The 115,343-nt window shown below is 33.1% G+C and carries 91 protein-coding genes and 1 tRNA gene (2 of these 92 cut by a window edge); 21 read left to right on the forward strand and 71 right to left on the reverse strand.

Features of this window, described 5'->3' with window-relative positions:
- From IE051_RS14700 to IE051_RS14710, 3 genes are all read left to right on the forward strand, one after another.
- Positions 1-1,497, forward strand: the 3' end of a protein-coding gene (locus tag IE051_RS14700; protein ID WP_189361994.1) for a SusC/RagA family TonB-linked outer membrane protein. It extends 1,557 nt beyond the left edge of the window; the window shows 1,497 of its 3,054 coding nt (coding positions 1,558-3,054); the start codon falls outside the window, past its left edge; the stop codon is at positions 1,495-1,497.
- Between the two features lie 44 nt (positions 1,498-1,541).
- Positions 1,542-3,080 carry a RagB/SusD family nutrient uptake outer membrane protein gene (locus tag IE051_RS14705; protein WP_189361996.1) on the forward strand — a complete coding sequence of 513 codons (1,539 nt, stop codon included), beginning with the start codon at positions 1,542-1,544 and terminating at the stop codon, positions 3,078-3,080.
- 155 nt (positions 3,081-3,235) lie between these two features.
- The gene (locus tag IE051_RS14710; protein WP_189361998.1) at positions 3,236-6,595 is read left to right on the forward strand and encodes a VCBS repeat-containing protein; all 3,360 of its coding nucleotides are present in this window, start codon (positions 3,236-3,238) and stop codon (positions 6,593-6,595) included.
- A gap of 65 nt (positions 6,596-6,660) precedes the next feature.
- Here the strand turns inward: IE051_RS14710 and IE051_RS14715 are convergent, their stop codons facing one another.
- Together IE051_RS14715 and IE051_RS14720 are read right to left on the reverse strand one after the other, a co-directional pair.
- On the reverse strand, positions 6,661-7,689 hold the full coding sequence (locus tag IE051_RS14715) for a glycosyltransferase family 9 protein (protein WP_229796833.1): 1,029 nt from the start codon (positions 7,687-7,689) through the stop codon (positions 6,661-6,663).
- A 61-nt stretch (positions 7,690-7,750) separates the two neighbouring features.
- Positions 7,751-8,356: a DUF4254 domain-containing protein gene (locus tag IE051_RS14720; RefSeq protein WP_189362000.1), complete on the reverse strand. Its 606-nt coding sequence runs from the start codon at positions 8,354-8,356 to the stop codon at positions 7,751-7,753.
- 69 nt (positions 8,357-8,425) lie between these two features.
- Here IE051_RS14720 and upp point away from each other — a divergent pair, with 69 nt between their 5' ends.
- Complete coding sequence (gene upp / locus IE051_RS14725) at positions 8,426-9,085, forward strand: uracil phosphoribosyltransferase (protein WP_189362003.1); 660 nt, start codon at positions 8,426-8,428, stop codon at positions 9,083-9,085.
- On the opposite strand, the gene IE051_RS14730 is transcribed toward upp, so the two are convergent.
- The gene (locus tag IE051_RS14730) at positions 9,074-9,997 is read right to left on the reverse strand and encodes a DUF6427 family protein (protein WP_189362005.1); all 924 of its coding nucleotides are present in this window, start codon (positions 9,995-9,997) and stop codon (positions 9,074-9,076) included. The two genes, upp and IE051_RS14730, sit on opposite strands and share 12 nt — an antisense overlap.
- Before the next feature lie 72 nt (positions 9,998-10,069).
- On the opposite strand from IE051_RS14730, the gene IE051_RS14735 reads away from it, so the two are divergent.
- Positions 10,070-10,297, forward strand: a complete 228-nt coding sequence (locus tag IE051_RS14735) for a DUF6341 family protein (protein WP_189362007.1) — start codon at positions 10,070-10,072, stop codon at positions 10,295-10,297.
- On the opposite strand, the gene purD is transcribed toward IE051_RS14735, so the two are convergent.
- Positions 10,292-11,563 carry a phosphoribosylamine--glycine ligase gene (gene purD / locus IE051_RS14740; RefSeq protein ID WP_189362010.1) on the reverse strand — a complete coding sequence of 424 codons (1,272 nt, stop codon included), beginning with the start codon at positions 11,561-11,563 and terminating at the stop codon, positions 10,292-10,294. The two genes, IE051_RS14735 and purD, sit on opposite strands and share 6 nt — an antisense overlap.
- Before the next feature lie 128 nt (positions 11,564-11,691).
- Between purD and IE051_RS14745 the strand changes: the two genes are divergently transcribed.
- Positions 11,692-12,999, forward strand: a complete 1,308-nt coding sequence (locus IE051_RS14745) for a phenylacetate--CoA ligase family protein (RefSeq protein ID WP_189362012.1) — start codon at positions 11,692-11,694, stop codon at positions 12,997-12,999.
- On the opposite strand, the gene IE051_RS14750 is transcribed toward IE051_RS14745, so the two are convergent.
- The 20 genes from IE051_RS14750 to IE051_RS14845 all read right to left on the reverse strand — a co-directional run bounded on the left by IE051_RS14750 (position 12,983) and on the right by IE051_RS14845 (position 36,645).
- On the reverse strand, positions 12,983-13,762 hold the full coding sequence (locus IE051_RS14750; RefSeq protein ID WP_189362013.1) for a glycosyltransferase family 2 protein: 780 nt from the start codon (positions 13,760-13,762) through the stop codon (positions 12,983-12,985). The genes IE051_RS14745 and IE051_RS14750 overlap by 17 nt on opposite strands.
- A gap of 10 nt (positions 13,763-13,772) precedes the next feature.
- Positions 13,773-15,182 carry an exopolysaccharide biosynthesis polyprenyl glycosylphosphotransferase gene (locus IE051_RS14755; protein ID WP_189362016.1) on the reverse strand — a complete coding sequence of 470 codons (1,410 nt, stop codon included), beginning with the start codon at positions 15,180-15,182 and terminating at the stop codon, positions 13,773-13,775.
- Positions 15,183-15,315: 133 nt separating this feature from the next.
- Positions 15,316-16,635, reverse strand: a complete 1,320-nt coding sequence (locus IE051_RS14760; protein ID WP_373294373.1) for an undecaprenyl-phosphate glucose phosphotransferase — start codon at positions 16,633-16,635, stop codon at positions 15,316-15,318.
- A gap of 218 nt (positions 16,636-16,853) precedes the next feature.
- The gene (locus IE051_RS14765) at positions 16,854-17,786 is read right to left on the reverse strand and encodes a WD40 repeat domain-containing protein (RefSeq protein WP_189362020.1); all 933 of its coding nucleotides are present in this window, start codon (positions 17,784-17,786) and stop codon (positions 16,854-16,856) included.
- A 1-nt stretch (position 17,787) separates the two neighbouring features.
- Positions 17,788-18,936, reverse strand: coding sequence for an O-antigen ligase family protein (locus IE051_RS14770; protein ID WP_189362023.1), 1,149 nt, complete (start codon positions 18,934-18,936; stop codon positions 17,788-17,790).
- An 11-nt stretch (positions 18,937-18,947) separates the two neighbouring features.
- Complete coding sequence (locus IE051_RS14775) at positions 18,948-19,709, reverse strand: WecB/TagA/CpsF family glycosyltransferase (protein ID WP_229796834.1); 762 nt, start codon at positions 19,707-19,709, stop codon at positions 18,948-18,950.
- Positions 19,710-19,964: 255 nt separating this feature from the next.
- Positions 19,965-21,089, reverse strand: coding sequence for a glycosyltransferase family 4 protein (locus IE051_RS14780; RefSeq protein ID WP_189362025.1), 1,125 nt, complete (start codon positions 21,087-21,089; stop codon positions 19,965-19,967).
- On the reverse strand, positions 21,082-22,338 hold the full coding sequence (locus IE051_RS14785; RefSeq protein WP_189362027.1) for a glycosyltransferase family 4 protein: 1,257 nt from the start codon (positions 22,336-22,338) through the stop codon (positions 21,082-21,084). The genes IE051_RS14780 and IE051_RS14785 overlap by 8 nt, the downstream gene beginning before the upstream one ends.
- On the reverse strand, positions 22,331-23,017 hold the full coding sequence (locus tag IE051_RS14790; RefSeq protein WP_189362029.1) for a phosphotransferase: 687 nt from the start codon (positions 23,015-23,017) through the stop codon (positions 22,331-22,333). Before IE051_RS14790 ends, IE051_RS14785 begins: the two co-directional genes overlap by 8 nt.
- A 270-nt stretch (positions 23,018-23,287) precedes the next feature.
- Entirely contained in the window at positions 23,288-24,538 is a 1,251-nt protein-coding gene (locus IE051_RS14795) for a nucleoside/nucleotide kinase family protein (protein WP_189362031.1), read from the reverse strand.
- A gap of 61 nt (positions 24,539-24,599) precedes the next feature.
- A complete protein-coding gene (locus IE051_RS14800; RefSeq protein WP_189362034.1) occupies positions 24,600-25,358 on the reverse strand; it encodes a glycosyltransferase family 2 protein in 759 nt (252 codons plus the stop codon).
- Positions 25,355-26,410 carry a hypothetical protein gene (locus IE051_RS14805; RefSeq protein ID WP_189362036.1) on the reverse strand — a complete coding sequence of 352 codons (1,056 nt, stop codon included), beginning with the start codon at positions 26,408-26,410 and terminating at the stop codon, positions 25,355-25,357. Before IE051_RS14805 ends, IE051_RS14800 begins: the two co-directional genes overlap by 4 nt.
- Positions 26,411-26,666: 256 nt before the next feature.
- On the reverse strand, positions 26,667-27,899 hold the full coding sequence (locus IE051_RS14810) for a glycosyltransferase family 4 protein (protein ID WP_189362038.1): 1,233 nt from the start codon (positions 27,897-27,899) through the stop codon (positions 26,667-26,669).
- Positions 27,900-27,904: 5 nt separating this feature from the next.
- Positions 27,905-28,870: a hypothetical protein gene (locus IE051_RS14815; RefSeq protein WP_189362040.1), complete on the reverse strand. Its 966-nt coding sequence runs from the start codon at positions 28,868-28,870 to the stop codon at positions 27,905-27,907.
- On the reverse strand, positions 28,863-29,765 hold the full coding sequence (locus IE051_RS14820; RefSeq protein ID WP_189362042.1) for a nucleotidyltransferase domain-containing protein: 903 nt from the start codon (positions 29,763-29,765) through the stop codon (positions 28,863-28,865). Before IE051_RS14820 ends, IE051_RS14815 begins: the two co-directional genes overlap by 8 nt.
- A gap of 81 nt (positions 29,766-29,846) precedes the next feature.
- Positions 29,847-31,211, reverse strand: a complete 1,365-nt coding sequence (locus IE051_RS14825; RefSeq protein WP_189362044.1) for a lipopolysaccharide biosynthesis protein — start codon at positions 31,209-31,211, stop codon at positions 29,847-29,849.
- 273 nt (positions 31,212-31,484) lie between these two features.
- Complete coding sequence (locus IE051_RS14830) at positions 31,485-32,546, reverse strand: hypothetical protein (RefSeq protein WP_189362046.1); 1,062 nt, start codon at positions 32,544-32,546, stop codon at positions 31,485-31,487.
- A gap of 8 nt (positions 32,547-32,554) precedes the next feature.
- The gene (locus tag IE051_RS14835; RefSeq protein ID WP_189362048.1) at positions 32,555-34,243 is read right to left on the reverse strand and encodes a DUF6909 family protein; all 1,689 of its coding nucleotides are present in this window, start codon (positions 34,241-34,243) and stop codon (positions 32,555-32,557) included.
- Between the two features lie 38 nt (positions 34,244-34,281).
- Positions 34,282-35,775, reverse strand: a complete 1,494-nt coding sequence (locus IE051_RS14840; protein WP_189362050.1) for a GH3 auxin-responsive promoter family protein — start codon at positions 35,773-35,775, stop codon at positions 34,282-34,284.
- The gene (locus tag IE051_RS14845; RefSeq protein ID WP_189362052.1) at positions 35,776-36,645 is read right to left on the reverse strand and encodes a M23 family metallopeptidase; all 870 of its coding nucleotides are present in this window, start codon (positions 36,643-36,645) and stop codon (positions 35,776-35,778) included. It abuts the gene before it with no gap.
- A gap of 170 nt (positions 36,646-36,815) precedes the next feature.
- Between IE051_RS14845 and tatA the strand changes: the two genes are divergently transcribed.
- Positions 36,816-36,998, forward strand: a complete 183-nt coding sequence (gene tatA, locus IE051_RS14850) for a twin-arginine translocase TatA/TatE family subunit (protein ID WP_189362054.1) — start codon at positions 36,816-36,818, stop codon at positions 36,996-36,998.
- 68 nt (positions 36,999-37,066) lie between these two features.
- Here the strand turns inward: tatA and IE051_RS14855 are convergent, their stop codons facing one another.
- The 4 genes from IE051_RS14855 to IE051_RS14870 all read right to left on the reverse strand — a co-directional run bounded on the left by IE051_RS14855 (position 37,067) and on the right by IE051_RS14870 (position 42,100).
- Complete coding sequence (locus IE051_RS14855) at positions 37,067-38,044, reverse strand: DUF4837 family protein (protein ID WP_189362056.1); 978 nt, start codon at positions 38,042-38,044, stop codon at positions 37,067-37,069.
- A 24-nt stretch (positions 38,045-38,068) separates the two neighbouring features.
- Positions 38,069-39,646, reverse strand: coding sequence for a LysM peptidoglycan-binding domain-containing protein (locus IE051_RS14860; protein ID WP_189362058.1), 1,578 nt, complete (start codon positions 39,644-39,646; stop codon positions 38,069-38,071).
- Positions 39,647-39,725: 79 nt separating this feature from the next.
- Positions 39,726-40,913 (reverse strand): phosphoglycerate kinase, encoded by a 1,188-nt coding sequence (locus IE051_RS14865; protein WP_189362060.1) that lies wholly within the window; start codon positions 40,911-40,913, stop codon positions 39,726-39,728.
- 113 nt (positions 40,914-41,026) lie between these two features.
- Positions 41,027-42,100 carry a DUF2652 domain-containing protein gene (locus IE051_RS14870; RefSeq protein ID WP_189362062.1) on the reverse strand — a complete coding sequence of 358 codons (1,074 nt, stop codon included), beginning with the start codon at positions 42,098-42,100 and terminating at the stop codon, positions 41,027-41,029.
- Positions 42,101-42,194: 94 nt separating this feature from the next.
- Between IE051_RS14870 and IE051_RS14875 the strand changes: the two genes are divergently transcribed.
- Positions 42,195-43,349: a DNA polymerase III subunit gene (locus IE051_RS14875; protein WP_189362064.1), complete on the forward strand. Its 1,155-nt coding sequence runs from the start codon at positions 42,195-42,197 to the stop codon at positions 43,347-43,349.
- A gap of 42 nt (positions 43,350-43,391) precedes the next feature.
- Here IE051_RS14875 and IE051_RS14880 read toward each other — a convergent pair whose 3' ends face one another.
- The 8 genes from IE051_RS14880 to IE051_RS14915 all read right to left on the reverse strand — a co-directional run bounded on the left by IE051_RS14880 (position 43,392) and on the right by IE051_RS14915 (position 55,251).
- Positions 43,392-44,246: a DUF4249 domain-containing protein gene (locus tag IE051_RS14880; RefSeq protein WP_189362066.1), complete on the reverse strand. Its 855-nt coding sequence runs from the start codon at positions 44,244-44,246 to the stop codon at positions 43,392-43,394.
- Between the two features lie 4 nt (positions 44,247-44,250).
- Positions 44,251-46,626, reverse strand: coding sequence for a TonB-dependent receptor (locus IE051_RS14885; protein ID WP_189362068.1), 2,376 nt, complete (start codon positions 46,624-46,626; stop codon positions 44,251-44,253).
- Positions 46,627-46,793: 167 nt separating this feature from the next.
- Positions 46,794-47,690 carry a LytTR family DNA-binding domain-containing protein gene (locus IE051_RS14890; protein WP_189362070.1) on the reverse strand — a complete coding sequence of 299 codons (897 nt, stop codon included), beginning with the start codon at positions 47,688-47,690 and terminating at the stop codon, positions 46,794-46,796.
- A gap of 112 nt (positions 47,691-47,802) precedes the next feature.
- Positions 47,803-48,324, reverse strand: a complete 522-nt coding sequence (locus IE051_RS14895; protein WP_189362072.1) for an OmpH/Skp family outer membrane protein — start codon at positions 48,322-48,324, stop codon at positions 47,803-47,805.
- Positions 48,325-48,551: 227 nt separating this feature from the next.
- A complete protein-coding gene (locus IE051_RS14900; RefSeq protein ID WP_189362074.1) occupies positions 48,552-49,403 on the reverse strand; it encodes a class I SAM-dependent methyltransferase in 852 nt (283 codons plus the stop codon).
- A 78-nt stretch (positions 49,404-49,481) separates the two neighbouring features.
- The gene (gene mnmG, locus IE051_RS14905) at positions 49,482-51,353 is read right to left on the reverse strand and encodes a tRNA uridine-5-carboxymethylaminomethyl(34) synthesis enzyme MnmG (RefSeq protein ID WP_189362076.1); all 1,872 of its coding nucleotides are present in this window, start codon (positions 51,351-51,353) and stop codon (positions 49,482-49,484) included.
- Between the two features lie 75 nt (positions 51,354-51,428).
- Positions 51,429-51,845 (reverse strand): rRNA maturation RNase YbeY, encoded by a 417-nt coding sequence (ybeY, locus tag IE051_RS14910; protein ID WP_189362078.1) that lies wholly within the window; start codon positions 51,843-51,845, stop codon positions 51,429-51,431.
- Positions 51,838-55,251 (reverse strand): DUF4175 family protein, encoded by a 3,414-nt coding sequence (locus IE051_RS14915; protein WP_189362081.1) that lies wholly within the window; start codon positions 55,249-55,251, stop codon positions 51,838-51,840. The genes ybeY and IE051_RS14915 overlap by 8 nt, the downstream gene beginning before the upstream one ends.
- 106 nt (positions 55,252-55,357) lie before the next feature.
- Here IE051_RS14915 and IE051_RS14920 point away from each other — a divergent pair, with 106 nt between their 5' ends.
- The 4 genes from IE051_RS14920 (at position 55,358) to IE051_RS14935 (ending at position 59,862) form a co-directional block, all read left to right on the forward strand.
- A complete protein-coding gene (locus tag IE051_RS14920) occupies positions 55,358-56,188 on the forward strand; it encodes a transporter (protein WP_189362083.1) in 831 nt (276 codons plus the stop codon).
- A gap of 112 nt (positions 56,189-56,300) precedes the next feature.
- The gene (gltX, locus tag IE051_RS14925; protein WP_189362085.1) at positions 56,301-57,812 is read left to right on the forward strand and encodes a glutamate--tRNA ligase; all 1,512 of its coding nucleotides are present in this window, start codon (positions 56,301-56,303) and stop codon (positions 57,810-57,812) included.
- 128 nt (positions 57,813-57,940) lie between these two features.
- Positions 57,941-58,744, forward strand: a complete 804-nt coding sequence (locus IE051_RS14930; protein ID WP_189362088.1) for a DUF2490 domain-containing protein — start codon at positions 57,941-57,943, stop codon at positions 58,742-58,744.
- Positions 58,745-58,935: 191 nt separating this feature from the next.
- The gene (locus IE051_RS14935; RefSeq protein ID WP_189362090.1) at positions 58,936-59,862 is read left to right on the forward strand and encodes an SPFH domain-containing protein; all 927 of its coding nucleotides are present in this window, start codon (positions 58,936-58,938) and stop codon (positions 59,860-59,862) included.
- A gap of 64 nt (positions 59,863-59,926) precedes the next feature.
- Here the strand turns inward: IE051_RS14935 and IE051_RS14940 are convergent, their stop codons facing one another.
- The 8 genes from IE051_RS14940 to IE051_RS14975 all read right to left on the reverse strand — a co-directional run bounded on the left by IE051_RS14940 (position 59,927) and on the right by IE051_RS14975 (position 69,111).
- A complete protein-coding gene (locus IE051_RS14940; protein WP_189362093.1) occupies positions 59,927-60,286 on the reverse strand; it encodes a hypothetical protein in 360 nt (119 codons plus the stop codon).
- Between the two features lie 104 nt (positions 60,287-60,390).
- Positions 60,391-61,023 (reverse strand): response regulator, encoded by a 633-nt coding sequence (locus IE051_RS14945; RefSeq protein ID WP_189362095.1) that lies wholly within the window; start codon positions 61,021-61,023, stop codon positions 60,391-60,393.
- On the reverse strand, positions 61,016-62,674 hold the full coding sequence (locus tag IE051_RS14950) for a sensor histidine kinase (protein WP_189362097.1): 1,659 nt from the start codon (positions 62,672-62,674) through the stop codon (positions 61,016-61,018). Before IE051_RS14950 ends, IE051_RS14945 begins: the two co-directional genes overlap by 8 nt.
- A 144-nt stretch (positions 62,675-62,818) precedes the next feature.
- Positions 62,819-63,976 carry a GNAT family N-acetyltransferase gene (locus IE051_RS14955; protein WP_229796835.1) on the reverse strand — a complete coding sequence of 386 codons (1,158 nt, stop codon included), beginning with the start codon at positions 63,974-63,976 and terminating at the stop codon, positions 62,819-62,821.
- 64 nt (positions 63,977-64,040) lie between these two features.
- Positions 64,041-64,520: a DUF1761 domain-containing protein gene (locus IE051_RS14960; RefSeq protein WP_189362102.1), complete on the reverse strand. Its 480-nt coding sequence runs from the start codon at positions 64,518-64,520 to the stop codon at positions 64,041-64,043.
- Between the two features lie 73 nt (positions 64,521-64,593).
- Positions 64,594-66,135 carry a phosphoethanolamine transferase gene (locus IE051_RS14965; protein WP_189362104.1) on the reverse strand — a complete coding sequence of 514 codons (1,542 nt, stop codon included), beginning with the start codon at positions 66,133-66,135 and terminating at the stop codon, positions 64,594-64,596.
- Entirely contained in the window at positions 66,116-67,099 is a 984-nt protein-coding gene (locus tag IE051_RS14970) for an acyltransferase family protein (RefSeq protein WP_189362106.1), read from the reverse strand. The genes IE051_RS14965 and IE051_RS14970 overlap by 20 nt, the downstream gene beginning before the upstream one ends.
- An 11-nt stretch (positions 67,100-67,110) precedes the next feature.
- Positions 67,111-69,111, reverse strand: a complete 2,001-nt coding sequence (locus tag IE051_RS14975; RefSeq protein ID WP_189362108.1) for a glutamine--tRNA ligase/YqeY domain fusion protein — start codon at positions 69,109-69,111, stop codon at positions 67,111-67,113.
- A gap of 141 nt (positions 69,112-69,252) precedes the next feature.
- On the opposite strand from IE051_RS14975, the gene IE051_RS14980 reads away from it, so the two are divergent.
- From IE051_RS14980 to IE051_RS14990, 3 genes are all read left to right on the forward strand, one after another.
- Positions 69,253-69,462: a zinc ribbon domain-containing protein gene (locus IE051_RS14980; RefSeq protein ID WP_189362109.1), complete on the forward strand. Its 210-nt coding sequence runs from the start codon at positions 69,253-69,255 to the stop codon at positions 69,460-69,462.
- The gene (gene folB, locus IE051_RS14985; protein ID WP_189362111.1) at positions 69,462-69,824 is read left to right on the forward strand and encodes a dihydroneopterin aldolase; all 363 of its coding nucleotides are present in this window, start codon (positions 69,462-69,464) and stop codon (positions 69,822-69,824) included. Before IE051_RS14980 ends, folB begins: the two co-directional genes overlap by 1 nt.
- A gap of 49 nt (positions 69,825-69,873) precedes the next feature.
- Positions 69,874-69,944: transfer RNA gene (locus IE051_RS14990), tRNA-Cys, on the forward strand.
- Positions 69,945-69,977: 33 nt separating this feature from the next.
- Here the strand turns inward: IE051_RS14990 and IE051_RS14995 are convergent.
- The 3 genes from IE051_RS14995 to rnr form a co-directional block, all read right to left on the reverse strand.
- Positions 69,978-70,658, reverse strand: a complete 681-nt coding sequence (locus IE051_RS14995; protein ID WP_189362113.1) for a LysE family translocator — start codon at positions 70,656-70,658, stop codon at positions 69,978-69,980.
- 126 nt (positions 70,659-70,784) lie between these two features.
- Positions 70,785-71,462 (reverse strand): head GIN domain-containing protein, encoded by a 678-nt coding sequence (locus IE051_RS15000; RefSeq protein ID WP_229796836.1) that lies wholly within the window; start codon positions 71,460-71,462, stop codon positions 70,785-70,787.
- Between the two features lie 69 nt (positions 71,463-71,531).
- Positions 71,532-73,736 (reverse strand): ribonuclease R, encoded by a 2,205-nt coding sequence (gene rnr, locus IE051_RS15005; RefSeq protein ID WP_189362115.1) that lies wholly within the window; start codon positions 73,734-73,736, stop codon positions 71,532-71,534.
- A gap of 700 nt (positions 73,737-74,436) precedes the next feature.
- On the opposite strand from rnr, the gene IE051_RS15010 reads away from it, so the two are divergent.
- Genes IE051_RS15010 through IE051_RS15020 form a run of 3 tightly spaced genes read left to right on the forward strand, consistent with a single transcriptional unit; the run spans position 74,437 to position 76,284 of the window.
- Positions 74,437-74,871 carry an RpiB/LacA/LacB family sugar-phosphate isomerase gene (locus IE051_RS15010; RefSeq protein ID WP_189362117.1) on the forward strand — a complete coding sequence of 145 codons (435 nt, stop codon included), beginning with the start codon at positions 74,437-74,439 and terminating at the stop codon, positions 74,869-74,871.
- Positions 74,872-75,789 carry a cation diffusion facilitator family transporter gene (locus IE051_RS15015; protein ID WP_189362119.1) on the forward strand — a complete coding sequence of 306 codons (918 nt, stop codon included), beginning with the start codon at positions 74,872-74,874 and terminating at the stop codon, positions 75,787-75,789. It begins immediately after the preceding gene.
- Positions 75,790-75,837: 48 nt separating this feature from the next.
- Complete coding sequence (locus IE051_RS15020) at positions 75,838-76,284, forward strand: GNAT family N-acetyltransferase (protein WP_189362121.1); 447 nt, start codon at positions 75,838-75,840, stop codon at positions 76,282-76,284.
- 4 nt (positions 76,285-76,288) lie between these two features.
- Here the strand turns inward: IE051_RS15020 and IE051_RS15025 are convergent, their stop codons facing one another.
- The 4 genes from IE051_RS15025 to rnpA all read right to left on the reverse strand — a co-directional run bounded on the left by IE051_RS15025 (position 76,289) and on the right by rnpA (position 80,725).
- On the reverse strand, positions 76,289-77,692 hold the full coding sequence (locus IE051_RS15025) for a T9SS type B sorting domain-containing protein (RefSeq protein WP_189362123.1): 1,404 nt from the start codon (positions 77,690-77,692) through the stop codon (positions 76,289-76,291).
- Positions 77,693-77,707: 15 nt separating this feature from the next.
- Entirely contained in the window at positions 77,708-78,562 is an 855-nt protein-coding gene (locus tag IE051_RS15030; protein WP_189362125.1) for an OmpA family protein, read from the reverse strand.
- Between the two features lie 142 nt (positions 78,563-78,704).
- Complete coding sequence (locus IE051_RS15035; protein WP_189362127.1) at positions 78,705-80,339, reverse strand: S41 family peptidase; 1,635 nt, start codon at positions 80,337-80,339, stop codon at positions 78,705-78,707.
- A 14-nt stretch (positions 80,340-80,353) separates the two neighbouring features.
- Entirely contained in the window at positions 80,354-80,725 is a 372-nt protein-coding gene (rnpA, locus tag IE051_RS15040; protein ID WP_189362129.1) for a ribonuclease P protein component, read from the reverse strand.
- A 135-nt stretch (positions 80,726-80,860) separates the two neighbouring features.
- Between rnpA and IE051_RS15045 the strand changes: the two genes are divergently transcribed.
- Together IE051_RS15045 and IE051_RS15050 are read left to right on the forward strand one after the other, a co-directional pair.
- Positions 80,861-82,711 (forward strand): CBS domain-containing protein, encoded by a 1,851-nt coding sequence (locus IE051_RS15045; protein ID WP_189362130.1) that lies wholly within the window; start codon positions 80,861-80,863, stop codon positions 82,709-82,711.
- Positions 82,712-82,728: 17 nt separating this feature from the next.
- Positions 82,729-83,919, forward strand: a complete 1,191-nt coding sequence (locus IE051_RS15050; protein ID WP_189362132.1) for a succinylglutamate desuccinylase/aspartoacylase domain-containing protein — start codon at positions 82,729-82,731, stop codon at positions 83,917-83,919.
- 8 nt (positions 83,920-83,927) lie between these two features.
- Here IE051_RS15050 and IE051_RS15055 read toward each other — a convergent pair whose 3' ends face one another.
- The 7 genes from IE051_RS15055 to IE051_RS15085 form a co-directional block, all read right to left on the reverse strand.
- Positions 83,928-84,734, reverse strand: coding sequence for a hypothetical protein (locus IE051_RS15055; protein ID WP_229796837.1), 807 nt, complete (start codon positions 84,732-84,734; stop codon positions 83,928-83,930).
- Positions 84,735-84,737: 3 nt separating this feature from the next.
- The gene (locus IE051_RS15060; RefSeq protein WP_189362134.1) at positions 84,738-86,465 is read right to left on the reverse strand and encodes an amidohydrolase; all 1,728 of its coding nucleotides are present in this window, start codon (positions 86,463-86,465) and stop codon (positions 84,738-84,740) included.
- Between the two features lie 144 nt (positions 86,466-86,609).
- Positions 86,610-88,436 (reverse strand): M1 family metallopeptidase, encoded by a 1,827-nt coding sequence (locus tag IE051_RS15065; RefSeq protein WP_189362136.1) that lies wholly within the window; start codon positions 88,434-88,436, stop codon positions 86,610-86,612.
- A 71-nt stretch (positions 88,437-88,507) separates the two neighbouring features.
- On the reverse strand, positions 88,508-90,118 hold the full coding sequence (locus IE051_RS15070) for a S8 family peptidase (protein WP_189362138.1): 1,611 nt from the start codon (positions 90,116-90,118) through the stop codon (positions 88,508-88,510).
- Positions 90,119-90,141: 23 nt separating this feature from the next.
- Positions 90,142-91,002, reverse strand: a complete 861-nt coding sequence (locus IE051_RS15075; RefSeq protein ID WP_189362140.1) for an MBL fold metallo-hydrolase — start codon at positions 91,000-91,002, stop codon at positions 90,142-90,144.
- Between the two features lie 97 nt (positions 91,003-91,099).
- Entirely contained in the window at positions 91,100-93,295 is a 2,196-nt protein-coding gene (locus tag IE051_RS15080; RefSeq protein ID WP_189362142.1) for a SulP family inorganic anion transporter, read from the reverse strand.
- Positions 93,292-94,140: a universal stress protein gene (locus tag IE051_RS15085; protein ID WP_189362144.1), complete on the reverse strand. Its 849-nt coding sequence runs from the start codon at positions 94,138-94,140 to the stop codon at positions 93,292-93,294. The genes IE051_RS15080 and IE051_RS15085 overlap by 4 nt, the downstream gene beginning before the upstream one ends.
- Positions 94,141-94,264: 124 nt before the next feature.
- On the opposite strand from IE051_RS15085, the gene IE051_RS15090 reads away from it, so the two are divergent.
- Positions 94,265-96,088 carry a cation:proton antiporter gene (locus IE051_RS15090; protein WP_189362146.1) on the forward strand — a complete coding sequence of 608 codons (1,824 nt, stop codon included), beginning with the start codon at positions 94,265-94,267 and terminating at the stop codon, positions 96,086-96,088.
- A gap of 25 nt (positions 96,089-96,113) precedes the next feature.
- On the opposite strand, the gene IE051_RS15095 is transcribed toward IE051_RS15090, so the two are convergent.
- The 13 genes from IE051_RS15095 to IE051_RS15155 all read right to left on the reverse strand — a co-directional run.
- The gene (locus IE051_RS15095; RefSeq protein WP_189362148.1) at positions 96,114-97,286 is read right to left on the reverse strand and encodes an ABC transporter permease; all 1,173 of its coding nucleotides are present in this window, start codon (positions 97,284-97,286) and stop codon (positions 96,114-96,116) included.
- The gene (locus IE051_RS15100; protein ID WP_189362150.1) at positions 97,283-98,443 is read right to left on the reverse strand and encodes an ABC transporter permease; all 1,161 of its coding nucleotides are present in this window, start codon (positions 98,441-98,443) and stop codon (positions 97,283-97,285) included. Before IE051_RS15100 ends, IE051_RS15095 begins: the two co-directional genes overlap by 4 nt.
- Positions 98,440-99,423 carry an HlyD family secretion protein gene (locus IE051_RS15105; protein ID WP_189362152.1) on the reverse strand — a complete coding sequence of 328 codons (984 nt, stop codon included), beginning with the start codon at positions 99,421-99,423 and terminating at the stop codon, positions 98,440-98,442. The genes IE051_RS15100 and IE051_RS15105 overlap by 4 nt, the downstream gene beginning before the upstream one ends.
- Positions 99,424-99,437: 14 nt before the next feature.
- Positions 99,438-100,826: a TolC family protein gene (locus IE051_RS15110; protein WP_189362154.1), complete on the reverse strand. Its 1,389-nt coding sequence runs from the start codon at positions 100,824-100,826 to the stop codon at positions 99,438-99,440.
- A 583-nt stretch (positions 100,827-101,409) separates the two neighbouring features.
- On the reverse strand, positions 101,410-102,585 hold the full coding sequence (locus IE051_RS15115; protein ID WP_189362156.1) for a DmpA family aminopeptidase: 1,176 nt from the start codon (positions 102,583-102,585) through the stop codon (positions 101,410-101,412).
- 71 nt (positions 102,586-102,656) lie between these two features.
- Entirely contained in the window at positions 102,657-104,075 is a 1,419-nt protein-coding gene (locus IE051_RS15120; protein WP_189362158.1) for a clostripain-related cysteine peptidase, read from the reverse strand.
- Positions 104,076-104,411: 336 nt separating this feature from the next.
- Positions 104,412-104,879, reverse strand: a complete 468-nt coding sequence (locus IE051_RS15125; RefSeq protein ID WP_189362160.1) for a Dps family protein — start codon at positions 104,877-104,879, stop codon at positions 104,412-104,414.
- 243 nt (positions 104,880-105,122) lie between these two features.
- Positions 105,123-106,553: an amidohydrolase family protein gene (locus tag IE051_RS15130; protein WP_189362163.1), complete on the reverse strand. Its 1,431-nt coding sequence runs from the start codon at positions 106,551-106,553 to the stop codon at positions 105,123-105,125.
- Between the two features lie 120 nt (positions 106,554-106,673).
- Positions 106,674-108,359 (reverse strand): gamma-glutamyltransferase, encoded by a 1,686-nt coding sequence (gene ggt, locus IE051_RS15135; protein ID WP_189362165.1) that lies wholly within the window; start codon positions 108,357-108,359, stop codon positions 106,674-106,676.
- Positions 108,360-108,528: 169 nt separating this feature from the next.
- Positions 108,529-109,425, reverse strand: a complete 897-nt coding sequence (locus tag IE051_RS15140) for a hypothetical protein (protein WP_189362167.1) — start codon at positions 109,423-109,425, stop codon at positions 108,529-108,531.
- Between the two features lie 133 nt (positions 109,426-109,558).
- The gene (locus tag IE051_RS15145; protein WP_189362170.1) at positions 109,559-110,665 is read right to left on the reverse strand and encodes an MBL fold metallo-hydrolase; all 1,107 of its coding nucleotides are present in this window, start codon (positions 110,663-110,665) and stop codon (positions 109,559-109,561) included.
- 125 nt (positions 110,666-110,790) lie between these two features.
- On the reverse strand, positions 110,791-112,188 hold the full coding sequence (locus tag IE051_RS15150) for an alpha/beta hydrolase family protein (protein ID WP_189362172.1): 1,398 nt from the start codon (positions 112,186-112,188) through the stop codon (positions 110,791-110,793).
- Positions 112,189-112,242: 54 nt separating this feature from the next.
- Positions 112,243-115,343: the 3' portion of a WD40/YVTN/BNR-like repeat-containing protein gene (locus IE051_RS15155; protein WP_189362174.1), read on the reverse strand. 181 nt of this gene lie beyond the right edge of the window; only the last 3,101 of its 3,282 coding nucleotides appear in the window; its start codon lies off the right edge, out of view; the stop codon is at positions 112,243-112,245.

Consider the following 115,343-nt stretch of genomic DNA (forward strand, 5'->3'; position numbering starts at 1 on the left):
TTTCAAGGAAATAGAACCATAAATAACAATTACAACACAACAGATCAAAATGTTTACGGTTTTTATCATACAGATAATGGTACCACAGAAAACTTTGATAATAATGGAAGCCAAACTGCCATTGAATCGTTTTTAGCAAGAGCACAATATAACTACAACGGTATCTACTATTTAACGGCATCCATAAGACAAGATGAGTCATCAAGATTCCCTGAAGATAATAGAACGGGGTATTTTCCATCAGGTGCGATAGCCGTAAACTTAGCGAAGTTTGAGTTTATAGAAAACAGCCCTTTATCTATTTTAAAGTTTAGAGCTGGTTATGGTGAGGTAGGAAATCAGAGCATTAATGCACTAGCTGCTTTTTCATTAAATAATCAAGGAGGCTTTTGGTCTCCAAATGGTGGTGGCACCATTCTTTCTGGAGAAGAACAAACGACTCGAGGAAATTCTAATTTAACATGGGAAACCACTAAACAAACCAATATTGGTCTTGACTTTGGATTTTTAAATGGACGCATTTCAGGATCTATTGACTTCTTTAACAAAGACACTGAGAACTTATTAATTCAAAGATTAGTACCTGGTAGCACCAGTATTACAGAGTTTGTAAATGCAGGAGAAGTTAACAATAAAGGGGTAGATTTCTCATTAAGCGCAGATATTATTCAGAAGAGTGATTTTAACTGGAATGCCAACTTCAACTTATCTACTCTAAAAAATGAAGTAACCAGTCTATATGAAGGCTTGGACTTTATTACTGGAAATGTTAATAGTATTGGTGGTCAAGGAATAAAACTAGATGTTCTTAAAGTAGGAGAACCTATTGGTACATTTTGGGGTTATAAAGCCTTAGGTACGTGGAAAAGTACTGATGATATACCGGTTGACAGTGATGGGGCTCCAGTTGCCCAACCAGGTGATGAGCGATTTGATTTAGACCCAGACAATAATAATGAACGTAAACTTCAAACGATTGGTAGCGGATTACCCACACTTACTTGGGGTTTCAACAATACGTTTACGTATAAAAACTGGGATTTAAACATCTTCTTAAATGGTGCACATGGTTTTGATGTATACAACTTAGTGAGAGGGACGCTTCGTACCAATGGAGGAAACAGAAGTTACCTAGCTACCGATGCTAATAGCAGATGGACACCAGAGAATGAAACTGATATTCCTAAAGCAGGCTCTGCAAATTTACTAAACACCTCTCGCTGGGTTGAAAAAGGTGACTTTATTAGATTAAGTAACCTTAAGGTAGGATATACTTTTAGTGAGGATGCAATAAAAGGTATTCAAAACCTTCAATTATATGCAAGTGGACAAAATGTATTTCTAATTACTGATTATAGCGGTTATGACCCTGAGGTATCGTCTCAAGTAAGAACCAACAATGGAGCGGCTTCAAATGCTGACTCTGGTGCAGGTATAGATATTGGAGCTTACCCTAACCCGGTATCATTTACACTTGGTCTTAAAGTAACATTTTAAGCGTTAAAAATTATTAATTATCTTTAATAAAAAACATATAGATTATGAAAACAAATTTTTATAAGAATCCATCTAAAGGTGCGGTCGTTTTGGGATTGTTCTTTTTGATGACTATCATAGCAACATCTTTTCAAAGTTGTGCCGACCTAGACCCAGATCCACTGGAGTTTAATTTACCGCCAGAATCTTTTGGGAGTTTAGAAGAAATGGATAAAGGTATTATAGGTGTATATAGAAGAGTTACTCAGTCTGCACGTATGACCACATTTTATGCACCGGCTTGGGGTGGAGATGATATGACCACACACAGAGCCTTAAATAAAGCCGATTTCAGGGAGTTTGATCAAAGAGCAGTATTATCTTCTAATAGTAGGTTATTAACCAACTGGAATGCTATTTATAGTTCTCTGTCAACAATTAACGGAGTTCTAGAGCGCTCTGAAGGTTTAATTGATAATCCTGCAGTAGATCAAACATTACTGCTTCAATATAGAGGTGAAGCGTATTTTTTAAGAGGCATCTTGTTTTATCAATTGGCACGTGTACATGGAAGAATACCATTAACACTTACTCAATTTCCACCACCAGATATTTCAAGAGGAACACTTGAAGAAGTATATAGCCAAATTGAAGCCGATTTATTAGAAGCTGAGGCCACACTCCCTGACATTTATCCAAATGTTGAAGCTGGGGCTCCGAGACCTAATAGTGGCTCGGCTAGAGCATTATTAGCACGTTTATATATGGACTGGGGAGGATACCCAATAAAAGACGCCAGTAAATATACTCTTGCTGCAAGCAGCGCTAAAACCGTAATGGAGAATGCATCCTCTCATGGATTTGGTTTAATGGATGACGTAGGAGATCTATGGAAAGTAGAAAACCGTTTCAATCAAGAATCTCTTTTCACTCTAGTATATTGTACCACCGCAGAAGGTTGTCCAAATAATAGTATAGCCAATAGAAAATTTGCACGTTTAGGCTTACCAGCCGATTTAGGGGGATGGAATGAAACTTTTGCTGAGATCAAGTTTTTCCAAGATTTCCCTGAAGGCCATAGAAAAGATGTTACGTACAGAACGGATTTAGATTGGGAAGGATTTAATGCTCAAAAAAGCCCCGTTTTTGCAAAAGTAACAGGTCCTATTGGAGATTTAAATGCAGGTTCTTTCGAAACCCCTCGAAATGACTTCTTCATGCGTTATGCAAGTATCTTGTTGATTTATGCTGAAGCTTCAGGTTTATCAGGAAATGTTACGGATGAATCTTGGGAAGCCCTTAATAAAATTCGTAGAAGAGCCGCTGGATTACCGTATGGAACACCAGACCCGAGTGTTGATGTAACCTCAGGAGTTATTGAAGATTTGGCTTTTGAAGAACGAAAATGGGAATTTGCGGGTGAATATATAAGATGGTTTGATTTGGTAAGAAGAGAAAAAGTAAAAGAAGCACTTTCTGTAAGAGATATACCAGATGCCCCAATACCAGAACATAATCCAATTATTGGTAGTCTTGAAACAACAAATTATTTGGCTCCAATACCTGCAGATGCAGTAGCAAAGAATCCTAATTTAGCAAATTAGTTATTTAAGTTTTGAGTTAGTAAAAAGCGGTAAGAGATTTCTATTTCTTACCGTTTTTCGTATTTCAAAAAAAATACAAATTCGTATATTTGATTATACATTTTTTTCCTCAACAATCCATTAACCTGTGCTTGTTAGCCAAAATACCGCCTTAAATGAAAGCCTTCACGATTTTAAAAAACCTCAAAAAAATATCTGTTTGGAGCTTTTTATTTTTCATTACATTTTCCTGTAATCAAGAAAATAAGAAAAAACCTCAAATAAAAAAATCAATTACAGAGGCCAAATTATTTACTAAGCTTTCTCCAAAAGAAACTGGTGTAAATTTTATAAATAAACTAGAAGAAACAGTAGAGGCTAATTATTTTCAATATAACTACATGTACATTGGGGGTGGCGTGGCTGCAGGAGATATAAACAATGATGGCTTAGTTGATTTGTATTTCTCTTCAAATACAAATGAGGACAAACTATATCTAAACAAAGGTAATTTTCAATTTGAAGACATAACCCAAACTGCAGGTTTCTTGAATAATGAAGGATTTAACACTGGGGTTACTATGGTTGACCTGAATAATGATGGGCTATTAGACATCTATGTTTCTCGAGGGGGTTGGATAGATGAGGGTAATAAATTTGCCAATTTATTATATATAAACAATGGCGATTTAACCTTTACGGAGAAAGCCCAAGAAATGGGCTTAGCAGACTCAAACCGAACCATTCAAGCTATTTTCTTTGATTATGATAATGATAATGATTTGGACGCTTACATATCAAATGCAGCAGACATAGTAAACCGAAATCAAACGGAAGTTTTTGATTTAAAAGATATTCAAAACAGTCCTGAAACCATAAAATTAAAAGGCAGTGATCGCCTGTATATGAATGACGGTACGGGGCGTTTTACCGATGTATCCAAAAAGGCAGGCATCCTCCCTGAAACCGCTTTTGGATTAAACCCTCAAGTTTTAGATTTTAATAATGATGGTTGGTTAGACATATATGTTAACAATGACTTTAATATGCCTGACTTTGCTTATTTAAACAATAAGAATGGCACCTTTACTGAATGCAGAGATCAAGTGGTTAAACACATGTCTTTTAACAGCATGGGAGGAGACGTTGCCGATATTAATAACGATGGTTTTCTAGATTTAATGACCCTTGACATGAATCCTAAAGATTACATCAGGTCTAAGACAACAATGGGCATGACATCCATAAGTCAGTTTGAAAAAATGACCGCTAATGGCTATCACTTTCAATATATGCATAATATGTTACAGCTTAATAATGGCAATGGTACCTTTAGTGAGATTTCTAAAATGGCTGCAGTAGGCGATACTGATTGGAGCTGGGCAGTGCTATTAGCTGATTTTGATTTAGATGGACTTAATGATATTTATGTTACTAATGGGGTCTTTAGAGACGTGATTGATCGAGATTCCAATAAAGCCATAGTTGATCAACTTAGAAAAAATAACAGAAAACCAACCAAAGAAGATTTTCTGAAATATGCTCAAATGCTTCCCCAGCAAAAACTAACAAACTACTTCTATAAGAATAAAGGCGACTTAACTTTTGAAGATACTTCAAGTAAATGGTCTAATGATGCACCGTCATTTTCAAATGGTGCCATTTATGCCGATTTAGATAATGACGGTGATCTAGATATTGTGGTAAGCAATATCAATAATGAAGCTACCATACTAAAAAATAATGCAAAAGATAAAAAGGACGCAAACTCCCTTCAAATACGATTGCAAGGACCTAAATCCAACCAATTTGGACTTGGGGCACAAATACATGTTCTATTAGAGGACAGTACCAAAATGACAAGGCAGTTAATTAATACACGTGGTTTTTTATCTTCAGTCTCTAATGAAATCCATTTTGGACTTGGCAACAATGCTTCCATACAAAAGGTTAAAGTAAAATGGCAAGATGGCAAAACTCAAGAACTAACTAATATAACGGCCAACAGTTCCTTATTAATTAAGTACCAAGACGCAACTAGCTCACAAAATAACACAGTTATGCAAGCCTCTTCTAAGTTATTTGAAAAACAACCTTCAAACTACAAACATATTGACCCGTATTTTAATGATTACGATCTTCAAGTCTTATTACCGCATAAGCTGTCACAAACAGGTCCAGGATTAGCTGTTGGAGATATTAATAATGATGGAATAGATGATGTTTTCATGGGCGGTGGACATTCACAAGAAGGGCAAATATTGATTGGCCAAAAATCTGGAGGTTTTAAAAAATCCAATAATTCAATTTTTAATCGGGATAAGCAATATGAAGATGTAGGCGCCTGTTTTTTTGATGCTGATAATGACGGTGATCAAGATTTATACGTAGTAAGTGGCAGTTATGAATTTGCAAGAAAGCCAAAACTATTACTAGATAGGTTGTATCTTAATAATGGCAAAGGAACATTCACAAGAGGAAAACTTCCTGAATTTGTTTCATCTGGTTCAGTAGTAGTTCCATCAGATTTTGATAATGATGGTGATATTGACCTTTTTGTAGGTGGCAGAGTAGTTCCTGCAAGCTACCCAAATAGTCCTGAAAGCAAACTGCTAATCAATACAAATGGCGTTTTTAAGGATGCCACTAAAACCATAGCACCCGAATTGCTCAACATTGGTATGGTAACAGATGCCAAATGGTTTGATATTGATAAAGATAGTGATTTAGACTTAATACTAACCGGTGAATGGATGGGTGTAGAGGTGCTTTTAAATAATTCTGGTAAACTAGAAAAGACAAACCGCTATGAAGCACTCCAAAACACTAAAGGCTGGTGGAATAAGCTATTCATTGCAGACATTGATAATGATGGAGATGATGATATTATTGCTGGAAATTTAGGCTTAAATTATAAATTCCATGCCTCCAATGAAAAACCATTCCATGTTTATACCTCTGATTTTGATTTTAATGGCACACAAGATATATTCTTAGCAAAATATTATAATGATAAGCAAGTACCTGTGAGAGGCAAAGGGTGTACCGCGCAGCAAATGCCTCATTTACAATCTAAAATCAAGTCATATACAGATTTTGCCAATAGAGACCTTGAAGGCATTTTAGGTCCCGGTATTAAAAGGGCACTACACTATGAAGTGAATGAATTTAGATCGGGCATATTTATTTATGAGGGTGAAGATAACTTTCGTTTCCAACCCTTTGAAAACAAAGTCCAACAATCGCCTATAAATAGCATTTTGTATTATGATTTTAATGGTGACGGATATGATGATTTATTACTAGCTGGAAACAACTATCAATCTGAAGTTGAAACCACAAGGGCTGATGCCGGAATTGGCAATATTTTACTTGGAAATGGCAAAGGAGATTTCAATAGTATAAATCATTTAGAATCAGGTTTTTTTGTGGATAAAGACATTAGGAATGTTACCCTTACTCAAGGTCCTAATGGTAAAACAATTATTGTGGCTAATAATAATGACAACTATGATTTTTACAAAATAATAAATTAGATCCACCGTAATTATTACAAATCAATACTGCCTCCATTGTTTAATATTACCTGATGGGGTTAAATTTAGAGTGGTTTGAGAATAGTGTTTATTTTATCAATTATCGTAGTTGGCGAAATGTTTCCAGCCGCATTTTTGTAATTTTCGGGATACTTATTCCCATAAATAGAGGTAGGTATTAAGGGAAATTTAGTTCTATCCGGCAATAAGGCGTAATCATCAGGCTGATTGAATGGAACAAAACCAGCATAAGGGTGCGTTACCCCCCAAATAGTAACAACTTTAACACCTAACATAGCGGCAATATGTGCATTTCCGGAGTCCATAGAAAGCATCACATCTAAATTTGAAATAACGTCTAACTGGGCCTCTAGCGACAATTTACCAACTATGCTAACGGTATTTTGAAATTTTTGTTCAAGGTTTTTTAGGGTATTAACTTCATGTTCTCCACCGCCAAATAATATAATCGTGTACACCTTTGAAAGCTCACTAATGACTTCCTCCATAAGGTCTAATGGATATACCTTACCTTCATGAGCAGCAAAAGGCGCGATACCAATAATCTCCTTGGAATAGATCCTTAACAGCGTTTTAATATCATTATTTAATACAACGGGAGCGGGAAATTTAGGATTAGAGAGGTCAACGTTGAAACCCAAAGTTTGAAAAACATCAGCATAACGTTCATGCGTACTTTTTAAGGGTGTAAATAACTTACCTGAAGTTAATAAACGCTTTTCTTTTCTTCCTTTATCAATGACCGCTAAATGGTCACAGGTTATAAAGTTTCTTAAAATCTTACTTCTTAAAACGTTGTGTAAGTCTGCAACACCGTAAAACAAAGTTTTATTGAGATCTTGGGCCAATTTATAAAGTCCAATTACACCTTTATGTCTTCCCTTAACCTCAGCTGAAACAAGCCTAATGTTTTGTAAATCCCTAAAAAAAGGTGTAAAAAATTCACGCGTTAAAACCGTGATTTCTACACCTGGAAATTGTGTGTTTAGAGCTCTTAGAACAGGCACTGTCATTGCAACATCACCCATGGCCGAAAGCCTTATTACTAAAAGGTTTTGTTTTGGTTTCGACATTATTTAAATCTAAAAGAAATTAGGTTAACCAAAACAAAAAGACCTTTAAGTTTTATGTTCGTTATTTTTGTCCTCTTAAAACGGGGTTCAATTCGTCATCATTATACATTTTCATCTGCTTATAGACTTTCATGTACTTATCCCCATTTTCAATATCACCCAATAAAGTATCAATGGCTGTTGATAAATCAACACGCTGCTCCAACAACACATCTAATTTAGCTTGACATGCTGCTCTATGTTCATCTGAAGCATCTGTTCTAGTTGCTTCTTCATTCATATGGTAAACCTTTAAGGCCAAAATAGATAATCTATCTACACCCCAAGCAGGACTTTCGGTGTTTATAGTCGCACTCTCTTTAGCTGTAACATCCTTATATTTTTCTAAAAAATAACTATCGATATACTCAACCATATCCGTTCGGTCTTGATTTGAAGCATCAATCTTACGTTTTAATGTTAAGGCTGCTATAGGATCAATTTGTGGATCTCTAATGATATCCTCATAATGCCATTGTACGGTATCAATCCAACATTTTCTATATAGTAAATGCTCTAATAAATCCGTTTTGTCATAAGGATTTTCAAAAGGTTGATCTACAGTATTAACAATATGATATTTTGCAATAACGTCTTGAAATATTTTATTAGCTTTTGTTGTAAACATAGTCTTAAATTTAAAACACAAAGATACTTATATTTGGTTAACTTTATATTGAAAATCCGCATCTAGCTTATGAAAATTCATCATCTCACTCAGCAAAATTCTGTCCTAAATACTTTTCTTTCTGAAATCAGGGATTGTAAAATCCAAAATGACCGTATGCGCTTTAGGAGAAACATTGAGCGCATTGGAGAAATATTAGGCTATGAGATGAGTAAAAGTTTGAATTATCAAAGTAAGTCTATTAAAACACCTTTAGGATCCAGTCAGGTTGATTTAGCTACTAATGACATTGTATTATGCTCCATTCTCAGAGCAGGAATTCCTTTGCATCATGGTTTACTGAACTATTTTGACAAGGCTGAAAATGCCTTTATTTCAGCATACAGGAAACATATAGATAATTCAGAACAATTTGAAATCAATGTGGAATACATCGCTTGTCCTAACTTAAAAAACAAAACCATAATATTGGCAGACCCCATGTTAGCCACTGGACAATCTTTGGTTGCCACATTTGAAGCTTTAAAACCTTTTGGACCACCAAAAGAGGTTCATGTAATTAGTATTATTGGGGCACAAGAAGGTGTTGATTTTATAAGTACAAAATTTGACAGTAACACACAGCTTTGGATTGCGCGAATTGATGAAGAACTTAATGACAAAGGCTATATTGTCCCTGGAATTGGTGATGCCGGTGATTTGGCGTTTGGAAATAAATTACAACAATAACAAAATAAAAGGCAATACAACCAGCACAGATAGAAACAATTCTTTAAACCATTTATCCTGAATAATCTCTATATAGTTTGCAATAATAATAGATAAGGGCGCAAATAGAAAAATAAATTCTCCGCCATCTTTATCTGGAGCTAGTACTAAAATTATGAATCCAATTAATGCTGCAACAATAACAGATTTAAAGGAGACCCTGTACCTTTTTTTCTGTTTCCTAATATTCTGTAAATAAAAAAAAGAAGACCAAATACCAAAAGACAGAAGCACCGTAATTGCTACTAAATACCTTAATGCGTTATAATTACTAAAATCATAACTTACTCCGGGAGGATAATTAAAAATTTCAAAATAATTATTGTACACCACTAATGATACGGCACAGGATATTACGAAAACGGTGAGTATTCCTAAAAAAGGTACAATCCAATGCCTTAAATTCTTATCCGGATAAAGCATTAAGGTAACGATGATTAGAATAAAAAAAAGGATGGACCAAAAGTAAAACAAGGATGCCACTCCAATCCAAAACGCAGCGTCAAAAAGCTTTTTTTTTATATCCTTTTGTGAGTGTAAACTAATTATACGACGTAACCCTAATAAAACAAAAAAATTAGACACTAAAATATTAGCATTATTAGTGGTTTCAGTAATGTATAACAAAAACAAGCTAAACAATAATACTTCATAATTACTTTTATTTGTTAAACTATTCTTGCTAGCTATAAAATTCAAGAGTAAAATTGAAACCAATGCTACAAATACTAAAACCAACTGTTTCATAAGGACTTCAAAAGAAAGCCCTTCAACAAAGAGTGATTTTCTAGCTAAAACAAATGCTAAAAGTGTCACCACAAATACGATGATAAAATTTGTTGGTTTAGATTTATTAAAAAAACTTGTTATCATTAACTGTTTTTGTATTTTTGCCACGTAAATATACTAACTAAATAATGGTTAGTATTTAATAAATAAACACAAATGACTGATTTCTTTTACGCCATACAAGACCTATTTGTAAATGTTCTTTTCGCTCCTTTGGATGCTATAAGAGCTTTAGAACTTGAAAACTGGTTTGCTGCAAACTTAATCTCTTGGATTTTTATTATAGTTGGTTTTGTTGCTATGGTATATTGGATGATCCAATTAAAAGGTTTTAATGATAATAACGAAGAAGATAAAAGTATTTCTTCTCATTCGTTTTTATAAATCGAACCCAATATCTTTACGATAATTCATCTTATCAAAATGTAGTTTTTCTATATTTTGATAAGATTTTTTTATGGCCTCTTGATAAGTTTCTCCGTAAGAGGTAATGGCCATCACACGTCCTCCAGAAGTCACTATATTTCCATCTTTGATTATAGCTCCAGCATGAAACGCAATAGAATCTTCTATAGTTTCAACTCCTGAAATCACTTTACCCTTTTCATAACCTTCGGGATAACCACCAGAAACTAACATTATAGTTGTTGCGGCACGCTCATCAATCTCAATATTGATTTTATCCAGTGTACCATTGGCCATAGCTTGTAACACTTCAACTAAATCATTCTTTAATCTTGGAAAAACAACTTCGGTTTCAGGGTCACCCATTCTCACATTATATTCAATCACTTTAGGATCGTCACCAACTTTTATAAGCCCAATAAACACAAATCCTACATACGGTAATTTATCTTTCTTGAAACCCTCAATAGTAGGTTTTACTATACGCTCTTCTATTTTATTTAAAAACGCCTCCGTTGCAAATGGCACTGGAGAAATAGCACCCATTCCACCTGTATTCAACCCAGTATCTCCTTCTCCTATACGTTTATAGTCTTTAGCTGTAGGTAGTATTTTATAATTTTCGCCATCAGTAAGCACAAAGCAGCTTAACTCAATACCATCTAGAAATTCTTCAATAACTACTTTTGTACTCGCCTGACCAAATTTAGCATCAACCAACATACTTTTTAGTTCGGCTTTGGCTTCATCTAAATCATTCAAGATCACAACGCCTTTTCCCGCCGCTAAGCCATCTGCTTTTAAAACATATGGCGCATTTAAAGTCTCTAAAAATTTATATCCATCCGCAACTGTTTCTTTTGTAAAGCTTTCATAAGCTGCTGTTGGGATATTATGTCTGTATAAAAATTCTTTTGCAAATTCCTTGCTACCCTCCAATTCGGCCGCTTCTTTTTGTGGGCCAATAACAGACACATGTTTAATGGCATCATCATTTAAAAAGAAATCATGAATACCTTGTACCAAAGGGTCTTCTGGTCCTACAACAACCATATCTATATGCTTATCTAAAACCAACGCTTTAATCGCTTCAAAATCGGTTACGCTTAAATTGACATTAGTTGCAATTTTATCAGTTCCCGAATTACCAGGAGCTACAAATAATTGATCACATTTAGAGCTTTGTGCTATTTTCCAAGCAAATGTATGCTCTCTTCCTCCAGACCCAAGAATTAAGATATTCATTGTTATGTTTTTTAATGAGTTGCAAAAATAACGGGTTTTTAGAATAAGCCATGAATAAGTTCTCTATTTTTTCTTAAATTTTCAACTAAAACAGGAATAATCTTTAGCTTTGTTTTTTGCTTCATTCTATGAATTTATTTAATCTTTCGCTGAAACTAAATGGCTACCCGATTAAAGCAGCTGCAAAAATGCTGCAATCTATTCAATCTAAAAATATTGATGATTCTACAAGGTATATAGAGACCCAAAAACATGCCATTGTCGACTATCATTTAAATCACAATAATTTTTACAAAGCTTTTGCAAAAAACAGTAGTAGTACAGATTGGAAAAGAATTCCTGTTATGGGAAAACATGATTTGCAACAACCCTTAAAAAATAGATTATCTAATGGGTTTAATGAAAGTGACATCTATGTGAATAAAACATCGGGCTCCTCAGGAAATCCATTTGTATTTGCAAAAGACAAGTTTTGTCACGCCCTTACGTGGTCCATTTTTATAGATAGATATTCTTGGTTTAACATAAATACTAATACTTCTAAACAAGCGCGCTTTTATGGTATTCCTCTAGATAGCAAAGGCTATTATAAAGAGCGTTTAAAAGATGCCTTGGGCAATAGGTTCAGATTTTCAGTATTTAATTTAAGCGATGAGCAATTAGAAAAGAATCTTAATAAATTCAAATCGACCACTTTTGATTACATAAATGGCTATACCAGCTCAATTGTTCAATTTGCCAAGTTTTTAGCAAGTAAAAATATTGTATTAAAGACTATTTGTCCATCATTAAAAGCTTGTATTGTTACTTCTGAAATGCTCTTTGAAACAGACAAAACGCTTTTGGAATCTCAATTTGGCATACCGATTATAAACGAATATGGGGCTGCAGAACTTGGACTAATTGCATTTCAAAACAAACAGGACGAATGGATTATAAATACTGAAGATTTATATGTAGAAATTCTTGATGAAAATAATAATATTCTACCCTATGGTGAGGAAGGACGTATTGTAATTACCTCATTATACAACAAGGCACACCCTTTTATTAGATATGACCTAGGCGATGTTGGAGCGCTATCAAAGCAAAGCACACCCCAAAAACCTATCCTTAAAAAGTTAACGGGTAGGACAAATGACATTGTTTTATTACCTAGTGGCAAAAAGTCTGCAGGACTAACGTTCTACTATGTAACCAAAACCATTATTGAAGAAAAAAGTTCTGTTAAAGAGTTTGTGATAGAACAGCTTACAATAGACACTTTTAAGATAAGCTATGTAAGCCCCCTAGAATTAAGCAATGAAAACCTTAAGAATATCAAAACTGCAATTTCTAAATATTTAGAACCTAATTTAAATATAATCTTTGAAAGAAATGAAAAACTAAACCGTTCTAATCGCGGTAAATTGAAACAGTTTATGTCTCATTTGTAGTTATAAGGTACTTGGGTTTGATGAGAAAATGTTCAAGTAGAAATACCAACATATAATACAAAGATTTAATAACTGAATACCCCAAACCTTTTTTATAAACCCAGTAATTATGCTTTAAGAGGTTGAACTTATTCGCAGATATGGAGTTATTTCTCACTCTATAATAAGCTAAGGATTCTTGTACACCCTTTGCAGGTTTTCCAGACTTTTTTATAGCCGATAACCATAATAACCAATCTTGTCTTTTTCGTAAATTAACTGTTGTTATTTTACCCAGATGTTTCACACTGTACACCCCAGTTAAATTACCAATATAATTACTCTTTAATAATTTACGATAAGACAATGTTTTTAATGCTTTAACCCTTCTATGCATTAAATCCCCATTTTCATCAATTTGATCATAACTACTAAAACAAACGTCACAATTGTTCAAACTCATAAAATTAAGCTGAGTTTCAAGCTTATTGGGCTTCCACAAATCATCGGCATCAAGAAAAGCTATATAATCTCCAATCGCCTCTGTAATCCCTTTATTTCTAGAAATAGCAGCCCCTGAATTAACATTGTTTTTTAAAAGCTTGATATTTGTGTTTGTTTCTAAAAAAGGTTTAATAACTGACAGTGTATTATCTTGAGATTTGTCATCTATTAAGAGTAATTCCCAGTTTTTATAGGTTTGATTCAAAACACTTTTAATTGTTTCTGAGATATAGTTCTCAGAATTATACATGGGCGTTACAATAGAAACTAAATCTTTCAAAATATATAGCTTAATAGGCTTTCTCGTCGCCTTTTAAGGCATTAATAACCGTTTGTATTATTATTTTTAAGTCGAGTAGTAATGACCAATTCTCGATATAAAAATTGTCATATTTCACTCTATTAATGATATCAGTATCGTTCTCTACTTCACCCCTGTAGCCTTTTATTTGGGCTAAACCTGTTATTCCCGGCTTTACATGGTGTCTAAATATAAAATTATACTTATCTATTTTTTTAGAATAATCATCCGTGTATGACAACATATGAGGTCTTGGACCAACCACACTCATGTCGCCCATCAATACATTAATAAATTGAGGTAGTTCGTCTAAACTCGTTCTTCTTAAAAACCTTCCTACCCGCGTTGTTCGATCATCATTTTCCTTAACATAGCTGCCTTTTACTTCTTCTGTAGTCCGTAAAGATCTATATTTAAAACAATAAAACTCTTTGTAATTAATCCCATTACGCTTATGCCTATAAAACAAAGGGCCTTTAGATTCTATTTTAATAAGAATGAATAAAATAATTGAAAGCCATGATAACACAAAAACAATCACAAATAGCGAAAACACAATGTCAAAACTCCTTTTGACTATTCTGTTAATATCAGTATTCAAGGCTACTTCTTGAATTGACATCACCGGAAGATAATTGTAATAATCTGTATGAAGACGTTTGGTAAGAAACTTAGTACTGTTAGAAATAAATTTTAAATTATAATGCTTAATACTAGAATATTTTACAAATTCATTAACCTGTTTTTCAGATAACTCATCAATACTGCAGTAGATTTCATCTATACTGTCCTCGCCTTTTAAAAAATTAAAACCATCCCTTATGGTTCCTGTTGCTTGAACGCCTTTGACATCACTAAATGTGGCTTTTAAATTGTACCCCAATTCTTTTTGATTAATAAACATATTCTTAAGTTCATCAACGCTTGCTCCGTTGCCTACAATAATTACATTTCTAAGGTTTCCTTTTAAATAATATCTAACTTTCTTAAGAAGAAAATAACTTAATATTTTAACAAAACCTATGGCTGTAAAAATATAAATCAGATAATTTAATACCTGAAAAACCTCAATATTAATACTTCTAAAAACACCTATAAATGCAAATACAATTATAGTATACACCAAAAATTGTCTCACTAAAAGGGATAATATATTAAGAAAAGAAGTGTGCCTATAGACCTTATAGAATTTTAATAAGTATGTAGATAAGAGCCAAAGAATACTGGAATAAAAAAGGTAAAGAACATTTTTATTATTAAAGAAATCAGTCGAAAAAAAGTATAAACTCTCTGCATTAAAATTCAAAAAATAAAATGCAAAGAAATTAATAACACATAAGTCGTAAGCTATTAATATTGGTCTTAAAAGCCATGAGTATCTGCCGCGTTTATATTCCATTTATTTAATATGGTTTTTTTTTGGCCTTCTGTAGTATTATAATTTCGTTCATAAACCTTTTTAATAAGTTAATGTGCTTTAAAGCATACGTAGTCCAAAAGCTTAGCAAAAGACGTTTAAAAAACCACATTGCTTAATAAGCTTTATCTTCTCCTTTCAAAGCATTTAAAAAAGTTTGAAATACAATTTTCAAATCTAGTAATAACGACCAATTTTCAATATAAAAAATATCATATTTTACTCTATTTATAATATCCTTATCCGTTTCTACTTCCCCACGAAAACCACTTATTTGTGCAAGCCCAGTAATTCCAGGTTTCACAAAATGCCGTACCATAAACTTGTCTATTCTTTGAGCATATAGGTTGGTATGACTGACCATATGAGGTCTTGGACCTACAACGGACATATCTCCAAATAGAACGTTAAAAAATTGTGGCAACTCATCTATACTTGTTTTTCTTATAAAAGCACCAACTTTTGTAATTCTTAAATCTCCTTTTGTGGCCTGGTTCAAATGAGAATTCTCATTTGGCTTCATAGACCTAAACTTATAACAATCGAACTCATTATAATTAAAACCATTTCTCGACTGTTTAAAAAAAACAGGACCTTTTGATTCTAATTTTATAATAATGGCTAATAAAGGGGTTAACCATGACAAGACAAACACAATAATGAATACAGAAAACAATATATCAAAGAGTCGTTTAGCAAACTTACTAAATGGCTCCTGAATAGGAATTACCCTCATGGAAAGTATTGGTATAAACTCGTAATATTCATACTTTAACTTTTTAGAGTAAATATCCTTATTGTCCGGTATAAACTTAAGTTCTCTCAAATTATTATCAGCAAAATCTACTAAATGATTAATCTGCCTATTCGTAAGTTCAGAAACTGAAAAATATATTTCATCAATACTGTTTTCAATAATATAATTAAAACATTCATCTAAATTGAAATACTCATCCTTACTACTAAATTGAGCTCTAAATTTATATCCATAATCCAACCTCGTATTAAAAGTGTTTATTAATTGTCTTGTTTTTTCATTACTCCCAATTACGATAACATTTCTATAATTCCCACTTAAAATAGTTCTATATTTTTTTAGCAAAAAAAAGGTAATTAGCTTAAAAGCAATTACAAACAGTGACACCCAGAGAAAATACTCCCCTAAGGCAAGTCTGCTCATGTTTGGCTGTTTGAATACACCTATAAAAGCATATAAAACGATAGCAAAAAAGAACATTTGCCTTACAAGAAGAGGAATAATTTGTATTACCCGAGTATGTCGTTGAACCTCATAAAACTCATTTTTGATTGCAATGATTATCCACACTGAGGATATATATAAAGTAAATGTAAATACGTTATTTAGGTTTATTTCAAAGAATAAAACAGCCGTGTTAATAACTAATAAATCTATTAAACCAAAGATCGGTTTAATTAAACCTGAATATCTACCCTTTTTGTATTTCACCTATTATTCTGCGTGATTTTTTAATTCTATGAACCCATATTGTAGAAATTTACTTAAAAAAATCTATTCACAATGATAACAATAGATTTTTACTCAGAGTAACATATTTAAAACAAATTGATATAAGGTACCATATTTACCTATTAATAGCTATAAGAACAAATTACCAATTTAGTCAATTTACCCTAAATTATCTTCCATTTTTTAATAGTTCTATTCGAACTGCTAGTATAAAAATAATTTTCTGAAACTAAAATTTTAATAATTCTCGCCTTATCATAATACTCTTTAACTATTTCAAAAGTATTTAAGTCAATAATTTTTATAATTCCACTCCAATCACCCGCAATAATAAATCTGTCCTTGTAAATATCAATAGCCTCAATTATTTGATTACCAAAAATTAATTTATATTCTTTTGAGCCATTAGCAATATTTATCTTTAAAATTTCACCATTTACAGAAGTAACATATAAATATTCGTGCTTATTATCAAAAACAAAATTAACCAATCTATTTTGTCCTTTATAAATCATTCTACTTGTCTTGGTTGTTACATCATAAGCAATAACTTTTCCAGAGTCTGTAATATAATAAAGATTATTATTGAAAAAACCCATCCTTCTAGCATATGAATCAATTTTTATTGAATCTATTTTCTTATATCTTGGATTGGTTCCATATTGATAGCTTTCAATAGTAGAATCCTTTTTACTAATAAAAAACAAACTATCTTCTTGATGAATAAAAAAATCCAACAACTTTGTAGAATACAAAACATGATATTTATTTATATCTTTTTGAATTAAATCATAAAAACGAATGGAACTTCTGTCTGCATAAAGCTCATTAGCAGCTGTAATAATTTTTTTTTGCTCCATTAAATTATACAATCTTAAACCAAACCCTCCGACAAAACAGCTGTCTTCTTTAAATATTGCATCCTTAGTTCTAGTCCTTAAATTGTAACTTTTTAAATCTCTCTTTTCTATAAAAATCAGTGAGTTCTCGAATAGAATAAAGTCTCTTACGGCAAAATTTGTATTCAAGACAACTTCTTGAGCAGATAACCCCTTATTAAAGAACAAAAAAAATAAACTTAACCCAATCACTCTCATGTCATTCTTTTATTTCATTCATATTTATTGTATTGTAATAATAAAGCATGAGTGTACATAATACTATTCCATGATGTCTATTATATATGCTTTCAATAAAACACATTAACCCAACAATAATTAAAAAACCTATATACTCCTTTTTTAATAACTTTATATTCTTGAAAAAAGGAATTCCAAATGACATCAAGATTAATAACAATCCTATTAAACCAAATTTTAATAAAAAAGATAAATATTGATTATGCGCATTATAATTAAAATCTAAAAATTCATAGTTACCGTGCAAAAAATGCGCAATGTTTAATTGTAAATACTCATTTAAGCTACCATAGCCAAAAATAATATTTTGCGATATCATTTCAGTTGCTGCACTCCAAATTCTTAATCTAAAATCAAATGCTCTAAGGTATAGGTCTAATAAAAAGTTTTTAAAAAAAACAATTAAAATGAAGAGCAACGAAAGAATTATTACCTTCTTTATCGCATTCCATTTAATCCTATTCATGGTATGATAGGCTAATAATAGAATAAGAATTATCATAGCTGCTTTGCTTTTAAAAAACCCTAGAAAGGAAACTAATATAACAAGCATTATTAATATTAACACAAATTCTTTTTTATCTTCAATTCTAAAAAGCCTTACTAATAGATAATTTATAGAAAACAAGATATATAATGACATGTATAAATGATGAATATCAAATAATTCTTGAACAATACTTCTATCATAGACTTCAAAATGCAAAATAGAATTAATAAGAATTAATAAAAAAGTAAAAAATAACCCTGCAATAAAAATTTTTGGCAAAACTTTTATTCTATTGCTGTCAAAATAAAATACAGGCGCCAACAAAAAGACTAAATAAGGGGCATAGGACCTATCAAAGGACAAAAAAAAAGAATTCAATCCATCAATAAAAACCCCTTGAATACAAATATAAATAAAAAAAAAAATGTAAATAACAAGTAACTTCTTTTGAGCCAGAATCCATTTAAAATCTCTGTTAATTATAGATTTAATTATCCCTAAAGACAAGGCAATAAAAAGCAATTTAGAACTAAGTTTTATGGACAAAGATAGTGTGGCTATAGAAGCGCAAAAAATTAAAAAATCTATTTGTATAATACTTGATTTCACTAATTTCATAGCCAGTATACTTACATCTTTTTACTTTTTCCAGTTCCTAATTTAATAATTTCAATAAAAAATAACGGGTTTGAATACAAATATCGTTTTGCTAATCTCCAACTTGAAAATGCTCTATGCAACCATTCCAACTTTATTTGAATTACCCATTGAGGTGCACGTTTTTTAGTTTCCGCAACAAAATCAAAAACAGCCCCAATAGAACATATAATTTTAGCATTAACAAACTCATTATTTTGATGTACCCATTTTTCCTGTTTAGGAGCAGTCATACCAACAAAAAGTATGTCTGTATGAAAGTCATTTATTTTTGATATCATACGTTTATTATCCATTTCAGAAAAGTTATCTTTAAACGGTGGCGAGAAAAAACCAAATATAATATTTTTATACTGCTTTTCTTGCTTACTTTTAATAACCTCCAAAGTTGTATTACTCGACCCCAAATAAAAACATTTTAACCCTTTTTCATTGGCTAAATTAAGCAAATGAAGGTGGATGTCTGCACCAGCGATTTTAGCTATTCGTTGATTTCTTAAGAATTTTGCCATAAATACCACACCTTCACCATCAGGCAATAGAATATCACTGCTAACTAAAGCTTTTTCAAATTCGCTATCTTTTTTAGCTACAATATAAGAATGAGCGTTTATAGTGTTTATTACTTTTTTAGTAGAATTAATGCCTATACTAGCTAATTCATCAGCATAAATTTTATAATCATTAATTAAAATAGTCTTCAAAGCGAGTTTATATTCAATTACTAAATTCAAAAATACATCCTTTATTTGTTTTCTATTGCATTTATAAGGGATGTTATTAAAAAAGAAAGTTATTTATTAATACTTATATAAAGAAAAAAGCCAAGGTGAATATACAATCAATAACTTGCTTAATTATTAGCATTATCTAGTTTGCTGGCAAAAAAATTTAATATTAGTTATTATTCTAGTCCTAAAAAAATACTATTTTGGTATAACACTTAATGTTTACTATACTCTCCACAATTTATGACAACCAAAGACCTACTAAATTTCAAGTAATTCTAAAAGGGATTTTTCAAATTTTTCTAAACTGTATTTTTCTAAATAAACACTTCTACACTTTCGGCTAACAGCTTCATTCAAGTATTTTTCTTTGATAATATTAAATGATTCTATTAAATTCTCTTTGCTGGTTAGTAAACCAATCTCTTCAGAAATTATTTCTGAAACTGCTCCTGCATTAAATGCAATTATAGGAAGCCCATAGGATAATGCTTCTAAAATTGAAAGCGGAAAAACCTCTTTTGCATAAACGGAAGGAAAAATAAATAAATTAGCCTGTTCAAACAATAACTTTTTCTCTTCTCCACGCACCAACCCATGATATAGAACAAGGTCATCTAAATTATATTTCGATACAAAAGTATCAAAGTAGTTTTGATCTTCAATAGTAGCCCATCCACCAGCAAAGTGAAACTTAATACCTTTCAAATCGGTTTCTTTTGCATATTTAGCCAAATCCAAAACAATGTCATACCCTTTCTCCTTCATCATATTAGACAGATACAAAACCTGTATCTTATCGGATTTATGACGACTTAAATTAACATCTGTAAAACTTCTTTTATCAAGATGGTCTTTAACCCCATTATTTAAAAAATTAATGCTTTTGTACCCTTTTATTCCTCTTAACTCAATTTTCATTTGTTTTGAAATTAAAATTATATGGGCTTTCAATAAGAAAAAGTTCGTCAATACTTTTGATAATTGATTTTTTGAAGAAAAAGAATAAATTCCTTTTGCATGGTAATGAAAAACTAATTTTCTTTTAAAACAAAAACAAAAAAACTTTACGGGTAAAGTAATTATTAAGTCTCTATAAAAGGCTAGACCATTTGGTGATGCAGTATAATATATTAGGTGTGGCCTAAAAATTATCAATTGATAAAATACGGTAAAAAACAACTCAACAATAAACCATATTTTATTTAATTTAAACAAACCTATTTCTTCTAAATTATTTGATGATTTAATTTTAATAAATCTTGACTTAAATCTATCTCCAATTACATTACTATTGACGATAGTATCCCCAACCATAGAAGCGCCATGAATAGGTGGTGAATAATGCAATACAAAAAGTGCTTTCTTAAAATCCTTTTTAATCATGAAGAGGTTTCTTTATTAAAAGGCTATTATAAATGTTAATATATTTATCGGCTTTAGCTTCCCAAGTAAATTCTTTTAAAATAGTATTTTTATTAAGAGCTCCTATTTCGGTTCTAAGAGCCTTATTTTCGAATAACCGGAGAATTAATGAACTAATCTTATTTTCTATTTCTTCAATTGAGAGATTAGGATCAACTAATTGTTGTTCTTTTCTCTGTTTTATAAACTGTCCCGGACCGCCATAATCTAAAGCAACAATTGGTAGTCCAGAACTCATAGCCTCTAAAATTACAAAACCTGCGCTTTCGAGTGTTGGAAACAAAAACAAGTTAGATTCATTATATAGCTTCATAAGTTGATCCTGAGGAAGGAATTCTATGAAATTTATATTATTAAAAACACGAAGCTCTTTTGTTATTTTAATTAACTCTTCTTTTTGATTTCCCGAACCTACAATTGTTAAAATAACCTTTTTCCTTTTTTCTTTATCAATTAAGTCAATAAACTTTGAAAAACTTCTTAACGTTAATTTGAAATTTTTTATATGAATTAGCCTGCCTATTGACAAAACATTAAAAACCTCTGTACATGTGGAATTATCAAAATTCACAACCCCTTTTTTCATTCCAATAGCTGGGGAAACTAAAAAATTATCAGTATTTAATCCTAGTTTTTTATTCACATTTTGGTTTATTCCTATAATTAAATCGGAATGATTTTTACATCTATTGAAATAAGGATCAAAACGTCTAAAAAACCATTGAAGTTTTATTCTAAAAAACTCAATTAACTTTTCTTTATTTGTAAATAAAAACTTGCCAGGTACCTTATCATGACTGCCCACTGGGCCCCAAATAAAAATATTTCTTTTATTTTTAAGTTTTATAAATACTGAAGGTAGCCAATCATTAACAAATGTAATATGATGTATAATATCAAAATTTATTTTTCTCTTTCTTAAAAAACGGACCGCGCCAAACATCCATAAATAATAGTATATTCTAGTAAAATTACCAGCCTTTTTGAATTTTAAGAATAAATTAGGTAATTCATAATAAAAAAAAGATAAATTTTCAGGGGAATTTTGACTTTGAATTTTTTCTCTATTATTTTTTCTAGTTATAACAAAATAATTGTTAGAAGTATCTTTTTTAGCTAATACGATAGCAGTTCCCCAGCCAACTTCTGGCTCTGAACCTTTTCCTGGTTCGCAAGCATATGCACAAAGCAATATCTTTAAATTACCCATAAATATCAAATAGTTGTTTATATTTTGAGTATAACTGTGTTTTATGCTTACCCTTTTCTATGTTCATTTTGCTAACTACAAAACTAATTAAGTACTGATTGTAATTTTGTACGTCGAAATAATTAAAATATTTTTTTATCCAATAAATATTATCTTCCATAATGTCTTTAATTTCTTTTTTCTCATTAATCAAGAAATTAGTATGAAAGATATAAGTAAACAAATCATACCCTAAAGACTTAAAACTAGCCATCTCCCAATCGATCAATATTATGTCTTGGCTATCTTCTTTTAACATATTCCAAGGGCAAAAATCACCATGAGAAAACACTCTTTCATTATTATTTTGAGCTAAAGGAAATAATTCACCTAAAACACATAGTAATTCAAATATTTTATCATTAATACTAGTAAAACTTACTTTTTTACCCTTTATTACATCGGTTAAAATAAATGTAAAATCTTTATTATTTACATAATTAATAAGTCTAGGTGTTTTTATAACATTTTGACTTTCTAATTTTTTTAAAATCTTAGCCTCATTCTTTACCAATTGTTGAGCAATAGGTTTCTGTGCAAACTTTAAGAATCTCTTTGCTTTATTGTTTTCAGCAATTATTGTTGCTTTTTGTTCTCGCCCTGGTGTGCCTATATTAAAAAAAAATGAAGCTTCCTTCAATTCAATAATTTCTTTTATTTTTGAGATAGGTAATGGAAGATTGCTTTCATTAATTTTAAAAAAATATCTAACTAAAAAAGCCTTTTTAAAAAAAAACCAAAATATTTTCGATTTGATTGAAAATGGCTTGTAAAACTCTTGATATATCCTGAATTTTCTTGTAGGAAAAAAAAACTGGGGCTTATTAGGTGGGTAAAAATAGTATTCAAAAACACTCATATTCACAATTAATCTTAACAGTTATTTTTAGTAAACAAAATTTACAGTGGTCTATTTATTTAACCGTTCATTCATATTTTTTTTAATTAATTCTACCACTTCATTAATAGTTGTTTCAATAGTCTTACTTGTATCAATCCAATAGGCATTTTTAACTTTATTGCTAAATGCCTTTAAGGTTAATACTTGTGCTTTAACTTCCTTTAAAGGGAGCTCTTTTTTTCTATCATATAAAATTTCAGGTTTCCCTCCTAAACAAATTATTAAATTTGGACTAGGAACAAAAACTTTAATCATTTTAATAATCCACGAAGGTAGTTTTATTCTTCCTCTTTTGGGATCAATTAAGTAGTCATAAAAATATCTGTCAAAAATCCATAAAGATGGTTTTCGAACTAAACTGGGGTAAACCTTTAACCAATAGCCAATAATATAATCCATTGAATAATAAAACAACCTAAAAATAGATCCAATAAAGCCAGATTCCTTTTTTTCATGAGGATTTGCAACAGTACCTACGTGTTCCTCTTTCTTAAGTATTGAGGCTATGCTAGGTAAAAAGTTAGGACGCATATGTTCGTAATGTACTTCGTTATGAACAGCTTCCGTTAATAAGGGTGTTATATTATTAATAATAGTTGTTTTGCCCGATCCATCTACACCTAAAAAAGTTATAGTATATCCAAACGGATGTCTAAATCTATTGACTTTACCAAAAAAAGAATGTATATTTTTTAATTTATTAGAAAGGCCAGAAGTTAATTCCTTAGCTCCTAAAACTCCAAGCTTTTTAACCTTTAAAAAATCATAAGAGTCTTTAGATAACACATCGTCTAGGAGTAATATAAAACGTTTTGAATACTTTTTGTTCAACTCTTTTAAATATATTTCTCTATTTAACTCCCAAGCCATACTTGCCTCTATAAAATACTTTTCACAACGCTTATTATAAAATATTTCTTTCAAAAAAGCTATAAAAATAGCATCGTTATCATTAAAAACTTTTACTTTGTTATAAGTGTTAAGTCTTGAAAAAACAAACTTTACTGGAAAAATATCTGCTGATTTATATGGTATTATTCCATGGTGGACATCAAACATAATCCCATAAAAACAATTATCCTCTCCCCCCAAAACACATATTTTAGGAACTTGTCCTTTAGAGCTTGCTATTATAACCCCATTTGTACTTTTTAATACTTTATTAAAAATATTGTAAAATAGTTGGATGTCTTCGTTTGAAATCAAAATATCCAAATCACTTTTTCCTAAGGAAGAAGGAAGCCCTTTATAGTTTCTCATAACTCCATATTTAACATTGGAGTTATTTAATTGGGTGAAAAATGGCTTTAAAAATACACTCTCATTTTCCATTCCCAAAAACATAGTTCTTAATAGTTAACACCGCTCTTATTGATAATGCAAAAAGGTTACCAAAAATATTCATTCCTGCCTCCTTTCTGGCAACAAACCCTTCTTTCATTCTATTATTAAAACTCATTTGGGCACTCACTCCTTCTAATCTGTAATTCACTATCGCCTTATTTATATAAACAAAAGTATCAGGGTCTGCTAGAAATGCTTCAAGCACAAATTGATAATCAGATAAAGCTATTAACTCTGTACTGTACTTGTGCTTCTTATATTCTTGCCTCGCAATAAACATTGATGGGTGATTATAGGTCATACTATAATACTTAAACTTAATTGAAGACTGATTAAATTTTTTGATTATTCTTGATCCATCACTAAGCACATCATAACGGTCTGCATGAAAAATAGTTTTAAATGGGTTCTCCAAATAAGCCTTTACCATTATTTCTACGGCATTTGACTCATACCAGTCATCACTATTTATCATGCCTATCAACTCCCCGTTAGCAATATTAATACCCTTATTCATGGCATCATAGAGCCCCTTATCAGGCTCACTTATCCATTTATTAATTGTAGTCTCATTTTTCTTAATAATTGAAATTGTTTTATCCGTAGAACCACCATCAATTATTATATACTCGATGTTTTTATAGGTTTGATTTCGGACACTTTCAATTGTTTGTTGAAGGTGTATTTCTCCATTGTATACAACTGTAATGATACTTACAAGAGGTTTTTCGGTCATTTTAACCCTATTAAATTATTTATCTCAACATCATCCATATCTCTATAATCCTTTTTCAAAACCGTCCCAATAGCCATCCATAAAATAATAAATAAAGGTGTAAATGTAGGTCTTAATTCTATAATAGTTAAAATTGTAATTATTAATATAAAATAGCCTAATCTACGGATAAACCAGTTGTTTGATTTGAATATAGCCAAATAAATAGCCTTAAAATAAATTAAAACATTAAGTATTAACATTACAAATCCTCCCTTTAATATCATCTGTAAATAACCAACCTCTACTGAAATTCTATCTGGAACATCACCAGGCCAACCTACGCGCCCCATGGCTTCCCAATACCTTCTTGTTCTTGCAAAAAAGTCACTATAATACTTACCTAAAGACCCTCTCCCAAATAGCAAGTCATCAGTTTTTGATAAATCTTCAAAAATTTCATTAAATAGAAAAACTCTTGTTTCTTGGAAATCAATTACAGATAGAGCAATATCAGACAAAAATTCGTACCCTACGGTAAAAACAAGTGTAAACAAAATAAAAAACCCAAATATTATGTACTTAAAAAAAATCTTTTTTATTGAAATAGAGGATATTCTATCAATCATTAAAAAAATTAATACTACACCTAAGAATAAAAACTCCATTCGCCTAGAAGAATATATGGCAATCTTGACATAAACAAATAAAATACAATAAACTTGTAATCTTGTCATAAACTTAAAGCGATATAATCCAATTATTAAAATAAAGTTTACTGGTCGCAATAATTGTATCCATTCTTCATTATGACTAAGATAAGGTGATGCTATAAATGCTAATATCATTATTGAAAACATGAAGGAAATTGTCTTAAATACTATTTTCCAATTTTCAATTTTTAACCCAATAATGACAACTACAGGAACTAACCAGGCATAGCCCATATAGATATTTCCAAAATTAGTCATCCAATCTTGTAGGGATAGAGAAAAACCTCTTATGGTAACTATAACTCCCCAGAAAAACAATAAATAAAGTAATACTTTAGAGTTTTTTGAAATATGCTCCATCTCCTTCCTACCACTGTAACAAACTAAAAAAAGACATATCGCAGAAAATAATAAAAAACTAGTTATTGTAATATTTAACAGGCTTATACCGTTTGGCATAAATAAAAAAAGAAGGGCTATATAAATTACATTTGAAAATAATGCCCATTTTATTAATCTGTTACTTGTAATAAACATATATTATCCTTGATTAACTAGCTCCCCCAAAACAAAAACAATTTGAACACCAATACATTGTCTTCTTTTTTAGAATTCTTTATTGATTCAAAATATTCTTGTACAGTTCAATATAATCTTGTCCTACTTTTTTATCATTAAAGTCTTTCACCACCTTTGCTCTAGAACTTTCAGATAAATCTTTATAAATACTGTCATCCAAGACCCATTCAATTCCTCTGGACAAATCTTCTTCTTTAAATGGTTCTGCTAAATACCCGTTTTTTTTATGCTCTATTAAATCCTTATTTCCTCCTATATTAAAGCCAACCACCGGTGTTCCGCAAGATAGACTTTCCATAATTATATTGGATAAGTTCTCTTGCTTACTTGGTGTTACCGTAACATCTGCTGCAGAAAATAATGTTACTAAACTTGCATCGTCATGCAATTCCCCTAAATAATGAGTTTTAAATCCAAATTCAAAAGGCGATTCAGGTCTCGTACTTCCAAAAATTAATAATTCAATATTTTTTAAACTTATTACAGCTAGCGCAGAAGTTAACTCTTCAAAACCCTTTCTTTCATCACTTGTTCCCGACATAGCTCCAAATAATACTAGTTTTTTATCTAAAGGCAAATTCCACAATTCCCGTGCCTTTTTTTTATCAAATGGTTTAAAAACATTTGTATCTATTGGGTTAGGTAAATTAACAATTCTTTTTCCTTCAAAAAGAGGGCTTGATTTTGAACATTGTACAAGCCATTTACTTAAACCAATAATAGTCATGTTTTCTAAGGATTTGAACGCCTGTTGTTTTCTCCTGAATAGTTTTTTACTAATATCGTTATTCTTTTTAGAATTCAATACTGGACATTTTCCACAACTATCTTCATAAGCATTACAACTATTAGAGTAATGACATCCGCCAGTAAAGGGCCACATATCATGAAGCGACCAAACTATAGGAGCTTCAATTTTATTTAAATCTTCTACCTTTAGCATTCCTGCATTAATCCAATGTAGATGAACTATATCAGGCTTCAAATGATTAATTTTCTTTACTAAATTAAAGCTTAAAGAAAATGAAGGAGAAAAAGGGGCTGAAACTCTATATTTTTTAAGAGGAAGTGGATTAATTAAGGCTTTAAACTTTGCAAATACTTTATCTATATTAGTTTTTGGGGCATGGACTAAATAGCTGTCCGTATTCTTCATTAAAACAAACATTTTAGAATCAACATCTAAGTTAAGTAATGACTGGTGAAGTCTACTAGCTGCTCTTGCTGCGCCTCCACTACTATCACTAAAATTAACTATAAGTATTTTCATCTCTATTATTTTAAAAAAAATATTGCTTTTTTTAGTTTAAATTTAATATCATCTCTAAAAAAATGAAAAGAAAAAGGAGTAACGAAAGGGTATTCCACACCTTTTGCCCTTAAAATACAATTTAAATTTTGCGAATTCTTTATATAGTCTTGTAAGATGATATTATTAGATTTGTTATAATAAAATTGTTGAAAAAAATTAAAAAATGTATCATTAAGATATACTTTATAACCCTTTTCTTCAATTAGAAATTTATTATTGTTACTTAATAATATTTCCAATCTGTTGTTAATGCAATACCGAGTACGCCGACTGTAACGTTCTAATTGATCAATAACAATATCATTCGAGTATTCAAATAATTCGGATAACTTAATAATAAATATTTCATTAACATCTTTTGGTAATACCTTTCCCTTTAAAACACTGAATCTAAGTTCCGAACTAAATTTTAAGGCCTTATGACTAGAGTCAATATTGTCTATAGACTGACAAATATTCTTAAGAACTAACAACCTATCCCTGCAAGAATATTTTTCATTAGTAATTACATGAAGTCCAGTAACCATTAAAAAACTGGTCCAAATGATATTTAACATAAGTTTTGAACCTGCAGAAGGCTTTACTATTTCGATTGAGCTAGGGTTATATGTTATTTTTAAACCATATAATGAGTGGAAATTTGGTATTAATGAAATCATTTCTTCTGATATAATGAAAGGTTCATGAAAAAACAAATAGCTTCTTATCTCATCCTTCTTTATATAATTTAAAATTTTCTCTCTGTTTTCTTGGAAATCGTTTTTTTGCAAACAAATAAAAACATCTAAATCAGAAATTGAAGGACAAGATGCATCACCAAATTCACCTATTATTAAGGGCTTTGTTTGCGTTTTACAAAATTGTTCAAGATCATTATAGGCATTCCTGTAATCTTCCAAATTCAATATTTTAATTCCTGCTTTATCCAACTATATCAAGGTACTTTAAGGATTCAGAAATATAATCGCTTGTACTTCTTTTATTAAGGTCATTAAGAGATAACAAACTGGTGTCATTTTTAGAAACTTTTGGAGAAAATTTTTCTGCAAACTTTCTCCAAATATGAGGGTCAGGACAAAATTTAACGAGAAAAGCGAATATCTTAAAAATGCTCTTTCCGGTTATAACATCCCAATTTTCTCTACAATTAGTAGACCAAGTTATACAGCTAAAAGCATCAACTGAATATAAAGTATGTGATTTTGCTATTGCTCCTGGCTTATCTATTTCTTCATTCTTTAATTGAAATATAAATGCAGGAACTAAAACAAAAGAGCCTACTAAACATTTAAGTTCATAAGCATTTATATTATTTAAAAAATACTTTTCACTTAATCGTTCTATATTTTTACATGTGCCTATTATATTTTCTCGTAATCCTTTTAAAGTTTGTTCCTTATCAATATTCGCTTTTATAATTTCATCACCTTGAATTCTTTTTGCCTCTTTCATGATGTATAAAGGCATAAATGAATTATTATAAACATCTAATTCGTTATTGCAAACAATCCAATGACCATGATGTTGGATAGGGTCAATTCTACAAAACTTTATATCAATTTTGTTTAAAATTGATATTACACTCCTTAATTCTTTTTGAGACTTAAATCTATCTTTATGTATAATTATAAAATCATCAATATCAGAAAAAGCATTGTTAGTATTATCTGCCCAACTACCATGAAGATAAGCTGATACATAGTTTTCATAAGGCTTCAAATTCCTAAATAATTGCATAATTTTTCTATTATTACACAATTGTATATTTTCAATTAAAACAGTATCTAATTTTTTTTCTGCAGTTTCTTGAATTTCATGAACCAAAAGATTTTTCCTTTTAAAAGAATTATATACCTTATAAAAAAAGGTGTTTCGATATGTAATTTGGTTGCATTTCATTTATAATTACTTATTCCAAATTCCTCTGGCCTTATTATTGATAATCCTATAATATTGAATAGGTCTTAAAATCACGGAATACCCCAAACAAAAACAAGTCGCAAACATAACTCCTGAAACACCAAAATTTAAAGTTTTTGCAAAAAATATACTTAACGGAATGTTAATTACCATAGAAATTATTGCCGTTACTAGTTGAAGTTTGATTTTGCCAACTCCATTTATAAAACTAACAAAAATACTGTTAAATGAGCTCATTAACACAAACAAAGCCATAGATAATGACAAGATTTTTGGAACAACAACCTCTTTGCCAACCCACATTAAATAAAACCAATCTGCCAAAAACAACATTAAAACCAAACCGACTGGCACTACTATCCAAATTTTAAGAATATTATTAATAGAAATCTTAATCCAACTAAAATCGTTTTTTACATATGCATCTGTAAATGATGACCAATATGGAGCAACAAGCATTGAAAAAGCCATAGTCAAAATTGAAAAATACTTAAATGCTATATTGTAAGGCACTACTTCTTCTGGACTAAAAACGATACTAATAATAAAATTATCTGTTGAAAACAAAACTAAAGCCGCTATTTGAATAATAAAAAACCTAAGTCCAACCCCCATTATCTCATTTAAATATTTATTATTCCACAAATAGATTGATGGTTTTAAGAGCCTAAACCTATTAGAAAAACCAAATAAATTTAATACCAAAAGTACTAAAACAGGCAACGCAGAAAATATTATTCCATAGATTAATAAGGAGCTATTCGTTGTTTTTGTCAAAGCCCAAACAATAATTAGTAATAACACTTGGGTAATAAATTGAATTTTTACTTGAATGGAGTGATTTTGGTCTGCTAAGTATACACTTGATATTAGTTTAACTATTAGCTGTAAACAGAAAAGACCAATAATTACAGGCATTAATATGCTAAAGTCTGACATCAATTGATCACTCGTATTAAACACTCTGGTCCAATCAATGAAATAATTAACTATTAGAAATAATGTAAACAATGATATACTTATGCAGGTAATAGTATAATAAGCAGTACTTATATAGGCTCTTGCCAAAGAATAATCATTCTTCGCTTTAGCCTCGGCAAACTTATTACGTAAACCGTTCCCTAAACCAATGTCAAAAAAAGAAAACCAAGAAATAAAGGAGCTTAAGGTTAACCAAACCCCATAATTTTCAACATCAAGATAATTAATTGTAAGCGGAACTAAAAGAAAATTAGCTAAAACAGCCCCTCCTTTATAAAAAAAAGAAACAGCAATATGTTTCACTATATTTAAAGTTCGACCGCTTTTTACACCAATTCTATCTAATAATTCAATGATTTTTTTCTTCAAATTAATGTAAATAATTTTATGAGCTAATAAACATTATAATAACCTTCATTTGGATTTAAGAATTCCTAATTAAATTTCAGAAAAATTCTCCCATTATTAATAAAACTTAGGAGTTTATACCTATCAAATATTGCTTTAATGCCGCCTTCTAATTCAATTCTATGTTTCCATCCCAAACTATTTAACTGAGGAACATTTGTTAATTTGCGCTTGATTCCATCAGGTTTACTGGTGTTAATAATTAAATTAAACGTTATTAAAATATGTACATAATTAATTTTTAAAACGTTCTAAGAATTTAATAAACTCAAAAATTATAAGTCCTAAAAACACTAGGAAAGATATTAATGTGGCATAATAAGCTTTATACCCAAGTGATTTTCCTAAAATTTCTTTTCTATTATCAATGAAGCCACTTTCTTGTTTACTCGATATTATTTCCACAATATCCTTCTTATCGAGCAATTCTCTTTCAATTTCAACCAACTCTCTCCTCAGCTCTAGATCATTCTTATACAAATCAAATTCCTTAGTTTTTTCTATATTATTGTTGCCTTCAAAAGTAATGCCTATTTCTGATTCCTTTTCTATAGATTTTTCTAAAACACGCTTATAGGTATTTTGTAAAGAATCTGATTTAATCAATGCAATTTCTAACGCTAATTTTATATTACTTAATTCTTCGACATCTTTCGCTTGTTCATTTATGAAATATTCATTAGAATTAACCCCTTCAACAACTTTTTCAAATACCAATTTAAAATTATTTCTTTCTTTAGCCTTTATGGAAATTTGTTGAACCTTGTGGTCATACTCCTTATCATTTAACAAATAGTCTTCATATGTTATAGATGAGGATACCATAGTATCAAGTGTTTTTATATAAGTATCATACTCTTTAAGCCTCTCATTTTCACTAATCAAAGACCCTACTTCAAAACCTAATATTTTTGCAGCTTCACCGGGCGTAACGCCTAATGTTGCACCTAGAGTTATTGTATCTCCTTGTTTAACTAAATCATTAAAATAACTTACCGTATTGTACAAGTCCTCTCCGGTGTCATAGTTTTGCTTGACTGTAAAAAATGATTTATAAACAGGCTCTCCTGTTTTTTCAAAATAAACGCCTAAACCAACACCTATTACCCCAGCAATAATCAACTTTAGCAAATGCTTTTTAACAAAAAACACAAGCCACACAAAACCAAGAAAGAGCTTATAGAAGATATTACCAATAAAATTAAAAAACCGCTCAAAAGCATTGCCTATAAGTCTAAATAATTGACCTAAATCCACCTCCTCTGACTGTTGTGGTTGTTTTGATTCTGTACTCATAATAATTGTTAGTTAAGTATTTGTTTTAATATGGTTCTTGTTATTAAATATGTTGGTCTTACTCCAGTTGTTCCCAATCCTCCAGAGGCTAGTGTAGCTCCTGTTTCTAAAGGGTTATCACTGGCATAATAGGCATACCTCACTTTTACATCACTTTTAATACTCGCTCGTACTTTTGAGGCTGCTTGAATTGCTTTTTGATAATGTGCACCTTCCATTTCTAACCCAATAACCTTCCATGTTGAATCATAGAAAAATTTCAAAATGTCTTTGTTTTGTAGAGATGTACCTAAAACAGTTACCATAGACCCTGCATAAACAGCAACACCTTGCCCTTCTAGGTCTTCTTTATTTAATTCATTATTAAAAGGATAATTATCAGCTGTTCCTTCAAATATATGTGCTGATGGAATCATGATATCCCCTTTTCCGCCTTCTAATATTCCAGCCTTACCCATAATAGATATAGACTCTACATTTAAATGAATCTTTTCACCTTTAACGTTATAGGGCTTTAATAGCTCATCAATGGTTTCATAGGCCTGTTCACCAAACGCATAATCCATTACTAGAATAACAGGTTTTTCTACCTCTAAAATAGATTCTGTTATTTCAAAATCAATCTTATCATGATTCATTTTAGCCGTATCAAAAATTTGAACATCAATATTTGTCCTTGAAGCATCCTTGATATATATCATTCCATTTTGCAACGCTTCTTTGGTCACTTTATTGCGCAAGGATTCATTTTCAGTTTTACTTAATGATTCATAAACCTCAAATATATCCGTTTCGGGTCCGTCCGAATTCAGAGCTTTTCCTGAATAAAGTGTATTCATGACGCTATGCATATTTGCACTAACAACATGAATAGGCCGTTCTAACAATGCGTTTTTTCTAAGTATCTCCTTAATGTTATCAGCCCATATTTCACCATGAATATGATGTCCGATACGCTCTCTTAACATAGGGCTAAAAGTTACAGTTCTCTTTTTGCCATGAACTAGTTCCTCAATGGCCAATTTACCCAACCAATAAATAATATGAAAAAATCTCTCAGGTTGCGTAGGCGAAGAAAACAACTTATAGGAAGCACTTATTTCATCAAATGTTCTACCCAAAATATTCGCGGCATAAGTAATAGTAACCTCTCTCGCTTCTTGGTTAAGTTTCCTTTTTGAAAGCACTACCTTTTCAAGCTTTTCCCAATCCCTTGTTGTTGAACCATCCTCGTCAATAATAACGCGATTACCAATTTTATGAGACTCAATAAACAAAAAGGTTAAATGGGTAAGAATATCATAAATTTCTGAACGTCCTCTGGTAATTTCAATATTTATCTGCTCATCATCTATTCTGTAACAATTCCGACGTCGTTTTTCAGGAATTATAGGCTTAAAATGAGATTGCGCATACCCTTCATCACTAGTTAAATTGATAAAAGTGCATTCTTCTATACCCTGTGGTAATCTATCAATAACGTACAGTAGACCTTCAAGCTCCGCTTTATCTTCACCAATAGAACCATATATTTCTGGCTGTAAAAGCAGTAAAGCGTGCCTTAATGTCTCTCCAGAAATTCCCATGGGTTTATAAAAACCTCTATTGAATAAATGACGCATAGTAATATACATCCTTTCAATAGCATGAGAACTCTCTTGGGCCCTTGTTCGTGCATGATGTTTTTTACTAGACATAGTTTTATTTGGTGGGGCCAAAGATAGTACTATTTGCGTTAATTTACATACAGAAGCTTGTCTACTATTTTCCTGTCATTGGACAGTCTTGGTATTTTATTTTGTCCGCCAAGTTTACCTACAGACTTCATATATTCATGAAACCCATCCTTTTTCACTTGCGTGATTTGTAGTGGCTTTAAAACCTTGCCTTGTATCAAATCGAAGTAATACGTGTTTTGCCTCTGCAATGATTCATCCAACCTTTTTGCTAATTTAGAAAGGTCTTTAGGCTCATTTTCAAATTCTATGAACCATTCATGATATGGCAGACCTTCTTCAGGGTTAATTTTAGGAGCCACTGTAAACTCTGAAACCATTATATCTGTATCTAAAACAGCTTCCTTCATAGCTTGTTCAACTTCTTTGCCTATAACATGCTCTCCAAATGCAGATATAAAGTGTTTTATCCGGCCAGACACAATGACGCGATACGGCTTTAATGATGTGAAGATTACAGTATCACCAATATTATACGCCCATAAACCTGCATTTGTTGAAATAATTATGACATAATTTACCCCTACCTCAACGTCTTTTAGGGTTAATCTTTTGGGGCTTTCATTGAAAAACTCATCTGCCTTAACAAACTCATAAAAAATTCCGGAATTTAGCTGAAGTAACATGCCTTTTTCACCTTGCTTATCTTGATATGCAAAAAACCCTTCACTTGCCGGATATAGCTCTATGCTGTCTACTTTACGCCCTATGAGATTCTCAAATTTAGCACGATAGGGCTCGTAATTAACTCCCCCAAAAATGAATAAATTAAAGTTCTTAAAAATATCGCCAATTTTCTTATCTGTTTTCTCTTGAAGCTTTTCAAAATACATTTGAACCCAAGACGGAATTCCTGAAATAACGGTCATATCCTCTGGTAAGGTTTCCTCAACAATAGCATCTACTTTAGTTTCCCAGTCTTCAATACAATTGGTTTCCCATGACGGCAACCTATTCTTCTGTAGATATTTAGGTACATAATGAGCAACAATACCTGATAACCTTCCCAATTGTATACCATTCTGTTCAGTAAGTATAGGGCTTCCCTGTAAGAAAATCATTTTACCATTTACAAACTGACTCTTCCCTGTTTCATGTATGTACAATAAAATAGCATTTCTAGCTGCCTCAACATGACTTGGCATACTTTCTTTAGTAATTGGAATATACTTAGAACCCGATGTTGTTCCTGAGGTCTTTGCAAAATAAAGCGGTATGCCCTGCCAAAGCACATTTTCTTCACCAGCAACAACCCTCTCAACATAATCTTTAAGAGCCTCATAATCCCTAATTGGTACTTGCTTAACAAAGTCTGCGTGGTTATGTATGTTTTTAAAGTCGTGATCTTCTCCAAAGGCTGTATTTTTAGCGTCAGCTATTAAGCCCTGAAACACCTTTTCTTGAGTCTCAATTGGGTTATTAGCCCATTTTTGAACCTTTCTATAAATACGTTTAGCAAAGAGTTTTGCCAAGCCTGACTTTAATGATATCATTTATTCAAAATCTATAAAATTAGTTGGATTTATGGGATATCCATCATTCCATAATTCAAAATGCAAATGCGGTCCTGTTGATAAAGCTCCTGTATTTCCGGCGGTAGCAATAACCTCACCAGATTTTACTAAGTCTCCTTGTTCCTTTGTTAAAACAGCACAATGCTTATATATTGAAATTAAGCCATAACTGTGTTCCAATATAATTACATATCCTGTTGTCGCGGTCCATTCTCCAAAAACCACAACGCCATCTGCTGTGGCTTTTATTGGCGTGTCTTTGGGTACCACAATATCTACAGCATAATGTTTTTCTTTGGCATTATAGACCTCACTAATTTGTCCGGTTACCGGCGGAAACAATACAAAATTAGTTGCCGTTGTGGCAGATTCAAACAAATTATACTTATCTTCTTTGTCAACCTTATCACGCAGCAGCGAATCTTCAGCAATGGGAGCTAAATTGACCTCATTCGCTTCTATTTTTACAGCTTGTATTATAGAATCTCTATTAAAATCAACTGTACTAACATCTCCTGTTAATACTTTTTTAATAGAACCATAAAACCTGTCATTCATAAAAATAACCTGTTGTAATGAATCTATTTTATAAGTGAGTTCTGTAGCCCTCTTTTTTAATGCTGTTGAAGAATACCCCGGAATATACTCCCTAAGTCCGGTAAAAGCAATAATCAAATACGTTATTGATATAAAAAAAATTGCCATTAATGACCCCATGACAAATACATTAAGCCTAGTTAATTTAAAAGAAAGACGCTCTTCAAACGTATTTTCATTCAAAATGACTAAACGATACTTATCCAGTAGTTTACGCCTTAATCTTTTAGGTTTCTTTTTCTTATCTGCCATTAAAAACAAAAATAAATAGAATTTATGAAATAGCTGGTTTGTTTAGACTATGTATAAGGTAATTATTATTAGCAATACAACCTTTGAAGATCTAATCATTATGCTAAAGTTATGTATAAAACAATATTATTAAACTATAATTATTAACTTTGTATTTTAAAATTTGAAATATGAGCATATACATGTTACCCTTAGTTATTGGTTGGCCACAAATTGTTTTAATTGCAGTTGTTGTTTTATTACTATTTGGAGGAAAAAAAATACCTGAACTTATGAAAGGATTAGGTAGTGGTATTAAGGAGTTTAAGGATGCTAGCAAAGAAGAAGAAACTAGCACAGATAAAAAAGAGTAGTGATTACCTATTTATATAAAAAAAGACCAGCACAATGTGCTGGTCTTTTTTTATATAAATGTAATACATTAATCTATATGAACCGATTTTATTATAGATTCAAGCTCTAGCATATAATTTCTTTTTTCTACTGAGGGTGCAAAGGCAAAACCTTCTATAACCACCCAACGATCATTCTTCTCATCTTCTATAGCGTAATTAATAAACGGCCCGCCCATAAACGCATTTTTAACATTCCAAATACCTTTTGTTTCAAAAACAGGTTTATTATCCAAAATGGTTTCACTTATAAAAGGCGCATAAGCATCTTCAGTAACCATATAAGACCCTTCTACAGGCCCTTCAATATACACCTTACCTATTGAATCCCTTATTTTAATTATTTGATTAACCACACTATCATTTCTTTTTATGGCATCAAATGGCAATTCATAAATCATTAAGTTATTGGTTCCAGTGGTAATATCTTTTCTAATCCAGAAAAAGTCATCTGTTTGTTTCGCTATGCGATAAACAGACGCAAAATCGAGAGTTAAACCAAGTTTTTCTTTAATAACAGTAAAAGTATGGGGTGATTTTGCCATTTGCCGTTGACGTTCGGCTAACTCCACATTTCTAAATGTTTCTATTATTTTTGCTTCGTTTTCTTGAAGAACTTTTATAATCGCTTCCCTACTTTTTCCCGATACCACAATCACTTTCTGTGGTTTGGCATAAACATCATCTAAAATCTCAATACCAGCTTCATTCCTAATTTCAATCTTTAACACCGTTCTATTTTTTGTCACAAAACCAGAAAACACAGCAGTAGGTATTTGACTAATAGTAAATGTAGGCTCATCCTGTGGTAAGCCATAGATTGGTTTTGCTAATACAGACCTAATAGCATCACCAATTCGGCCATCCCAAAGTTCATTTTCGGTAACTACAGATACGCTATTGATAGCCCCAGAAGCATCTGGCAAAAACTTTTCATTTGACTTTTCTTTATCATTACACGATATTAAAAGTACCATCATCAAAACTGAAAAAAGAACGTGTTTCATTTTTTATTGTATATTTTTTGGAATTTACCCTCTTGAAATCTTAAGTTTCATTCCTGGTTTTAAACTACTACCACTAATACCGTTCCAATCTTTAATATTTTGAACAGAAACTCCAGGAAATTTTTGTGAAATACTCCAAAGTGAATCCCCACGCCTTACAGTATACATACTACCTTGGCTTGAAACAGCACTTGCTTTTTTGCTATTTTGCGGAGCCACATATGGTTTTCTTGGGTAAATTGTCAATCGTTGACCAATTTTAAGGTTATTGCTGCGTAGCCCATTCCACCTTTTTATATCACTAACCCGTACGCCATAGGTTCTTGAAATTTTACCCAAATAATCTCCAGATTTTACACGATATCTTACTCTATCACTGGCTTTTGTAAACTGAGGTAATGGTTTTTCACGCTTATCAAATTCAGCTTTTGCGAATGCATAAATTTTTTCTTCATTAGTAACAAACTGACCAATAACATTGATAGGTAATCTCAAAACATAATCTTCTTCCTCCAAATATGGAATAATATCCAACTTATAAGATGGGTTTAAAAACTGTAGTTCTTCAATAGGTGTTCCGGTTACTTCTGAGACCTGATCTAATGTAATCATTTGTTTCACCCTTATCGTATCTGTTTCAAAATAAGCAAATTCAGGTTTAGAATTCACCACAAAACCGTGTTCTTTAGCATATTCAAAAATATACATATTAGCTAAGAAGGCTGGTAAATATCCTGCCGTTTCACGTGGTAAATTATGACGAATATTCCAATAGTTTTCATAGCCTCCTGAGCGCCTAATGGCCTTCGTTACATTTCCAGGCCCAGAATTATAAGCCGCTAAAGCTAAATCCCAATCACCAAAAATCTCATATAGCTTTGATAAATACTTTGCCGCCGCTTCAGTTGACATTACAGGGTCACTGCGCTCATCTACATAACTACTTACATCAAGCCCATACATGCGTCCTGTACTGAACATAAACTGCCACAGACCGGTTGCACCTACCCTTGATTTTGCTCTCGGTTTAAGGGCAGATTCTACTATTGCTAAATATTTAATTTCTAAAGGGATATTATGTTTGTCTAGCTCAGTCTCAAACATTGGAAAGTAAAAGGCACTCAAAGTTATTAGCTTTTGCAAATGCTTTCTTCTGTTCTTTAAATAGGATTTAATAACATTTTCTAAAGACGGATTATATGCCACATTAAAAGGCGTTCTGGCATCAAGTCTTTTTAATCTTGCTTTTAAAGTATCAGTAGAGAGTTCTGGATAATCTATTGGTTCAAAATCTAATTCGGTAACCGTTTTATATATGGTATCAAATAAGGTGCTGCTGTATAACTCCTCATACCATTTTTCATCATACTTAGTAGCAATTTCAAGGTCTTTAAGATTTTTTATCGATAAACTATCCATAGAAACACTTAGACTATCTAGTGTTATAGAAGTCTTATCAATCAAAGAATCTTTGACATGAATATTTTGAAGGGGTACGGAGTCCTTTAAATGGTTACTCTGTGCCACAAGCGAATCCTGCGCCTGTGAAAAAGAAATACTTACATTGAGAAACAATGCAATTATAATAAAACGAAAAGCCATAAAATCAATTCAGGTGTTTATTGAACGAGATTATGGCGAAAATCGTATTTTTTATGCTAAATTAAAAGCTTCTAGGCTTTTATTCTAAAATAGCAGCAATTCCAGGAAGGGTTTTTCCTTCTAAGCTTTCTAGCATAGCACCTCCTCCAGTACTTACATAACTAACTTTATTTTCAAATCCAAATTGCTTAACAGCAGCCACTGAATCGCCACCACCAACTAATGAAAAGGCGCCATTTTTGGTAGATTCGGCAATAGAGTTCCCTAATTCAATGGTTCCATTTGCAAAACTTTCCATTTCAAAAACACCTAATGGCCCATTCCAAAGAATCGTTTTTGATGCCAAAACAACATCATGAAACAATTTTATAGATTTTGGTCCAGCATCAACCCCTTCCCAGCCGTCAGGAATGGCATTGATATCAACAACTTGCTTGTTAGCGTCATTACTAAAATCGTCTGCAGCAATTGTATCAACAGGAATATGAATTTGTACATTCTTTTCTTTAGCTTGTTTTAGTATATCAAGCGCTAATTCCATTTTATCATCTTCACAAATAGAATTACCTATTTTTCCACCTTGTGCTTTTACAAAAGTGAAGGCCATGCCTCCTCCTATAATTAAATGATCTACTTTATCAAGAATATTTTCAATAATTGTAATTTTTGAAGACACCTTAGCGCCACCAAGGATAGCTAAAACAGGCTTTTCTCCAGTTTCCATTACTTTTTTAATACTATCAATTTCTTGAGCTAATAGGCTACCAAAACATTTCTTACCTTCAAAAAACTGAGCAACAATAGTTGTTGAAGCATGTGCTCTATGTGCAGTCCCAAAAGCATCATTCACATAAATATCACCTAACTTTGATAATTTTTCAGCAAAACCTACATCACCAGCAGTCTCTTCTTTATAAAAACGTAAGTTCTCTAAAAGTAATATTTCTCCTGGCTCTAAACTTGCCGCAGCCGCTTCAACATCAGCACCAATACAATCTAGAACAAACTTTACATTTACACCTAAAATATCTTCTACTTTAGCCGCAATATGTTTTAATGAAAACTCATCTTGAAATCCTTTTGGGCGTCCAAGATGTGACATTAAAATACAGCTTCCGCCATCTTCTAAAATTTTGGTAATTGTTGGTTTAGCAGATACAATTCTCGTGGCGTCAGTTACTTCAAATTTATCATTTAAAGGCACATTAAAATCAACACGAATTAATGCTTTTTTATTCTCAAAATTAAAATCGTTAAGCGTTTTCATTATTATGTATTTTTGTCTTTAAGTATTGTGAAACACAAATGTAACTAATTAAAAGGCCATATAAAATGACTTTTTCTACGAAAACGTTTGAACTGTAAAAGATTTTTTAAAAACTAATATGAATCCACTGAATTGGGACTAAAACCAGAATCAATTAGTAATACGAGTTCCTTTATGTTTTCAGAAATAGCTCGTTTTAAGGTGCGTTTCATTAAGGGTTTAAAAAGTATTCCGAGTGGCTTAAAATCGGCAAAAACTTGAATATTCATCTTAGTATAACCTTCTTCCGTTTCTTCCAAAACAAAATAATTATTAAACAATTTTGAAAAAGGGGCATTAGTGGTAGACTCGCCATAAACCAATTGATTTTTCTTTACAGATTTAGTCACTGTTGTTTGCGTTATATCCGCATTCTTGTTAAACAAACACTTGTGTTTTTCACCTGCACGATTGACTTTATTTTTTTCATATTCCAATTTATCCACCCCTTTTGTCCAAAGTAATCTGTAATCAAAATTACTAATTACCTCATACAAATCATTAGCCGACATTTTTATAGTTTCCGTTTGATCATATAGCTTATGTTTAGGAATGTTCTCTGGAATAGGTTCTATTTCTGGGAGTTCTTTTTTAAAATGCTGTAAGGGTTTATACTTAAAACTTATATTGCCAAAATCATACCTACCAACCATGTTATTCTCACCTTCCTCATGCAAAGGCATAATAGCATCAGTTAATAAGGCATACTCATCTAAAGGTACGTCATTTTTAAGGAGCCTATGCACTTTAATTACATTAGCTCCAAACGGTTTTTTAGAGTCTTGAACGCTTATAAACTCTATTTCACCATAATGTGCCACAAATTTTAATTTAAGATTATAAGCAGAAGTACAGGCACCACAGTTGCATATGCGTTGCAGTTCATAACGTTTTAAATGCTTGTGAAAGGCCAAATACATGGCTTTAATTTGATCTTCTAAAGCAGTAACCTCAACCTTTTCAACTATTTTATAAAGAAATAAAGCATCGCCTTCAATTTCGGCAAGCTCCAAGCCCAAAGGATTACAATCTATTAGTATTTCAAGAAGTTCAGAAACAATATGTTTGCTATGAGAAATAGCAGTATGCTGAACAAACTCTGTAAAACCCGAAATATCCGGAATAAAAAGTAAAGCGTTTTTGGTCATTTTTTATCAATAGGCATTTATTCACTCTTTAAAAATAAGTCGATTTATCTTTAATTTGTTACAAGATAATGTTAAAAATGTGTAGGTTTGTTTTATGCTTTTTCAGGATGTTCTAGGCCAAAATCATATAAAAAATCACCTCAGCCAAAGCGTTGATAAAGGGCGCATACCACATGCGCAATTATTTGTTGGTAATGAGGGTTCTGGCACTTTACCAATGGCACTAGCCTATGCCCAGTATATTTTATGTTCCAATTCAGAAGGAGAAAACAATACCGGTAACGAAGCTTGCAATCTTAAATTTAAAAATTTTTCGCACCCTGATTTACATTTCGCTTTCCCAGTAACAACAAGTAGTAAAGTAAAAAGCAAACCTGTTTCTAGTTTTTATTTAGAAGAATGGCGCCAGCTACTTAATGAGCAACCTTATGGAAATCTTTTTGATTGGTACAAATTACTTGGTGTTGATAATAAGCAAGGGCAGATAGGCGTTGATGAAGCTCATGACATTGTAAAGGCACTTACCCTAAAATCCTATGAAGGAGGTTATAAAGTGATGTTGATTTGGATGGCAGAAAAAATGAATACGGCTTGTGCTAATAAGCTTTTAAAACTCATTGAAGAGCCGCCAAATAAAACGATATTTTTATTAATTGCCGAAGACGAAGAACAAATTATAAATACAATAAGGTCCCGTTGTCAAGTATTGCATTTTCCACCTTTAGCAGAAGAGGTTATAAAAGATGCGCTTATAAAACAATATAATATTGAACTTTCGGTAGCTACCAAAATAGCCCATCAATCTAATGGCAATTACAATAAAGCCTGTGATATGGTCTATCATGATTCTGAAGACACCCAGTTTGAAACCTGGTTTATTTTTTGGATTCGCAGTGCTTTTAAGGCTAAAGGCAATAAAGCTGCTATACACGATTTAATTTCATGGAGTGAGGATATTGCCAAAACCGGTCGTGAAACTCAAAAACAATTCCTTAACTTTTGTTTAGATTTTTTTCGTCAAGCACTTTTGTTAAATTATAATGCCACTGATCTTGTTTTTTTTGAACCTAAAACAGATAAATTCAAATTAGAAAATTTCGCTCCGTTTGTACATGGTAATAACATTATGGATATTAGTAATGAGTTGCAAGATGCTATTTATCATATAGAGCGTAACGGAAATTCTAAAATCATTTTAACCGACCTGTCTATTAAATTGACGAGGCTTCTACATAAAAAAGCAGAATAATCAACCCAGCTAAAAATTAATTTTAACTGGGCATATTATAAATCATTCCTGCTCAACAAACGTGTAATTTACCGTATCGAATTCTGACAGTCTGAAATAACCATGAGCATAATTCTCAGGATTATCTATATTAACACAATTACCCTTGAGCTTCACAGGAATAGCGCTAAATGGATCGCCTCCACTATAATACTGCTCTATTAAAAGCCTTACGTAATTAAAATATTCTTTAGAAATTCCATATAATGATATATCTACAACATCTCCTGGGTTAAACTCAGCTTCTGGGTCGTCACTATCTCTATCCTTTTCAAAAAACGCATCAAGCTGGTTTCCGTTTACAAACTCATCTGGGAAATCTTCCAAAATAGGTAGCAAATCCCCTTCTTCTATAAATCGTATCATATAATAATTCTCTTCATCTACAGGGTCATCCCAAAAAATATAAACATCCAAAACATCATCATAAAAGCCTCCTTCAAGGGTTTGTTCAACCGCCTTAATAGGTGACACGGCACGTAAAGTTTCGGTAGCAGAATAGGTTTCATTACTATAAATAATTTCTAAAGTGTAGGTGTTATTAATAACAGGCTCGAAATTTGAAATGTTATAAGATCCATCTTTTTGGTCTATAAAAACATACTCAACTCCAGTGGATGTATTCTTTACTTTTACGCTTGCGCCGGATAAAGGATCAAGTTTTTCCGTATCAAAATAAGGCGTTGAGGTACTTAATTGAATTGTTTGTTCATTGCCTAGAGTTCCCTTTTTCCAATCTAACGAGGCTTCTATAACTAATCTTGGCTCCGCACTTGGAACTGACACTTCTATAACATCTTCACATGATGTTATGCTCAATACTATTAATACGAAAAATGATTTTATATATAGTTTCATGATATTAAAATTTAAAGTTGTAGGTTACTGATGGAATAATGCCAAAAATGGCAATTCTGGTGGCTTCGTTATTACCGGTATCTTGGTTTTGGCTAAAGGAAATTGAAGCGGCATTTTTTCTATTATACACGTTATAAATACCAAATACCCACTCCCCTGTCCAACGCCTATTGTGTTTGTTCTTTGGTGTAAGTATGGCAGAAACATCGAGTCTATGATAGGCAGGAAGTCGGCTTTCATTCCTGTCAGAATAACTTCCAATAGATAGGCCTTCATATTGATATTGTCCATCTGGATTGGTAATAGGTCTGCCTGTTTGATATACCAAATTGGAACTAAAGCGCCACTTATCATCTAATTTGTATGACCCTGTTAAAGAAAAGTCATGCGTTCTGTCATAAGGCGTATTGTACCACTTTCCGCCATTAATTCCCGGGCCACCGGCATTGCCTCCAAGGGTCCTTTGTTCAGACTTAGATAGCGTGTATGCAAACCATCCAGTAAATTTCCCTTTGTTTTTTCTTAGTAATAACTCGACTCCATAAGCTCTAGCTTCGCCATTTAGTATTTCGGTTTCAATGGTATTTGTTCCTATAAGATCTGAACCATCTACATAGTCAATTCGGTTATCAATAGATTTATAATAGGTTTCCAATTCCATGGAAAACATATTGTTTTTAAAATTTTTATAATATCCTAATGCGTATTGATTTGACAATTGTGGTTTTATGTATTTCCCACTAGGAGTCCAGACATCGACAGGAGTAACTGCCGAGGTATTAGAAAGCAAATGCATGTATTGCGAAGACTTAGTATAGCTGGCCTTAATTGATGAGGATTCGTTTAACTGATAGGCCAGGCCTAATCTTGGTTCAAGATTGTTGAAGGTTGCTATACTTTCATTTTTACTATAGTATGTTTCTCCAGAAGCATCACCTTCCTCATAAATATCGAGCTCACTATTATAAATCACCGGTTGATTATTTACATAGTCCGTAACAAACTGTCCTCCTAGTCTATTAAATCTGCTATAGCGTAATCCATATTGAGCGGTAAGTCTATTTGTTAGTTGATGTTCTGCACTTACATATAAACCACTTTCAAAAGCTCGTTTCTGTTCTAGCTTTAAATAGTTTATTGGAGAGGTTTCAGATGTTGGTTTAACCTCACCAGGATTCAAACCGTATAGTATCCCACTAGCTCCAAAATCTATTCTTATTTTGTCGTTAAGGTAATACCCAAAATCATACTTTAGGTTGTAGTTTTTAATATCGGCAATCCAATCCAATTCCGCGAATTCAAGTTCAATTTGATAGTCATACTTGCTATAGATTAATGATAAATTAGAAAACAATTTGTCGTTAAAAACATGATTCCATCTTAAGTTTCCTGAGGCGTTTCCATATTGGTTTTTAACAATATTGTCCAAATCAAATACATCTCTTCCAAAATAGCCTGACAGAAATATTCTATTATTGGCATTTAAATTATAATTGGTTTTTAGGTTTAAATCATAAAAAGAAATTTTATCATCTTTTAGATCTTCAATACCTTTCATAAATAGATGCGCGTAAGATGTTCTACCAGCCACTAAGAAAGATCCCTTATCGCTAAATAGTGGTCCTTCTAGAGCCAATCTACTTGTTATTGTACCTATGCCACCTGTAGCTGCAAAATGTTTACTATTTCCATCTTTCTGATGAACATCTAGCACAGACGATATTCGACCTCCAAACTTTGCGGGTATATCACCTTTATATAACTTCACATCTTTAATGGCATCTGTATTAAAAACAGAAAAGAATCCAAAAAAGTGGGACGTATTATAGATAATAGCCTCGTCTAATAAAACCAAATTCTGATCTACAGCACCCCCTCTTACATTAAAACCACCAGTGCCTTCACCTCCATTGGTAACCCCTGGAAGCATTTGAATAGATTTAATAACATCAACCTCACCAAGAACAGCAGGCATTTGCTTAATGGTACCAGCTTTTAATTTAGAAACTCCTGTTTCGGGACTCTTAATACTAACCTGCTCAGATTCTTCAGCCACAATAACAACTTCTTCTAATTGCTCTGATGATTCTTCTATTTCAACATTGATAAGTTGATCTTTGTTAAGTGTAATTTCCCTAGTCAATTCCTTGTATCCCATATAGGATACAACTAAAGTATAGGTGCCTTCGGCTGCTGTTAGCGAATAAAAGCCGTAAGCATTTGTAATGGTTCCAATGGTTGTGCCCTTTAAAAAAACAGTGGCGCCCAGTAAGGTTTCTCCGTTATTAAAATCTTTAACCGTGCCCCTTATGCTATGTGTGGATTGGGCGGATGAAATTATCCCCATTAATAGGGATAATCCTAATACAATGTTCTTCATTTTGATTTGTTCGTTTTTGATTGATGATATCTTATTGACAACCCAAATTCTAAAAGGTTGCATGAAAAAAATAAAACGTAAAGAAAATTTTAATATTTACAGCTAATCCCGTAATAACGAAGCTTTGGAGTGAAATACTCGTTTATGGAGTGAAACAAGTGGTTGGTTTACGTTCTAGGGAGGACCTCTGTATTTATAATGTGTAAATACGATTTAGATATGGGCACTTTTAAAGCGTCAATGGTGGCGTTAACTAAGTAGTCTTTACCTTTTATTTTTGCCTTATGGTTAACGTTTAACAAGTTTACCGCATAAGACCGATGGCATTGAGTAATAGGAAGGTTTTGGGTTTGATTTAAAAAACTTTTCATTCTGTTTCTAGTAATATGCTTCTTAACACATCCATCCTTAAGGTAATGAATTAGGATGTATTGATTACTAGCTTCAACGTAGAGAAAATTGATTAAAGCAAGAGAAAAATCAATGTTATCATTTTCGTCTTTAATCTCTAGGAGTTCTGATTTTTGTTTGTCCCTAAATGTACTTTGATAATTTTTTAACTGGTCCCCTAGTTCGAGGATTTCATCATTAAGATTCTTAATCAATATAAAGGCTATTGTAGCCATAAAGGGAAAAAGCAAAACGACCATGGTTTTAAAATAGACTTTTAGCTGAAACCCAAAATTGAGTTCTTCTTCAAAATCATTACCTAAATCGGGAATTATAAAAGAAAGCGCAAAATTTACAAGTGTTAAAGCAAGTGTTTCTATAAAAAACCAAAGCATATATCTTTGGTATGTTACATTTTCAAATTGTAATAATTTTCTTCCATAAAATTGTGTTACAGATAGTGTTACGAAAGTATTTAGAACTATTGAAGCAAAGAAGAGTATAATGTTAATAATAGGATTAACCGGACTACTAACTTCTTCTGAAAGTCCATAGGGTTGAAATAAAAGAAGAAAAACCAATACAAAACCTGTAGAAATTGATATATAACGCCACTTATTTTTTGCGCTACTTAAAAAGTCAAAAGACTGGTTTAAAAAGGTTCTTATCTTCATATTAAATTACAAACTATGAAGATACTAAAACAGCTCAAAGGCTATCTTATTGTAATGTTAAATGATAAAGCCAGCTTTTTAGCTGGCCTTATCATTTAAATATATTATTTATCTATTCGTCATATGACGCATTGAGCGCTTCTAATACCGTCTGCGTTAAATCATTTTCATCAGCACCATACATAACAGAAGCTGCAGCATCACTTGTTCCCAAAATGTAGGTATAGCCATTCGTTTTTCCATAATCCTTAACGTAATCTTTTACCTTAACAATTAAAGAATCTATTTGAGCCTGAAATTCTTGTGTCAATTGTTGTTGCTCAAACTGAATTTGTTGTTGTAGGATTTGTTGTTTTTGCTGCAAACCTCCCATTAACTCTTCAGCCTTCTTTCTGTTACTAGGAGCTATTTTTTGCGCTTCAGCTTGGGTTGTTTGAGCTTCTAATTGAAAAGCTTGACTAATACTATCGGCTCTTTTTCTAAAAGCTTCTTCTTTTATTTGAAACTTAGCCTCTACATCTTTTTTTTCTTGATAATCATTAATTATCGTTCCGTTATCCACAAAACCAATTTTTTGATTTTGACAAGAGAAAACAGAAATGGCTATTGCAGCCATCAAAAACATATTTTTCATTGGTTTATTTTTAAATCCGAACAAATGTAACAAAGTCAATCAAAATCAAACCGTGCATTGGCCTCTTTTTAACATATAACAATAATTTATAACACCAATGGTTTGTGATTAGTAATAACTATCAAAAAACACTTCATATAAGCCATTTTAAGGCGTTTTCAAAAAACAGCCAGGTATTTATATATTGTTAGGACTTTTAATAAAAATAAGGCGCCTATAAACAAGAATTACCTTTTCCCAATGACATAAATAAGTGATGAAGCTTCTTTTGAGCTTATAGCTTTAATATTAGACAATAAACCAATCCAAAACCCTTTAATTAAATTCATAGTTCCGGAACGGTACTTTTCAGAAAGCAGACTTACATAAAATGCATCAAACCACATAGGCTTAACTTTTTCTACACAAAAGGATTGTCTTTTAACTAATTTCGAAATAGAATCTCTATTAAAATGCCACAAGTGTCGAGGAACATCATAAGCCGCCCAATATGCTTTATAATGTTTCGCATCATAACTTTTATAGTTTGGTACTGCAATTACCAATTTTCCATTTGGTTTTAGTAACGTATTAAAGTGACTTATCTGATCTTCTAAATCTGGTAAATGCTCTAGAACATGCCAAAGGGTAATAATATCAAAACTGTTTTTTTCAAAACTTAAAAGTTCATTGGCGTTCAAAACAGCTTTATTCGTTTTCTTGTTTGCAATTTTCCTGGCCTCACTATTAGGTTCAATACCCGAAACACTCCAGCCATTTTCCTGAGCATATTTCAAAAAATCTCCTGTTCCACATCCTATATCTAGTAAACGCTTTTCTTCCGATTTAAACGAATTAATTAAATTCAGTTTCTTTTTTAAAGAAAACACACGTACCAAGTGATATACCTTTTCAAAGATATTTCTTTTAGAATCCGTATGTGAAATATAATCCTCGCTTTCGTAGTACTTGGGCAATTCATCTAAAGCTGGTTGAGGTGCTGTTTCTAAAAAACCATAATCTTTGTTTTCAATTAATTCAAACACCTCTCCTGAAACAGAATGATCTTTTACACTTAAAAAAATAGATTTATTTTTCATTTAAAACGTAACAAGTAAGGAGTGATAAAAGGAAATTATAAAGTGTTCCACGTGGAACGCAAACTGTTTTTTTTAATATTATCGACCCATATAAACCAACAACACAGAAATATCATTAGGAGAAACACCACTAATACGAGACGCCTGAGATACTGTTGTAGGTTGAATGTTTTTTAGTTTTTCACGCGCTTCAAAACTCATAGATTTTATCTGAGAATAATCAAAGCCCTCTGGGATTTTAACGTATTCTAAACGTGTTAGTTTATCGGCATTGTTTTTTTCTTTAGCAATATATCCCGCATATTTTACTTGAATTTCTGCTTGCTCAATAATTTCCCTATCCAGATTATGATCTTGAATATAACTCTCTACGCTCTCCACTTTTCTGATATCCGCCATGTCAATATTAGGTCTTGCAAAAACTTTAAACAACTTACCCGACTGATTCACTTTGGCTGATTTCTTGCTTTCCAAAATTGGATTTATCTCTTCAGGTTTAACACTAGTTGTTTCAAAAAAGCTTACAAAATTTTTAGCTGCTTGGTGCTTCTCCTCCATACGTCTCAATCTATTTTCAGAGGCTAAACCTAATTCAAATCCTTTAGGCGTTAATCTTAAATCAGCATTATCTTGACGCAATAAAGTTCTATATTCCGCCCTAGAAGTAAACATTCGATAAGGCTCCTCAGTACCCTTTGTTATTAAATCATCAATTAACACACCTATGTAAGCCTCATCACGTTTTAAGGTAAACGCATCCTTTTCATTCACCTTTAAACTTGCATTTATGCCTGCCATTAAACCTTGTGAGGCCGCTTCCTCATAACCGGTTGTTCCATTAATCTGACCTGCAAAATACAAACCTTGCACAATCTTAGTTTCTAAAGTATGTTTTAATTGTGTTGGCGGAAAGTAGTCATATTCTATAGCATAGCCCGGTCTAAAGAATTTAACATTTTCAAAACCAACAACAGAACGCAAAGCCTTAAATTGAACATCCTCTGGTAATGAAGTTGAAAACCCATTTACATAAACCTCACAGGTATTCCACCCTTCTGGCTCTATAAACAACTGATGACGATCCTTATCAGCAAACCTGTTAATTTTATCTTCGATAGAAGGACAATAACGCGGCCCTAAACTTTTAATTCTACCATTAAACATTGGAGAACGATCAAACCCTTCCCGAAGCAAATCATGCACTTCTAAACTTGTATAAGTCATATGACATGCTCGTTGTTTTGTTAATGGCCGAGTAGCTTTTAAATAAGAAAATTTTTCTGGATTCTCATCACCAGGTTGTTCAGACATTTTTGAAAAATCCAAACTTCTGCCGTCTACTCTCGGCGGAGTTCCTGTTTTCATTCTACCAGAATCAAATCCTAAATCCACAAGCTGTTCCGTAATGCCCGTTGCAGCACGTTCACCTGCTCTACCTCCACCAAAATTTTTGTCTCCAATATGGATTAAACCATTTAAGAAGGTTCCATTAGTTAAGACCACAGATTTTCCTTTTATTTGAATACCAAGCGAAGTTCGAACACCTACAACTTTACCTCCTTCTACAAGTAACCCAGAGACCATTTCTTGGTAAAAGTCAAGATTAGCAGTGCCTTCTAATAACATTCTCCAATCCTCTGCAAAACGCATTCGATCACTTTGCACCCGAGGACTCCACATAGCTGGCCCCTTAGACTTATTTAACATTTTAAACTGAATAGCCGAGGTGTCTGAAACAATACCGCTATACCCACCTAAAGCATCAATCTCCCGAACAATTTGCCCTTTGGCAATGCCGCCCATAGCCGGGTTGCAAGACATTTGAGCAATATTTTGTAAGTTCATAGTTACCAGGAGGGTCTTACTTCCCATGTTTGCAGCCGCAGCCGCAGCCTCACTACCAGCATGCCCGGCACCAACTACTATGACATCATAAACTTCGTTAAACATAATTACCAATTACTAATTTGATGTTCCACGTGGAACACCATGTAAATTTAAGTCTGCAAATATACGCTGAAATCTTTAATCTACACGAAGCTCATTAAGGTAGTAATTCTCCTTCTCACGCATAACCTTTGCTTCCTCTTCAGTCTTATCCTTATAGCCACAATAATGTAAAACTCCATGAATAATTACCCGATTCAGTTCCGTGTTAAATTCAACATTATAGTCCTTAGCATTATCCGCAACCCTTTCAACTGAAATAAAAATATCTCCTTGTATTAACTTCCCAACTGAATAATCAAAACTTATAATATCCGTTAACGTATCGTGATTCAAAAATTCCACATTTAACTTAAGCAAATAATCATCGTCACAAAACACATAATTTATTTCTTCAATATTATGATGTTCCTCCTCAATACACCTTGTTACCCAATTGCTAATTCTTTCCTCAGCTAATAATCTGAATTCCGTTTCGTAATTAAAACTAATCATTGCTTTCCTTAAAATATTCTTGAACTTTTCTTTTATAAACAGGCTGCAAAGGTAGTGCTTGTCTGTTTAATATTTCCGTAGATTTAAAATATTCCCTAGCCTTAGGTACTTGATTAACTCCATTACCACTATAAATAGTAGTATTAGTTTCCGCCTTACGTTTATTTTCTTTTCCTTGTTCTAAGGATGCGTTTTCTAGCTTAAGCAATTGATGCTCTAAAGCCATCATTTTTTGAAGTGTTTCTTGTGTAAATCCTCTATTCAATAAATCGGATTCTATACTTTCCATGCGCTTAAGAACCGCCTTTTCATAGCGACCATTACCATTCTTGCCTAAACGGTCTTTTAATGCTTGCCTTAATTTTTCTTGTTGCTGATAAATTTGATATAGTAACTCTTCCTGCCCTTCATTGTCTTCAGTCCCATCTCTTCCAGATTGCCCTCCTTCCTTTCCTTGTCCACCATTTTTTCCCTCTCCTTTTTCACCTTCATTACCAGGTTTTTTTCCTTCACCTTTCTCTTCACCTTCCCCATCGTTTGGTTCTCCTTGTTTTCCTTTTTTCATTCCCTTCTCCATCATCTCGTTCAATTCCTTCTGTCCCATAATAATATCAGGTAACTGCATTTCACCTTCTCCTCCACTACCCGATGACATACTCATACTCTCTTGCATATTGTCTAATATATCACTTAAAAAATCTGCTAAATTGTTAGCTCCCGTCACGGCAAATTGTTGACTAGATACTCCCTGATATAATTGGTTTTCCGCAAACAAATCTAAAGACCTATCGATGTTATAGTAGACCTCAGCAATTTCCGTATTTATATCTTCGGACAATTTAGGTTGACGCAATGACAATGCGAATAAACTATCATCTATATGTTCAAAATGCTCTCTTAAACTGTTTTGCCTTTTTAAATAATTTGCAAACCTATTATGATTTACTTCAATAGCCTTAAATTGATTCATTAAATCCTCCTGATCTAAAGAAAACAAAACAAGATTATCTAATATTTGTCTCAACATATCCGAGTCCTCTTGCATCTGTTCACCACCTCCCGATTGCATGGCACTTTCCATTTTCTGACTCATCTCCTTCATTTTTTGAGCCGCCTTTTTTTGACTACTTTTTGCTTTCTTTAACTGTTCACTTTGTGGCTTAGGCGCTCCTTCATCTTCTTCATTATCATTTTCCTCTTTCTCTCTTTCTAATGCCTCTAAAGCCTTTTCCTGTTCTTTCTCAACTTCCCCTTCGTCCAACTTATCTCGTGGGATATCTATTGGCTTCTTTAAGTCTTTACTCTCCTGTTCTAACTCATCAAGTTCCTTTTTATAATCCTCAAACGCCTTATTAAGTTCTTCCTGTTTTTCTTCAGTATTCTCTTCTTCAGTTTTTTTAGACAATTCTTCTTGCTCATTAGCTAACTGCCTTAAATCATCTTTTAATTTTTCCAGTTTCTTTTCTACATAAAACCGTTTTGTTAACTCTAAGAGTTGTTCTAAACTTCGCTTTTTATTCTTATTTTGCTTGGCTAATTCATCCAATTTTTGAGTTAACTCCTCTTTACTAATTTTTTCTTGAAGCTTTTCTATTTCTTCCAAAAGCTTTTCATTCTTCTCCAATTGTTCTTCATTATCATCCAAACGTTTTTCTAAATCTTTCCTGAACTCATCAATTTCTTCGGAATCTTCATCGAACTTCTTCAGATTTTCTTTAAATTTCTTATTGAAATTTTTCATCATTTGATCTTGCTGCTTTTGTCGCTCTAAGAATGCATCCAATTTCTTTTTATCATTAAAATTTAAAGTTGATTTTTCCTTTTGTGTTTTAGTTATGGCTTCTAACCGCTTATCTTGCTCATTAATTTTTTGCAATGACTTATCCAAATCCTTAACACCTTCTTTTTGCTCCTTTAATGTCCTTAGAGCCTCCTCATCCTTAGTTCTTTTTCTAAATGTAATGACGCTACTTTTCGCAGACTTATAACTGTTAACTATATCATTATCAAGTACTTGAAAATATATTTTATAAGAAACACCTGGTGTTATTTGATACGCACTAGGAAAAGCACTTACAAACTCTTCAACGTTAGAATTTCCAATAGGTATAACAACCAATTCTTTGCTTTCTACATCATCTGCTGGGTAATACACTAACTGCAGTTTTGTAAAACCATAATCATCACTAATCTGACCAAAGAAATAAAGCGACTCCAAATCCAAACTATCCTTTTCTACTTTAAGAGCTATGTCTGGGAATTCATCCTTTATTACGTCTATATTAAACCCAAGGTTTTCATAATTCTTTATTTGTGCATTACTCGTACTCAATGTATAATTCAAGTCATTAAAAACCTCCCTTGCTGTCTCAAACCTACCACTACCCTTAGGCACAAAGCTAAGTGTATCCTGAGCATACATACTGACCTCATCTGTTGCTTTTGTATTTAATAGCCATGTAATTTTTGTTCCTTCAGGAACCATAGCGTTTCCAGTACTTTTAAAAACCTCATCCCTTTTTCTTGTATGCTTTGGGTAATCTAAACTCATTTCAAAATTCAGTAATGAAGGTGTCCTAATAATGCTGATTACATACGGCTTGGAGTTTACATCATTAGCAGACAGTTGAAAATTTATATCTTCCTTAGGTTGCACAAATACATACTCAAATTCACCAACTCCTTTTTCCTGCAGGAAATAAGTCTCATTATTATAGCTTATTTCTACGTACTCAGGTATTACCTTTCCCGTAGTTTTTACAATTAATCTAAAATTTTCATTTTCTATTCCATTTAAGCTTTCATTAACTACATAAAAATGAAAAGGTGCCGGCGGTTCATAAGCTGTGTTATAATCTATTACACGCTTGTAACTCGTACTAAACCAATCCATATGTCCTGTTAAAAAAGTAAGGAACAAAATAGCAACAGGTATGGCAGCGTATTTCAAATATTTCAAATTCTTTTTGAAATTAATAGCCAACTTAAAAGGTACTGGTTTAAGTTCAGCAGACTTCTGCTCAATACTAGCAAGCAACAAATCTGAATGCATTCCTGTATTATGAAGTTGCAGTACATTCAATAACTTATCACTTACTTCGGGAAAATGACGTCCAATTATTTTGGACGCTATTTCATAGTCAATTCCCTTTTTAAGCTTAAGCAATTTAAATAAGGGTATCAGGATAAACTTTACTAATAAACCAATTTCAACAGTTATGAACATCCAAAACAACACAGTTCTCAACCCTGTATTTAACCAAAGGATATGTTCAATAAAAAGTGTCAATAAAAAATAAAGAAAGCCAATTGCGAAAAACAATATAGACCCCTTAAGTAATTCATTAGTATAAAATTTTCTAATAAACCCTTCTAACTTATTTTGTATGGAATTGAAACTAGTCATTTAAAAGGATAAAAATAAAGTATTTCATAGAACTAAAGTCCTAATATTTGTTAAACCCGCTGTAAGGTAGTTTAAATAAGGGCCACTAAGTTTTAAAACTGCAATTATGAAAAACGTTCTAATACTATTGGTCCTTTCTGTCTCCATTAATGCATTCGCCCAAGGCGCTTGGACCCAAAAAACAGGAGAAGCCTATACCCAATTATCCTTTTCAACTATTGGTAATTATAGCAGTATTTATGGAAATCCTAATTACGAAACAGAGCGTGAAATAACTGACAACACACTTCAGCTTTACGGTGAATATGGCCTAAATAATAAAACAACTTTAATTCTAAATATACCCTTAAAATTTATAGAGACAGGCAACTTGGTCAGTACAACAACTCCTGTAACTATAGCCTCATCAAATACAAGTTTAGGTAATATAGTAGTGGGTATTAAAAGGCAATTTTATAATAAAAAATGGGTGATTTCTGGTCAATTAAACCTTGAAGCTAACAGCGGTTCATTTGAAAATGAATCTGGAATACGCACCGGTATTGATGCATGGTCATTCACCCCTACATTAAACGCTGGGCGAAGTTTTAAATGGTTTTATGCCCAAGCTTTTACTGGTGTAGCATTCCGCACTAACGATTATAGTAGTAGTTTCAAAATTGGAGGAGAAATAGGTATACGCCCCATAAAACGCATATTAGTAATTGGCCTAATAGATGTTGTGAAATCCTTTGAAAATGGAGATGTTGTACTACCTCCCTCTAACCTATTGACAGGACTTTATGTAAATAACCAAGAATATGCCGCGTATAGTTTAAAGTTTGTTGGCGAAATAACTAACAAACTAGGTGTAAATATTGGCATTGGTGGTGCCTTCTCGGGTAATAATGTAGCTAGAAGGCAAGCCTTAACCTTCGGAGCTTACCATAAATTTTAGGTTTTAAAATTTACTCTTGAAATCATTTCCCAGCTACTTAAAAAATCAATTGTACTTAAACTTCTCAAATTACTAAATAACATTTTATCTTTGCAGTCCTAATTTGACAATAATGACGAAAAATGTTCGTGTGCGTTTTGCACCAAGCCCAACAGGACCTTTGCATATAGGTGGTGTAAGAACCGCTCTATTTAACTATTTATTTGCTAAAAAACATAATGGTGAGTTTATATTGAGAATAGAGGATACCGACCAAAACAGGTACGTAGAAGGTGCCGAGCAATATATAATTGATGCCTTAAATTGGTGTAAAATGCCTTTTGACGAAGGCCCTGGAAAGAACGAAAAATTTGGTCCTTACAGACAAAGCGAACGTAAAGATTTATACAAACAATATGCCGATAAGTTAATAGCCTCAGGTAACGCATACTATGCCTTTGATATACCGGAAGCTTTAGATTTTCACAGAAAAGATCATGAAGCAAAAGGGAAAACTTTCATCTATAACTGGCACAATAGACTAAAGCTATCCAATTCACTATCTCTTAGTGCCGACGACGTCAAGGCCAAATTAGATGCCGGTGAAGACTATGTTATACGATTTAAATCACCCCAAGACGAAACCTTAAACCTTAAAGATATAATTCGTGGAGACATTAAAATAGACACCAATATTTTAGATGACAAGGTTTTATTTAAAAGTGATGGTATGCCAACTTATCATTTGGCCAATATTGTTGATGACCACCTTATGGATATTACCCATGTTATTCGTGGTGAAGAATGGTTACCTTCTTTAGCCTTACACTATCAATTATATACTGCGTTTGGTTGGAAAACTCCAGAATTTGCCCACCTACCCCTCATTTTAAAACCAACAGGTAAAGGCAAGCTTAGCAAACGTGATGGTGATAAATTAGGTTTTCCTGTTTTTCCTTTAGAATGGAAAGACCCAAAAACTGCTGAAATATCACGAGGCTACAAAGAAGATGGTTACTTTCCTGAAGCCATGGTGAATTTCCTTGCCTTTTTAGGCTGGAATCCTGGTACCGAACAAGAAATTTTTAACCTTGATGAATTAATCAATGCTTTTGAATTAGATCGTGTAAACAAGTCTGGTGCACGTTTTGATCCCGATAAAACGAAATGGTTTAATCATCATTACATGCAAGAACAAGATAATGATGATTTAGCTTGTGCCTTAAAAGAAGAACGCCACGAACTTTATGAAATTGACACCAACTACATCAGTATGGTAATCGATTTAGTAAAAGAACGCGCTACCTTTGTTTCCGACTTTTGGGACCTAAGTCATTTCTTCTTTAAAGCGCCTACAAGTTATGATGAAAAAGCTACTAAAAAAGCAATAAAAGAAGGTACTGCTGATATCTTAAATCAGGTCATTTCCATTATTAACGACACGAAGGATTTCTCATCCGAAAACCTTCAAACTGTTGTTAAAGGTTGGATTACTGAAAACGAAATAGCTTTTGGTAAAGTAATGATGCCACTGCGTTTGGCTCTAGTTGGTGCGTTACAAGGTCCTGATGTATTTGATATTATGTTCATGATAGGAAAAAATGAAACTATTAAACGTATAGAAAACATAATAAAAACAATTTAGTAATACATACATATCTCTAATTTAAATGAGACTTTAATAGCATTTGAATGTCTCATTTTTTTTCAATTATTCAAAATGTCATTACCTTAGAGGCATCGCCTTCGTATTCAACGGGATAATGATTCTAAATGAAACCAATATATTACTTTCTTTTTCTATTCTTATTATTCCACATTAATGCGGTTTCTCAAGATCAAGAAGAACAGAATGTGAAAGTCAACGCCCAACTCTGGCTTGATTACAATTTTCAAAATGACTTAGGTGATTTCAAAACTCTCAATAGTTTTGTAGGATATAGAAGTATTACTCCAAATATTTACAACAACTTTTTAGTAGTATCTACCTATAACATTGCTAATCAAAATAGTGTAAAGTTTTTAAAACGAGAGAAACCTTTTTTCAACTCCTATCATTTTGGTGCTAGAGCAAATTATATCGCTAACAAAAACAAAAAAGATGATTTTGAATTTCGATTAATGCAGGGCATCAAATTTTACCTTCCGTTTATAAAAGACGTTCCCTTAATGAATTATATCCGCTTAGAAGAACGATTTCAAAAAACATTTGACACCTCTGGTTGGGACATTGGTTTTAGGTTTCGTTATAAAATATCTACTGTATTAGATTTGGACAAACACTTATTTAATTTCACCACAGGTTTTTATATCCCTATGAACGTAGAGTTTTTTTTTAATTTGAAAAAAGTTGATCGCTTTAATGATGTTATTAGAATCTCCCCTGGAATTGGATATAAACTCAATGAAGACTGGAAGTTTGAATTTTATGTATCCTATCAAAACACACAAAACACCTCACAAACAGAAAACACCTCAAATGATTTCGTTTTTAGATTGCGCATTTTTAAATTGAGTAGCAAAAAGAATAAAACCATTCAAAGCAAGGACGAGCAAATAAAAGAATTAATAGAATAACTAAAATCATAAATTGAAATCAGACCGCATTACCTCTATTAAGTTGCAAAAAAACTTAAAAAACTGTAACAAAAGACCTATAAACCACTACTAATATTACAGATAGATGCTGATTATAAAAACTAACTATCACTAACTTTCTATCATACATTTTCGTATCTTAATATTTTCTAATTTTTAAATAAATTGCTATGAGTTTCTTTTCTATTCCATTCATTATTATAGGCCTATTTATTCTAATTTCTTCCTTCTTTATTGTCAAGCAACAAACTGCAGCAATTATTGAGCGTTTTGGCCGTTTTACAAGTATTCGCCAATCTGGATTACAAATGAAAATACCATTGGTAGATCGCGTTGCAGGACGCTTAAGTTTAAAAATTCAACAATTGGATGTTATCATTGAAACCAAAACATTAGATGATGTGTTTGTGCGCTTAAAAGTTTCTGTGCAATATAAAGTAATCAAGGAAAAAGTATATGATGCCTTTTATAAGCTTGATTATCCTCATGATCAGATAACAAGTTATGTTTTTGATGTGGTTCGCGCCGAGGTACCAAAAATGAAACTGGACGACGTATTTGTAAGAAAGGATGATATTGCCATAGCTGTTAAAACGGAACTTAATGATGCCATGATTGAATACGGTTATGATATCATTAAAACCTTAGTAACAGACATTGACCCAGATGCTCAGGTAAAAGAAGCCATGAATCGTATTAACGCCTCAGAGCGCGAAAAAATAGCTGCACAGTTTGAGGGTGATGCACAGCGTATTTTAATCGTTGAAAAAGCTAAAGCTGAAGCCGAAAGCAAACGTTTGCAAGGTCAAGGTATTGCTGATCAACGTAGAGAAATAGCACGGGGTTTAGAAGAATCGGTGGAGGTTTTAAACCGCGTAGGCATAAACAGTCAAGAAGCATCTGCACTTATTGTAGTAACACAACACTATGACACGTTACAATCATTGGGAGAAGAGACTAACAGTAACCTAATTTTATTACCTAATGCGCCGCAGGCAGGTAGTAATATGCTGAATGATATGGTAGCAAGTTTTGCGGCCAGTAATCAAATTGGTGAGGCTATGAAAGAAGCAAAAAAAAATCCTCCTAAAAAATAACAAAAAAAGAAAAGGCATTTAAATTATATTTAAATGCCTTTTTTATTAAAATTACTAAATCAAATTATTGATCCATATCATTTTGTGTTGCAACTAAAGTACCTTCCTCTTTAATTAGAGCTTGTTTATTTTGCCAAGGTTTAAAGTTCTTATACTTTGGACCTGTTAAATTTGCTCTTTTATTAACCGAAACTACTTGTTGGTATTCAATTTCTTCCTTTGAATTTTTCCAAGATTTATAATTTTTATACTCCGGTCCAGTAAGCCCCTTTTTACTGTTTGAAGAAAATGCAGGTTCTACTTTTGTTTTGTGTTGCCACGATTTATAGTTTTTATATTTCGGACCTTGTAAATCACTTCTTTTTTGTCCAAAAGCGGCTATTGTAATAAATGTAAATGCTAATAATACTGCTAACTTTCTCATGACTTCTCCGTTTTTAATTTCAATGTAAAATTACATCCAAAATCAAGGTTGTAGCCCTATGAGAAACCACGTAATTTATATCCGTATAAATACGGATATAAACATCAAATAAGATTAATTTTAGCGGCCTTTTTTATAAGTTCAGCAGTATTCTTTACTTCAAGTTTTTTTAGAACATTAGCACGGTGTGTTTCTATTGTCCTTGAACTAACAAATAATTTTGCAGCAATTTCCTTAGTTGTAAGTCCTTCCGAAATCAATCCCAATACCTCCTGTTCCTTTTTAGATAGTATATTTGCGCTAACACTATTCGTTGACATAAAATTTATCATCTTTTCTGAAATATTATGGCTGAAATATTTTTTACCAGAATAAACCATTCTTATAGCCATAATTAGTTCTTCTTGATCGGTGTTTTTTAACAAATAACCATAAGCTCCCTTTTTAGCACATTTAGCAATATAATTACCATCATCATGCATGGATATTATTATAGGCTTAATAGTAGAACCAAGTTCTTTTAACTTTCCTAATACACGAAAACCATCCATCTTAGGCATGGTTATATCAAGTAAAACAATATCAATATCATCCCGTGATTCTATAACATCAATAAAGACCTGTCCGTCTCCAACACCTTTTACAACCTGTACATCATCATACTTATGCAATAACTCCTTTAAACCATTTCTAAATAGCTCATGGTCATCTGCAATAATTAGTTTTATATCACTCATTTGTTATAGGTAATTCAATTTCAAAAGTGGTCATTCCGTTTTTAGAATCTATTTGTATTTTTCCATCACAAATTTCTACGCGTTCTCGAATATTAACTATTCCTGAACCCAATTTTACTTTTTTAAGGTCAAAACCTTTACCGTTATCAAAATAAAAAAAGGATACAAAATCATCAAACTCAGACAGTGTAATTCTTATTTTATTGGCATCGGCATGCTTTAAGGCATTGTTTATAAGTTCTTGACCAATTCTAAAAATATTAATTTTTTGAGTCTTAGATAGTTTACTCTTATCTTTTTTAGTTAGATCTTCAAAAACAATATCTATATCTGTGGATGCATTAACACTTTCTACAAAATTAGACAACACGGCTCCTACCCCAAAATCATTTATTGCCGATGGCATTAAGGCATTAGACATTAATCTAACTTCCTTTATAGTGGAGTCTACAGCTTTTAGCATGACCTTTTTGTGCTCAATACTTTCAACTTTATTCTCAATATAAAACTTCAATGTTGTAAGAAGGGGACCAAGACCATCATGTAATTCCATAGAAAGCCTTTGTCTTTCTTTTTCTAAACCATCTACAAGTAAGCGCTTTGCATGCAAGCGATTTTTATTTTCTTTGTTCCTAAATTCTCGCAGTTTATCGCGCATTTTTATCAAACTCTTACCTAAAATATCGTTTTCACTTTTTGGTTGGTACTGGCTACTTAAATTCATATCGCCAATTTCATTAGAGAATGCAACAGCCCCTTGAAGCGATTTTTTTAACTGAGCTAATGCCTCGAACATCTCCTTCATTTCATTAGAAATCTTATAAAATGCCTTGTTTTGCTCATAATTCCCAGCTGCCATAATCTTTAAGCTTTCCTGCATATTCATAATGGGCACGGTTATTAATCTTGTAAGAAATAAAGATAGAATTATAGCAATAAGCATAACCACAACAATCAAACCTAGCAGTCTAATTCTCAATTTTTTCAGTGGTGCTGTCACCTCACCTATATCAATTTCAGAAAGGATAACTAATTTCAATTTAGAAATTTCTATTAGACCGTAAGCACTGTAAACTTTCACGGCTCTATAGTCCGGAAAAACACCTCTTTCAGTTTTACCAGAAAAAGCATCCTTAACTCCTATGGTTTCTACCTTAATTGTTCCTGGGGATTTAGTTGGGAAAAACCGAGAAGGCGATCTCATAAAATAGTCCTCTCCTACCAAATAGGACTCTCCACTATTGCCCATTCCCGTTCTTTCTAAAAGTATTTTTGTGATTTTATTCTCATCAATTCGCCTGGTTACTGTTTTATTATTTTTATTCGAAACTAAAACAATAGCCGTTTTTCTTGAAGGGTCTAAAGGTGTTAAATCATATATTCCAGAAGTACCAAGAATTTCCTCTGGAATATCTAAATGCATTGTATTAAAATGGTCTGTAGAATCTCTTGAAGCTAAAAAAGTGTTCCATTCGCTTTCTATTAAATCTTCAATCTGATTTTTTTTTAAGGTTTTAATGGAGTTTAACTGAAGAAGAATACGTTCGTCAATTGCCTTAGAAAATTGATTGTAAAACGTAAAAGACAATAATATCACGACTATAAACACCAAGCCATTTGTTATTATTAAGATGAGGGATTTTATGCTCATTTGTAATACAAGTTGAAAAACTAAAGTTAATATAAAATATCAATTATTGCTTTAGCATTTACTACCCAGAAGATCGAATATACAGGTCCATTTAAATGTAACAAGGCCAAGTTTATAAATCAAAACATAGAAAGGTATATCATGCTACTGTTTAAACGGATGACGTTCTTCCCAATCATTCTTGGGGTTCATTAGACCAAAAACAGGCCTCAATAACGTATTTAGAAAACCGTTTGTATGTTTCATATACATTTCCATGGTGTGTGGTTTTGCACCCACCGAACTTTTAATGGCCATAGCCGTACGAGCATATACAATAGCGGAAAACTGTTGGTCTATTCCAAATTTAAGCATATCGTACAACATATTTAAATAGAGCTGATTGTTATACTGATGCTGAGAATCATAGCCTAGAAAATAGGTTTCTAAATGTTTGTTATTCAAGATTAGGGTATAAAAACCAACCAACTTACCCTCAAAATAATAAGCAAATACTTTAAATGCATCTCCCAAACACGACTTCATAGTATAAAAATGATTTACTGGTAAAATAAAGCTGTTAAACTTGGCATTATTACAAACATTTAAATATAATTTGTGCAGCTGTGTGTTATTAGATGATATGGCATCCATGTCTAATTCAACCGAACTTATATTCGCCAATTTCTTTTTAGAACGCTTATACCTATCCCTATATTTTTTCTTCAAATCAGAAACATAATCCTCAATACTCATCCAATCGCGCTGCAAATCAAGAATCATATTAGGCTGCACTGAGACTTTATGCAGATTCAACTTTTCGAACTGCTTAATACGCTTCAATTTAGAGTTCTTTGTAAAGAAATCCTTAAGTAAAATCATTCGGATAGTTTTACCTTGTTTCTTTTTAATTTCGTTTTTAAGCGTTTTTAAGGCCTTAAAAACCAATTCAAAGTACTCTGCGTCTGTTATATTATTTTCATTAAAATATAAAGCGTGTTGACCTGTGTGCGTTAAATTTCCAACCACCAAAATGTTTCCTTTTAAAACTTTAGAAACGGTCTTTTGAAAAAACTCTTTAACGCAGGACACCTGTGTTTTCCTAAACATGTCATTCAAATATAATTTAACACGTTGCACAAGGGCAACACCAACAAGTATATTATCATTAAAAACACCTAAATAAAACAATTCTATATTTTCTGGAGCCCCCTTTTCAAGTGCGTTCAAATATTTTGATTGCAGAAAAATATCATGCAGTACCAATTCATCCCAAGATGCTGGTAGATCCTCACTAGAATAATAAATTTGAATTGTTTTCAATAGCAAAAAAAAAGACTGAAGTTTAAAATACTCAGTCTTTAAATGTATTTATAGTTTACAAAAATTATCTCCAACCACAAATAATAGCACCCATGACACCCATTGTTAAAATCCAATAGCCACTATTAATTAGAATATATTTAGCACTTTTTCTTTCAAATAAGGCATTTGTCCCTAAAATTGGTAAAGCAATAAATATACCCCCAATTATACCATGAAATGCACCATGTTTGAAGGTTCTAAATTCATTAGCATAATCACTCATAAAAGTTTCATAAGACGGCAATATTCCTAATTCACCTTGGACAAGGCTATATGCTCCCATCTGGTGTATTGTAATTGACATTAAAGACATGGCTAATAAAATGGCGAATATTAATGCCATTATAAAAATCTTTGCCATATTAGCACCATTCATCTTCTCTTCGGTCATCTCAGCTTCTTTCATCCAAGCTTTGCCAAATACCTTAGGATTATACCAAATAAAACCCACTACTAGTGCAGAAAAAGCTGCAGCAATTATTGCTAAAAAATTAATTTCCATGATAAATATTAGTTTAGTCAGTAGTTAAATATAACTAAAAAATACTACTAGTGCATTCAAACAATATGTTTTGCTAGTTAAGACTTCTAAAAACACTTAAATTATTCTTATAATCCATCCCCTCTACTTTAATAAGGTCCAACAAGCTATGATATATGACATCCGTAGAAAAGACCTTTTCTTTATTCTTTTTTAATGCTTCAATTTTATCCGGATATAATTTTCGATATGCTTCAGAATACCAGACTAGCATGGCTGGGTTTTTACAAGCATCTATATCCTGAGCATGTAACCATTTTCCATTTTCTCCAAGTGCCTCTCCATGATCAGAAATATAAATCAAAACTACAGGTTCATCAATATTATCCAGACTGCCAATAATACTATTTAGAAAAAAGTCAAGATATAGTATGGTATTGTCATATGAATTAATAATTTGCTCTGCCTCTAATGACGGAATGTGCTTAGAATCCATTACAGGTTGAAACACTCTAAATATATCTCTGTAACGGTTTTCATACCACCAATGGCTTCCTATCATATGTAAACTATATAATCCGCGTTGTTTTTTTATAATTTCTTTTTTAAAGGGAGGTAAAAGATTTTCATCTAGAACCTTATTGAAGCTGTAAACCGACCTCAAACTATCTACCAATACTACAGCTTTATTTGTTTTAACAAGGCTCTCATAGCTCACTTCTAATTCCTGATTGCCAAACCAAACAGTATTAAAATTGCAGGAATTATAAACATCATAAACTGAAACGAGTTTATTTAAAGGGTTTGTATTTATACTTGCGCTGCTAATAATTCGCGGTAGACTAGACCCAGTGTATGTGTGCGGTGTATAAATATTTTGAAAACTAACAATATTTTTTATTTTACTTATCAAAGGAGTAGTCTGTCTTTTGTAACCATTAATCCCTAAATGATCTGCCCGAACAGTTTCTCCTAATACCAGTATCACCTTTAAGCTGTCTATTGGACTATTGATTTCTTTAGGAGCTTGAGCTAAAACATAATTAGGCTTTTCAAAATAATCATTAAAACCAAAAAAAACACTGTAAGGTAACCTGCTTCTTAATGTTCCGTTTCTTCTTTTCTCAATAAAACTATAGCTAGATATTGAAATAAGAGATATTACAACAAAAATCCATTTAATTTCTATAGGTTTAATTCGAGCATAATATCTATTAACAAAAAAAAGGACATTAAGTACAAAAACAATATATACAATGTACTGTACAGATAATAAATCAAAAACAATAGACGGTTTTGTTTCCATAACCACAGTAACTAACGATTGAGTTACAGAAATATCTTGAGTAAACACCCAAAAAGAAAACAAAGACAAAACAAAAAATACTGGACAAAACACAAACCTAAAAATCCATTTATTCAAAGTAATTAAGTATAAATACCCCGATATTGAAAACTGCAATAAAATAATATGAATAGTATATAATGCCCGATCCTTAAATCCAGATAAAGGAATATGAACATAGGATGCCAGTGAAATAAAAAAAACAACTAAACAGTTTAATATTAAGTAGAAATATATCTGACTTTTATACTTTTTAAAAAAAAGAAATATGTTACTTTTTAATTTTTCCATTCAATATGGGTACATATTTATTAACAAAAACTATTACTGGCCAAATCAATAATATTTGAACAAAAACTAATCCAAGTTTTACAGGTTCACTAAAATTAAAACTACTTACTCCTACAATTATAAGCACCAATTTAATAACTGTCATAGCACGTAATTGAAGTGCCAACAAAGGGATTGTATTTCTTCCTAATAAAACAAAAAATCTGTTTTTTTTAATTTGTTTAAACAAAAGAAGTACAAAAAAAACACCTATAAAACCATTAAAAATAAATAAAGGAATGCATCCATATACCGATCTATACATATCAATTTTTGTGTTTACCAAAGCGGTAAAAGTTAAAAGGAACAAACAAAAAATGAGTAATACAGTTTTTTTACCAGCAGTAAAGTCTATTAACTTTCTTTTCATGAAAAATCCTGGAACATAAAAAATTAAAGAAACTAATGCGACATCAAAACTCCATGGCAACCTAAAATAGAAATAATGAGAATAAAGAAACCCGGTAACAATTAAGATCAATACTATGAATAACTGAACTTTTAAATTATTTATAAATTGGACAAAATAAAAAATTAAAAAAGTCAAAAAAATAGCCGGTAAAAACCACATAGGAATACCCCAATCCATAAACCTAACATCACCTTGAGCATAGAAAACACCTAATAAACCTTCAAGAGGATCCAAATTCTTATGTACACTCTCTCCAAAATGTAAACCAATTGTAACCCAAAACAAGTAAAGCAAAAAACTCCAAATAAAATAAGGTATTAAAATACTTTTTGCTCTTTTTACAATGTCTTTCTTTTTTATTTCTTTGGGATGAAACATTCCAGCAATAAAGAAAAAAAGAGGAATATGAAAACTATAAATATATGATTCTGAAAACGGAAAATTATGTCCATAGACAACTAGGAAAATACCTAAACCCCTTGCTCCATCAACCCAATCATATCTCTTATACATTTAAAATTATGTTATAATGCCCTAGCTTCTGCAACCAACAACTCATTTTTATCATTTATAGCTTTCTCCAAAAAAGCATTGACTTCGTCATTTTTAGTTTGCCCATTTTCTAATAAAACACCTAAAACGAGAGCCACTGCTATTCGTGTTCCTACCTTTTTTACTGCTGTATTAAAAAGTGGTTCCAACTCCTCATAACTCACATTTTTGGCCAATTCTAAAATCTCAGATTTTACTTTAAGCTGTTTGGCTTCGGGTAAATTGGTGTATTTTTTTCCTAACTGTTGTATGATATCAATCGCTTTGCGTTGCGACTTCTGTTGGTTCTGATTATTATTTTGTTTTACAGGTTGTTCTTGTTTTGGTTTTTGTTTTGCCCAAGAATCTCGCAGGCCAACCGTTTTATTAAAAATCAATTGCTCCTGAGTAGAATCATCATCTACATTAAAATATCCCAATCGTTGAAATTGGAACCGCTCACCTGGTTTAGCTTCTTGCAAACTAGGCTCAACAAAGGCTTCTATTATTTTTAAAGAATTTGGATTAATAAAATCCATGAAATCCTTATCCTCATGGCTATCCGGTGCCTCATCATAAAACAATCTGTCATACTCCCTAACCTCTGCTTTTACAGCATGTGCCGTAGAGACCCAATGGAGAGTTCCTTTAACGCGTCTAGCAGTATCTTCAGAATAGGTACAATGAATTTCAACAACCTCCCCGTTAGAATCTTTAACAACGCTTTCAGCCTTTATAATATAAGCACTTTTCAATCTTACCTCACCACCAAGTTTTAATCTGAAAAACTTATTTCCTGCTTCCTCCTTAAAGTCGGTTTTCTCGATAAATAATTCCCTTGTAAACGGTATTTTTCTGAATCCTGCAGACTCATCCTCTTGATTGTTTTCTGTTTCAAACCATTCAACCTTATCTTTTGGGTAATTCGTAATGACAACTTTTACCGGGTTTAAAACTGCCATCACACGATGCGCTGTTTTATTTAAATCTTCACGAATACAAAACTCTAAAAGTGATACATCAATAATATTATCACGTCTAGCAACACCTACTGTTTCAACAAATTTTCTTATTGCTGCTGGTGTATAACCCCGTCTCCTAAGTCCAGAAATAGTAGGCATTCTAGGATCATCCCATCCATTAACAACTCCGTCTTCAACCAATTTCAGTAATTTACGTTTACTCATTATGGTATAACTAAGGTTTAAGCGCGCAAATTCACGTTGCTTAGGTCTTAGCTTATTTAAATCTATAACTTGATCTAAGAACCAATCATAAAGTTCTCTGTGGGGTTTAAATTCTAAGGAACATAAAGAATGCGATATTTGTTCTATATAATCACTTTCCCCATGTGTCCAATCATACATAGGGTAAATACACCAAGTATTGCCTGTTCTATGATGATCTTTCTTTAAAATACGATACATAATTGGGTCACGCATCAACATATTGACATGTTGCATATCAATTTTTGCACGCAAAATATGAGCACCTTCTTCAAATTCACCCGCTTTCATTCGTTCAAATAAATCTAAATTTTCTGCAACCGACCTATTTCTGAATGGTCCATCTATACCTGGCTGGGTAGGTGTTCCTTTTTGTTCGGCCATAGCCTCACTAGACTGCGAATCCACATAAGCCTTACCGTGCTTAATCAAAAGTACAGCCCAATCATAAAGCTGTTGAAAATAATCTGAAGAAAATAATTCCTTATCCCATTGATATCCCAACCAAGCCACGTCTTTCTTTATGGCGTCAACGTACTCCTGCTCTTCCTTAGCCGGATTGGTATCATCAAAACGCAAATTTACAGGGGCATTATAATACTCCCCTAAACCAAAACTTATACCAATAGCTTTTGTATGTCCAATATGTAAATAACCATTGGGTTCTGGTGGAAACCTAAAACGTAAATTGTCTTTAGACATTCCATTGGCTAAATCTTCTTCTATAATTTGCTCAATAAAATTGAGAGATTTTCTTTCTAGTGACATGAACTGAAGTATTTCAACTAAATAAGCACCAAAATTACGGAAATTCAAGTTAATTTAGCCTAAATTCTGTGATAAGCGTAACAAACATTTAATTCATTATACTTATACATCAAACAGTATAAACTATAAAGAATTTAAACTATGGAAAACCTTAAGTATTCTTGTCCTAAATGTCATAACAAGACTTACAAAGTAGGACAAATGAGAGCAACAGGTGGTACTTTTTCAAAAATTTTTGATATTCAAAATCAAAAGTTTACATCGGTTACATGCCAACGTTGTACCTATACAGAATTTTACAAAACTAAAACAAGTGCAATAAGTAATGTTTTTGATTTTTTTACAAGCTAATGGGACTAATTAAAGTAGAAAATATTCGTGTTTTTGCCTATCATGGATGTTTAAAAGAAGAAACTAAAATAGGTAGTGATTATAGTGTTGATTTAGAAGTTAAGGCTAATTTAAAAACCTCATCAAAAACGGACAAACTAGACGATACTGTTGATTATGTCTTTTTAAACCGGATTATAAAAGAAGAGATGAACATCCCTTCTGCCCTGTTGGAACATGTTGCAAAACGTATTCTAAAAAGAATTTTTAAGGAAGACAACATGGTCACAAAAGCAACTGTCTGGGTAAGTAAATTAAACCCCCCAATTGGTGGAGATGTTGAGCGGGTTACCATAAAAATGACCAATAGGCGTAAAAAGTAATTTATATGTAAGGTAAAATGACTTTTTTTTTTACATTTGCAGCATTAATGGCGTCGTGGCCGAGTGGCTAGGCAGAGGTCTGCAAAACCTTCTACAGCGGTTCGAATCCGCTCGACGCCTCAAGAAGCTTTCAGTTTATTCTGAAAGCTTTTTTTAATTTATAGGGCTTATGTGTTCTAACTTCTCTCTGTTTTTTTGATACGCTTCTGGAAATAAACCTTGAATAAATAATAAAATACCAAAACCTAGAATTACAACAGAAATAACTTTTTTAGTTTTAAAAATAAGACGAGGTGTTAACTTGGCTTTGAGCTGTTTTGCAATTAAAATCTTAAAGAGATCTGTAATAAAGTAAGAGACAACCATGGCAATAATAAAAATAATATCACCATTCTCAGATGATGTCAAGGAGTTTCCTATCACAATAAACCCCAGCCAACCGAGTAACACACCAATATTTATAAAATTCAATAAAAACCCTTTAACGAAAAGTTTTTTATAATCTTTCTTAATTTCAACCTTGTGATATTCCTTTACTATAGAGCGAAAAGACTTTGATGTTTTAAGGAAAGAAATAATGCCGTATACAATTAATAAAACACCGCCAAAAATTAAAAAACTAGGGTCTTTTCCTATTTTACCCCTTAGACTATTGGTACTATAAAACGCAATAGCAATAAATATGATATCAGCAAGAATGACACCTAAATCAAATATCAAAGCACTTCTAAACCCTTTGGTTGCGCTAGTTTCTAAAAGCACAAAAAAGACCGGACCTATGGTAAAGGCAAGAATAATACCAAAGGGAATTGCTTTTAAAATATCGTCAATCATAAACCAATGAAGCTTTAATACAAAGTAAAGAAATATTTCAAACTATTAGTTTTGAATCAAATAGAATTTAAACAAAAAAAATCATCAAAATTGATGATTTTTTGTCGTTGTATTTTGGCCTTTATTTTATTTCATTCGCTTGACTTTACCACCAAGCACATTACTTTCGTTTACTGTTTCTGGATTACCATAAATATAAACATCACCCCCTGCCCTAATTTTTACATCGGCTAATTTCGTAGCATACACATAAGCCTCTCCAGCTGCGTTAATGGACACCTCAGTGTTTTCAGTAATTAGGTTTTCACCTTTATAAACACCTCCGGTTAACAAGGATATTTTTTGTTTTTTAGATTGACCAGATGTTTCTATTATACCCCCGGTTACTGATTTAATGGTTGTATATGTTACATCAACTGGCACATTTATCATTCCACCTTCTTGTGCGTTTAACTTAATTTCAAACTGTTTAATGGTATCTTTTGTATTAACTATAGCACCCTCATTGACATCAATAACATCAATAGTAGTGTAATACAATTTTACATTAGTTTTTGCGCCATCATAAGACCCTTCAATATTCATTTTAATTTTTAGTTTGCCATTTTTATTAACAATAACAACACGTTTTGAATTATGACCAGTAATTACTACTTTATTTTGATCTGATTTAACCAACTCCACATTAATTAAATCATATATTTTTAGTTCGCTAAATTCTCCAACTGTTTTTTGAGTGGCCTCCTGAGCAATGCTAAGCAATGACATTGTAAGCGTTATTAAAACAATTATTTTTTTCATCATTCTATATTTTATTCTAATTATTAAAAATAACAATAATTATTCCATTGTTGTTTTTTATAAAGACCAATATTATACATTATCCTCAGGTTTTCCTAATAAATTAAAATCCAGATGCTTTTTAACCAAATCGGTGTTTTTAACTTTTACAAGTACCTCATCACCTAATTGATATATGATCTGCGATTTTCTACCTACCATGGCATATTGGTCTTGATCAAAAGCATAATGATCATCTTTCATGTCACGTACACTTACCATGCCTTCACATTTATTCTCTATAATTTCAACATATATTCCCCAATCTGTAACACCCGATATAACTCCTAAAAATGCTTCATCCTTATGGTCTTCCATAAATTTAATCTGCATGTATTTTATGGAATCTCGTTCAGCTCTTGTAGCTAAGCCTTCCATATTACTAGAATGGTTACACTTGTCTTCATACGCCTCTTCATTAGCCGATTTACCACCGTCTAAATACAATTGTAACAAACGGTGTGCCATCACATCTGGATACCTTCTAATTGGCGATGTAAAGTGAGAATAATAATCAAAAGCTAAACCATAATGACCAATGTTGTGCGTGGTATACTCCGCTTTACTCATGGTTCTTATAGCTAAAGTATCCACCAAATTTTGCTCTTTTTTACCATTCACATCTTTCAAAAGATTATTAAGGGTAGCTGAAACGCTTTTTCGATCCTTAAAATTAAGCTTGTAACCAAATTTGCTCACTACATTTTGTAATGCAGCCAATTTACTTTCGTCAGGTTCATCATGAACACGATAAATAAAAGTCTTTTTAGGATCTTTTTTACCAATAAATTCTGATACCTTTCTATTTGCTAATAGCATAAATTCTTCAATCAATTTATTAGCATCTTTACTGGTTTTAAAGAATACGCCAACAGGATTTGCCTCTTCATCTAAATTGAATTTTACTTCCACTTTATCAAAAGAAATAGCGCCAGAACTCATACGTGTACGACGCATTTTTTTAGCTAATTCATCCATTTTTAAAATAGCTTCAGTAATCCCTGTCGACGCTTGATAGGCCTTTCCTGTTAAGGACACTTCTAAAGGTATTTCAGAAGTACCAGTTTCAATAATAGCCTGAGCCTCTTCATAAGCAAAACGAGCATCACTATAGGTTACAGTTCTACCAAACCATTCGTTTTTTATCTCACACTTGTCATTCATTTGAAATACCGCAGAAAAGGTTAACTTTTCCTCATGCGGCCTTAAAGAACAAGCTTTATTTGATAGTACTTCTGGTAGCATAGGCACTACCCTATCCACCAAATAAATAGACGTTGCACGCTCATAAGCTTCATCATCTAATACAGTACCCTCTTGTACATAGTGAGACACATCTGCAATATGAATACCTATCTCATATAATCCGTTTTTTAGAACCTTAAAAGATAAGGCATCATCAAAATCTTTGGCGTCCTTAGGGTCTATTGTAAAGGTTAAATCTTTCCGCATATCCCTGCGTTTCGAAATTTCTTCCGCCGTAATACTAGTATCAAGCTTATTTGCAAATTCTTCAACCTCATGAGGAAATTCGTGTGGTAAACCATATTCAGCAAGAATGGCATGAATCTCTGTGTTATGCTCTCCTGGCTTACCTAAAACTTGTATTACCTTTCCATAGGGCGAATCTGCTTTTTCTGGCCATTCTTCGAGTCTTACTAAAACTTTATCGCCATCTTCTGCTTTGTTTATTTTGTTAATAGGAACAAAAATGTCCTTATACATTTTATTGCTATCGGCAATGACAAATGCATAATTCTTTTTGTCATGAATTTGAATCACGCCTACATATTCACTCTTAGCACGTTCAATTATAGAGGTAATTTCACCTTCTACTTTACCACGATGGCGTCTTTTGTACACATAGAATTCTACGGTATCACCATGTAATGCCTTATTTATATGATTTGCTGAGATAAACACGTCATCTTCAAAATCATCGCAAATAACATAGCCATTGCCTTTTGCTGCTAAATCGAGTTTACCGGTATGGTATTCTGTGTTTACAACCGCCTTAAACTTACCCCGTTCTACTTGTTGAATTTCCTCTTTTGCCGCTAATTTAGCTAAGGTTTTTATAATTTGATTTCTGCTACTAGCGTCATTTACACCTAATTTAGCAGCAATTTGTTTATAATTAAAAGCTTGGTTTCTTTCTTTTTTTAAAATACTTAAGATCGTATTTGTCAGGTTGGAAATCCCTTTATTTCTGGATTTTCCTTTTCTTTTTTTACTCATGTAATTTTGTAATCATTTCATTTCCTAAGATAAAGGAAATTACGTTATTCAATAGTGTAATTTTTGGAGAAGACCCACTATTTATTTTTACAAAGCTACGCTTTATTAATTAAAACCTATCTTTTTTAAGATTATCTTAAGGTAAATTGAAGTTATCCACATTATATACTATATATATATTTTCTTTTAAAAATTTAAAAAATAAAATGATGGTTATTATAGTGTGTGAATAGCGGTATAACTTTTTTACACTTTATTTTGATTTGTATGTTATAGAATATTGTTGATAAGAAATGAACATATATTAAATACTTAACTTATTTATTTTAAAGCTTTTTTAATTAGCTATTAACAATTGTTAGAAACTCATATTAACAGCTTTTTTTAATAAGTAATATTATTAATAAGACTAAAAACTATACTTTATAGTGCTAATAACTTAACCAAAAATTTACATTAACTAATTTGTATGTTAACTAAATGTTTCTGTTGGAAAAAAAAGTTGAATTCTCCAAATTTTAATTTTAGAAACTAATGAACAGTTATTAACAAGTAATGAATATATAAAGGTGTAATGTTAACAACAGATAAAATTACTTGATTAACGTTTATTTTCTTAAAATGGTCTTTATTTTAAAAGTATATAAATAAAGTCTTTATTGATTACCTTTGCGCATATATATAATAATACTTCATAATAATGACAATTTCTATAGGAAACGATCACGCTGGAACAGATTATAAATTTGCTATAAAAGAACTCCTTGAATCTAAAGGATATACGGTTAATAATTATGGTACTGATGCCAATGATAGTGTAGATTATGCTGATTTTGTTCATCCAGTGGCTGTAGATGTTGAAACTAATAAATCAGATTTTGGTATTTTAATTTGTGGCAGTGCTAATGGTGTTGCTATGACGGCCAATAAACATCAAAAAATTCGTGCTGGATTATGTTGGACCAATGAAATAGTTGAATTAATACGTCAACATAATAATGCCAATATTTTATGTATTCCAGCCAGATTTACTGCCATTCCACAAGCCTTAAAAATGGTTGAAACATTTTTAAATACGGAATTTGAAGGGGGTAGACACCAGAATAGAATTGACAAAATACCAATACATTGTTAAATGGGTCATCATCATGGGCATAATCATACTCATGAACATTCCGATTTAAAAGGTCGGAATCTTGTTATTTCCATTATATTAAATATTGGTATTACTACCGCCCAAGTTATTGGTGGTATTTTTTCTGGAAGTTTAGCATTGTTAAGCGATGCCTTACATAATTTTACAGATGTTATTTCTTTAATTATTAGTTATGTAGCTAATAAACTAACTAAAAAGAAAGCGTCTTTTCAAAAAACATTTGGATTTAAACGTGCTGAGATATTAGCGGCCTTTATTAATGCCTCAGCTTTAATCATTATTGCTGTTTTATTAATTATTGAAGCCATTAAACGTTTTCAAAACCCTGAAGAAATTCAATCTAATCTGGTAATTTGGTTATCCATTATTGCTATTTTAGGCAATGGATTTAGTGTTTTGTTACTAAAGAAGGATGCACAGGCCAATATGAATATGAAAAGTGCTTATTTACATCTTTTCACTGATATGATGGCTAGTGTGGCCGTTTTATTAGGTGGCTTATTAATGAAGTATTATCAATTATATTGGGTAGATAGTGTGCTTACATTTGCTATTGCTATTTATTTGATTTGGATGGGTTTTGATTTACTAAAAGATTCTACAAAAGTATTAATGCTTTTTACACCAGATACCATACCTGTCAAGAAGATTGTTAAAGAAATAAATGCTTTTGATTCTATAAACAATGTGCACCATGTGCATATTTGGCAATTAAATGAAGATGAAATTCATTTGGAGGCCCATATAGATTTTAACGAGGACATTACCTTATCTCAGTTTGATGAGGTATTGCGTGATATTGAGGATTTTGTATTAGAAAAATACCAAATTAATCATGTGAATATTCAACCCGAATATGGTAAAGAAGGTCCCAAAGATATTATTGTTCAAGATTAGTAATTTCTTTTCATTTTAAATTTTATCCATTGTTTATAAAACTAGTTAATGTTAAATATTAGAGTAAAAACTTTTGAAGCACTTACCAAACAAGAACTTTATGCTTTGCTGCAATTAAGAAGCGAAGTTTTTGTGGTTGAGCAGGATTGTGTCTATCAAGATCTTGATGGAAAAGATGACAAAGCATTACATGTTTTAGGTTTTAAAGATGAAAAACTAGTAGCTTATACACGCGTGTTTAAACCTGGCGTTTATTTTAATGAAGCGAGTATTGGAAGGGTAGTAGTAGCTAAAAATCAAAGGCATCATAAATACGGCTATGAGATAATGGAGGCTTCAAAAAAGGCTATTGAAACCTATTATAATGAAACTACAATAAAAATATCAGCTCAATGTTATTTAGTTCAATTTTATAATAATGTGGGTTTTAAATCTATAGGAAAAGAATATTTAGAGGATGGTATTCCACATATTGCGATGATAAAAAATTCGTAATGTTTTACCTTTTTAGGACAAATTTACCTCTCAGTAACTCTCCTGTATTAAGCACTATTTCATACCAGTAAGTATCAGAACTCATTTTTTCTCCATTAAAAGTTCCATCCCATTGTAAAGAATTGCCGGATAAAAATTTTAATAGTTTTCCGTACCTATTATAGATGGTGATGTTATTAACACTATTATTATTGTCAAACACATACCAAAAGTCATTTGCGCCATCGTTATTTGGCGTGAAATATTTAGGAATGAAATAATCTTCTTTATTGATGGTAACATTAAAACTAGATTCATTACTTAAGCAGCCTTGTTCTTTAAATATGAATATTTTTTGAGAAACAGTGATATTATCGCCACTATAAAGTGGTTTCCCCAAACCTCCAGACTCAGTGAAGTAATTTCCATTAATTAATATGGGTAAGATATAGCTATCACCAATAAAATCATCCAATTCATCAATAGGAATAAAACTCCCACATTGATTCAAAGATTCTCTATAATTAGAAAAAGAAGCAGGTTGCCAGAGGGAATGATCGCCATTTCTATCATCTACAACCACACAATTTAAATCTTGATTATCACTAAAATCTATAAAGGCCATATTATCATTATTACCATTATTTATAATTAGATTACATAATTGGTTATTCTTACATTCTAAATTCCTTAAATATTGGTTACCTGATAAATCGAGTTCAGAAAGGTTATTATAAGCACATAGAAGTGTGTTTAATAGAAGATTCTTACTCAAGTTTAAGGTTTCTAATTGATTTTCTCCACAATCTAAATAACGTAAATCGGGGTTGTTAATTAAGTCTAATTCTGTTAATAAATTACCCCTGCATTGAAACCTTCTTAATTTAGGGTTATTAGAAAGGTTTAATGTCGATATATTATTGTTTTCGCAACCAAAAACGACAATCTCTTTATTGTTTGTGATATCAATGTCACTAATATTGTTTTCCCATAAGATTAACGAAATCATATTAGGGTTTTTTGAAACATCTAAACGTTGTAAAGCATTAGTATAACACCATAAAACTTCAAGTTTTGGGTTTTGCGTAACCTCAATACTGCTTAATTGATTCCCATGACAATATAATTCCCTTAATTGGGTATTTAGGCTAACATTAAAACGTGATATTGAATTTCTAGAACAATCTAGAACCTGTAAGTTTTTGAAATCCGCAATACCAGTGAGATCTTCTATGTTTTTATTGTTCAGATCTAATTCTGTAATTCCTGTTATATTATTGGTTGGTATAAAATTATCTAAGGAACCTGAATCATATCCTAGGTCAATTAGTACTTGTTCAAAGTTATTGTCAGGAATATAAGTGTTTTGGCAAAAACTAAGAACGTTTAATAAGCATGAACCAATTAAAATAAACCAAGTTTTACACATACATCTTTGATTGTCTTAATCATCCTTGGTATGTGTAATAAGTATTTCTACACGACGATCTAATTTGGGATCACCTCCTAAAGGGAATTTTCTACGCATTCCTAAATGGCGCATACGTTTTTTATCGACACCTTTTTTTACAAAATAGTCATAGACATATTTTGCTCGTGCTTCAGAAAGGTTTTGTTTTTTTGTTTTTCTGTCTACAGCATCGCGCGTAAATTGTGTACAACAGACATGACCTTGAATAGTAAAGTAAATATCTTCTCGTTCTACAAGCGCTTGAGCAATTTCATTAAGAACTTTTTTTGAGGCTGGCGTTACAGTAGCATAACCCGTTTTAAATAATATATTTTTAAAGGTTATTTTATCACCTTTAGAGCCTTCATTAATCAAAGTAACAACATCCTTTTCTTTAGGTTCTGGTGGCGTTTTTGCTATTGGTTTAGGTTGTTCTTTAGGTTTTTTTGGTTTTACAATAATTTCAGCTTTTCGGTTTAATCCTCTTATTTTTAAGAGATCTTTTTCTTCAACTATTATAAGCAGTATTTCGCCTTTACCATCAACATTATTTATCAAACTTTCACTAATCTCATTTTTAGAAAACACGGCTTTTATAGCATCAGCGCGCTGTTGAGATAACCTTAAGTTATAGGAGTCTGCACCTCTATCATCGCAAAAGCCATAAATAGAAATAGATTCAATATCAATGTCAGCCAATTGAGAAATAAAAAGAAGCAATCTATTCTCCTCGGTATTTGGAACGTCGTATTCATCAGTTTCAAAATAAACCTCATGTGTTAATTGTTCTTGCGGAAAAACAAGAGCACATTGCAGTGTTATTATTATTAAAACCAACAATTTTTTCATAGTAGGATGAAAGTATAGGTCCTAAATATACTATATTTAATCGAAAATTTTAACATATCTTTTCAGCTATGAGCACATATCAAAAATAATCTTACAAATTATAATGTTTTAACGGAGGTTATAAGGGTTAGCCTATGTTTGTTTACTTCAAATACCCCTCATATGTTGTGGATGAATTAAGTATCTCTAAAGATTTTTTTATAGTGGGATCATGTACTTTATAGTATTCATATAAACCTTCTCTATACACATACCGTTTCACTATATCTTCTGTAAGTAATTTTAGTAAAAAGTCTTTGTTTTCATTTAAAACTATAGCTTTAGAAGCGTTTAGATTAGTAATAAGGGTATTATAATCTTTAGCAATATTATCATTTAGTTCTTCTTTTTTTGAGATTTCAAAAGCCTTTATTAATGCTTTTTCTGTATCCGTTTCAAAAGAAAAATCATTACTTTTTAGAAAAGATTTGAAGTTATTAAAGTCTTTATCTGTAAGTTTTAAAGTGTTAATATCATCAAATGAATGGTCGTAATAATACGATGTTGCATAATCAAAAATGAGATCACTATTCACAATCGCTTTTGTAATGGTTGTGTTTTTAGGAGCCCCTATGATTTCATCTGGAAGTACACCACCTCCATCAAAAACTTGACGACCATTTCTTGTTTTAAACGCATTATAATTTTCTTGTTTTACGCGTACGGCTTCTCCTTTGTCATTTCTATTCCAATAATCTAAGGATTGAATGCATCTTCCGGAAGGTGTATAATATCTAGAAATAGTTATTTTTACCTGTGTTCCATAGGTAAGTTGTTTAGGTCGCTGAACTAAGCCTTTACCAAAACTTCTACTTCCTAATATCACAGCTCTGTCTAAATCTTGAAGTGCACCAGAAACAATTTCACTTGCTGAAGCGCTGGAACCATCTATTAATATAACTAAAGGTATATCTGTATCAATAGGTTCGTTAGGTGTAATATAGGACCGGTTGTATTTTTTTACTTTAGACTTTGTAGTGGCTATCAATTGTCCTTTTGGTACAAATAGATTAACTATTTTAATGGCTTCGTTAAGCAGTCCTCCAGGGTTGCCTCTTAAATCAAGAATCATGCGTTCTGCGCCTTGGGCTTTTAAGTCTCGTAGAGCATAATTAGTTTCAGCATAAGCCTTTCTGTTAAACCTACTTAATACAATATACCCTGTTTTATCATTTACCATTGAAAAATGAGGCACAGCTTTAATTTCAACTTCAGCCCTTTTAATGCTTGCTTTTTTTGTGCTTCCCTGGCGGGTATAGGTAACTTCGACAGCAGAATCAGGTGCGCCTTTAAGTAAATCGCCAGCTATACCCTCATAATCTGAAACTAAAACAGTTCCAACTTGTATAATTTCATCGCCAGCTTTTAAGCCTGCTTTATCGGCTGGATAATCTTTATAAGGTTCAACAACTACTAGTTTATCTTTTAAGGTCTTTATTCTAGCGCCAATTCCAGTATAATCGCCAGTGTTATTTATTCTAGCAGCCTCAACATCTTGTTCATTCATAAAGTTGGTGTATGGATCAAGATCGGCAAGCATGTTTTTTATAGCAGTATCAATTAAATCACCAGGGTTGGTTTCATCTACATAATTCATATTAAGTTCTTTGAATAATGTTGTGAATATTTCTATCTGTTTGGCAATTTCGAAAAAATCGTTTTTAAAAGAGGCTGTTGAGAATAGGATAATCCCAGCTAAGACAGGAATTATAATTCGCTTTTTGAGTAAAGTTTTCATGTGATTTATTATACTTAAGACACCTTGTTCAAAAATTTTTTAAACAAGAGGTTCATTTTAGTTTCAACTTGGTTAAATGTAGGTTTGTCTTTGCCAATGTACAAAATCATACAGGCGTATTGCGTTGTTAAATTGTTAAAATAATCGCTTTTGTTTAATCTATAAGATTCTCTTAACAAGCGCTTTATACGGTTTCTATCTACAGCAGTTTTAAAGTTTCGTTTACTTACAGAAACCCCTGTTTTAGCAGGAATAGAATCTTCAAAAGTAGTAGGCAGAAAAACCAATCGTAAAGGAAACACAGAAATAGATTGTCCGTTAGCAAATAACTGCTCAATGAGCTTTTTGCTTTTTAGTTTTTCCTTTTTTGGATAGGTTTGAGACATAGTTGATTTTACTTGTACAAAAGTAGGAATAACAATTAAGACTTAAGCGCTCTAAAAGGTGTCATGATAAAAATCATATTTAAAACGTGTAATTCGGAGTAATTTTAGCTTCTAAAACTAGTCAAAATAAAAGGTATGGGAGATTTAAACGTGGCTTTGCTGAACACCAAGAAAGATAGAGCCAATTATATATATCATTTGTTAAATGATATTAAGGCTTTAGATATGTTAATTGAGAGAGGGTTAATTGATGATGGACCTTTGCGCATTGGTGCAGAACAAGAGTTTTGTATGGTAAATAATCAATTTTTACCAGAAAGCAGGTCTCTTGAAATTTTAGAAGATATTGATGATAAGCATTTCACAACAGAGATAGGCAATTATAATTTAGAATTGAACCTAGATACGTTTCAATTGGGTGGTAATTGTTTTTCTGAGTTACATAATCAATTAAAGGCACTGCTGGGTAAAGCTAAAAAGGCAGCTGCTAAGAAGGACATCAAAATTGTTTTAGCAGGGATCTTACCTTCTTTAACCATTAGTAATGTGGATGAAGACAGTATGACGGAGGTGGAAAGATATGTTGTTTTAAATGACGCCATAAAGCAAAGCAGAAGAAAAAGTTTTGATATACACATTAAAGGGGTTGATGAGCTTAATTTGTTGCATGATTCCGTTATGCTTGAAGGGTGTAATACCAGTTTTCAAATGCATCTACAGCTTAGTCCAGAAGGATTTGTTGATAATTATAACTGGGCACAAGCTATTGCCGGTCCTATTTTAGGCGTTTGCACCAATTCTCCGTTATTGTTTGGTAAAGAACTTTGGAGTGAAACCAGAATTGCGCTTTTTACACAAAGTGTTGATACCAGAGCTAATTCATATTTATTAAACCAAAAACAATCACGAGTTAGTTTTGGGCGGAGTTGGCAAACAGGTTCTATAACCGATATTTTTAAGGATAATATTACGCGATTCAGAAGTTTTTTAACCACAGATTTTACACGAGATAGTGTAAAGATGATTGAGAACAATGAAACCCCAAGGTTAAGAGCATTACAATTACATAATGGAACGGTATACCCTTGGAATCGCGTTTGCTACGGCGTGTTAAATGATAAGGCAAGCTTAAGAATAGAAAACAGATATATTCCTTCTGGCCCAAGTACTGATGATGAAATTGCCAATATGATGTTCTGGGTGGGTGTCATGCTCGGTAAGCCTAAGCAGTATAATAACATTCATGAACAATGGGATTTTAAAGATGTTAAAAACAACTTTTTCAATGCGGCACGTTATGGTATGGCCACACAGTTTTATTGGAATGGCAAGTATGTGTCTAGCCATGACCTTATTATTGATGAATTACTACCAATGGCTTATAAAGGCTTATATAGACATGGTGTAGCGCCTAAAGATGCTGAGTATTACTTGAAAATTATTCTTAACAGAGTAAGAGGGCATAATGGTTCAGAATGGATGGTAAGAAATTATAGAAGTTTGCTTAAAACGCATAAACGTTTTGAGGCTATGCAAATACTTACGGCTACCATGTATTCAAAACAAGAAAAAGGATATCCAGTATCATCATGGGGCACAGTGCACCATTCAGATCAATCTTTTTTTAGCTCCAATAAAATAGTAAAACATGTTATGAGCACAGATATTTTTTCTGTTGGAAAAAAAGACAGCGTAGATTTAGTTCTAAATATGATGAAGTGGAAGAATATCCACCATATGCCTGTTATAAACAATGACAAAGAACTATTAGGTTTAATTAGTTGGACTGATGTTAAAGCGTATTTGGATGATAAATCTAATAAACACAATAGTGTATCAAAATTAATGAATACAGATATTATTGCCATAGATCAATATGCTTCTCTTGAAATTGCTAAATCTTTGATGGAAAAGAATGGCATAGGTAGTCTTCCTGTAATTAAAAATGGAAAACTGATAGGGTTAATGACTAAAAATGACCTGTGATTCTTTAAACTTAAGACATGGTTAATGTTCACAACAAGGCGCTAAACGAGACAATAAAAGTAAACCGGATATTAGGCAAAATTAAAGGGCCTAATCCGGGGCCTACTATTGTGTTTTTTGGTGGTATACACGGTAATGAAACGTCGGGTGTTTTTGCGTTAAACGCTGTTTTAGGGAATATAAATAAATCGAAGGTAAGTGGCACGATATACGGTATTGCAGGTAATCTTAGAGCATTAAAAAAACACCAACGTTTTATTGATGAAGATTTAAATAGACTTTGGACCAAAGAGCATATTGAGTTAATTAAAGGTAAAACTATTTTGAACGCTGATGAAGCTGAACTTTTAGCTTTATTAGAACTGTTAGAGGATATCTTACTTAATAATGAACCGCCTTATTATTTCATTGATTTACATACAACATCAAGTAAAACACTACCGTTTATTACTATAAATGATGCCTTGATAAACCGTAAGTTTTCAAAGCAATTTCCCGTGCCCATAGTTTTAGGTATTGAAGAATATTTAAACGGCCCGTTATTAAGTTATGTTAATCAATTGGGGTACGTGTCTCTTGGGTTTGAGTCAGGACAACATGATGATTTATCAGCTATAAATAACAGTGAGGCTTTTGTTTATTTGGCTTTAGTTTATTCTGGCGCTTTAACTGATGTAAACAAGGGTTTAATTAATAAATACCATGAACAATTAAAAGAACATGCTTGTCATACTTTTGATATTTTTGAGGTTGTTTATTTACATAAAATAAAAAAGAAAGAGGACTTCATGATGCTTAATGGGTTTAAAAGTTTTGAGCCCATTAGAAAAGGAACTAAACTAGCTTTAAGCAATAATAAAGAACTTATAGCGCCTTATAGCGGTAGTATTTTTATGCCGTTATATCAAAAAAGAGGTGCTGAAGGTTTTTTTATAATAAAGCCGATAAAGCCTTTTTTATTAAAACTATCATCAGCCTTAAGAGGCGTCAAAATAGATAATGTATTAGCGTATTTGCCAGGTGTAACTTGGTTAAATAAAGAACAAGGCGTGCTTCAGGTTAATTTAACGGTAGCTAAGTTTTATGCTAAATCAATTTTTCATTTATTAGGCTATAGAAATAGGCAAATTACAGAGACGCATATCACGTTAAACAATAGAGAACGCGTTGCTAAAACAAGTATTTATAAAAATGAACCTTGGTATTAATATATTGACTATTTGGGGAAAAGTAAAACAAAGCCAGTTCTAATACCCCATTTGGCCGTATTACCATTACCATAGGGTATTCTAGGACCTAGAATAAACTGAGTCATTTGTTTTCCTATAGTAAAAACCTTTGAACCTATAAGGTGCAAATTACCTGAGGTGGTATTGTTATCCCAATTATAGGTGAGTTCAGTATTAAGTGCTAAGGCATAGCCGCCTGTAAAGTTTTTTGCAAGAAAAGGTTGGAAGAATGTAGCATTAACATCGGCTCTTTCTTTACTTCCAGCTACAGACCAAATATGATTTATAAGACCACCAAAAGTTAAGCTTCCTGCTTGTTTTAGAATTACAGCTGTGGGACCAATGCCAAATTTCTCACTACCTAACAATCTGTCTGTTGCTGTTGGAACGAGTAGAACAGGACCTGCTCCCCAAATTAGCCCACCGGATGTTGGTGCTTTAGGCGAAAAAAAACCACTTACTACAGCATCACTTACGCCAAATTGATTACCACTATTACCAAAAACGTCATTTTGGGAAATAACAGGCAAAATAATTCTACCTATTAAGTTCCAATCCTCACTGATACTGATAGGAATAACAGGCTGAATATTTAAGGTCATTCTGGATCCATCACTAGGGCCAACACCAAAATCAAAATTAAATTGGAAGGGAACACTAATTAAACTGGCTATTGGGTTTTGCAGTTGTTTCGCTAAGGCATCGGCATCTGAATTTTCTGCGCTATTCGGTGTTTGTGAGTTCAATAGCCCGTGAATGGCTAATGCGCATAAAAGTAAACCTAACTTTTTCATTTTTTATGGTTTTTGATAAACAACATGCCCTTCTTTTATGGTGGTATGGACTAAGATGTTTTTTATGTTTTCTTCCGACACTTTGAATGGGTTTTTATCAAGTATAACAAGGTCTGCTAACTTATCAGCTTCTAAAGTTCCCTTGCTTTGTTCTTCAAAATGTTGATAAGCTGACCAAATTGTAATGGCTTGAAGGGCTTCATAAGGCGTTAATTTTTCATCTGGACCAATGACGGCTCCTGAACGGGATTTACGTTCCACAGAAATACCTACCATACGCATTAAATTAGGTAATGCTACAGGAGCATCGGTATGAATGGTTGCTCTTAGGCCTTTATTGAGGGCGGTGCGCATTGGGCTAATTTTATTACCTAAACTGTCTCCAATAATCTGCTTATGCCAATCGCCCCAGTAATAAGTATGTAAAGGAAACAAAGAGGTTATAACGTTTAGGTCTTTAAAAGCATCCAATTGATCTTCTCGTACATATTGCCCATGAATTAAAACAGATCTTCGGTCATGATTGCCATATTTTTTTGCAGCTATTTTCATGGTTCTAATCATTTGGTCCATAGCCGCATCTCCGTTTGCATGGGTTAATATTTGCCAGTTGTTTTCAAAAGCTTTTTCATAAAGACCAGCAACAGTACTATCGTTTGGAATGGCTGGATACCCGGCGTAATCTGCTTTAGCCCCATCAGGTGGGATAAGATACGGTTGGGTCCTCCAAGCCGTTCTGCCCTGTGGAGAACCATCTAAGGTTACTTTCATACCACCTATCCTATAGTGGTTTAGGTAGGATTTACTATTCCATTTGGACTGCATATATTTATCTACAAACAGATAGTCCACATAACTTACAACATCAATTTTAAGTTTTCCAGATTCAGCTGCATTGGCCAATAACTCGTGATTCTCCATTGCTCTGCCTTCCTGCGCTGTAGTATATCCATAAGAAACAGCTAATTGTTGTCCGGCCTTAAAAAAGGCGTCTGAGGCGGCTTTATTAGAGGGCTTAATTGCTTTCAACATATGTGGTATAGCTGCGAGTTCTTCAAGGACTCCGTTTGGTTCGTTATTATGCTCTCGTCTAATGATTCCTCCCTCTGGATTAGCTGTTTTGGCAGTGATACCTAAAATTTCAAGTGCCTTAGAATTAACAGAGGCAAAATGACCAGAAATATGGATAATCATAATTGGGAACTCGGTAGATACAAGGTCTAAGTCGTGTTTTGTAGGAAACCTTTTTTCTTCAAGTACAGAATCGTCAAAGCCCATACCAAAAATCCATCCTGTTAAACTTCTGTTTTCAGGAGTATTCCATTTTTTTAAAATAGCAATTAATGTCGGAATATCTTTAGCTCCAGCATCTGGGGGTGGTAATATTTGAGCACCAATAGCTTGGGCGGAAAAGGCGGCAAAATGAGCGTGTCCATCAATTAAACCTGGTAACATAGTCTGCCCTTTTAAATCAATCATATGATGTCCAGGACCTGCCACCTCCATGGCTTTCTTTGCTTCTCCTACAAAAACAATTTTACCGTCTCGCTCAACTAAAGCATCGACATATTCGGGAGAATCCCCTACCATTGTAACAATATCGCCTCCATAATACACTGTGGTATTTGAGGTTGTGTTGTTGGATGGTTTTTCGTTTTTACATGCTACTATTAAGAAGAAACTTAATAGTATAATAAGGGGTTTTGCGCGATGAGAAATTAAGATTTTCATGAGTTTTTAAATACTAGTTTTTTGAAAACTAGAATATACTTAAAAAAAACAAGATGAGTTTTATCTGTATATTATTTTCTCATTAACATAAAAAGGGGTAGGTTTAATTCATCCCCCCCCCTTTTTTTTTTACTACTAAAACCTTTATTTTTTATTGTTTGCTCTATCAATATCGGCCATCATTTGAGTGGGATCAATCTCAACAGATTTAATAGCTTTTGAAGTTTTATGGGTGTAGGTTGGATACGCCCAAGCCCAATCTTTAATAATAGTTGATGATGTTGGCTTTTCTCCACGCATCATCTGTAACGGAATATAAAAATCTTCGGTAGAACCGTCAGTATACGTTACAGTTAAATCTATTGGCATCGGCATTAAACCAATACGTTCAAGAGTAAAAGATTGATTGTCTACAGTTTTTACCGCATAATCAATCGTATTTATTGTTCGTGTCCAGTCGTTTAAATACCAGTCCAATTCTAGTCCTGATACTTTTTCGGCAACTCTAATAAAATCATTAGGTGTTGGGTGCTTAAAAGACCAAGTATCAAAGTATGCTTTTATAGTTTCCTTCTGGTTGTCTTTACCAATAACATAGGCTAATTGGTTTAGAAAAATATAACCTTTATAATATGCCGATATTGAAGAAGACCTGTTAAAATTAAAACGATCTGCATGTGTAGTCTGCGGCTGTTCTGTTCCCGAATTCACGTAATAATTATACACATCATAAATTTGTTTTGTTGGTTTTTCAAAAGAAGTATTAAAAATATGAGCACCAGCTAATTCACCAAAATACTCAGTAAACCCTTCATCCATCCAATAGTTTGTTAGCTCATTGGTAGCTAGTAAAAATTGAAACCAAGAGTGTGCCATTTCATGAGCGGTAACCCCAAAGAGCCCATCAAAGTCACCTTCACCCAGAATAAGGGTACACATGCCATACTCCATACCTCCATCACCACCTTGAATGATAGAGTACTGTTTATAAGGGTAGTTTCCAATATTTGCACTGTAAAATTGCATTAACTTAACGGCTTTAGGTTGCAAGTTTTTCCAATTCTCAAGTTTCTCTGCCGGCATGGTGCTTTTGTATAAAAAGTGCAATAGAGGACCATTAGGAACTTGGTAAGTATCGTGGATATATTCGGGGTCTGCTGCCCAGGTAAAATCGTGTACATTGGGTGCTATAAAATGCCAAGTCAATTTATCGGTTTCTGAACGATTCAAAGCTCCGGTTTCATAACCATGTCCAATATTATTGGGGTTTTGTAAATAACCCGTACCGCCTACGGTATAGTTTTTATCTAAAGTAAGTTTCACATCAAAATCACCCCAAACCCCATGAAATTCACGACCTATATATGGGTCGGTATGCCAACCTTCAAAATCATATTCGGCTAATTTAGGATACCATTGTGACATAGATAAGGCCACACCTTCACTGTTATTTCTACCAGAACGACGAATTTGAATAGGGACCTGAGCATCAAAAAGCATACTGAAAGTAACGCTTTCACCAGGTTGTATGGGTTTAGCTAACTCAACTTCCAAAACAGTACCAACTGTTTTATGTTCAAGAGTTTTTCCGTTTTGTTTTAAACTGTTAACTTTTATATAACCAATTTCATTAGGTTTAAGTTTATTTATTCTATCGCCCACTCGGCCATCCGGATCTGGTATTGTTCTAGAACGCACATCCATTTCACTTCCTGGTTGAAAGGCATTAAAGTATAAATGATAAAACACTTTATTTAGAACATCAGGTGAGTTATTCGTATAAACTAAAGTTTGCTTTCCATTATATTGATAGGTGTCCACGTCCATATCAATTTCCATTTTATAATCTACATGTTGCTGCCAGTAGGTTGAATTTGGAATAGAAGATGCATTTGCGTTTTTAACGGGTTTAGAACTGCTACACGAGAAAATATACGTTGCGCAAAATAAAAGGATAAAGAAACGATTCATAAAAGGGAAAATTAAAAAGAGGTTGTTAGCGGATAGTATTCGTCTAACAACCTCAAAAAGTATACGTAGTATTATTTAGCAGCCATTTTAGCAGCTATAATGAAGGCGTTATAGGCATTCACCATTCTTGAAGATTTTGATAAATCGGCAAAAGGTCTAACGTCTTCTGAGTCTCCTCCAACTATTACTTTACGATTAATAGCCAATCCAGACTCCATTATGACTTGCTTGACTTGAGCTGCACTTAAGTCTGGGAAGTATGAACGAATGAGCGCTGCAACACCTGCTACTGCTGGGGCAGCCATTGACGTTCCACCTTTAGTATCATATTCGTTTTCTGGTGTTGTTGAATAAACACTATCACCAGGAGCAAAAACATCGACATTTTGTTTGCCATAGTTAGAGAAGCTAGCCACCATATTAGAGCCATATTTTGGCGATAAAGCACCTACTCTTATGTATGTATTAGAAATTTCTTTTCCGTTTATATTATCATCTGGAAAATTAGGTTCAGTATCAACGTCTTTACTGTCATTACCCGCGGCATGAACAAAAACAACATCATTTTCAGAGGCATAAGTAATGGCATCACGTACCCATTCACCGTTAGGTGAATAACTTTTTCCGAAGCTCCCATTTATTACTTGGGCGCCATTGTCAACCGCGTAGCGAATAGCTAAAGCAACATCTTTATCATATTCATCGCCATTAGGAACCGCTCTTATACTCATGATTTCAACATTATTAGCAACGCCATTAGCTCCAAGTCCATTATTACGTTCTGCTGCAATAATACCAGCCACGTGTGTACCATGACTTTCAGATTTTTTAACAGGTTTTACGTTTCCATCACCATAATATTTAGTAGACATATCATAAGGATCATCACCTGTAACACGACCTTTAAGGTCTTTGTTTAAATTGGAGTTTAACCTATCATTGATGCTTTCAAGACTACTTCCTATTTCTTTTACAGCATCAGCCATAGAATCCATATTGTTACTAAACATGTATTTGGCTATTTGAACCGATCTGTTTAAAACGTCATCTTCAGTTTTAATCGCGTTCACCTCTTCTTTAGTATAATCTTTTTTTCCTAGGTGATTCGCAAGCGTCTCATCAGCATTCTTAATTTGCTCATAGATTTGATCATATTGTGTTTTTCTTTCTAACCATTTGGCATACTCTTCCTCATATTCAGCTTTAGCACGCTCATAATCAGGGTTAGTTTTGTCCCCTTTTACCAAAATACGCACTAATTCTAGCTGCTCATCGTAGCCTTTTCCAAGAAAATTCCATCCATGAATATCATCTATATAGCCGTTTTTATCATCGTCTATGTTGTTATTAGGAATTTCATCTTTATTGGTCCAAATGACATCGTCTAAATCTTCATGATCAATATCAATTCCAGAATCTATAACAGCAACAATAACTTTTTTACCTTTTTTCTTTTTAATAAGTGCTGTATAAGCCTTATCAACACTCATTCCAGGTATGGTATCCGATACCAAATCTAAATGGCCCCAGTTATGTTTTTCTGCTTCAGTTAACTCAGAAACTTTAAGTGGCGAATTGTCTATGTTTTCTGTAGGTGTTGATATAATATCTCCAGTACTACCACAACCAGAAATAAGAACCGCTAGAAAAGCGGATTTTGCTATTGTTTTAAATGTATTCATAGAGGTTTACTAAAATTTATTTTTTATTTAAATATGTCTTCTGTTTTGTAAGTGTTTTTTAAACGAACACTTTTCTCTGTTTTTTGAACCGTAATGATTTCATGATGGGCATCATGTTGTAAAAATAAATAGGTGTTATTTTCAGCTGCCATATTCAGGAAAAACTCTTTTTCATCAAGTGTTAACAACGGTCTCGTGTCGTAGCCCATAACAAAAGGTAAAGGTAAATGTCCAACGGTGGGTAATAAATCCGCCATAAAAGCAATGGTTTTATCCTGGTATTGAATCATAGGAATCATTTGTTTATCCGTATGACCATTAGCGAAAAATATATCAAAATCTAAGGCTGAATTTTTTAAAATATTAGTGTCAGGTATTGTCGTGAATTTTAATTGTCCGCTTTCTTCAATTGGCAGGATGTTTTCACTTAAAAATGATGCTTTCTCTCGTCTATTAGGTTGGGTAGCCCAGAGCCAATGGTCTTTGTTGCTCCAATAATGGGCGTTTTTAAAAGCAGGTTCATAACCTGTTTTATCTTTATTCCATTGGATACTCCCACCACAATGGTCAAAATGTAAATGCGTTAAAAACACATCGGTAATATCATCTCTATGGAAGCCGTGTTTTTTCAGGGAACTATCAAGACTAAAGTCTCCCCAAAGATGGTAATACCCGTAAAATTTTTCAGATTGCTTATTGCCCATACCATTATCAATCAGTATGAGCCGTTTGCCATTTTCAATGAGCAAGCAACGCGTTGCAATATCAATCATATTGTTAGCGTCTGCGGGATTCGTCCTATTCCATAAAGATTTAGGAACAACACCAAACATGGCACCACCATCAAGCTTTAAATTACCAGCATTTACAGGGTATAAATTCATAGAATTGCGAAATTAATAAATCTAATGATATTCCATTTGGATGTTAAGAATATATTAAGAAAAGGATTTATAAATATGAACTTGAGTTATATTATTTTTAAGAAATAACGTGCTTTAAGCGTTTACCATATTCAAAAAGCGCTTTTATTTCTTTAACACTAGCTAATCGTTCTTTACCAAATATTAACAATGAAGATCCATTGGATTCTACATGATAGTATGAATTACTTTCAAAAAAATGGGTGAGGTCATCATTAAAAAATTTTGCAATGCCAGCTTCGTTATCCCCTTGTAAATAAAAACGTTTAGAAAAGTCTTCATGATTTTCAATTAGAATATCCTTTATTCCTGCAAGGGCTGACACTTTTTCTAAAAAGCCTTCTCTATCTAAAGTGAATTCTGGAATAGGAGCACTTAGTACAATATGAAGCATGGTTGTTCTTACTACTTCCTTTGCAATAAATGCGCCTTCAGAAAATTCAATATCAAACAGAGATATAGTCTTATCTGCGTAGGATAATTTGTTGAAAATATGATTAATCTGTTTGGTTTTAAAAAACTGGAAATTGTTTAAAAAAGAAACTTCTTTTTCTTTTTCATGACTATAGTTGTAACTATAGTCCAATGCCAAAGATTCCATACTAGTTTGACGCCTTGTCAAACTATTTTTAATAATTTTTGGAACGGGTAATAAGCGCCTAGCGGCAAAAGGGTGTTTTGAATCTGTATCATGCATATCCAGTCCAATGACATCAAAATGACCACCGCGTTTGGCGAATAACTCTTGATAACTGTGTATATTCTCCATAACAGTATGGTCTACAAATTCACACATTGAAAAATCTACAATAACATCTTGGTCTTCGGGCACTTCATCTAAATGATGTTTTAACCTGAAGTAATTTAAAAAACTACAAAAGTGTTTAACACTTACATAGTAATTACCTTTAATATCTTGCTCTTTAAACATGAGTACATTTGGTTTTAAGACATTCCTTAAAAATAAACCAGCACTTTTGTTATTGATAATGTGTATGATTAATGTGGCCAAAACTCCTGCAAAAATGCCACTGATTAAGCCAATTTTTAATGTAACTATGAGGGTAACAAAAAAGATGATTAGTTGTTCTTTGCCAATCGAGAACATTTTGGTAATAACATTAGGAGAGGCCAGTTTATATCCTGTATATACTAAAATAGCCATTAGGGCGGGTAACGGTATTCGTGCTAACTGCGAGCTGAAAAACACGATAAAAATCACTAAAAAAATAGCATGAAAAAAGTTTGAAGATCTGTTACTAGCACCATTGTTAACATTTACCGAACTACGCGCAATTACGGTCACTACATTTAATCCTCCTAGCAGGCCGCTACCTACGGTTGCTAAGCCTAGGGCTTTTAAATCTCTATTCACATTTGATCGCCTTTTTTCAGGGTCTAATTTATCAACAGCTTTAATGCTTAATAAAGACTCAATACTTGAAATCAAGGTAAGGGCTAGGACGCTACCCCAAAAGGAAAAGCTCCAAATACCACTAAAACTTGGAATAGGTAAATCGGCTATAAATGTTTTTACCTCAGGAATTCCTGAAATCATATATTCTTTTGCAATGGGGTTGGGTTCATGTAAACCTATCTCAAAGTAGTAACTAAACCCTATGGACAAAAGAACAATCCACATTGGCGCTGGAATGAGTTGCAGATATTTGTTTCTTATTTTTGAATAAAACATCATGATAGCCAAACTTATAACACCTGCAAGGGCTGCAAAAATTAAATTCTTATTACCATAATGCATGGCGTCATTAATGGTGTAGGGAATCTCTAAAAGGTAATCAACAGTATTCTCTCGCTTTATTCTGTGCGCCAGCATGATATGAAATTGCTTTCCTAAAATAATGAGGCCAATGGCCGCTAGCATCCCTTGTATAGCAGCAGAAGGGAAGAAATTTGCTAAGGCACCCATTCTAAAAAATCCAAGAAGAATTAGAAGCACGCCTGAAAACATAATCGCCACATAAGCATTTTCAATACCTAAGCTTGAAATGGTGACCAACAGCACACCTACCAATCCATTCCCTGGTCCAGCAATCGTTACGTGACTACCACCTAAAATAGAAACAACGACGCCTCCAACAATGGCTGCCATGACTCCCGCTATAGGAGGTGCATCACTAGCCATGGCAAGACCTAGACCAAGGGGTAAAGCAATAAGGCTAACCACAAAACCAGAAAAAATGTTTTTTGGGAGGGCCTTTAAGAAGTCTTTTAAATTATTCTTTTTTTGACTCATTGAAGGATAAGTACATCTGTTGGTAATTCCGTTAAAATATGTTCGATGTCATGCGGGAACAGCCTGTCCCAAAAGGTCATTTTTGAAGGTGCATTCATGATTAATAAATCGGCCCTTGAGATTTGAGCATAATGACCAATAGAATATCCTTTTCTACCAAAAATAGGCTGTAGTTTGATTGTTTTGTTTTCGGAATAATTTTTAGGAATGTGATTAATAATTTCTTTAATTCGGGAGTGTTCTCTAAGTTGAATGCGTTCTTTCATGATATTGGCCCGCCTCAATGATTTGTCGTCATCAATTTTTACCGGAACCTGACTTTCATTAATTTCTTCTACTATAGTTATTTTATTTGCTTCTAACTGATTAGCCACATAAAACGCTGAGGTAATAGTCTGTTCGGTTTTAGGGTCTTTTAATCCGTTTACCACAATGTGCTGGCAAGGAATACGTTCAACAGCAGGTTTAATAAGCAAAAGAATAGAGCACTTTACTTGTCTTGTTATTTTCCTAGCAATGGAACCTACATAGTATTTAAGCAGTCGTTCACGCTGAACAGCTCCTAATATTAACAGGTCTATATTTTTTTCTTCAGCCGTGGATAAGATGACACTAACAGGTTCCCCAGTTTTAAAAACCACTTCATAATTCAGATTGTCTTTTTCAAAGTGTTTTAAGATGTTACTTAATGTATTTGTCTTTTCAAGAGAGGACTCTCCAACATGAATTAAAAAAAGTTTAGCCCCAAAAAACACGGACAACCTAGCCGCTTCAAAGAGGTTCGCTTTTAGGTTAGGAGAAAAGGCTACTCCAATTCCAATACTTTTAAAAGGCTTTATCGACAATAGATTGTGGTGGTTTTTGCAAAAAGTTGAAAGATAGGGTTTTTTTAAAAACTTAAAACAAAATATTGTCAAACAGAGTCATCTGTTTTATTTAAATTAGTGCTTTTGTAAATTAATTGTTTCTATGTTAGAATTAGCCGGCATTATAATTTTAGGGATTTTAGCCCAATGGGTGGCATGGAAATTTAAAATCCCAGCCATTCTGCCTTTAATTTTAATAGGCCTTTTAGTGGGGCCTATAGCTGCTGAGTATCTGAGTTCTGATGGGTCAAAATGGATTGAGCCTGTATGGGACGGTACAAAAGGGTTTTTTCCAGGTGATGGTTTGTATTATTTTGTGTCATTAGCTATAAGTATTATTTTATTCGAAGGGGGGCTGACTCTTAAGCGTTCTGAAATAAAGACTTTAGGACCTGTTATTACAAAGTTGATTACTTTAGGTTCAACCATTACTTTTTTTGGTGCTGGTATCATAGCACATGTTATTTTTAATTTAAGTTGGGAGTTAGCCTTTTTATTCTCGGGGCTGATTATTGTTACGGGACCTACTGTTATTACACCTATTTTAAGAAATATTCCTCTTAAAAAAGATATCTCTACAGTATTAAAATGGGAGGGCATTTTAATTGACCCCATAGGTGCATTAGTAGCGGTATTAGTCTTTGAGTTTATTAGTGTGGAAGGGGATAGTGGCTTCACCAAAACAGCATTAATTGAGTTTGGGAAGATCATTTTATTTGGTACCACCTTTGGGTTCACCTTTGCACATGCTTTGGCTTTTGTTATTAATAAGAAACTCATTCCGCATTATTTATTAAATGTAGTATCCCTGTCTACAGTTTTGCTTGTTTTTGTGGAGTCTGAGGTTTTTGCCCATGAGTCCGGCTTACTTGCCGTAGTGGTTATGGGTATGGTTTTGGGTAATGGCAAATTGAAAAACATTAAAGAGTTATTATATTTTAAGGAATCGCTCAGCGTATTGCTTATCTCTATTTTGTTTATTCTGCTTGCTGCAAATATTGATTTTAAAGACTTGATGTTACTTTATACATGGAAGACGGCTATTTTGTTTTTTGTGGTGGTTTTAGTTATTAGACCGTTGGGTGTTTTTTTAAGTACCCAAGGATCGAAATTAAAATTCAACGATAAGCTATTTATTAGTTGGGTAGGACCAAGGGGTATTGTTGCAGCAGGTATAGCCTCTCTTTTTGGAGGCAAGCTTATTAAACAAGGTGTTGATGGTGCCGAATATATAACCCCATTGGTGTTTATGATTGTTTTAGGTACTGTATTGTTGAACGCGACTACAGCACGAATAATGGCTAAATTGTTGGGGGTTTTTCTAAAAAGGTCAGAAGGTGTTTTAATTGTAGGGGCGTCTCATGTATCACGACTTATTGGAAAGTATTTAGTCGATAATGGCAGGCATGTGGTACTTATTGATAGTAACCTCAATAATATCGAATTGGCTCAAGAAGAAGGTATGGAGGCCATTGATACAGATATATACTCAGACACCTTAGATGATAATATTGAACTAAATGATATCGGGTTTTTAATGGCGCTTACGGGAAGTGCAGATATTAATGCTTATGCCATAGAAAAATTTAGAGGACAATTTGGTGAAAGCGGCTATTATAGATTAATTACGGCAGATGAAGCCCATGACCCTAGTAGCCCACCGGAAGGACTCTTTTCTCAAACCGATGATTATAATTCCTTAACAGAGGTGGCCAGAAGACACCCAGAAATTCATGAAATCACCCTTGACAGTAGAGCGCATTTTGAAGAATTGATAGAAAAGACGAATGCCGATGTTGATATTATACCACTCTTGGTAAAAGACAAGAAAGGGGTTTTAGAAATTATATCCTCTAAAAATAAAGCTATAGATAAGATTGATTCAGGTTATAAACTCGTTTATTTAGGCAAGCCTTTAGCCTTGTAAAACAGTTTTTTATGGCTGCACTGTTTTAAGTGACAGCCGCCTTTTTAGGTAACTTGATTTTTATAAACCGAAACCTCACATACAGCAATAAGTATCCCATTAAAAACAAAAGTAATAAATGGAAAAATCCATTTGTAATATTTTCAAGTTTTGCGCCCTCGGTGGCCAAAGCATTAAATATGTTGAAATAAGGTGTAGAAGGAAGTAAGTTGGCAAACATTTGTAATCCTAGTGGCATGGCTTCAATGGGCCAAGAATAACCGGAAACTAGAAATAGGGGATAGGTAGAAAATGCCATGACCTCGGTCCAGCCAATGGTTGTTTTAAAAAAAGAAGCAAACAAAATAGTGTAAATAATCACTACAGAAACAAACAAGGTACTTAGCAGTAAATGCAATAAAATAGAACCGTTTAAGCTGAGTGAAAAGTGTGGAAAAATTAATTTATAAAAGACAAAAAAGTAGGCAATATAAAGCGCTATATAATAAAAGCTTTTTGCTGAAAGGACTTTAATAAATGCATAAAAATCATAGGCTTCTACAGTCTTAAGCACACCATGCTTAAATTCATGTACCACACTTTGTCCAAAGCCAATTATTAGTGTTTGTTGTAGGATTAAAATGAGTAAAATAGGTAGTAAATAATCACCATAATTGTTTGTGGTATTATAAATTGATTTAACTACAGGCATTATGGGTTGTGCTTTTTGCTGGGCTAGTTCAACCGGTATATTATTAGAAATAAAATACTGCATTCTTACACCTCCCGCAACGGTTAGTATAACTTGTTGTACCGATTTGTTGATTTCGTTTGAAGTTAAGAATTTGGTGTTATTTAAGATGATCTCTATATGAGATCCATCTAAATTCATTGTTTTCTTCTGAAAGCCTTTGGGGAGTATGAGTATACCTTGAACTTCCAAATTATTAAAAGGAAACATAGCATCTTCTAAAGACGAGTAATGGGCTTCAATAGAAGTTTTTTCAGAGGTATTTATTAATTGAGAAACCTTTCTAGATAAATTAGAATGGTCAAAATCAACCACTGCAATCGGAATTTGAGAGACGTTTTTTTCTGAATAAATAGACCCAATAAAAAAGGCATACAGGATAGGAGCTACCAAACAAGTAAGTAATATACTTTTATCCTCAATAATTAAAGAGAGTTCACTTTTTAATATAGAAAACCACGTTTTCATAATGCTGCTTTTTTATTACGGAACATAAATATTATAACCGTTACCGTATAAGCCACTAGACAGAATAGGAGCAAATTTATGACCGGCTGAACCAAAAATGTAAATGGAGTATTCATTTCCATACCTTTTATAAAGGCATTCAAAAAATGAGTGTACGGTATTAACTGAGCATACCAAGCATTAAATGCAGGCATGGCCATAATAGGAAAGGTAAAGCCGCTAAATACAAATGCTGGGGAGTTATAAACAAAAGAAACATCCATAGCAATGGCTTCGTTTTTAAAAATAGTTGATACCATGACTCCCAACATGGCATTTGTAATGACAAAAACTAAAACGACCCATAAAAAGGGTAGTGTACTTGCACTTGAAGGAATACCCAAAATGGGGTGAACTACTGAAAAAATAAATATCGCAACAAGAAACCCTATGAGACTATAAGCTAAAACTTTTCCTAATATAATTTTAAAAACACTACCATTGGTGCTTTCTAAGAGTTCATTAAATGTACCATTCGTATATTCTGAATTAATTGAACGAGCGGCCAAAAGGAATACAATCATTTGCAATAAAACCGTTGTTAAACCTGGTATGAGATAATAGAGGTAATTGTAATAAGAATTGAATAAGGGTTTAGCAATTACCTTGATAGGCATGACCATTTTTAATGCTTTTTCATTGGGAATGCCATTAAGTTTGAAGCTGTTTAAATTGAGACCTGCGGACAAAGTATTTATAAACGTTGCCGCTTCCTTGTAGATTAGGTTTCCATAAATAATATTTGAAGAATTGGTATAAACTAGGAGTTTTTCTTGATTTCCACTAAATATGTTTTTCTGAAAATTCTTGGGAATGACATAAAACCCTTTGACCTCAGGGTGGTTTATAAATACGTCATCTAGATGGTCGTTAGAATTTAAAAACCTTATGATATTTAATTTGGGCGAAGCTTCCACATTATGAATTACTTGCCTACTTAAATCGGAATGATCTAAATCTAAAATAGCAATAGACACGTTTTCTATAGAACCCTCCTCATAAATGGAACCTAGGTAAAAGAAAATCCCTATCGGAATTACCAATATTAGAACCCAAGCTGCAGGCCTTTTTTTGAGTCTTAGAAACTCACGAATTATAAGTTGTAGAATATTTTTCAAAGTTTGATGTTTAGACTCATTCCGGGTCTTAAACCGTCAATTTTATCCATAGGTGTTAAATGGATTTCAAATGTTTTCATATCTAACCTACCTTTGTCAGCCGTAGGAATCCAGTCCGCAAAATCAGCCATAGGCGCAATAAAAGTCACTTTGAACTTATGAGTGTCATTATTAAAAGCAGGTAGTTTTCCAGAAACTTCGGTGCCTTTTGCAAAATCTTGTAAAAAATCTTCTCGTACATGAATTACAGCATGTACGTTTTCTAACTGTTGTATGGTAAAAATAGGATAACCTGCTGGCATCACTTCGCTTTCTTCAGCTAGTTTTGAAGAGATTTCTCCTGAAATAGGGGCGTAGATTTCCAATTCTTTATAATAGGCTTTTGCTTCACTTACTTTGCCGCTTGCTGCATTCATTTGTCCTTGAGAGGCTGTTATGTCTTCTTGTCTAGCCCCTTCTTTTGCCATTTCTAGTATATATTTCGCTGCATTCATTTGATCAAATGCGGCATCGCGCTTAAAGGTGACCTCATCCATTTGTTGCTGCGATATTAAGCTATCTCTATGCATAGCTTCTAATCTTTTAAAGGATTTTTCAGCAAAGCTATATTGACTTTGAGCCATTTTATATTTGTCTTCAACCGCATAAATTTCCTGGTTTCTTGCTCCAGATTTTGCTTTATCGTTTACCGATTTTGCAGCATCAAACATACCTTCCGCTTGTTTAACTTTAGCATCTATAATATCACTTTCAATAGTTGCTAATAGTTGTCCTTTTTTTACTTGATCACCCAATTTCACGTAGATGGTCTCTATACGTCCGGGAATTTCTGAAGCCACCCGAATTTCTGTAGTTTCAAATAACCCAACAAAAACACGGTTTTCATTTTCTTTAGGTTTGAGAAATAACAACACAATAATGCCAACAGCAATAATCAATACAGGAATGATTAGTATAAGGGTCTGTTTTTTATTTTTCATAATAGCTTAAGGTTCTAATGGTTTAAATGTTCTATATGTAAGGATCCTGTTGAAATTAATAAATCTAAGGCGGCCATTCTTTGCTGTACTATAAATGTATAATAGTTTAGTGAAGCCGTTTGGTATTCTGTTTCTGTTTCTAGAAGATCTGATATGGAAATTAATCCTTGATGATAACTTTTAATGGCAATATTTAGGCTGTTTTCAGCAACAATCATCTCTTGTTCTTTATAGAATAATTGCTGGTTTTTTACCTCAAAATCAACCTGCATTTTTTTTGCAAAGAGTGAAAGCTTTTCTCTGACATCATTCTTTTCTTCTTCAGCAATACTTTTTTCAATTTGAGCGGATCGAGTTTCATTAGAATGTTTTAATCCACTAAATATATCCCATTGCATGCCAACACCTAAAAAATAGGAAGGGTACAGTTCAAATTTATTGAGTTCTAAGTTTACATTTTCGCCCCCCGGCAAAGAATAAGGCGTTTGTAAATTGGCATTAAATAAATTGGAATATGAAACCGAAGCCACAGCCTGAAGTTTAGGTAAAATAGAATTTCGATTCATTTTTACTTTATAATCATAAGCATTCACTGAAGCGTCTAAGGCTTTTAGTTCTGGCCGATCATTAAATGTATTATTATGTATTTGAAGTTTCCACGGTTGCAATTCAAAACTATATTGTTCTAGTGTTTCTATGCTTACATCGGTCATCATAGAAAGTTTTAAATATAATAAGCTAAGGTTACCATATAATTCAACCTTTTTCGAGGCCAAATTAAATTCGGCAGCGGTAATTTTATTTCTATCATAAGGAATGGCCAGTCCATTTTTAATCGCAGTTTTAACGCGTTCCTTTTCTTTGGCTAATCGTTCTTCACTTTTTGTAATAACTACCTCCGAGTTTTTCAACAATTCAATTTTATCAAACGTTTCAATCACATCCTTTATGATTTCAGATTTTTCCGCATGAAGCATGAAGTTTTTGGCCTTAATTTTTTCTTCTGTTGCTTTAGAGCCATAATTAACTTGCAATCCAGAAAAGAGCAAGGCTTTGGCTGTTAAACTGGTATTAAAAACCTGACCCTGAGCATCAAATCTGGTCTCCCCTTCAAATAACTCAATGCCCGTTATTGGTAGTTGAACGGTGGGTACATCTACATTTATTCTACTGGATCCATAACCATATTTGGCATCAAGTTCTAAAGTTGGTATAAAGTTTTGACGGATCGTTTTCTTTTCTAAACTATCAATGGAAAGTTCATGGATGGATTTTTTTAAAGCATAACTCTTTTCTATACTTCGATTAATAAGATCTAATTCAATATCACTTAAATTATTCTGAGCCATTAACGCTCCTAGAAAGAGTAAACTGAAGCAACCAAAAAAAAATGTTTTTTTCATAAAACTAAATGCATAGACGGTTAATAGTTAATGTGTGCTAAATATGATTAGTTTTTTACAGCGTAAGTCTCTTATTAACGTATTTCAAAGGAAACCACCTTACTACTAGTTATAAGCACTTTCCATAGCAAAATGGTCGTTTTTAGAGCCTTTTCTTGACAATTGAGGCAAGTCTTTGGGTGCTGTCTTAAACTTTCCAAACTATAGTATATCCTAATGGGGCCATAGATTTTGTACCATCAGTTAAATTGATTTAAGCAGGAAACCTAGGGCTTCCTCTGGAGTCAAGAATCTCTAAACTGGAGATTGATTTAATTATGTTTTTCATAGCTAATTTTTTCTAATCGATCAGTTTTGTCCCAATGGTGTCATCCATATTAGTTTAATAAATTGAATAAGACAACATTAGGTTTGCACTAAGATAGCAAATAATGAGAAGTTCATTGTTTAGAATTATTAGAAATTTAAAGGTATTGTACTCTGGCTGTATGACCTTTTCAGTATCATGTTTTAAACCGTTAAATTACAAGAAAGTTTATCAGTATGTAGTAGATGTTGCAAACCACTTCTCAATCTATAGCGGTTAATCTTGTATCCGATTATATTTTTTTAGCGTTTCAATAAGTAAATCATGTGGTAGGGCATAGGCCTTATTGCCATTGATGCCTTCCATAGTTTCGGCGGCTACCATCGCATTTATAATGGCTTCTTCAACAACTTGCACTGTGGCTTCAAAAACAGGCATGAGTAAATCATTGGACATGCTTTCTACTGTGGTCTTTTTATCGCGATTAAAAGCCTGTTCATTAGCCGTAGAAAATGCCAAAAAGATATCTCCAGACCCGTTGCTTCCTCTTCCACCAACGATACCTATACCCAATGGAATTCTTTGAGCAATTCTTTTTAGTTGATGAGGTAATAGGGGAACATCTGTGGCAACGACGACAATTATCGAGCCGTCTCCCTCTTGGCGTCTTGATTTAGGGGGAGCTTTATATTCATAACCCAAGGTGTCTTTTAAGGCAATACCTACAGGAACACCTGCGATTGATAAATTTCTTTTGGCTCCAAAATTTGATTGTACTATAGCGCCTAAGGAGTATGTAGAATCTTTGATTTTAAAGACTCTTGAAGCGGTTCCGGTACCCCCTTTAAAACCCAAACACATCATGCCTGTTCCGCCACCAACATTACCTTCTGCAATGGGTCCGTTAGAAGCATTTGAAATGGCTTCTAAAACGTGTTTTTCCTTAACATGAAACCCGTAAATATCATTTAAAAAACCATCGTATGTTTCTGCAACTACAGGATAGGTATACCACCAGTCTTCTCCATTGTACCAGTCTGTATCAACATACCATTTAAGCACGGCCTGCCGTACTTCGCCAACACTATTTGTATTGGTTATCATAATTGGGGTCTCCAAAAAACCCGATTCTGTTACCCAAGTAGTGCCAGTCATTTCTCCATTACCATTAAGGCTGTACCAATTGGCATAAACAGGGCTGAACTTTTTAGCTTTTCCTCGTGGGAATATTGCTGTAACCCCTGTTCTAACAGGTCCTTTGCCTACCACATTTGTACCGGTTCCAGAAATAATGGTGCTATAGCCAACTTCAACACCGGCCACATCAGTAATAGAATTAAATGCCCCCGGCTTACCAACAAAAGGAACTCCTAAATCTCTTGCTCTCGGTTTTTGTCCATATGATTGAAAACCAATGAGTATTATTATAAAGAATGTCAATATTTTAGTCATAGCATTAGGTGTTATTTAGCTTTTATTGTAATGTAGGCTATTTTTTAGTTTTATGCGGAATTGTTTAAATTTTACCAATTATAATTATTGACTCCACCACTTTCAGTATTGGTTTCGTCAAAAAGACAATCTAACAATTCATAGAAATTATCAACCTGATTATTCGCCCTTGTTGCGCCATTAATGCACCAATCATATTGCCCATAAGAATTTTGATTAGCCGATTTGTCATCAGGATGGAACCAACCACAATGACTCCAAAATGAATTCTTTGTTTGGGAAAATATCCTATTTCCCTTCGGAATTATCTGATAGATGCCGCTTTTACCTTCAACAAAATGGGTTGTTTCTGGTAAATAGCCCTGCCCATAATAGGAATGAATGACATATTTATCTAGCAAACCACAAACAGTTGTTGCCTTAACTCTAGTAGCTGAACTAAAAGATGTCGTAGTGCGTATTTGGTCCCAGAAATGGTATGCGTCAAGATAGGGAAATGTCAATTGCGCCATTTCTATATTGTCAGTTGTTCTGTGATAATAGCCTAAGGTATTATCTATTATGTTGATTAGACTGGTCTTGTCTTCATACGCAAGAAATTTAGAGGCTTCATCAATTGCTATTTTTAGTTCAGATACTTTAGTGTTGTCAAATAAACCCCAAGAGGCCCATTGCTGATTGTCATAGATTTCTTCAAATATTAATTTAGAGAAATCCAAGGGTGTCATGGTTTTAGGGTTCAAAATGGTTTCTTTACCACCGTCAAAATAATTAGAATCAAGTACAAGGTCATCACCGGCATTATTGGTGATTCGTTCTAGGATATGGTCGTAAGCCCAAGCGCCAGAAAGCGGTGCTGAAGCAATGACAAAGTTTGAAGAAAATGAGCTATTCTCGGGTCTCCATTGGTATAAGTTTTCTATTCCGGCCATAGAACATACGTCCAAACCCAAAATATCAACGGATTCATTTTTGGACAGTACATTTGTAATTTCGGCCGGATACAAGTGATCTTCGTTACCATCCTCTGCATCAGGGCACATGCCTACACCGTTTCCGTGTGATCTTAATATGAGCATGTAATATTGAGCAGGATAATACTTTTTACAATATGCTATGAATTTTTTTAAAGTTGCGGCGTCTGCCATATTCGCTTCATAGGATTTATGGATTCCTATTTCCGGAAAGAATTCTTGACCGCTTAGTTGTTTATAGGTATTGTGTTCAATTTGATACAACCTAGTATCCCTAAAATTTTCGCCTAATGCTATTGAGTCCTCAGAATTTCCATCAATTCGGTCTATAAGCGTTATTACATTATAGTCCTTTGATTTTTTACCGCGTTTCATTTCCTCAATATCATTTAACAAATCTATTTCAGATGAATTAGAACCTGCAGCAAAATAAATAATGGTCCAGTTTTTTGCTTTTTGTGAAAAAGCATGATTTACCAAACAAGTTATTAAGAGTATGGCCCACCGATATTTCATATTTTCCTAATTAGCACAATGAATTTCCTAGGCCGTCTAAACTGTTGTTATAAGATAGTAGAAAAGTGAACCCTGCCTAATTTTAGTTAGAAAGTTACTTAATTAAAATGAAATAACGTTCTTTAAAATCAGTTCAGTAATTTTTTTAACAAGTTTTAGATTTTCATCTAAAACGCCTTTTGTAGAAACGCCAAGTACAGTATATCGCTTTAAGACATTACCATAGGCTGTCATAAAGCGAATATCTGATCCTTGATGGCAGTGCTTACCATTAGAAGAATGTCTTAATGTTCATTGCTTGTTAACTTACCATTTTTTAAAGCGAAATTCTAGCCTTTATTGCAGGTAGGAATTTAGCATCCATAATGTTTTTTCAGTTTGTGATATGTAATCACTCATTAAACTAACCGTTCCTTCATCTTCGGCGTCTCCTGACAGGCTTAAAATGTCTCTTTCAAGGGCAATTATGGAAGAAAGATTTTTTACAACGATGTTTACACCTTCAATACCATTTGAGACTCCTTTTTCTTCTGCAATGTTGGAACTATTTATGTAATCTGAGAAGGTATGGAATGGCACGCCTTCAAGTGTTAAAATTCGTTCTGCAATTTCATCAATTTTAATTACGGCGTCATCATAGAATTCTTCAAATTTGACGTGCAATTCAAAAAACTCTTTTCCTTTTATATTCCAGTGAAGCCCCCTAAGGTTTTGATAGAAGACTTGATAGTCTGCTAATAATTGGTTTAATTTTCCGCTTAGTTCTTCTGCTTTTGTCTTATCGATACCTATTAAATTTTTCATTTTAATTATTTTTTTTAACGTTACTGTTATTAATGATGTTTCGAGTTTTTAAATTACTCTTTTTTTCAAAGCAGGACAAGTATTATTTGTTCGAAGTGTATGCAAACGCCATTGAAACAGCTTAAATTATGGTTAAAATTTAAGGCACAACACGTCATTCTCCTTTTGTTTCAATTCAAGGCATATGGACTAGAATCTGCAAGTAAGTCTTATTATTTGGCTCCTGCGATTATAAATGTTAGTTTATTCAATGATTAGGTGTTCTAAATACCTAATTGCCGTTGCCATTAGGTTTTGTCTCTGTATGGCCTTTTCATTAAAACCGTCTAAAGTTTTGCGGTTTAGTTTTCTGCCATTGATAAAAACGTAGGTGGGTTTTTTTAATGTTGCCAGATTGAGAAGTGGGTTTTTTTCAACTACTAATAAATTGGCAATTTTACCAGGTTCAATAGTTCCCATGGCCGTCATTATCTCATGGGTTTTAGATGCGTTTACTGTAGCTGTTTTTAAGACTTCGTAATTAGAAAGACCTGCTTCTTTATAAAAATTTAGCTCGTTATGAATGGCAAAACCAGGTAGCGTAACACCAATACCAGCATCTGTTCCACATATGATATCGACACCTGCTTCATGAAGTTTTTGTACAATGATAGAATGAAAATCATGTTGGTTTTTTATGTTACCAACAACGGCTGTATCGTTTTGTTTGGCATTGAACCAACGGTCAAATTGTTTATTACTATCTACTTTTTTGATAAGGGGGTTTATATATCCCATTGATTCAGAATCTAGAATACTATCATTGAGCATCATTTGATAGATATTATTAAATACGGTAAGCGTTGGGCTATAACGGGTGTGTTTAGATTTTGAAATCGCATTGATGATGGTCTGCAATTTTGTAGTATCTAGGTCAAACTTTAAAGGTTGCTGAACTATTTCTTCAGCATGTTCTATAGATTTTATTTGAGGGTTTAAATGGTATGAAAAAGGGACTTTTTGAGAAGGGTGTGCCACGATATCCATTTCAGAAATTTTGGCTTGTTCAATCACAGCATCAAATAAATCTTTATCCAATCCGTAATAGGTTTTAATTAAATCATAACCTCTGTTTTTGTAGCCAATAATCTTCTCTTTAGCCTCAGCAACATTTGTTAGGTTTACATTATCGTCTCCAATAAAAACTGTACCGGTTAGTTTAGGCCCTGTAGTTATGAAAGTTGGGGAAAGTATTTGTTCATTGATAATATCTTCTTTAATTCTCAAATGCATGGGCATGCCCCATAAATTTCTAACAGTAGTAACACCATTTGACAGGTAAAGTCCAAGTTCATATCGGTCCCATACATGCACGTGCATATCAATTAACCCTGGTGTAAGGAACTTATGTTTTGCATCAAAAACTTGCACGCCTTTGATGGCCATCGTGTCTGCTATATTATTAATAATACCGTCCTTTATGTACACCATTTTATTTACTAAAACGGTGTCTTGATTCATAGGTATGATATTGGCATTAGTGATGACATAAGAGTTGTTTGCTTTTGGATCATTTTTTGAAATGTTTAGGTAATCTGTGCCTAAGGCGTCAACCCAAAGTATAATAAGTACCGCAATACAAATCAAGCCAAGGAGTGCGAGGATAAATTTTAAAATTTTTTTCAGTATTTTCATTTATGTTGTTGTAATAGCGATTAGTAAAAGGACTCTTTGTTAAATGGTTATGTTTTTAGACTTAGGAGTTGATACACCTCAACGATACACATTGGATTATGATTTTATATCTAAGTATTATTAATATCCTGCGGCTTGTCCATCTTTTCTGCTTTCGGATGCACCTCTATACACTTTATTCTTACCATCCCACATGATGCCTTGATAGCCCCCAAAATAACCTCCATACATGACTTTGTGCCTTCTAGAAAGCAAACCACGAATGGTCTCAAATGGAATCCCAGATTCTAAATACACTTCACCTGTTCCATTGGCTTCCTCGCCTGTGGGTGATGATGAGCCTCGATGTTCCCAACGCGGGGCATCACCAGCCTCTTGCATATTCATGCCAAAGTCAATCAAATTCATTACAATCTGTGCATGTCCTTGTGGTTGGAAGTCGCCTCCCATAACCCCAAAACTCACCCAAGGTTTACCATCTTTGGTAATGAAAGCTGGTATAATAGTATGAAAAGGTCTTTTTCCTGGTTCATAAGTATTGGCTTGTCCTTCTACTAAAGAAAATAGTTCACCGCGGTCTTGGAGCATGAATCCCAGTTTTGGTGGCACCATACCAGATCCCATTCCTCTATAATTACTCTGAATAAGTGAGACCATATTACCATGTTTATCAGCTGTGGTCATATAAATGGTTTCACCTGCACTAATAACACCCGCACTGTAACTTCCAGCGCGATCAGTGATCTCTTCCTTGCGCTTTTTGGCATAGGCATCTGAGAGAAGTTCCTCAACAGGTACATTGGCAAAGTCCATATCGGCATAGTATTTTGCACGATCTTCAAAGGCAATTTTTTTTACTTCTGTAAAAAGGTGTAGGTGCTCTTCACTACCGAATTTTATTTTTGAAAAATCATAGGTTTCTAAAATTTGAAGCATTTGTAATGCTGCTATGCCTTGTCCGTTAGGAGGAAGTTCCCACACATCATAACCTCTATAATTGATAGAAACGGGTTCTACCCATTCCGATTGATGACTAGCCAAATCTTCCATAGATAGAAATCCCCCTTTTTCCTGTACAAAACTAGTAATCGTTTTTGCCATTTCTCCTTTGTAAAAAGCATCACGACCTCCCTTAGCAATAGATTTGTAGGTGTTTGCAAGAAACGGATTTTTATAGAGCTCACCTTCCTTAGGTAGTTTTCCTCCATTTTGATCGATATAAGTAGCTTTGATGTTGTCAAATCCTTGCGCCTCAAACCGATTGACGGAGCCTAGATAATACGCTATAAGTTGAGTTAATGGAAATCCTTCTTCTGCATAGCTGATAGCTGGTTGTAAGATATCGGCCATGTTCATTGTTCCAAACTTTTTAGAAAGTTCAAACCAGCCGTCTACTGCTCCAGGTACGCTAACAGGTAGCGGTCCGTAGGATGGTATTTTATCCATGTTTTTCTTTTGAAAATACTCTAAAGTTAAACTTTTAGGCGATCTACCACTGGCATTGAGTCCATACAATTGCTGTGTTTTAGCATCCCAAACAATGGCGAATAGATCACCACCTATGCCGTTACCTGTGGGTTCCATTAAACCCAAAGCAGCATTAGCAGCAATTGCCGCGTCTATAGCATTACCGCCTTGTTGTAAAATGTTCAGACCTACTTGTGTGGCCAAAGGGTGGCTGGTAGCTACCATGCCATTTTTAGCGATGACTTCAGAGCGGGTTGCGAATGATTTACCGACTAGGCGGTCTTGTGCTTGAAGGGAAAAAGAAAAGAGGATAACGTAGATAAATAGAATGTGTTTCATAAAAATTAAGAGTTGATGTCTGTTAAAACTATGTTTGGAGGTGTGTCATTAGTTTTAATTTATAACCTATTCAAAAGTAACTAATTAAGGTAACAGAAACAATGGCCGTGCCTATGAGACTTATCTTGTTAGGTACAGACCATGAAAATCATTGGACACATGATTGTATTCAATTTTCTATTTTTCCATAGTTTTTTAGGACTTCCAAAGCCCATAGGGTTTGAATTCCCGCCCATTCTAGTTTTGTTCCCTCACTTATGCCATACCAAGTATCCCATCTACCATCATCTTTTTGTTTGCTGATTAGTGCTGTTAAGTCCGACTCAATATCCTCGCTAGAAAATAATGAAGAGCATACGCTATTGGAATTTGTAGCGTAATTTAAACGGTGTGGTTTTCCGTAAAGCCCCCAACCTTCATCTGATTTATCATCGCAAATTATTCCTTGGTTTCCAATGGCATGTTTTAAATTGTTGATGGTTTTTATTGCCGTTTTTTGATTTTTAGTGTGTTTTAAAAACATCAACCACCGTGGTACACACAAATAACAAAAAACATGCTTATCCTTTATTCTATCAAATTCTCCCCAAACAAATTGTTCTGCTTTTATCATCCAAGGCAAATCCATCTTGTATTTTTCTAAAATGCCTAATAAAGGAGCTGTAGTACTTAGAGCGCTTCTTTCTTTAACGGTTTTAAAATGCGCTTCGCAAGGGTAGTTACTTTTTGGCTTCAGCATCCATGGAATTCCGCCTTTTTCAGTTGTAATACTTTCAAAATAAGGCATAAAGTCATCGCGTATGATTTCCTTGGTTAAATACCCAACGTCATCGAGCGTTTCTAGGGCCATTATACTAAAAAGAGGTTGGCTTTCTGGTGAGGCAGTATCCGGTTCCATGCCATGCCCAAAACCTCCGTCTTGATTCCTGTAAGCGTAAACAGCATGGTAAACGCCTTCCGCATTATCATTTTCAAAATAAAATTGAAACAAACGCCTTTCTATCATTCGGGCATTGGCCAGTATAAAATCCCTTGCTTTTAAGTAGTTGACTTTAGTTAATTTCATGCCTTAATTAAACTGTACTTACCCCTTGATATAGGATAATACGAGGTTATTGGTTTCTTTAAAGATAGCTAATTATTAGAACTAATTTAAAAGGCACAATAGAAAAGTAGAAATAATGGGTAATGGCTTTGAACTAGTATTTTTCCCACCATTTTGGGTAATTGTTTGTGGTGTCTTTTACAATGATTTCTTCTCCTAATTTTGGGGTAATAAGCGTTATGTTTAGTTCTTGTGCTTTTGCCTGTACGCGATTAATTGGGTCTGTCCATGCGTGCAAAGCCAGTTTAAATCCAGCCCAATGGATGGGCATTATTTTTTTTGCTTTAACGTCTAAGCCAGCCTGTGCTGTTTCTTCGGGCATCATATGAATGTCAGACCACATTTGATTGTATTGGCCACATTCCATAAGTGCCAAATCAAAAGGACCATATTGTTCTCCTATTTCTTTAAAATGCGTGGCATAACCGCTATCACCACTAAAATAAATATTTTCAGTTTTGGACTTGATGACCCAAGAGCACCATAAGGTACTTTGACTCGTATTAAATTTTCTTCCCGAAAAATGTTGCGCTGGGGTACAAATTAAATTTAAACCGTCTAAGACTGTGTTTTGCCACCAGTCTAATTCTGTAATCTTATCCGGATGTACACCCCATTTTTTCAAATGGGTACCTAAACCTAAGGGGACATAAAAGTGTTTTGTTTTATCTTTTATTTTTAAAATTGTACCATAGTCCAAGTGATCGTAGTGATCGTGAGAAAAAATAACAGCATCAATGGCTGGCAGTTTTTCAATGGCTAACGGAAACTCTTTATTAAATCTATTAGCCCCTAAAAGGGGATGAGGTGCAGCCACTTTTCCAAGCATAGGGTCTAATAAAATGGTTTTGCTATCCATTTGTAATAAAAATGAGGAATGACCAAACCAAAACATTCGGGCTTCACCCTGGTAATTGGCAATGTTTATAGAGTCTACCTTTTTTGTTTTTAAATCTTCTTTTGGTCTTCCATTCGGGACATTCGTAGTGAAAAAGGTATAAGCCAATTTTAAAGTTTCGGGAAAACTTAAATCCTTGGGTACAGGCTTTGTATTATGAAATTTTCCATCCTTGTATTGCTTTGATTTTTGATATACTTCTTTTTGTTCATTTGCTATGTCTCCCCCAAAATTTGGATAAAAATTAGTAAATAATAGATAGGATATCACGAGAAGTCCTATTATAATTAATATTATGGTCATGGTGCGTTTTATTATTTTTATAAACATAAGGTTGTCTAATTTGAGACAATTTAAAGGGATGAGTATTAATCAATATTGATTGTATTCTATTGGTATTATGCCTAAATATACACATGGTATTGTCGTTATTTTACCTTGGTTGCTATCCAATCAGAAATTTCTAATAAAGCCTTAGGAGAAAAAGTTTGCTCAATTTGAGCGTATTCATTTGGTGAACCCGTAACGCATTCCTGAAAAAGATGATTTAAATTAGCGAGTTCTTTCGTCTTAAAATCATGGTTTCCTCCTTGTTTTAAATGTTTTTTAATGGCATTTAGATTGACTTTTGATGGGACTTGTAAATCTTTTTCGCCATTTATAGCAAGCACAGGACAGCGCACTTTAACCAAGCTAGTTGCAGGATCATATTTCAAAAAGTATTGGAACCAAGGTGTTACTAATTTGTCAATAGATCCGCTTATATATTGATCAATATTTATGCCTTCAGGTACAAGCTCAGGTTGATTCTTTAATTCTTTTTGCAAAAAATGTCTTAATTCAAGTTTTATTTCATCCAAATTATTGCCTTTTACTATAATATCAAGTTCGCCTTGAAGTAAGGCTATTTCCTTTTGTAATTTAGATTCATCTGCGCCATTGGCTCGAGCAATTAATGCCGTTTGTTGCAAAAGGATGTCGTAACCAGAAATACCAGGACCTGCTAATAGCACAATAAAGGCTATGTCTTCAGATTCTGAAGCTATCATTGGCGCAATTAAACCACCTGCACTATGACCTATTAAACCAATGTTTTTATAATCGATATCATGGCGCGTTTTTAGGAATGTTATGGCGCTTAGAACATCAGTAGCGAAATCTTTTGTTGTTGCCGATTTAAAATCACCTGTAGATTTGGCTGTTCCTCTATCATCAAATCGTAGAACCCCAATGCCTTTTTTTGTTAAATGATCGGCTATAACCAAAAAAGGTTTATGACCTAATATTTCCTCATCTCTATTCTGAGGGCCACTGCCTGTTATCAATACAACCACGGGGTATTTCTCTGTCTTAGTAGGTAAGGTTAAGGTTCCTGAAAGTGAAATGGAATCGATAGGATTTATAAAAGTCACTTCTTCGGAATAATAGGGGTAAGGTTTTGTTGGGTGCTGAGGTCTAATAAGCTTTTCTTTTTCAACGGCTTCTTTTGAAAAATTAAGAGGTAAGGTTTGCCCCATTTGCTTAAAAGTGCCCTGTATTATACCATCATTGTTCAGGCTTCCCGAATAAGATAACTTTAATGCCGATACTTCAAAGTGTAGCATTGAATCTTCAAAGCTGGTTAGCGTAACCGGAATATTCTTAGCGCCTTGATCCGGGCTGTCTAGGGTAGATTCATATCCACTATCGGTTTCAGTGATATTAATGACTAATCTTAATTGTATGCCTTGAACTTTTAGAATGCCGTTCCATTGTCCCGTTATATCTTGCCCATAGCCAGATAAGGCTATTAAGGCAATAATAATGTTAAATGTCAGTTTTATCATCGAGGCTTAATTAAGTGGTGTACTAGCTCAAAATCTTATTATAGTTTTAGCTCATTAATTTTTATGTTCATAACCTCTACCTGGGGTATATGGTGCACCTGATTTAATAAGTTGGTCTTCTAATTGTTTTACATCTGTATTAAAAATGATTTCTACTTTTTGCTTAAGGGCTGTGATTTCAGTTTTAGCAATAGCATAACTATCTTTATGTGTTTGAGTTGGAGCAGAGGTTGAATATTTTTGTTGACTATTTATATTTTTAATTCGCGCTGCAGGGCTTTTAAGTTGACTTATATCTAATTTAGTTTTTATCGGATCGCCATAAAGCAATACATTGATATCCTTAAGTTTATTCTCGATATCTAAAACAGTTTTTGAAAGCGCTCCATAAGGTAGTTCAGACCGTTTGATGGCCGACTTAATGTATTTTAGTTTTGAATTGGTTTCGTTTATAATTTTTTGGCAAGCTTGTAAATCAGCTGCAACTTTTGCCACTTCTTTTTGAAAAGCTACTTTGGCTGCTCTGTTATCAGCTGGCATTACTGTGTTTTCTAAACCGACAACCTCAAATGTTACAGGGCTTACAAGTGTACTTATCTCACCCTCATTGTACATGGACAGATCTATAGAATATGTCCCCGGTTCTACCAAAGTACCTTCGTCTATAGGTTCCCAAGGGTTATAGAACGAAGAGGTACTCAAGTCAATTGGGTTTTGTAATGTATAGCGCAGATTCCAATGAATACGTTGTAATCCTTTTTTAGGTTTTCTAAATGCTTTGTGAACCACTTTACCTTCACTGTTTTTAATTGTGAATACTAAAGATGGTTCTAGTTCTTCCATTTCAGACTTTAATGACTCATAAGTAGGATAGGGTGCATCTTTTCTATTTTTAATGAGTTCCTTTTCTTTTGTTGTACGCTTTTCTTTTAAAGATTTAGGCGTGTCATTATAGTAATACGTTATGATGGCTTCAGGACCAAGGTTTGTAGCGGTATAAAAATTATCGCCTTGAAAGGATTTTCCCGGTAGTCCCAAGGGTGAACTCTTCTCCCAGGATAGTGCTTTGCGTATAGGATATATTTTTGCGATTTCATTAGATTCTGAATTTTCAATTTCTCTCAGCGCAGAATAATCATCTAAAACATAGAACCCTCTTCCAAAAGTACCAAGTACTAAATCATGTTCTCGTTCCTGAATTGCAATATCTCTAACAGCAATGGTTGGTAATCCAGAACTCAATTGTTTCCAACGTTGTCCTTGGTTTGGTGAGAAAAATGCACCGTATTCTGTGCCACAAAATATCAAATTCTTATCAATATGATCTTCTTCAATTGCATAGACGCTTCCTTTCTCTGGTAAATTAGCACTAATAGAAGTCCATGTTTTTCCTTTATTATTTGATTTAAAGATATAAGGTTTGAAATCACCATATTTATGATGATTGAAGGCAACATACATCACATTAACGTCATGTTTGGAAAGGTAAACACTGTTAATATAGGATTGATTAGGTGCACCGGAAATATTTGTAATGGCACGCCAAGTGGTTCCTCCATTTTCTGTGATTTGGATCAAACCATCATCGGTTCCAATAGCAATAAGGTTTTCATCTATAGGCGATTCAGATAAGGCCACAATGCTTCCATAAAGCGATGTTGATCCATTTTTTGCAACGGCATCTATACTCACTATACGGTCAAATACCTTTAATTTATTTCGGTCAATCTGTTGCGTTAGATCTTCGCTAATAACATCCCAACTATTGCCATAATCGTTAGAGCGAAATACTTTATTGGCAGCAAAATATAACCTCCCTGAAGCGTGTTTACTTACTGCCAATGGTGCATCCCAGTTAAAACGGTAGCTGTTTTCATTGGCGCGCTCGCTAGGTTGAATACCTAGTTTTTCCCCACTTTTTTTATCGTAGCGTACTAAAACACCATATTGAGATTGTGCGTACACAATATTAGGGTTTTCCGGGTCAATTTGAGATTCAAACCCATCACCACCTTGGGTAATGAACCAATCAAAATTTGTAATGCCATGATTGGTAAGTACTCGAGAAGGGCCCCCAAAACTAAAATTATCTTGAGTTCCTCCGTATACATTATAAAATGGATAATCATTATCAACTGCCACTTTGTAAAATTGAGTCACAGGAATATTTTCTTTAAAATCCCATGTTTTAGCAGCATCAAATGTTTCATACATACCACCATCACAGCCAACCAACCAATGTTTATTATTGTTCGGGTCTATCCACATACAATGATTATCTACGTGTTTGGTGACTTCACCTACTTTATTGAATGTTTTTCCGCCATCATGACTTGCAGACATCCAAGTATCCATGGAGTAGATGGTGTTTTCATCAATGGGATCTGCAATGATTTCTTGATAATAATTTCCACTGGTTACATGGTCACCTCTTTTTTCCCAACTGGCACCTCTATTTGTAGAGGCATAAAAACCACCTTTGGCATCAGCAGCTTCTACTATGGCATAAATAATTTCTGGATTTGCTGGAGAAATACCTAAACCAATACGGCCTAATTCAGTTTCTGGTAGCCCTGAATTAATTTCTGTCCATGTGATTCCACCGTCAGTACTTTTGTGTATTCCAGAGCCTGGTCCGCCCCCAACATAAGTAAACACATGCCTTCTGCGTTGAAAGGTAGAGGCATATAGCACGTTTGGATTTCTTGGGTCCATCTGCACATCATTCACCCCAGTATGCTCATCTACGGTAAGAATAGCTTCCCATGTCTGCCCGCCATCTATGGTTTTATATAATCCTCTTTCGCCACCTTTGCTCCATAGCGGACCAATAGCCGCAACATAAATTTCGTTAGAATTTTCAGGGTTGACAATAATTCTACCAATATGTTCTGAGGTTTTTAACCCCATGTTTGTCCAAGTTTTTCCACCATCAAGAGATTTATAAATGCCATCTCCATAGGAAACAGAACGTTGGTTATTGTTCTCTCCGGTACCAACCCAAATGACATTAGAATTATTAGGATCTATAGTTATACAACCAATAGAGTAGGAGCCTTCGTCATCAAAGATAGGTTCATAACTTACGCCCGAATTAATCGTTTTCCAGACACCTCCGGCAGAAGTAGCTACATAATATTCAAAGGGATTACTAG

Origin of the sequence: Algibacter mikhailovii, assembly GCF_014651495.1 — a bacterium.
Classification (GTDB): domain Bacteria; phylum Bacteroidota; class Bacteroidia; order Flavobacteriales; family Flavobacteriaceae; genus Algibacter_E; species Algibacter_E mikhailovii.

Excerpts from the sequence above, each read along its gene's own strand:
- IE051_RS14705 (WP_189361996.1), top strand. The coding sequence starts at position 1,542 with ATGAAAACAAATTTTTATAAGAATCCATCTAAAGGTGCGGTCGTTTTG.
- IE051_RS14710 (WP_189361998.1), top strand. The coding sequence starts at position 3,236 with ATGAAAGCCTTCACGATTTTAAAAAACCTCAAAAAAATATCTGTTTGG.
- IE051_RS14715 (WP_229796833.1), bottom strand. The coding sequence starts at position 7,689 with ATGTCGAAACCAAAACAAAACCTTTTAGTAATAAGGCTTTCGGCCATG.
- IE051_RS14720 (WP_189362000.1), bottom strand. The coding sequence starts at position 8,356 with ATGTTTACAACAAAAGCTAATAAAATATTTCAAGACGTTATTGCAAAA.
- upp (WP_189362003.1), top strand. The coding sequence starts at position 8,426 with ATGAAAATTCATCATCTCACTCAGCAAAATTCTGTCCTAAATACTTTT.
- IE051_RS14730 (WP_189362005.1), bottom strand. The coding sequence starts at position 9,997 with ATGATAACAAGTTTTTTTAATAAATCTAAACCAACAAATTTTATCATC.
- IE051_RS14735 (WP_189362007.1), top strand. The coding sequence starts at position 10,070 with ATGACTGATTTCTTTTACGCCATACAAGACCTATTTGTAAATGTTCTT.
- purD (WP_189362010.1), bottom strand. The coding sequence starts at position 11,563 with ATGAATATCTTAATTCTTGGGTCTGGAGGAAGAGAGCATACATTTGCT.
- IE051_RS14745 (WP_189362012.1), top strand. The coding sequence starts at position 11,692 with ATGAATTTATTTAATCTTTCGCTGAAACTAAATGGCTACCCGATTAAA.
- IE051_RS14755 (WP_189362016.1), bottom strand. The coding sequence starts at position 15,182 with ATGGAATATAAACGCGGCAGATACTCATGGCTTTTAAGACCAATATTA.
- IE051_RS14765 (WP_189362020.1), bottom strand. The coding sequence starts at position 17,786 with ATGAGAGTGATTGGGTTAAGTTTATTTTTTTTGTTCTTTAATAAGGGG.
- IE051_RS14770 (WP_189362023.1), bottom strand. The coding sequence starts at position 18,936 with ATGAAATTAGTGAAATCAAGTATTATACAAATAGATTTTTTAATTTTT.
- IE051_RS14780 (WP_189362025.1), bottom strand. The coding sequence starts at position 21,089 with ATGATTAAAAAGGATTTTAAGAAAGCACTTTTTGTATTGCATTATTCA.
- IE051_RS14785 (WP_189362027.1), bottom strand. The coding sequence starts at position 22,338 with ATGGGTAATTTAAAGATATTGCTTTGTGCATATGCTTGCGAACCAGGA.
- IE051_RS14795 (WP_189362031.1), bottom strand. The coding sequence starts at position 24,538 with ATGAGAAACTATAAAGGGCTTCCTTCTTCCTTAGGAAAAAGTGATTTG.
- IE051_RS14800 (WP_189362034.1), bottom strand. The coding sequence starts at position 25,358 with ATGACCGAAAAACCTCTTGTAAGTATCATTACAGTTGTATACAATGGA.
- IE051_RS14805 (WP_189362036.1), bottom strand. The coding sequence starts at position 26,410 with ATGGAGCATATTTCAAAAAACTCTAAAGTATTACTTTATTTATTGTTT.
- IE051_RS14810 (WP_189362038.1), bottom strand. The coding sequence starts at position 27,899 with ATGAAAATACTTATAGTTAATTTTAGTGATAGTAGTGGAGGCGCAGCA.
- IE051_RS14830 (WP_189362046.1), bottom strand. The coding sequence starts at position 32,546 with ATGAGTACAGAATCAAAACAACCACAACAGTCAGAGGAGGTGGATTTA.
- IE051_RS14835 (WP_189362048.1), bottom strand. The coding sequence starts at position 34,243 with ATGTCTAGTAAAAAACATCATGCACGAACAAGGGCCCAAGAGAGTTCT.
- IE051_RS14840 (WP_189362050.1), bottom strand. The coding sequence starts at position 35,775 with ATGATATCATTAAAGTCAGGCTTGGCAAAACTCTTTGCTAAACGTATT.
- IE051_RS14845 (WP_189362052.1), bottom strand. The coding sequence starts at position 36,645 with ATGGCAGATAAGAAAAAGAAACCTAAAAGATTAAGGCGTAAACTACTG.
- tatA (WP_189362054.1), top strand. The coding sequence starts at position 36,816 with ATGAGCATATACATGTTACCCTTAGTTATTGGTTGGCCACAAATTGTT.
- IE051_RS14855 (WP_189362056.1), bottom strand. The coding sequence starts at position 38,044 with ATGAAACACGTTCTTTTTTCAGTTTTGATGATGGTACTTTTAATATCG.
- IE051_RS14860 (WP_189362058.1), bottom strand. The coding sequence starts at position 39,646 with ATGGCTTTTCGTTTTATTATAATTGCATTGTTTCTCAATGTAAGTATT.
- IE051_RS14865 (WP_189362060.1), bottom strand. The coding sequence starts at position 40,913 with ATGAAAACGCTTAACGATTTTAATTTTGAGAATAAAAAAGCATTAATT.
- IE051_RS14870 (WP_189362062.1), bottom strand. The coding sequence starts at position 42,100 with ATGACCAAAAACGCTTTACTTTTTATTCCGGATATTTCGGGTTTTACA.
- IE051_RS14875 (WP_189362064.1), top strand. The coding sequence starts at position 42,195 with ATGCTTTTTCAGGATGTTCTAGGCCAAAATCATATAAAAAATCACCTC.
- IE051_RS14880 (WP_189362066.1), bottom strand. The coding sequence starts at position 44,246 with ATGAAACTATATATAAAATCATTTTTCGTATTAATAGTATTGAGCATA.
- IE051_RS14885 (WP_189362068.1), bottom strand. The coding sequence starts at position 46,626 with ATGAAGAACATTGTATTAGGATTATCCCTATTAATGGGGATAATTTCA.
- IE051_RS14890 (WP_189362070.1), bottom strand. The coding sequence starts at position 47,690 with ATGAAGATAAGAACCTTTTTAAACCAGTCTTTTGACTTTTTAAGTAGC.
- IE051_RS14895 (WP_189362072.1), bottom strand. The coding sequence starts at position 48,324 with ATGAAAAATATGTTTTTGATGGCTGCAATAGCCATTTCTGTTTTCTCT.
- IE051_RS14900 (WP_189362074.1), bottom strand. The coding sequence starts at position 49,403 with ATGAAAAATAAATCTATTTTTTTAAGTGTAAAAGATCATTCTGTTTCA.
- mnmG (WP_189362076.1), bottom strand. The coding sequence starts at position 51,353 with ATGTTTAACGAAGTTTATGATGTCATAGTAGTTGGTGCCGGGCATGCT.
- ybeY (WP_189362078.1), bottom strand. The coding sequence starts at position 51,845 with ATGATTAGTTTTAATTACGAAACGGAATTCAGATTATTAGCTGAGGAA.
- IE051_RS14915 (WP_189362081.1), bottom strand. The coding sequence starts at position 55,251 with ATGACTAGTTTCAATTCCATACAAAATAAGTTAGAAGGGTTTATTAGA.
- IE051_RS14920 (WP_189362083.1), top strand. The coding sequence starts at position 55,358 with ATGAAAAACGTTCTAATACTATTGGTCCTTTCTGTCTCCATTAATGCA.
- gltX (WP_189362085.1), top strand. The coding sequence starts at position 56,301 with ATGACGAAAAATGTTCGTGTGCGTTTTGCACCAAGCCCAACAGGACCT.
- IE051_RS14930 (WP_189362088.1), top strand. The coding sequence starts at position 57,941 with ATGAAACCAATATATTACTTTCTTTTTCTATTCTTATTATTCCACATT.
- IE051_RS14935 (WP_189362090.1), top strand. The coding sequence starts at position 58,936 with ATGAGTTTCTTTTCTATTCCATTCATTATTATAGGCCTATTTATTCTA.
- IE051_RS14940 (WP_189362093.1), bottom strand. The coding sequence starts at position 60,286 with ATGAGAAAGTTAGCAGTATTATTAGCATTTACATTTATTACAATAGCC.
- IE051_RS14945 (WP_189362095.1), bottom strand. The coding sequence starts at position 61,023 with ATGAGTGATATAAAACTAATTATTGCAGATGACCATGAGCTATTTAGA.
- IE051_RS14950 (WP_189362097.1), bottom strand. The coding sequence starts at position 62,674 with ATGAGCATAAAATCCCTCATCTTAATAATAACAAATGGCTTGGTGTTT.
- IE051_RS14960 (WP_189362102.1), bottom strand. The coding sequence starts at position 64,520 with ATGGAAATTAATTTTTTAGCAATAATTGCTGCAGCTTTTTCTGCACTA.
- IE051_RS14965 (WP_189362104.1), bottom strand. The coding sequence starts at position 66,135 with ATGGAAAAATTAAAAAGTAACATATTTCTTTTTTTTAAAAAGTATAAA.
- IE051_RS14970 (WP_189362106.1), bottom strand. The coding sequence starts at position 67,099 with ATGTATAAGAGATATGATTGGGTTGATGGAGCAAGGGGTTTAGGTATT.
- IE051_RS14975 (WP_189362108.1), bottom strand. The coding sequence starts at position 69,111 with ATGTCACTAGAAAGAAAATCTCTCAATTTTATTGAGCAAATTATAGAA.
- IE051_RS14980 (WP_189362109.1), top strand. The coding sequence starts at position 69,253 with ATGGAAAACCTTAAGTATTCTTGTCCTAAATGTCATAACAAGACTTAC.
- folB (WP_189362111.1), top strand. The coding sequence starts at position 69,462 with ATGGGACTAATTAAAGTAGAAAATATTCGTGTTTTTGCCTATCATGGA.
- IE051_RS14995 (WP_189362113.1), bottom strand. The coding sequence starts at position 70,658 with ATGATTGACGATATTTTAAAAGCAATTCCCTTTGGTATTATTCTTGCC.
- IE051_RS15000 (WP_229796836.1), bottom strand. The coding sequence starts at position 71,462 with ATGATGAAAAAAATAATTGTTTTAATAACGCTTACAATGTCATTGCTT.
- rnr (WP_189362115.1), bottom strand. The coding sequence starts at position 73,736 with ATGAGTAAAAAAAGAAAAGGAAAATCCAGAAATAAAGGGATTTCCAAC.
- IE051_RS15010 (WP_189362117.1), top strand. The coding sequence starts at position 74,437 with ATGACAATTTCTATAGGAAACGATCACGCTGGAACAGATTATAAATTT.
- IE051_RS15015 (WP_189362119.1), top strand. The coding sequence starts at position 74,872 with ATGGGTCATCATCATGGGCATAATCATACTCATGAACATTCCGATTTA.
- IE051_RS15020 (WP_189362121.1), top strand. The coding sequence starts at position 75,838 with ATGTTAAATATTAGAGTAAAAACTTTTGAAGCACTTACCAAACAAGAA.
- IE051_RS15025 (WP_189362123.1), bottom strand. The coding sequence starts at position 77,692 with ATGTGTAAAACTTGGTTTATTTTAATTGGTTCATGCTTATTAAACGTT.
- IE051_RS15030 (WP_189362125.1), bottom strand. The coding sequence starts at position 78,562 with ATGAAAAAATTGTTGGTTTTAATAATAATAACACTGCAATGTGCTCTT.
- IE051_RS15035 (WP_189362127.1), bottom strand. The coding sequence starts at position 80,339 with ATGAAAACTTTACTCAAAAAGCGAATTATAATTCCTGTCTTAGCTGGG.
- rnpA (WP_189362129.1), bottom strand. The coding sequence starts at position 80,725 with ATGTCTCAAACCTATCCAAAAAAGGAAAAACTAAAAAGCAAAAAGCTC.
- IE051_RS15045 (WP_189362130.1), top strand. The coding sequence starts at position 80,861 with ATGGGAGATTTAAACGTGGCTTTGCTGAACACCAAGAAAGATAGAGCC.
- IE051_RS15050 (WP_189362132.1), top strand. The coding sequence starts at position 82,729 with ATGGTTAATGTTCACAACAAGGCGCTAAACGAGACAATAAAAGTAAAC.
- IE051_RS15055 (WP_229796837.1), bottom strand. The coding sequence starts at position 84,734 with ATGAAAAAGTTAGGTTTACTTTTATGCGCATTAGCCATTCACGGGCTA.
- IE051_RS15060 (WP_189362134.1), bottom strand. The coding sequence starts at position 86,465 with ATGAAAATCTTAATTTCTCATCGCGCAAAACCCCTTATTATACTATTA.
- IE051_RS15065 (WP_189362136.1), bottom strand. The coding sequence starts at position 88,436 with ATGAATCGTTTCTTTATCCTTTTATTTTGCGCAACGTATATTTTCTCG.
- IE051_RS15070 (WP_189362138.1), bottom strand. The coding sequence starts at position 90,118 with ATGAATACATTTAAAACAATAGCAAAATCCGCTTTTCTAGCGGTTCTT.
- IE051_RS15075 (WP_189362140.1), bottom strand. The coding sequence starts at position 91,002 with ATGAATTTATACCCTGTAAATGCTGGTAATTTAAAGCTTGATGGTGGT.
- IE051_RS15080 (WP_189362142.1), bottom strand. The coding sequence starts at position 93,295 with ATGAGTCAAAAAAAGAATAATTTAAAAGACTTCTTAAAGGCCCTCCCA.
- IE051_RS15090 (WP_189362146.1), top strand. The coding sequence starts at position 94,265 with ATGTTAGAATTAGCCGGCATTATAATTTTAGGGATTTTAGCCCAATGG.
- IE051_RS15095 (WP_189362148.1), bottom strand. The coding sequence starts at position 97,286 with ATGAAAACGTGGTTTTCTATATTAAAAAGTGAACTCTCTTTAATTATT.
- IE051_RS15105 (WP_189362152.1), bottom strand. The coding sequence starts at position 99,423 with ATGAAAAATAAAAAACAGACCCTTATACTAATCATTCCTGTATTGATT.
- IE051_RS15110 (WP_189362154.1), bottom strand. The coding sequence starts at position 100,826 with ATGAAAAAAACATTTTTTTTTGGTTGCTTCAGTTTACTCTTTCTAGGA.
- IE051_RS15115 (WP_189362156.1), bottom strand. The coding sequence starts at position 102,585 with ATGACTAAAATATTGACATTCTTTATAATAATACTCATTGGTTTTCAA.
- IE051_RS15120 (WP_189362158.1), bottom strand. The coding sequence starts at position 104,075 with ATGAAATATCGGTGGGCCATACTCTTAATAACTTGTTTGGTAAATCAT.
- IE051_RS15125 (WP_189362160.1), bottom strand. The coding sequence starts at position 104,879 with ATGAAAAATTTAATAGGTATCGATAAGACAAAAGCAGAAGAACTAAGC.
- IE051_RS15130 (WP_189362163.1), bottom strand. The coding sequence starts at position 106,553 with ATGAAAATACTGAAAAAAATTTTAAAATTTATCCTCGCACTCCTTGGC.
- ggt (WP_189362165.1), bottom strand. The coding sequence starts at position 108,359 with ATGAAACACATTCTATTTATCTACGTTATCCTCTTTTCTTTTTCCCTT.
- IE051_RS15140 (WP_189362167.1), bottom strand. The coding sequence starts at position 109,425 with ATGAAATTAACTAAAGTCAACTACTTAAAAGCAAGGGATTTTATACTG.
- IE051_RS15145 (WP_189362170.1), bottom strand. The coding sequence starts at position 110,665 with ATGACCATAATATTAATTATAATAGGACTTCTCGTGATATCCTATCTA.
- IE051_RS15150 (WP_189362172.1), bottom strand. The coding sequence starts at position 112,188 with ATGATAAAACTGACATTTAACATTATTATTGCCTTAATAGCCTTATCT.